Raw genomic sequence first — 114935 nt, forward strand, 5'->3', positions numbered from 1 at the left:
TGCTGCCAATACTGACTCACCGTGCCGCACTCAATCGACCCTCCCGATGCTTGCCAATGGCTGATCCAGAGCCTTCTGCACCCCGCGCCCGCGCCCTTGACCCTCAACTGGCTGTTCAACGAAGACTCGCTGACGCGGCGGCTGACGTGGCTGTCCAACGACGGTTTCAGCGTGACGCCGCTGTTCGAGGGCTGGCAACCGTTACGAGACGATGAATGCGCCGCCCTGGCACTGCCACCGGCCAGTATCGGCTGGGTACGCGAGGTGTATTTGCGTGGTCACGGCCAGCCTTGGGTGTTCGCGCGCAGTGTGGCGGCACGCAGCGCCCTGCAGGGCGACGGCTTGCATATGGATGAATTGGGCAGCCGCTCACTGGGCGAATTGTTGTTCTGCGACCAGGCATTCACGCGCCAGGCCATCGAGGTGTGCCATTACCCACAACAATGGCTGCCTGTGGCGGATCAGGTCGACGGCCTATGGGCGCGCCGTTCACGTTTTGATCGCGGGCCGCTGAGCGTGTTGGTTGCGGAGATCTTTCTGCCCAGCTTCTGGCACGCGTTGCACGCCCATCCGGAGAACTGCTGATGTACCAGCGTCTGCTCAAATCCCTGAACCACTTGAACCCGAGGGCCTGGGATTTCATCCAACTGACCCGCATGGACAAGCCCATCGGCATCTACCTGCTGCTGTGGCCGACGCTGTGGGCGCTGTGGATTGCAGGCAAGGGCTCGCCCTCCCTGCTCAATATCGTGATTTTCGTGTTGGGCGTGGTGCTGACCCGCGCCGGTGGTTGCGTGATCAATGACTGGGCCGACCGCAAGGTCGACGGCCATGTAAAGCGCACCGAGCAGCGCCCACTGGTGAGCGGCAAGATCAGTTCGAAAGAGGCGCTGGTGTTTTTCGCGGTGCTGATGGGCATCAGTTTCCTGCTAGTGCTGCTGACCAACGCCACCACCATCCTGCTGTCACTCGGTGGCCTGGCCCTAGCGGCGAGCTACCCGTTCATGAAGCGCTACACCTACTACCCGCAGGTGGTGCTGGGGGCGGCGTTTTCCTGGGGCATGCCGATGGCGTTCACTGCCGAGACCGGCAGCCTGCCCGCCACCGCGTGGCTGCTGTACATCGCCAACCTGCTGTGGACGGTGGGCTACGACACGTATTACGCGATGACCGACCGCGATGACGACTTGAAGATCGGCGTGAAATCCACGGCCATCCTGTTTGGTGAAGCCGATCGCGTGATCATTCTGACCTTGCAGGGCCTGTCGCTGGCGTGCCTGTTGCTGGCCGGAGCGCGGTTTGAGCTGGGCGGCTGGTTTCACCTGGGGCTGCTGGCGGCGGCGGGCTGTTTTGCCTGGGAGTTCTGGTATACGCGGGACAAGGATCGGATGAAGTGCTTCAAGGCGTTTTTGCACAACCACTGGGCAGGGTTGGCGATTTTTGTCGGGATTGTGGCGGATTACGCATTTCGATGAGGGGCCAGGCCCCTCACCGTTAGAGGTATGCATCAAGGTTTGGCGACTTTCCAGGCCCCGTCCATTTTGCCGTCACCGGTCATGTCGCCCGCCTTCTTGTCCATGATGAAGGTATAGAGCGGCTTCCCGCTGTAAGCCCATTGGCTTTTCTGATCATCACGGGTGACGACGGTCCATTTCCCCATGGGCTTATCGGTGGACTCAGCCATCAGTGGAGGCCAGTTGGTGGCGCACTTGTCGTTGCACATGGACTTGCCATCGGCGTCCTTGGCAAAGGTGTAAAGCGTCATGCCCTTGTGGTCGACCAACATCCCGTCTTTCGTCATCGCCGGTTCCGCCGCGAATGCCAGGGTCGGCAGCGTCAACGCCGCCGTTACCAGCAGGGCTTTCCAGGAAATCATGCTGTAAGTCATCGGAACCTTCCTTTTGTGGTTGTCAGGATTCGGACCCAAAGCGTAGTCCAGAGAGGCGGGAATTGCCCGAGCGACTAAATTACTGTCACACGACTGCAATAATTCCGTTATCTAATGCGGCGCAAGACAGTTAAATGACAAGAGGATTTTTGAGCATGGTTGGCAGGAGCATTCTGATTGTTGACGACGAAGCGCCCATCCGCGAGATGATCGCCGTTGCGTTGGAAATGGCCGGCTACGACTGCCTGGAGGCGGAGAACTCCCAGCAGGCCCATGCCATTATCGTCGACCGCAAGCCGGACTTGATCCTGCTGGACTGGATGCTGCCCGGCACCTCCGGCATCGAACTGGCCCGCCGCCTCAAGCGTGACGAGCTGACCGGGGACATCCCGATCATCATGCTCACTGCCAAGGGCGAAGAGGACAACAAGATCCAGGGCCTGGAAGTCGGCGCCGATGACTACATCACCAAGCCGTTTTCCCCACGCGAGTTGGTCGCACGTCTGAAAGCCGTATTGCGCCGCGCCGGCCCAACCGATGGCGAGGCGCCTATCGAAGTCGGCGGCCTGCTGCTGGACCCGATCAGCCACCGCGTGACCATCGACGGCAAGCCGGCCGAGATGGGGCCGACCGAATACCGCCTGCTGCAATTCTTCATGACCCACCAGGAACGCGCCTACACCCGTGGCCAATTGCTGGACCAGGTGTGGGGCGGCAATGTGTATGTGGAAGAGCGCACCGTGGACGTGCATATCCGTCGCCTGCGCAAAGCCTTGGGCGATGCCTACGAGAATCTGGTACAAACCGTGCGCGGCACCGGTTATCGATTTTCCACCAAGGGCTGAGCCTGACTTAACAGCTGACAAGGACGCATGTTCAAGTGAACCAAAACTGGCATGGCACCCTGATCCGCCACATGCTTTTGCTGATCACCGGCTGCCTGTTGGTGGGTTTGGTCAGCGGTTACTACGGCTGGAGCCTGGCAGCCGGCATTGCCTTGTACCTGGGTTGGACCCTCAAGCAATTGCTGCGCCTGCATGAATGGCTGCGCCAGCACAAACCCGATGAAGCACCACCCGATGGCTACGGCCTGTGGGGCGAAGTGTTCGACAGCATCTACCACTTGCAACGCCGCGATCAACGGGTTCGGGGGCGCCTGCAAGCGGTGATTGACCGGGTGCAGGAATCCACGGCCGCGTTGAAAGATGCAGTGATCATGCTCGACAGCGACGGCAACCTGGAATGGTGGAACCGCGCCGCCGAGACCCTGCTGGGCCTCAAGACGCCCCAGGACAGCGGCCAGCCCGTAACCAACCTGGTGCGCCACCCGCGCTTCAAGGAGTACTTCGAACAGGAGAACTACGAAGAAGCCCTGGAAATCCCCTCGCCCACCAATGACCGCGTGCGCATCCAGCTGTACCTGACGCGTTATGGCAACAACGAGCACCTGATGCTGGTGCGCGACGTCACCCGCATTCACCAGCTGGAACAGATGCGCAAAGACTTCGTCGCAAACGTTTCCCACGAGTTACGCACACCGCTGACGGTGATCTGTGGCTACCTGGAGACACTGCTGGACAACGTCGACGAGATCAACCCGCGCTGGAGCCGTGCCCTGCAGCAAATGCAGCAGCAAGGTTCACGCATGCAGACACTGCTCAACGACCTGCTGTTGCTGGCCAAGTTGGAGGCGACCGATTACCCGTCGGATAACCATCCTGTCGCCGTGCAAAGCCTGCTGCAGACCATCAAGAACGACGCCCAGGCCCTGTCCGGCCAACGCGGGCAGCAGATCACCCTGGAAGCCGACCCCGTCGTGCTGCTCAAAGGCAGCGAAGGCGAGCTGCGCAGCGCGTTTTCCAACCTGGTGTTCAACGCCGTGAAGTACACCCAGGACAAAGGCAACATCCGCATCCGCTGGTGGGCCGACGAACAGGGCGCGCACCTGAGCGTGCAGGACTCCGGCATCGGCATCGACGCCAAGCACTTGCCGCGCCTGACCGAGCGCTTCTACCGCGTCGACTCCAGCCGCAACTCCAACACTGGCGGCACCGGGCTTGGCCTAGCGATCGTCAAGCACGTGCTGCTGCGTCACCGGGCACGCCTGGAGATCAGCAGCGTGTTGGGCCATGGCAGTACGTTTACCTGCCATTTTCCGCCAGCACAGATGACACGATCGAAGGCAATTGATCAGGACACCTGACGGCCCGCCCGGCAGTGGGCACTAGGCAAGCGCCCCGTCAGCCGCTACATTGGCCGACTTGCGCCTGTCTTCCAGGCCCACCTGCCACCTCTTATTGAACACACGGAACCTGCAAAACCCCATCATGGACCCTTCCCCTGGTATCACCCTCGCTACACTCTTCGCCGACTTCGGCATGATTCTTTTTGCACTGATCCTGGTACTGCTCAACGGTTTCTTCGTTGCGGCGGAATTTGCCATGGTCAAACTGCGCGCCACCCGGGTCGAGGCCATCGCCCACAAGAACGGCTGGCGCGGACAGATCCTGCGCACCGTGCACAGCCAGCTCGACGCGTACCTGTCGGCCTGCCAGCTGGGTATCACCCTCGCTTCCCTGGGCTTGGGCTGGGTCGGTGAGCCGGCCTTCGCGCACATCCTTGAGCCGCTGCTGGGCGCCGTGGGCGTCGAGTCGCCGGAAGTGATCAAGGGCGTGTCGTTCTTTGCCGCCTTCTTCGTGATTTCCTACCTGCACATCGTGGTCGGTGAGCTGGCGCCCAAGTCCTGGGCGATTCGCAAGCCCGAACTGCTGTCGCTGTGGACGGCGGTGCCGCTGTACCTGTTCTACTGGGCCATGTACCCGGCGATCTACCTGCTCAACGCCAGCGCCAACGCCATCCTGCGCATCGCCGGCCAAGGCGAGCCTGGCCCGCACCACGAACACCATTACAGCCGCGAAGAACTCAAGCTGATCCTGCACTCCAGCCGTGGACAGGACCCGAGCGACCAAGGCATGCGCGTGCTGGCCTCCGCCGTGGAAATGGGCGAGCTGGAAGTGGTGGACTGGGCCAACTCCCGAGAAGACCTGGTGACCCTGGACTTCAACGCCCCGCTCAAGGAAATCCTCGCGCTGTTCCGTCGCCACAAATTCAGCCGCTACCCTGTGTATGACGCGGTGCGCAACGAATTCGTGGGCCTGCTGCACATCAAGGACCTGCTGCTGGAACTGGCGGCCCTGGACCACATCCCCGAGTCGTTCAACCTGGCCGAGCTGACCCGCCCGCTGGAGCGTGTGTCGCGGCACATGCCGCTGTCGCAACTGCTGGAACAGTTCCGCAAAGGCGGCGCGCACTTCGCCCTGGTGGAAGAAGCCGACGGCAAGATCATCGGCTACCTGACCATGGAAGACGTGCTGGAAGTGCTGGTGGGCGATATCCAGGACGAACACCGCAAGGCCGAGCGCGGCATCCTGGCCTACCAGCCGGGCAAGCTGCTGGTGCGTGGCGACACGCCGCTGTTCAAGGTCGAGCGCCTGCTGGGTGTCGACCTGGACCACATCGAAGCCGAAACCCTGGCCGGTCTGATCTACGACACCCTCAAGCGCGTGCCGGAAGAGGAGGAAGTGCTGGAGGTGGAAGGCTTGCGCATCATCATCAAGAAGATGAAAGGGCCGAAGATCGTGTTGGCCAAGGTGCTGCTGCTGGACTAACTGTAGGAGCGGGCTTGCCCGCGAAAATCGTCAACGATAACGCGCTGAGCCTGAAACCCTGCGGCGCTCTGACGTTTTTCGCGAGCAAGCTCGCTCCTACATCCTTCAATTGCCCAATGCAAAATTGGGCAATGCGCCGACCGGCTGGTTGAACTCATACGGGATCGACACCAGCCCCGCCTCGGTGGCGCGCTGTACCACGAAATGCAAGTGCGGCCCGCTGCTGTTGCCGGTATTGCCCGACAGGGCCAGCGGGCTACCCACCGCCACACGTTGACCTGCCCGGACACTGACCGAACCTTGCTTGAGGTGCAGGTACACCGCCTCACTGCCGTCGTCATGACGCACTCGTACAAAATTCCCGGACGCATCATTGCCACGCCCGACCTGCTCATTCTCGGTCTTCACCACCATTCCGCCGCGTGCCGCAATGATTGGCGTGCCTTCGGGCATGGCGATGTCCATCGCGTAGCGGCTCTTACTATCGGTATGGCTGAAAGTGCCGTTGGGGCCTTGAGTCAGGCGAAATGGGCCGCCGCGCCAGGGCAAGGGATAGCGGTAGGCCTGAGGCGGGTAGCGGGCTGGAGGCCTGTCGAGTATCGGCCGCTCAAGCTTGCGCTCCCGGATCACGAACGCCTGGGCGCCTGGCGTATACCGGTCGCTGATAAACACCACGCCATCGGCATCGACGGATTTGTAGAGGGTCATGGCCTGGGTCGACAGAGCGACCGCTGCCAGCCCACCGCAGAGCAATAAGCGCATGAGCATGGCGTGAACCTGCCGGGATGACTTAGCGGCAGGTTAGCGAGGTTTGATGACAACTTTAGGCTGGCAGCCCGTTGAAACAAATATCCACGTTCATTTGGGCAGCGGCCGACAGATTGACCAAGGCATCCAGAGAGAGCTTGTCGATCTTGCCGGTGAGGACGTCGTTAAGTCGGGGCTGACTGATGCCCAATCTGTGTGCCGCGTCTTTTTGAGAAAGCTCCCAGCTGCGAATGGTCTGGCACAGCTCCAAGAGCAATTTTGACCGCAGCCGCATATTGGCGGCTTGCTGTGGCGTATCCTCCAAAGCGTCCCAAACACAGCTGAAACGCTCACCGTAAACTTTTTGATTGGTCATGGGCTCAACCTAACTCCTGCAATCTGGCGCGAGCCAGCTCGATATCATGCCCTTCGGTTTTTTGTGTGGTCTTGCGCAGCGCGTGCAGCACATAGATGGCCTCTGGCCGGTTGACCACATAAAACACTCGAAAAGCTCCTGACTCCTCAGTAATCCGAATCTCACTGACGCCTCTCCCGATGGTTTTCATCGGTTTGCAATCAAAGGGCTGCTCGCCCTGTTGCAAGAGATCCAACTGAAAGCCTGCCACCCTGCGGGCGTCGAGAGGAAACGTTTTGAGGTCCTTGAGCGAACTTCCTAGAAACACCACATCCTTGTGCCTTGGCATTGGCTTCTCCTTTTCTGGAAAGGAAAAGCGTAATCGACGATTCGGCCAAGGGGCTTAGAGGTTTGTTTCAAGGCATAGCGAAGACTCGATAACACTGAGACGTTACCGAGAGCCTATATCGAAACAGATATAAATCAAGACAGGGAACGGGAATCAGACAGTCGGTCGATTCCCGGTATTCAGAAGATTACGCACCCGGCACAAAGTGCTTCTGCGCCGTGCCGCGTGCGATCAGGCGGGAGATGTAATCAAGCTTCTGCGCGTCCTGGTCGATAAACCGGAAGGTCAGCTGCAGCCAATCGCTGTCAGGCTTGGGCTCAAAGGCGACGATGGCGTGCAGGTAGCCATTGAGACGAGCGACTTCGGCGTTGTCGCCCTGCTCCAGGTCGAGCACGGCGCTTTCCAGTACCTGAGGCAGGACTTCGCCACGGCGCACCACCAGCAGCGCTTCCTTGATGCTCAGCGCTTTGATTACGCATTGTTGGTTGCCGCTGGACAGGCGCAGTTGGCCCTGGCCACGACCGCCGGCCGGCGCCGCTGAAGGTGCCTGTACCGGTGGGCTGTTGAGCAAGCCTTTGCTCGGCGCTGGGGCGGCTGCAACCACTGGCGCTGCACGCGCCGCTTCGGGCTTGCCGCCGGTCAGTGCGCTGAGGGAATCGTTGCCGAACGCCGAGTTCATCTTGGTGGGTGCGCTGGCGACCAGCGCGTCGAGCCGACCGATCTTGTGCAGGGCTTGCTTGACCTTGTTCAGCAACTGTTCGTTGGTGAACGGCTTGCTGACGTAGCCAGAAACTCCGGCCTGGATGGCCTGGACCACGTTTTCCTTGTCGCCACGGCTGGTCACCATCACGAATGGCATAGCCTTGAGGTGAGGCTGCTCACGGCACCAGGTCAACAGTTCAAGGCCGGACATCTCCGGCATTTCCCAGTCGCACAGCACCAGGTCGAAGCTCTCGCGCATCAGGATGGCCTGGGCCTTTTTGCCGTTCACCGCGTCTTCAAGCTTGATCCCGGGGAAGTAGTTGCGCAGGCACTTCTTCACCAGGTCGCGGATAAACGAGGCGTCATCCACCACCAATACACTGACTTTACTCATCGACCCTTCATCCTAATTAAAACTTCGGCACGCAAGACGCCTGACTGATGGCATTTTGCCAAAACTCGGTAGTCACGTTGGGAATTTATCTCGCTCAACGTGCAAAAAATTCAGTGGCCACAAACAAAAACGCCCGACCAAAGGCCGGGCGTTAATTTCTCGGGCAACCTTACTTATCGTCAGTTTGGCCCGGAACATTAGGGATAAGATCGGCCGAACCTTCAACTTCGGCCTTCATGCGCTTGAGGCCCATGTGACGTACGTCGGTGCCGCGCACCAGGTAAATCACCAGTTCCGAGATATTACGCGCGTGGTCGCCGATACGCTCCAGGGAACGCAGCACCCAGATAATGCTCAAGACACGCGAGATAGAGCGTGGGTCTTCCATCATGTAAGTCGCCAGCTCACGCAGCGCGGTCTTGTATTCGCGGTCGATGACCTTGTCGTACTGGGCCACCGACAGTGCCAGCTCAGCATCGAAGCGAGCAAAGGCGTCGAGAGCATCGCGCACCATGTTGCGCACCTGGTCGCCGATGTGGCGCACTTCCACATAACCGCGTGGCGCTTCACCTTCTTCGCAGAGCTGGATGGCGCGGCGGGCGATCTTGGTGGCTTCGTCGCCGATGCGCTCCAGGTCGATCACCGACTTGGAGATGCTGATGATCAAACGCAGGTCGGACGCCGCCGGCTGGCGACGGGCCAGAATGCGCAGGCATTCTTCGTCGATGTTGCGTTCCATCTGGTTGATCTGGTCATCGATCTCACGCACTTGCTGGGCCAGGCCCGAGTCGGCCTCGATCAGCGCGGTAACGGCGTCGTTGACTTGCTTCTCCACCAGCCCGCCCATCGCCAGGAGGTGGCTGCGCACTTCCTCGAGCTCGGCGTTGAACTGCGCGGAGATGTGGTGGGTAAGGCCTTCTTTGCTAATCATGTTGGCGTCCTTGGAGCGTCCGGTAAGGTGCGGAGAACCGCAGCGTCAGTGCGAGGAAAATCCCGGCATCCTAGCCGTAGCGACCGGTGATGTAGTCTTCGGTCTGCTTCTTCGCCGGATTGGTGAACAGGGTGTCGGTATCGCCGAACTCCACCAGCTTGCCCATGTACATGAACGCGGTGTAGTCGGAAACCCGCGCCGCCTGTTGCATGTTGTGGGTCACGATGACGATGGTGAACTTGGACTTGAGCTCGTAGATCAGCTCTTCGACTTTCAGTGTGGAGATCGGGTCGAGTGCCGAGCAAGGTTCGTCGAGCAGCAGTACTTCCGGCTCAACGGCGATGGTGCGGGCAATGACCAGACGCTGTTGCTGACCGCCGGACAGGCCGAGGGCCGATTCGTGCAGACGGTCCTTCACTTCGTCCCACAGTGCCGCGCCTTTCAAGGCCCACTCAACCGCTTCGTCGAGGATGCGTTTCTTGTTGATGCCCTGGATGCGCAGGCCGTAGACCACGTTTTCGTAGATGGTCTTGGGGAACGGGTTGGGCTTCTGGAACACCATGCCCACACGGCGACGCAGCTCGGCCACGTCTTCGCCCTTGCGGTAGATGTTGGTGCCGTAGAGGTTGATCGCACCGTCTACGCGGCAGCCGTCCACCAGGTCGTTCATGCGGTTGAAGGTGCGCAGCAGCGTGGACTTGCCGCAGCCCGACGGGCCGATGAAGGCGGTCACGCGCTGCTTGGGGATGTTCATGCTGACGTCGAACAGCGCCTGCTTTTCACCGTAGTACAGGCTCAGGCCCGGCACTTCGATGGCCACGGTTTCCTGGGCCAGGCTCAGGCTCTGCTTGTCGCGACCCAGGGCAGACATGTTGATGCCGTGGGTGTGGGTATCTTGTTGCATGGGATGCTCCCTGTGCTACCAATTCGTTGTGTTGAACCGCAGGCATCGGGCCTGCGGCAAGCAATATTCAGATCAGCTATCCAACGCTTTGTATTTTTCGCGCAGGTGGTTACGGATCCACACCGCCGACAAGTTGAGCGTGGCGATCACCAGCACCAGCAGCAACGCGGTGGCGTACACCAGTGGCCGCGCGGCTTCGACGTTGGGGCTCTGGAAGCCGACGTCATAGATATGGAAGCCCAGGTGCATGATCTTCTGGTCCAGGTGCAGGTACGGGTAGTTGCCGTCCAGCGGCAGCGACGGCGCCAGTTTCACCACGCCGACCAGCATCAGCGGCGCCACTTCGCCAGCGGCGCGGGCCACGGCGAGGATCATGCCGGTCATCATCGCCGGGCTGGCCATTGGCAGAACGATCTTCCACAGCGTTTCCGCCTTGGTCGCGCCCAGTGCCAGGGAGCCTTCACGTACGGTGCGAGGAATCCGCGCCAGGCCTTCTTCGGTGGCCACGATCACCACCGGTACCGCCAGCAGCGCCAGGGTCAGCGAGGCCCACAACAGGCCCGGCGTGCCAAAGGTCGGCGCCGGCAGGGCTTCGGCGAAGAACAGGCGGTCAACCGAACCACCCAATACATACACGAAGAAGCCCAGGCCGAACACGCCGTAGACGATGGCCGGTACACCGGCCAGGTTGTTCACGGCGATACGGATGACGCGGGTCAGGGTGTTCTGCTTGGCGTATTCACGCAGGTACACCGCCGCCAGCACGCCGAACGGGGTGACGATCATCGCCATGATCAGGGTCATCATCACGGTGCCGAAGATGGCCGGGAAGATCCCGCCTTCGGTGTTGGCTTCCCGTGGGTCATCGCTGAGGAATTCCCAGACCTTGCTGAAGTAGAAGCCGATCTTGGTAATCGTACCCATGGCGTTCGGCTGGTAGGCGTGCACCACTTTGCCGATGCCGATTTCGATTTCCTTGCCGTTGCCGTCGCGAGCGGTCAGCGCGTCGCGGTTGAACTGGGCGTGCAGGTCGGCCAGGCGGGCTTCGATGTCCTGGTAGCGGGCATTCAGCTCGGCGCGGTCGGCATCCATGTCGGCCTGGGCGGCGGCGTCGAGCTTGCCTTCCAGCTCCAGTTTGCGGCCATGCAGGCGGATACGTTCGAGACCGGCGTTGATCGCGCCGATGTCGGATTTCTCCAGGGTCTTGAGCTGGGCGGCCAGTTTGTTGACGCGATCCACACGGGCCTGCAGCTCCGGCCATGCGGCCTCGCCTTCGGCGATGACCTTGCCGTCTTGCTTGACGTTGACCAGGGTGCCGTAGAAATTGCCCCACTCACGGCGCTCGATGGTCATCAGGTTCGCCGGCGTGGTCTGGTCCTTGAGCCACTCGCCGACGATCCAGGTGAAGTCGTTACCGTTCAGGTCACGGTTGCCAACCTTGATCAGCTCGCGGGTCATAAACTCCGGGCCTTGGTCCGGCACCGGCAGGCCAGCGCTTTTCAGGCGCTCGCGGGGGACTTCTTCTTTCTGCACCACTTCGCCGATGACGATATGGTTGGCCTGGCCCGGCACGCTGTAGTTGGCCTGGATCAGGTCGGCCGGCCAGAAGTGGCCGAGGCCACGCACGGCGATCACCGCCAGCAAACCAATGGTCATGATGACCGCGATGGACACCGCGCCACCGCTGATCCAGACGCCGGGAGCGCCGCTCTTGAACCATCCATTCAGGGAGTTCTGTTTCACAGACTTCTACCTTTCTTAAAGCGACGAGTATTTCTTGCGCAGACGCTGACGGATCAGCTCCGCGAGGGTGTTCATGATGAAGGTGAACAGCAGCAGTACCAGTGCCGAGAGGAACAGCACGCGGTAGTGACTGCCGCCCACTTCCGACTCGGGCATTTCCACTGCGACGTTGGCCGCCAAGGTGCGCAGACCTTCGAACAGGTTCATCTCCATCACCGGGGTGTTACCGGTGGCCATCAACACGATCATGGTCTCGCCGACAGCGCGGCCCATGCCGATCATCAGTGCCGAGAAAATGCCCGGGCTGGCGGTCAGGATCACCACGCGTGTCATGGTCTGCCACGGCGTGGCGCCCAAGGCCAGCGAGCCCAGGGTCAGGCCGCGTGGCACGCTGAACACGGCGTCTTCGGCGATGGAATAGATGTTCGGGATCACGGCGAAGCCCATGGCCAAACCCACTACCAGAGCGTTGCGCTGGTCGTAAGTGATACCCAGGTCGTGGGAGATCCACATGCGCATGTCGCCACCGAAGAACCAGGTTTCCAGGTACGGGCTCATGTACAGCGAGAGCCAACCGACGAACAGGATCACCGGGATCAGGATCGCGCTTTCCCAGCCATCGGGAACGCGCAGACGCAGGGATTCAGGCAAACGGCTGAAGATGAAGCCGGCCACCAGGATGCCAATCGGCAACAGCATCAACAGGCTGAAGATGCCCGGTAGATGCCCTTCCACATACGGCGCCAGGAACAGGCCGGCGAAGAAGCCGAGGATCACCGTCGGCATCGCCTCCATCAACTCGATCACCGGCTTGACCTTGCGGCGCAGGCTCGGGGCCATGAAGTAGGCGGTGTAGATCGCTGCCGCAACGGCCAGTGGCGCAGCCAGCAGCATGGCGTAGAACGCCGCCTTCAAGGTGCCGAAGGTCAGCGGGGCCAGGCTCATTTTGGGCTCGAAGTCGGTGTTGGCGGCGGTCGATTGCCAGACGTATTTAGGCTCGTCGTAGTTTTCGTACCAAACCTTGCTCCACAGTGCGCTCCACGATACTTCCGGGTGCGGGTTGTCGAGCATCAAAGGCTGTAGCTTGCCGCCGGCTTCCACGATCACGCGGTTGGCCCGTGGCGACATGCCGTACACGCCTTGGCCATCCACTACCGGATCCACCAGCAATGTGCGGTGCGCGGTGCTGTGGAACACGCCGAAGTTGCCGGCAGCGTCGAGGGCGGTGAAGCCTTTGCGGCGCTCTTCGGCGGAGATTTCCACGATAGGCGTGGTGCCCATCTGGAAGGTGCGGATCTGCTTGAAGCGCTGCTCGCCATCCGGATCGCGGGCCATGAACCACTGGGCCAGGCCGCCCTTGGAGTTGCCGATGATCAACGAGATACCGCCCACCAGCTGCGTGCTGGCGGTGATTTCGGCCGTGCCGTCTTCGAGCAATTTGTAGCGCCCGTTGAGGCTCTTGTCGCGCAGACTGAACACATCGGCCAGGGCGCGGCCGTTGATCACGTACAGCCATTGCTGACGTGGGTCAATGAAGATCGCCTTCACCGGCTCGGTCATCTGCGGCAGCTCGATGCGCTTCTGCTCGCTGGTGACTTCGCCGGTCATCATGTTTTCTTCGCGGCTCAGGGACAGCACGTTCAAGTGCGAACCGGCGGAACCTGCAATCACCAAGGTGGAATCAGTGGCGTTAAGGGCGACATGCTCCAGTGGGCGACCGGCGTCATCCAGCACGATCGGCGTTTCACCGTAGGGGTATTCGATCGCAGGCGTAATGGTTTTCTTGCCGTCCGGGTAGGACACCTTATAGGTGTGGCGGAACACCATGGACTGGCCATTGGACAGACCCAGGATCACCAACGGGCTACCGGGCTGGTCTTCACCGATAGACGCAACGCTGGTGCCGGCAGGCAGTGGCAGGTCGACACGCTTGAGTTCGGCGCCGGTTTCCACATTAAAGAACAGTGCCTGGCCCTTGTCGGAAACCCGCATGGCGACTTGGTTCTGCTCTTCGAGGGAGATCATCAGCGGCTTGCCCGCGTCCTGGATCCAGGCCGGAGTCAGGGCGTCTTCCTTGGTCAATGAGGCACCTTGAAACAGCGGCGCAACGACATAGGCCAGGAAGAAGAAAATCAGGGTGATAGCGCCGAGGACGGCGAGGCCGCCGACCAACACATACCAACGGGTCAGGCGATCCTTGAGCGCGCGAATGCGGCGCTTGCGTTGCAGCTCAGGCGTATTGAAGTCAATGCGCTTGGGGGGAGAAGTCGTCGTCATGGTGGAATTGGCCAGATCATTCATGCGCACACCCTAGCGATCCTGTATGACAGAAAGATGACAGTGCAGTGACGCAACAAATCCGCCGCGAAGCAAGGCTGGCAGCGGACTAGAAAATTCGGATGCGGGGCCGGTACTCCGGCCCCGCAGAGGCAATCAGTTGCCTTCTTTCAGACCCAGGTCAGCAAGGGCCTTGGCGGCGACTTTGGCTGGCAGTGGGATGTAGCCGTCTTTCACCACAACTTCCTGGCCCTGTTTGGACAGAACCAGCTTCACGAACTCAGCTTCCAGCGGGGCCAGAGGCTTGTTCGGGGCTTTGTTGACGTAAACGTAGAGGAAACGCGACAGCGGGTATTTGCCGTTCAGGGCGTTTTCTTCACTGTCTTCGATGAAGTCAGTGCTGCCTTTCTTGGCCAGGGCCACAGTCTTCACGCTAGCGGTCTTGTAGCCGATGCCCGAGTAACCGATGCCGTTCAGCGAGGAGCTGATCGACTGCACGACCGAAGCCGAGCCCGGTTGTTCGTTCACGTTTGGCTTGTAGTCGCCTTTGCACAGGGCTTCTTCTTTGAAGTAGCCGTAGGTGCCGGATACCGAGTTACGACCGAACAGTTGAACCGGCTTGTTGGCCAGGTCGCCGGTCACACCCAGGTCACCCCAGGTTTTCACGTCGGCTTTGCCACCGCACAGGCGAGTCGAGGAGAAGATCGCGTCGACTTGTTCCATGGTCAGGTGCTGGATCGGGTTGTCCTTGTGCACGAACACGGCCAGGGCATCCACGGCAACCGGGATAGCGGTTGGCTTGTAGCCGTACTTCTGCTCGAAGGCCGCCAGTTCGGTGTCCTTCATCTTGCGGCTCATCGGGCCCAGGTTGGAGGTGCCCTCAGTCAGCGCAGGTGGCGCAGTCGCAGAGCCGGCAGCTTGAATCTGGATGTTGACGTTCGGGTATTCCTTTTTGTAACCCTCGGCCCACAGGGTCATCAGGTTAGCCAGGGTATCGGAACCGACGCTGGACAAGTTGCCCGACACACCAGTGGTCTTCACGTACGCCGGGATTGCCGGATCAACACCAGCGGCCACCGCGTTGGCGGTCGCAACGCCAGCAGCGACAAAAGTCATTGCCGCCATCAAACGTTTCAGTTTCATGCCTTGCTCCTAGCAGATAGGGATAGTTGGATCGGGGCCAAGTATCGGGAGGCCGTGTGAACACTCTATGTCTGGAATGTGACAGTTAGATGAAAGGCCACTATTGGACACGACTCTGGCTTAAACCGGGAACACTCAGAAATGTTGGTCAAGATCCCGCTCGGACTTTTCCGACAGCCCTTTAGGGTTGCTGCTCGGACGCGTGCCCCCTAACCTGCCAGCGCATTCAAAACTCCACCAAAGGTTGACAAATACACAGTCAGGAATAGCCTTGTCAACCTAAGGAGACTTTTATGATCAATGACCGAATTCGTCGCGCAAGGCTGCTTAAGGGCATGTCACTTGAAGCGCTAGCACTCCAGTTGGGCGACATCACCAAACAAGGCCTGAGTAAATATGAAAAGGGATTAAGTACTCCCAACTCACAGCGGCTTTTGCAATTGGCCAAAGTACTGGAAGTGAGTCCGGAGTATTTTTTCCGCCCTGAAGCCTTGCCTCTGGCCCCGCTTGAGTTCCGCAAACTGGCCAAGATGCCTCAATACCGCCAGGTGCAGGTCGAGGAGCAGGTCCGGGAGCATCTGGAACGCTATATTGCCCTGGAAGAATGCTTCGAGCCGCAGGATATGCAGACTGCCAAAACCCCAGCGTATTTACTGCCGGTCTCTTCTATAGAAGACGCCGAGATCGCGGCTGACGAACTGCGAAAATATTGGGGCATAGGCGGTGACCCGATCGCTAACCTGACCGAACAACTGGAAGAACATGGCATCAAGGTAGTAATGCTGGATGGACCCGATGATTTCGATGGTGCCTGTGTCGCCACCTGTGACGGTGAGCATGTACTCATTGCCTTGAACACTCATCGCGCGGGTGAGCGCATCCGATTCACTGCCGCTCATGAATTGGGGCATTGGGTAATGCAACTGCCCGAAGACATGCCTGAGCGCGACAAAGAAAACTGTTGTCACCGTTTCGCCGGAGCCTTTCTTTATCCTTCCAAGGCCGTTATCCACGACTTCGGTAGTAGACCGCGCTCCAGAGTTCATACCCAGGAACTACTGATTGCCAAGCGCCAGTACGGACTATCAATGCACGCCGCGCTACGTCGCCTGAAAGATCTCAACCTGGTGGGCGACACCGGCTACAAATTACTCACCCTTCAATTCAGCACTAACGGCTGGCGCAAGGCTGAACCCGAGCCGTTGCCCTGTAAACCACCGCAACGCTTCGAGTCTTTGGTGTTCTGGGCGTTGGCAGAAGAGCTGATATCCAGGTCCCGAGCCGCAGAGTTATTGCGCAGACCCTTGAAGGCACTGGAGAGTGCATGAGCCTGATCTATATCAGCGACACGAATATCTGGATCGATTTCAGAAATGCCGGACTGCTGGAACAAATGTTCAGACTCCCCTTCACTCTCTGCTGTACCGACTTCGTTCTATACGAGTTGGAAGACTTCCCGCACGACGAACTACTCGCCCAAGGGTTATTGGTGGAACCGTTTGATGAGGGAGGCGTACAAAAGTTACTCAAGCTGAAAACCGAGCACTGCAACAGCTCGTTAGCCGATGTGTCCTGCTATTTATTAGCCCTGACAACAAGCAGGCCGTTGCTGACGGGCGATGGGAAGCTGCGTCGCCAGGCGCAGAAAGATGGTATCCAAGTACGCGGCGCGCTCTGGCTACTCGACCTCATGGTCGAACACCACGCAATCACATCATCAATAGCCGCACAGGCACTGGAAAATATGCTTTGGCATGGTGCCCGTTTGCCAGGTGCCGAATGCGAAACGAGGCTCTCGCGCTGGCGAGAGCCTGATAAGGGCTAGCGCGAACGCTTCCACAGATACCCACCCACCACCATCCCCATCAAGCACAGGGCGGCAACGTAGTAAGCCGGGCCCATCGGGCTTTCCTTCATCAGCAGCGACACCGCCAACGGCGTCAGCCCGCCGAACACCGCGTAGGCCACGTTGTAGGAAAACGACAAGCCACTGAACCGCACCACAGGCGGGAAGGCCTTGACCATCACATACGGCACCACGCCGATGGTGCCCACGAACAGGCCGGTCAAGGCGTACAGCGGGAACAACCAATCCGGGTGCGCCATGAGGCTGTGATACAGCGTCCAGGACGTCGCCAGCAGCAGTGCACAACCGGTGACCAGCACGCGGCCGGCGCCGAAGCGGTCAGCCAAGGCGCCCGAGGCGATGCAACCCAGGCTCAGGGTAACAATGGCCAGACTGTTGGCCTGCAGCGCCACGGTCGGGCTGAAGTGGTAGACGGTCTGCAGCACGGTCGGGGTCATCAGGATGACCACCACAACGCCAGCCGACAGCAGCCAGGTCAGCAGCATCGACAGCACGATGGCACCCCGGTGATCACGCAGTACTGCACGCAATGGCAGCTCGGCGGCCAGGGTCTTGCGCTGCTGCATTTCGGCGAAGATCGGCGTCTCATGCAGCCAGCGGCGCAGGTACACCGACAACAGGCCGAACACGCCGCCGAGCAGGAACGGGATGCGCCAGGCGAAATCCGAGACCTGCTCCGGGCTATAAAGAGTGTTGATCGCGGTGGCCACCAGCGAACCCAGCAGAATGCCGGCAGTCAGGCCGCTGGTCAGGGTGCCGCAGGCGTAGCCGATATGGCGCGGCGGTACGTGTTCGGAGACGAACACCCAGGCGCCTGGCACTTCACCACCAATCGCAGCGCCCTGGATGATGCGCATCAGCAGCAACAGCACCGGTGCCCACAGGCCGATCTGCGCGTAGGTTGGCAGCAGGCCCATGATCAGGGTCGGCACGGCCATCATGAAGATGCTCAGGGTGAACATCTTCTTGCGGCCAAGCAGGTCGCCGAAGTGCGCCATGATGATGCCGCCCAGGGGGCGGGCCAGGTAACCGGCAGCGAAGATGCCGAAGGTCTGCATCATGCGCAGCCATTCGGGCATGTCCACGGGGAAGAAGAGTTTCCCGACCACGGTGGCGAAAAACACGAAAATGATGAAATCATAAAACTCCAGCGCCCCGCCCAAGGCAGACAGCGACAGGGTTTTGTAGTCGTTGCGGGTCAGCGGGCGCGAAGGTTGCGCACTGCTTGCGGGCACGGAGGACATGGCAAGGCTTCTCTTATAGTAATCAGGACGGCAAGCGGGACTTGCGGCAGGTTTGGCAAGATAGCAAATCGCTAGAAAAAGCACAGCGTTGAGCGAATAACAGTTCAAAGGCGCGGAATATTCCCGTTTCCTGCTCTTTATCTGCGCCCAGAAGCACAGTTGCCGGAAAAAGCCGCGATACAGCCGCTAAATGCCGACCAAATGAGCCTCCAGAGGTCGTCGTGGCGTCAGGGTCTCGATATACTCGGCCCTTGCAAACGCAAGAACCGCAGTCTTGAGGGGCTGCTGTGCCAAAACGCCGTTGGGTGCCATCCAGCCGATTTGGCAGAGTTTCCCTTTAGTACGCCTTACGAGAAACGCATCACGCGGTGTATGTTGGTGCTGAAACGTTTTTTTCGAAGACGGCTATCCACTTGAAATACCCATGAAGCGTTACGGGTCAGAGGCCCTCGGCATGATCGAACTCGAACAAGAAGATCCTATCCCGCAAGGCGATCTCGCCCTGCAAATCACCGCGCTCCCGCGTGAAACCAACGGTTTTGGCGACATCTTCGGCGGCTGGCTGGTCGCGCAGATGGACCTGGCCGGCACGGCCATGGCCAGCAAGGTCGCAGGTGGGCGTGTGGCAACCGTGGCCATTGATCGCATGGCGTTCCTGGTACCGGTCGCGGTGGGCGCGCAGCTCTCCTTTTATACCCAGGCCCTGGAAATCGGCCGCAGCTCGATCCAGATGATGGTCGAAGTGTGGAGCGACGACCCGCTGTCCAGCGAATGGCGCAAAGTGACCGAGGCGGTATTTGTATTCGTCGCCATCGACGGCAGCGGTCGCACGCGCTCGGTTCCGTCGCGCGCACGTTAAACCTCGCCGGGATTTGACGGTCAATTGCCCCATTGCCTGCCATGAAGAGTGTTTTGTTATGCCGACGCCCCACGTTGAAACCGTGAAAATCGACGAGCTGGACTGCTGGCGCATTCGCCACAACGGTGCCGAACTGATGGTGGCCCAGCAGGGCGCGCACATCTTCAGCTACGGGCGCGATGGCGAACAGCCGCTGATCTGGCCGAACCCTGAAGCGGTGTTCAAGCAGGGCAAGGGCATCCGTACTGGCGTGCCGGTGTGCTGGCCATGGTTTGGTGTATTCGACCGCAACCCGCAGAGCGTCAAGGCGATGCGCCAGAGTGACCAGACCGCCGGCGCCCACGGTTTCGTGCGCACCGCGTTATGGGAGTTGGCCGTAACCGAGCTTGAAGGTGAAGCGCTCCGCGTTGATCTGGTACTGCCGGTCACTGCAGGCGGCTTTCCTGGCTGGCCCCATCAGGTTGACCTGACACTGAGCCTGCAGCTGGATGAGCAACTGCATATCCGCCTGACCAGCCATAACCGTGGCACCGACACCGTAACCCTCAGTCAGGCGCTGCATACCTACTTCGCCGTCAGCGATGTGCGCAACGTGCAGGTCGAAGGGCTGGACGGGCTGACGTATATCGATACCGCGGACAACTGGGCCGAGAAGACGCAATCCGGTCCGCTGCACTTCACCGCCGAGACCGATCGCATCTACCTCGACACGCCGTCCCAGTTGAGTATTGTCGACAAGGACTGGCAGCGCCGTATTCAGCTCACTGCCGAGGGTTCGAAGTCGACTGTGATCTGGAACCCCTGGACCGAACGCGCCAAGGCGTTTGACGACATGGCCGATGATGGCTGGCAGGGCATGCTGTGCATCGAGACGGCGAATGTGCTGGATGATGTGGTAAGCCTGGCGCCAGGCGAAAGTCATACCTTGGGCGTGAGCATCACCGGTATCGCCCTGTAAACCCAACCCATGTAGGAGCTGGCTTGCCAGCGATGAGGCCCGCAAAATCACCTTCGATCTCAAGGGTCTCATCGCCGGCAAGCCGGCTCCTACGGGTTTGGCGGTGTGTTAGAGATCGGACTCCTTCACCACCCGCACCTTCCCCGCCTCCAGCGCATACGCTGCGTCCGCCAGGTCGTTATTGACCTTCTCCACCTTCAGCGTGCCGGTGACCCAAAGCGGCGTATAGATATCATCCAGCTTCAAGCCCTTGGGGTAGCGCACCAGCACCAGTTGATTGGGCGGCGGTGGCGGCACGTGGATGCACGCACCTGGGTACGGCACCAGGAAGAACAAGGTGCTCCTGCCCTTGGCATCGGTCTCCAGCGGCACCGGGTAGCCGCCGATGCGGATGTTCTTGCCATTCATGGCCGCCACGGTCTTGGTGGAATACATCACCGCCGGCAAGCCCTTGCTCTGCTTCAAGCCACCTTTATCGGTAAAGGTGCCCTGGGCTTCGGGGGAGTTGTGGTCGATCTCGGGCATGGCTTCGAGGGCTTTCTGGTCGGAAAGCGGCATCAGGTCAAGCCAGTCGGTTTCCGGCAGTTCACCGGCGTGCGCCAGGCCAGGGCCCAGCAAAAGGAGAATCAACAGAAGACGGCGCATGGAGAAGCTCGGCAAGTACAAGTGCCGAGCATTCTAGCCCCCTGCGCCTGCGCAGCGCAGAGGACTTTGTCGGCTGATTACTTCTTTTTGATCAGGCCGTAGATCACCAGCAGGATGATCGCGCCAACCAGGGCACCGATGAAGCCTGCACCTTGGCCCGCTTGGTAGATACCCAGCGCCTGACCACCGTAGGTCGCGGCCAGGGAGCCGGCGATACCCAGCAGGATGGTCATGATCCAGCCCATGCTGTCGTCGCCAGGCTTGAGGAAACGCGCCAGCAGGCCGACGATCAAGCCGATAAAGATGGTTCCGATGATACCCATGGCATTTCCCTCTGATTGAAGTGAGCTATGCCAAAGCCTAGTCAGGCTTTGGCATCCTGCAATCAGAGAGACGACGGTCACCAATGGTTCCCGTCGGACTTGCCTTATTGCTCGGCGATCAGCGCTTCAACCTTGAGGATCTGCGCTTGCAGCGTTGCGCGGTCCTTGCAACGCAGATTGGCGTGGCCGACCTTGCGCCCGGCCTTGAAGGCCTTGCCGTAGTGGTGCAGGTGGCAGTCGTCGATGGCGATGACTTTATCCACCGCCGGCACGGTGCCGATGAAGTTGAGCATGGCGCTCTCACCGACCTTGGCCGTGGAGCCCAGCGGCAAGCCCGCTACCGCCCGCAGGTGGTTTTCGAACTGGCTGCACTCGGCGCCTTCGGTGGTCCAGTGCCCGGAGTTGTGCACGCGCGGAGCGATTTCGTTGGCCTTGAGGCCACCGTCGACTTCAAAGAACTCGAACGCCATCACGCCGACGTAATCCAGCTGCTTGAGCACACGGCTGGAATAATCTTCCGCCAGGGCCTGCAACGGGTGGTCGGTGCTGGCCACGGACAGCTTGAGGATGCCGCTGTCGTGGGTGTTGTGCACCAACGGGTAGAAGCGGGTTTCGCCATCACGGGCACGCACGGCGATCAGCGAGACTTCACCGGTGAACGGCACGAAGCCTTCCAGCAGGCAGGCGACGCTGCCCAGTTCGGCGAAGGTGCCCACTACGTCAGCGGCGGTACGCAGAACTTTCTGGCCCTTGCCGTCATAACCCAGGGTGCGGGTTTTCAGCACGGCCGGCAGGCCGATGCTGGCGACGGCGGCATCCAGGTCCGCCTGGGACTGGATGTCGGCGAAGGCCGGGGTCGGGATGCCCAGGTCCTTGAACATGCTTTTCTCGAACCAGCGGTCGCGAGCGATGCGCAAGGCTTCGGCGCTCGGGTACACCGGCACGAACTGCGACAGGAAGGCCACGGTTTCAGCCGGGACGCTTTCGAACTCGAAGGTCACCAGGTCGACTTCGTCGGCCAGTTGGCGCAGGTGGTCCGGGTCGCTGTAGTCAGCCCGCAGGTGTTCACCCAACGCGGCCGCGCAGGCGTCCGGGGCCGGATCCAGGAAAGCGAAGTTCATCCCCAGCGGGGTTCCCGCCAGGGCCAGCATGCGGCCCAGTTGGCCGCCACCGATTACACCGATTTTCATCGTCAACAACCTCAGGCGATGCGTGGGTCTGGATTGTCCAGCACGCTGTCTGTCTGCTCAGCACGGAATTTTTTCAGCACCGCGTGGAACTGCGGGTGCTTGGCGCCCAGGATGCTGGCGGACAGCAGGGCCGCGTTGATCGCGCCGGCCTTGCCGATCGCCAGGGTCGCCACCGGAATGCCGGCTGGCATCTGCACGATGGACAACAGCGAGTCCACGCCCGAGAGCATCGCCGACTGCACCGGCACGCCAAGCACCGGCAGGTGGGTCTTTGCCGCACACATGCCTGGCAGGTGCGCTGCACCGCCGGCACCGGCGATGATCACCTCGATGCCACGGGATTCTGCTTCATCGGCATACTGGAACAGCAAGTCCGGGGTGCGGTGGGCAGAGACCACTTTCACTTCATACGGAATGCCGAGTTTTTCCAGCATATCGGCGGTGTGGCTAAGGGTGGACCAATCGGACTTGGAGCCCATGATCACGCCAACCAATGCACTCATCGTCGTGCCTCTTCTCTCTGGGCGCCCGCAGGCGCGTCAAAAAACAACAAGCCACGCGGGAAATCCGGCGTGGCTTGGTGTACGAATTAAGGCCGGTTGGACCGGCCGAAGGCCGCGCAGTATACCGTAATAATCGAGATAAACAGCCCCTCGGATGACCATCTGTCTAGCGGCGCAAACCAGCGGTTTTATTGACTCTAAGGTCAGCGCTCCCCGGCCGGATTCTGTGCTGCTCCACCTTCCAGTTTTCGCCACAATAACCGCACATTTGCCTTACGCACCAAGGCACAGCGATACAGGCGAATTTCCAGCGGAACATGCCATTGCGGGCCGCCGCACACCACTAGCTCACCGCGCGCCAACTCCGCCCGTACGCTCAGTTGCGGCACCCAGGCGATGCCCAGCCCTTCCAAAGCCATGCTCTTGAGGCTGTCAGCCATGGCGGTTTCATACACGGTGGTGAAGCGTAGGGCGCGCTGGCGCAACAGCAGGTGCACCGAGCGGCCAAGAAACGCACCGGCGCTATAGGCCAACAACGGCACGCTGCCCTCGCCTTCCAGGTCGAACAGCGGCTTGCCATCGGCATCGGCGGCGCATACCGGCAGCATTTCAGTGTTGCCCAGGTGCAGGGAGGGGAAGATTTCCGAGTCCATCTGCATCGCGGCATCCGGATCGTAGAACGCCAGCATCAGGTCACAACCACCTTCGCGCAGGGCGTGCACGGCATCACCGACGTTAGTGGCGACCAAACGCGTGGCAATGTTCAAGCCTTCGTTACGCAATTGCGCAATCCAGCGTGGAAAGAAACCCAGCGCCAGGGAGTGTGCCGCTGCCACTTGCATGACTTCGCCCTGCCCGCCTTCCAGATGATGCAAATGGCGCAGCACTTCACCGAGCTGTTCGACCACCGTGCGTGCGGTGACCAGGAACAACTGCCCCGCCGCCGTCAGCTCGACCGGCGTGCGCGAACGGTTGACCAGCGTCAGCCCCAACGCCGCTTCCAGGCTACGGATCCGTCGGCTGAACGCCGGCTGGGTCACAAAGCGTCGCTCCGCCGCCTGGGAAAAGCTGCGGGTGGCCGCCAAGGCGCTGAAGTCTTCCAGCCATTTGCTCTCTAGGTTCATCACTTCCTCCCACGGGTACGCACCATTTTGGCACACACGCCCGTCATGATAGCCGGGTCACACCTGCATTATGCCGTTTGTGCATAGGCCAGTGTTTAACAGCATTGGCCCAAAAACTTCCACAAGCCTAGCATTCGCAGCGTTCCGGCCAGTTCCGGGTCCCTATCGAGATGATTTCCGTCATGTCCTCTGCTGCATCATTCCGTACCGAAAAAGACCTGCTTGGCGTACTTGAAGTACCGGCTCAAGCGTATTACGGCATCCAGACCCTGCGAGCGGTGAACAACTTCCGCCTCTCGGGCGTTCCGATTTCGCATTACCCGAAATTGGTGGTCGGTCTGGCAATGGTCAAGCAAGCGGCGGCTGACGCCAACCGCGAGCTGGGTCAGCTCAGCGAAGCCAAGCACGCTGCCATCAGCGAAGCCTGTGCCCGTCTGATCCGCGGCGATTTCCACGAAGAGTTCGTGGTGGACATGATTCAAGGCGGCGCTGGCACTTCAACCAACATGAATGCCAACGAAGTCATCGCCAACATCGCGTTGGAGGCCATGGGCCACAACAAGGGCGAGTACCAGTACCTGCACCCGAACAACGACGTGAACATGGCGCAGTCGACCAACGACGCCTACCCGACCGCGATCCGACTGGGTCTGCTGCTGGGCCATGACGCGCTGCTGGCCAGCCTCGACAGCCTGATCCAGGCCTTCGCCGCCAAAGGCGTCGAGTTCGGCCACGTGCTGAAAATGGGCCGTACCCAATTGCAAGACGCCGTGCCGATGACCCTCGGCCAGGAATTCCGCGCCTTCGCCACCACCCTGAGCGAAGACCTGGCCCGCCTGAAAACCCTGGCGCCAGAGCTGCTGACCGAAGTGAACCTGGGCGGCACCGCCATCGGCACCGGCATCAACGCCGACCCGCGCTACCAGGCCCTGGCCGTGCAACGCCTGGCCACTATCAGCGGTCAGCCGCTGGTGCCAGCAGCCGACCTGATCGAAGCCACCTCCGACATGGGCGCCTTCGTCCTGTTCTCCGGCATGCTCAAGCGTACGGCGGTGAAGCTGTCGAAGATCTGCAACGACTTGCGCCTGCTGTCCAGCGGTCCACGTACCGGGATCAACGAGATCAACCTGCCGGCCCGTCAGCCAGGCAGCTCGATCATGCCCGGCAAGGTCAACCCGGTGATCCCGGAAGCCGTGAATCAGGTTGCATTCCAAGTCATCGGCAACGACCTGGCCCTGACCATGGCAGCCGAAGGCGGCCAACTGCAACTGAACGTGATGGAGCCGCTGATCGCTTTCAAGATCTTCGACTCGATCCGCCTTCTGCAACGCGCCATGGACATGCTGCGCGAGCACTGCATCGTCGGCATCACCGCCAACGAAGCGCGCTGCCGTGAACTGGTGGAGCACTCCATCGGCCTGGTCACTGCGCTGAACCCGTACATCGGCTATGAAAACGCCACCCGCATTGCGCGTATCGCTCTTGAAAGCGGCCGCGGCGTGCTGGAACTGGTGCGCGAAGAAGGCTTGCTCGACGACGCCATGCTCGACGACATCCTGCGCCCCGAAAACATGATTGCCCCACGCTTGGTCCCCCTGAAGGCCTAAGCGTTTGTTGCACCGCTCACCAGGTTGAGGGACTAGACACCTCTCACCTTTTGAGGGCCTGAAGGCTCGTTCTTCAGGCCCTTTTTTTTGCTTGTAGGAGCGAGCTTGCTCGCGAAAAACGGCAAGACACCACGTCCATCCAGGAGGTACGCATTATCGTTCACGACCTTCGCGAGCAAGCTCGCTCCTACAAACCTTTAATCGACTCGGGCAGACGGATCACGTTCGCCTAGGTATAGTGCCGCCCCTCTTCGCGTCTGCGGCCGTCGGTAACGAGGCCCGGTACAGCGCGAAACCGCATGAATAACAACACCCGCAAAAGGATTGGGGTCGGAGCGTCGTGCACTGCCTGGTGCGAAACGATGCGTCGGACCGTCCTGCGTTTGCCATTAGAAAAATCAGCGAGGAACACTCCATGCTCGAAGTCATCAACGACTTCCTCTCAGGGAAAGTACTGATCGTGCTCATTGTCGGGCTCGGCGGTTATTTCACGATTCGCTCGCGTTTCGTTCAACTGCGTCACTTTTTCCACATGTTCTCGGTGTTCAAAGACAGCCTGAAGAGCAGCTCCGGTCAGCTCAGTTCCTTCCAGGCGCTGATGCTCAGCCTGGCCGGCCGTGTGGGTGCAGGCAACATTGCCGGCGTCGGCATTGCCGTGACCCTGGGTGGCCCCGGTGCCGTGTTCTGGATGTGGGTCACCGCGTTGGTGGGCATGTCGTCGAGCTTCATCGAGTGCTCCCTCGGCCAGTTGTACAAGCGCACTGACGCTGAAGGCACCTACCGTGGCGGCCCGGCCTACTACATCCAGCACGGCCTGCAGAAGCGCTGGCTGGGTATGGTCATGGCGTTCCTGCTGCTGGTGACCTTCGGCTTCGCCTTCAACGGCCTGCAAGCCCACGCCGTGACTCACTCGCTGAACAACGCTTTCGGCCTGGACACCACCTACACCGGCCTTGCGCTGGCTGTATTGCTGGGCCTGGTGTTCATCGGCGGGATCAAGCGTATTGCCTCGATTGCCGACCTGCTAGTGCCGGTCAAGACCCTGGTCTACATCGCTGTGACGCTTTACGTGATCGTGCTGCAATTCGACCACGTTCCGGCCATGCTCGCGACCATCGTCAAGAGCGCCTTCGGTCTCGACCAAGCCTTCGGTGGCCTGGTCGGCAGTGCAATTATCATGGGCGTAAAGCGTGGCGTGTTCGCCAACGAAGCCGGTCTGGGCAGTGCGCCTAACGTGGCGGCAGTCGCTTCTGTAGAACACCCGATTGCCCAGGGCGTGGTCCAGGCGTTCAGCGTGTTCCTCGATACCTTCGTGATCTGCACCTGTACTGCGCTGCTGATCCTGCTTTCCGGCTTCTACACCCCAGGTTTCGAAGGCGACGGCATTGCCCTGACCCAGAATTCCCTGGCCGCTGTGGTCGGCGACTGGGGCCGCATGTTCATCTCCGTGGCCCTAGCGTTGTTCGTGTTCACTTCGATCATGTACAACTACTACCTCGGCGAGAGCAACCTGCGCTTCCTGGTCGGTAACAACCGCAAGGTGCTGATGGGCTACCGCGCACTGGTGCTTGTGTTGATTTTCTGGGGTTCCATCGAGAACCTGAGCACCGTGTTCGCCTTCGCTGACATCACCATGACCATGCTCGCGTTCGTCAACCTGTTCGCCCTGGCGTTCCTGTTCAAGATCGCCATGCGCATCCTGAACGACTACGACAACCAGCGCGCAGCGGGCATCAAGACCCCGGTGTTCGATTCCAGTCAATTCCCTGACCTGGACCTGGACCGCAAGGCCTGGCCGGCCAATCCGGTAAAACCGGAAGCGGCGCCATCGGCAGAGCTGAACGCTCAAACGCAACGCTAAGCGTAGATAGATGACACGCCGCCTCGCCTTGGGCATGCTCTGGGCCCGGCGGCGTTTTTCGTTCAGGAGAATCTCAATGTCAGCATCCAACAACGTCATGGTGCTCTACACCGGCGGCACCATCGGCATGCAGGCCAGCGCCAATGGCCTGGCCCCCGCATCCGGCTTCGAAGCCCGCATGCGCGAACAGCTTGCCAACGAGCAACTGCCCAACTGGCGTTTTCGGGAAATGTCGCCACTGATCGACAGCGCCAACATGACCCCGGACTACTGGCAGCGTTTGCGCACGGCCGTGGTTGAAGCGGTGGATGAAGGTTGCGATGGCGTACTGATCCTGCATGGCACCGACACCCTGGCCTACAGCGCGGCGGCCATGAGCTTCCAATTGCTCGGCCTGCCTGCGCCAGTGGTGTTTACCGGCTCGATGTTGCCCGCCGGGGTGCCCGACAGCGATGCCTGGGAAAACGTCAGCGGCGCGTTGATTGCCCTGGGGGCAGGCCTGGCACCCGGCGTTCACCTGTATTTCCATGGCGCACTGATGGCGCCGACCCGCTGCGCGAAGATCCGCAGTTTTGGCCGTCATCCGTTTGCCGCATTGCAACGCAACGGCGGCGTGGCCCAGGCCGATGTAATCCCGGTGGCGCTGCATTTTCGCCAGCCGAAAGCGTTGGCCAATGTCGGCGTGCTGCCGCTGGTGCCTGGCATTGCTGCCGCGCAACTGGATGCGCTGATCGACAGCGGCATCCAGGCACTGATCCTTGAATGCTTCGGCAGCGGCACCGGGCCAAGCGACAACCCCGCGTTCCTCGCCAGCCTGCAACGCGCGCAGACTGAAGGGATTGCGGTCGTAGCCATCACCCAATGCCATGAAGGCGGCGTAGAGCTGGACGTCTACGAAGCCGGCAGTCGCCTGCGCGGCGTGGGCGTATTGTCCGGCGGCGGCATGACCCGGGAAGCAGCGTTCGGCAAGCTCAATGCGCTGATCGGTGCCGGGCTCGCTACCCAGGAAGTCCGCCGCCTGGTGGAGCTGGACCTGTGCGGCGAGTTGCGCTGAGCGGCATGTAACTTGCTCCTCTTCCAGCCATCCCGTGGCTGGAAGACTCTATGTTGCACTCCCACCTCACTACCCTCAACGCCGTCTCGCTGGTCATTAATGCGTTCAAGGCCGAAGGCTTGCCCGCTGAAACGTTGCTCGCGGGCAGCGGCATTTGCGCCGCGGACTTGAGCCGCGCCGACGCCTGCATCACCACCAACCAGGAGATGCGTGTATGTACCAACGCAGTCGCGCTGCGGCGGGATATTGGCCTCGAATTGGGCCGCAAGATGCATGTGTCGTCCTACGGCATGCTCGGTTATGCCCTGCTCACCTGTGCCACCTTCGGTGACGCTTTGCGCCTGGCTCTGCGCTACCCGGCGCTGTTGGGAACACTTTTCGAGCTGAGCCTGGAAAACGACGGTGAGCGTATCTGGCTGACTGCCGCCGATTACCGGGAAACGCCCGCGCTGGAAATGTTCAACGTCGAATTCTGCCTGGTTTCGCTGAAACTCATCTGCGACGACCTGCTGGGCCAGCCGCTGCCGTTACTCGGTGCGAGTTTCGAATACAGCGCGCCGGACTATCACGCGCGCTACCACGAGTGCTTCGCGTGCTCGCTGCATTTTGAAGCCAGCACCAACGCCTTCGCGTTTGATAAGCGCTGGCTCGACCAACCGCTACCACTGGCCGACGCCGTCACCCATCAAGCCGTGACCGATCGCTGTCGCAAGCAGAACCTGGAGTTCACCGGACGTCAGGCCTGGCTGGGTCGAATCCGCCGCCTGCTCGCCGCCCAGCTCCACGCCGCGCCCGGCATTGAAGGTTTGGCTGAGCAGATGAACTGTTCCGCGCGAACCTTGCGTCGGCATCTGCACGACTTGGGCAGCAGCTACCAAGAACTGCTCGACGAGCTGCGCTTCGACCGCGCCAAACAGTTGCTGGGGCAGGACGAGCTGCCAATCTACCGAATCGCGGAACAACTCGGTTTCAGTGAAACCGCCAGCTTTCGCCACGCATTTGTACGCTGGAGTGGCGTGGCCCCCAGTCAATTTCGCCCCTGACGCATCGCAATGGCGCGCCGATGCGCGCTAACGGGGCGATTTGCGGACACACAATTTGGCCGTATTTATCCCCTTTTGGCCGCTCTTGCCGTTTTCTTAAAACCGCCCCACCGCAAGACTGCATTGACTGACACAGCTTGCGGAGAACAACAAATGCTGACGATCTACTCAGACGATCACCACCTGCACCACGGCCGTTGTGAACTGATGGACGGGCAACTGATGCCCTGCTTCGAAATGCCCTCGCGGGCCGACCACGTGCTGCAACGGGTAAAAGACCGCGAACTGGGCCCGGTCCACGCCCCGCAGGACTTTGGCTTGGCACCGCTGCAACGCATCCACAGCCGCGATTACCTCGACTTCTTCCAAGGCGCCTGGCAACGCTGGACCGCCTACGGCCAAGACGGCGACCTGTTGCCCTACACCTGGCCCGCCCGCACCTTGCGCCGTGTGTTGCCCACCAGCCTGCACGGCCAACTCGGTTACTACAGCTTCGACGGCGGCGCGCCGATCACCGCCGGCACCTGGCAAGCAGCGTATAGCGCGGCGCAAGTGGCGCTCACGGCGCAACAGGCGATCCAGCAAGGCGCGCGCAGTGCTTTCGCGCTGTGTCGCCCGCCAGGCCATCACGCTGCCAGCGATTTGATGGGCGGTTATTGCTACCTCAACAACGCCGCCATCGCCGCCCAGGCCTTTCTCGATCACGGCCACCAGAGGGTCGCGATCCTCGACGTCGACTACCACCATGGCAACGGCACGCAGTCGATCTTCTATGCGCGCAGCGACGTGCTGTTCACCTCGATCCACGGCCACCCGGAAGCAGAGTTCCCGTTTTTTCTCGGTTATGCCGATGAGTTGGGCGAAGGTGCAGGTGAAGGCTTCAACGTCAATTACCCGCTGCCGGCAGGGTCCGGCTGGGACCAGTGGAGCACAGCGCTTGAAGAGGCCTGCGCCGAGATTGAACGCTATGGCGCCGACATCATCGTCGTGTCCCTGGGCGTGGACACCTTCAAGGACGACCCTATCTCGCAGTTCAAACTCGACAGCCCGGACTACCTGGCGATGGGCGCACGTATCGCCCACCTGGGCAAACCCACGCTGTTCGTGATGGAAGGCGGCTACGCCGTCGAAGAAATCGGCATCAACGCCGTTAACGTCCTCGAAGGTTTTGAACAAGGATCAGCACCATGAAGATGCTCAAGTACGTTGCCCTCTGCGCCGCCGTGCTTGGCGGCGCGGCCCACGCCGAAGAGAAAACCCTGCGGGTCTACAACTGGTTCGACTACATCACGCCCAAGGCGCTCGAAGACTTCAAGACACAAAACCCCACGGTCAAATTGGTGTACGACATCTTCGATACCAACGAAGCCCTGGAAGCCAAACTGCTCACCGGAAACTCCGGCTATGACGTGGTAGTGCCGTCCAATGTGTTCCTGGCCAAGCAAATCGAGGCCGGAGTTTTCCAACCGCTGGACCGCAGCCAACTGCCCAACTGGAACCACCTCGACCCCAAGCTGATGAAGCTGATCGAAGCCAATGACCCGGGCAACAAATTCGCCGTGCCCTACATGTACGGCACCATCCTGATCGGCTTCAACCCCGACAAGGTCAAGGCAGCATTGGGCAGCGACGCACCGGTCGACAGCTGGGACCTGATATTCAAGGAAGAGAACATCAGCAAGCTCAAGCAATGTGGTGTCGCCCTGCTGGACTCGCCCTCGGAGATCCTGCCCCTGGCGCTGCAACACCTGGGCCTGGATCCCAACAGCAGCAACCCCAAGGACTATGAGAAAGCCGAAGCGCTGCTGATGAAGATCCGTCCGTACATCACTTATTTCCACTCGTCCAAGTACATGGCCGACATTGCCAACGGTGACATCTGCGTGGCCGTCGGCTATTCCGGCAGCTTCTCCCAGGCCGCCAACCGCGCCAAGGAAGCCAAGAACGGCGTGACCGTGGACATGCGCCTACCCAAAGAAGGCGCGCCAATCTGGTTCGACATGCTCGCCATTCCCAAAGGTGCGAAAAACCCGCAGGACGCCTATACCTTCATCAACTACCTGCTGCAACCGCAGGTGATCGCCCCAATCAGCGATTTTGTCGGCTACCCCAACCCGAACAAGGACGCTACCGAGCAGGTCGATGCAGCGATCCGCAACAACCCCAACCTGTACCCCACCGAAGCGGCGATGGCCACGCTGTATACCTTGAAGCCTCTGGGCCGTGACGCCGAACGCGCCAGGACGCGGGCCTGGACCAAGATCAAATCGGGTACCTAACTACCACCGCCTGACGGGCAGGCGCCCTAACGTAGGCGAGGTCTTGAGCTGCATTGTGCAGCTCATCGCCTCGTCTATCAGGAGCGCCCCTTGCCCTCTTTACCCTCCACGCCCAGTGGCAATGATTTGCTGGCCCAACTGACCACCGGCCCCTCGTTGCGCGAAGTCGCAGCGACCACCCTGCGTTCGAGCTTGCGTGAGCTGTACCCGGACCTCAAGATTGACCCCGACCTGTCCATGCTGGTCACGCCACACTGGTTTATCAGTGGTGAGCTGATTGTGCCTGCAGCGCCGGACCTTCAGTCATTGACCGGGGCGTTGCACCGCAGCACAAAATCCGGCACCCCGGTGACCTGGATCGACGGCGAACACTACCTGGTCTATCAATCCATCACCGGGCCAAACGTTCACCTACCGGTCAAGGTCGACGCCATCGGCCGCCTGATCAACGAGCTGGCACCGCTGCTCATGGTCGCGTACCAGGAGCAGCAACTCGCGTTCTGGAACCAGAGCGTCAACCACAGCGGCCCGCGCTGGCGCACGCTGGCCAACTCGCTGCGTGCGATTTGGAATGTGCAAAGCGTCGAAGGTTGGGACGAGGACCAGTGCGCGCTCGCCAGGACGGTTTTTCACTACCCCGATTACGCCCAGCGCCTGCCCCATGACAAGTACGGCACCAAGGTTTACTTGATCGATGTCGACATTCAACGCGGCGCACAGGTCAAACACTTCAACCTGTCGGCGCTGACGGTGCTGGTCGGCCGCCTCGGCGAGCGGGACATTATCCTCAGCTATTCGATCATCGACGGTTACGCTTCTTTCAGAACCTTGAAGGCATTTGGCGATGCCCTGAGCCTGCAGATTGGTATTGCGCCGCCCGCAGCGGTGCAATGGCGTTTGTTCGAACCCTCGGGTGATGTTTTTGAACAACAGGCCTGCTCATTTATCTCGTTGCAGATACAGGCGCTGGGCGCCGTGTCCTTTGAGGACGGTGAACTGGTGACCAGCGCTGCACTGGAGCCGCCAAGCGACGAAGTTGACTCGTTCGAGCTGATGGACCCCGCCCGGGTTGACTGGGTGCGCGATGCCTTGCCCACCTGGATGCTCAAGGCTTTGCCGTCCGAACAAACGGCCTTCGGGCGCTACATGATGGACCTGGCGGCCCTGCACATTCAGGACGCCGGTAAAAAGTTTAACGATGGCATCAAGCCCATCGACGAATTCGCCTTGGATGCCATTCACACGCTGATGGTCAGGGACCATCCTGGCGTTGCACGCTCGACGCTCAATAACGTGCGGATCAACGTCACCAGCCAAGTAGTTTGGGGCACGTTGGTGGTGCCGGGAGATACCCAAACCCAAACCTTTACCCTGGCCGAACTGGCCCTGGAAAACCTGATCGCGCTGCCCTTGGGCAACAAAACCGTCAGCTCTCAAAACGGCAATGGCGTACCCGCCTGGATGACGGCAACCTATCTGGAAACGCTGATCACCCAGGCAAATGTCGGCCAGCAGTACCCAGCCTTGGTCAAACGCACCTTGCTGGGCGACTCTGCCGAATCACTACGCCGCCAAAAGCTCTACAGCGCCCAATTACGCCTGCAACTTCCGCTGCTGGCGTTGCAGTACAGGGTTCGCAAGGTTTACGGCCTGACCGAACAGGGCTATCGCTACGTCTGCGCTGCAATGAATGAAGACCGTGCAGCCCGTGAAGTCGACGGCACGCCGATCGTCATCCGCCCATTGTCACTGCACCCCAAGCGCCGCCTGACCAACACCGTCGACATAGTCGACAACATGTTCATCATTGGCCCCCGAGACCGGAAAAAAGGCCCTTGCCTGCTCTATTGTCCGATGAGCAAGGAACAACTGATGGAGTTCCCGTCACCGGCCAACCTGCTGTACGCCATCAAACAACAAACCCCGTTACGCCAATCGGTCCTGGCCTGGCTTCCCGACCGAGTGCGGACGGCTTACGCGCAGTTCGTGTTTCCGGGCAACCTGCCTTCACCTTGGGTGTTCACCAGTGTGATAAATGACCCGCTGAACGCGCTGGTGATGACCGGACCTATCGACCTGGGGGGCGAGGTGCTGCATGACGACGATTTCGCGACGCTGTTCAAAGCCAACGCCAACGCGCTGGTCACCCTGGCCGATCGCCAATCGGTATCCAACGCCGAGGCACGCTGGGAAAGCTTCAAGCACGCCGGATGGCTGATCTTCAATAGCGTATTGCCGTTCATGGGCGGCACCGTGGGCGCCGCGACCTGGATCTGGCAACTGATGGATGACCTGCAACAGTTGGTCGACGCTGAAGAGATTGGTGATCGTTCCGCCGGGCTCTCCGCCGTGGTGGATATCCTGCTGACGCTGGGCGTGGTGCTGGTGACGCATGTTGCCACGCGGTATCGCCCTGAGTCGCCGGTCGAGAAACCGGCCACGCAGGCAGAGTTGCCACCGGCTACGGCCGACGTCGAGGTCATTCAAAAGCCTGCTATCGACGCGGCGGAACTGCCCCTAGGCCACGAGCACACCCTGCATATCAGCGGTGCCCTAAGCCGTAACGCGCTAAGCCTGGGGGCTTACCTGGACGGTTTTGCGCTGCCTAAGCCAGATCAGTTGGGCGAGCAACACAAGGTCGCCGGGGCGCATCTGAACCTCTATGCCAAAGGCGAACACTGGTACGCCCCGGTCGGTGCGCGATGGTTTGAGGTGGTGGTCGATGAGAACGACGAAGTGTTGGTCGTTGATCCGAAACAACCAGCCCGACGCGGCCCGCCACTGATCGGCAACCGCCTGGGCCAATGGTTTGTCGACACGCGCTTGCGCCTGCGCGGCGGCGGCCTGCGTGCTCGACGTAAAAAGGGTGAAGCCCTGAGGCCGCCGAAAATCGCGGATTTGCGTGAGCAACTGGCAACCTTTGACCGGGAGCACCCCCAGCGGCATAGGGATCTCGAAGCGTTGCACGGCGCGATTGACCGTGCGGCGGATGACACCGCAAAGGAGGCGTCCAGAACCACCTTTATCGAACAGGTGGACGTGCAGCTCAAAACGTTGGATGTGCCGATTTCACAACTCAAATCCTTGAACATTCTCGACACGGTACCCAACTATCAGGAGGCCATGGCAGGCTATCTGAACCACCAGATACTGCTCGCGCGCTCGGCTGCCGCCGAACAGCAGATTCCGTTTCGCGAGGAACTCAACACCATTCACGAGCACATCGACGCTGAAGGCGCGCAAGAAGACGCCTTGCCTGAGGCCCGCTTTCGGAGCACGTTTACATCGACCCAGGGCATGATCGATCGACTGGAATATATACGCGCACGCTTCAAGGACGCCCGCAGCCTGGGTGCGCCGGGAGTCAAGCTGATCCAGCTCAACGAACCCCACCTGCCTACCTATGACCTAAATGACCTCAGGGCTTACAAGATCACCTTGGGTAAATATCTGTGCATAAAGGCAGGCGAGTCGGTAACCCAAGCTGATGCCAAGGAGGCCGTAAGCGGCATCATCGAAGCCGCAGAGCTGGCGGTACAAACGCTGAGGGAGGCCCTGCACCCAGCCAACTTCGTCCCCCAGGAGCAGTTGATCGAAACCCTGGACAGCCTGCAGGAGCAATTTGCCAGGGTTGACCAGAACCTGGTGGACCTGCCGGCAGAATTCCCCAACGACCTCAACAAACCCGACCTGGAAAACCTGCGCACACAAATCAACGAATTTGCCCAGCAGGCAGAAAAACGATTGACCGAGGAGCTTCGCTCGCGAAAAACTCTGGCCCCCACCCCAGGCCCGTCTCGCCCCTCACCCAAGGCAAAAAAGAAATACATCAAAACCCGCTACCAGGGAATGCTGGCCGGCGAAGAGCGTGAGAGCCCCGCCGAAGACGGCAAGCCCCTGGTCGACGTGAAGGAGCCGCTGACCGGTAAAGTGATCGCCACCTTCCATGAAAAAGAGCCAGGGGTTTGGGTTGAACGAGAGCGCACGCCCAAACCTGCCACCCGGGCCCAGGCTCGCGACGTGGCGATGAGCATCAACGCTGGCCAGGACTTGGCCGACGGCGTCGACGCCTTTATCACCGACAAGGAAGCCTGGGCCAAGGAAACCACTCAGTTGCCGGTGGAAATTGAAGAGCGCTTCCATCGCAGGGCCGCCAAACTGGAACGGGCCAGCCAAGACATCGAAGCGGCGTTGACCGCCAGTAATCAGACCGAGAGCAGCACACCCTCAGCGGTGGTGACCAACCGCAATCTCGAAGAGGCCGTCAAAAAGCTCTACCGGGAGGGTAAACGCATCAAAATCGACGTACTCAAACGCCGTCCACCGCAAGCGGCGCATGTGGAATTGTTGTTGCGCGAAGGTGAAGTGACGGTCGACCCGCCCGCAGGCCCGCGCATCAAACTCAGCGGGCGCGACAAGGGTTTCCTGCAGGAATATGCGGTGGTAGACACCAAGACCAAACGTCCGTTGTGGTACGCGCACTTTCACTACACCACGCTGACCGGGGCGGAGGAAGCCTATACCGCGGCCCACCTGAAAACCCGGTCGCAACGGCTCATGAAAGGCAAGTTCGAACCCTTGAGCGACATCGCCATCTACCGCAGTGAAATCGGCCCACAACTGGCCCGCTCGTTGTTCCTCAAGGCCAGGCCGATTCGGCTCATGGGCTAGCCGATCCAGGCCTTGCGCAATCGACTCAGCGCGTGACTGATCGCCGCCTCGGGCACTGCGGCAAACCCCAGCACCAGCCCGGCACGCTGATCGGGCGGGATGCTGGAGTCGGGTAGCCAATAGCTGCTCAGGCCATTGACCTCCACCTCCACGGCGCGGGCCTGCTCCACCAATTGGTGCTCACGGGCCAAGCTGTCCACCCGCACGGTGAGGTGCAGGCCTGCGGCCGTATTGGGCAGGTTGTCCACGCCCGGCAGCTCGCTTGGCCAGCCGTTCAGCAATGCGTTACGCCGACTGAGTGCGGCTCGGCGCATACGCCGGATATGCCGCTGGAAATGCCCGGCCGCCATGAATTCGGCCATCACCGCCTGGGTACTCACTTCGGAATGGCGCATGTCCACCGCACGCCGCCGGGAGAATGCGTCCACCAGTCCCACCGGCAAAACCAGATAGCCCAGGCGCAACGCGGGAAACGCCACCTTGCCGAACGTGCCGACGTAGAGCACCCTCCCGCTACGATCCAGGGCCGCCAAGGGCGACAATGGTGCGCCGCTGTAACGGTACTCGCCGTCGTAGTCATCCTCGATGATCCAGCCACTCGTGCGCTCGGCCCAGGCGAGCAATTCCAGGCGCCGCGCCAGGCTCATCACCACCCCCAACGGGTACTGATGGGACGGTGTGACGTAAGCCACACGGCAGCCCTGCAGGGTGTTGAGCACCTGGCAATCAATGCCCTCGCCATCCACCGGCACGCCGTGCAACTTTCCGCCCGCCAGGGCGAACGCATGCCCGGCGGCGCGATAGCCAGGGTTTTCCACCGCCACGCCGTCACCGCGCTCTACCAGCAACTGTGCACAAAGGCTGATCGCCTGCTGCGCACCACTGGTGATCACTATTTGTTCAGCCGTGCACTGCATGCCCCGTGAGCTACGCAGGTAGGCGGCGATCAAACCGCGCAGGCGACCATCACCCGCCGGGTCGCCATAACAGAGCTGTTCCAGGTCCGGCTTGCGCCAGAACGCCCCGTTCAGCTTGGCCCACACCTCAAATGGGAACAGATCGAACGCCGGTACACCTACCCGGAATGCCCGTGGCGGTCCCGCTGGAGGCTGGGGCAGATGGTTGGTTTTTATCTGCGCCAAGCCACCGCTGTGGATAACTTCACTGTCCAGATCCTCCGGTAAATTGGCCCATTTTGTGGATAAGGCTGGGGATAAGCCTGTCGATAACCCTGTGGATACTTTTGTGGATAGTTTTTTAGCCGTGGGTAATTGGGCTACGTAAGTGCCGTCACCGACCCGACTCTCAATAAACCCCTCTGCATACAACTGGTCATAGGCGCGCACCACGCTGTTACGGGAAATCGACAATGCTGCCGCCAAGTCTCGGGTAGCCGGCAAGCGCGTGCCGCTGACCAGCCGCCCGTCCAGTACGCGCTGGCGCAGGGCTTCATACAGTTGACGCGTCAGCCCTTGGCGGCGGTCCAACTCAATACCGGCGGGGTTGAATGACAAGGGCGGTGAGACAGGCGACATATTGGACCTATGAAATGGCTGCCAGATGGATCTTTAAACCAGCCATTAGCCTGCCTAGGATGCAAGCATTCGCCAAGGAATATTTCCATGTACACACCGCGCGCCTTTGCCCTCGATGATTTGCCCGAAATCCAGCAACTGATCCAGCACACTCGCCTGGCACAGCTTGTGACCTTTGGTGAGCAAGGCTTGCTGGCCAGCCACTTACCGCTGTTGCTCAACCCCGATGAGGGCCCGAACGGCACGCTGTACGGGCACCTGGCCAAAGCCAATCCTCAATGGAAGGATTTGCAGAACGGCAGCGAAGCCCTGGTCATTTTTGCCGGTGCCGAGGCCTATATCAGCCCGGCGTTTTATCCGGCCAAGGCCGAGCACGGCAAAGTAGTGCCTACCTGGAACTACATCGCGGTGCACGCCTATGGCACGCCTGAGGTGTTCAGCGACGCAGAGCGCTTGCTCAGCGTGGTCACGGCGCTGACGGATCGCCATGAATCAGGCCGCGCCCAACCCTGGAAAGTCAGCGACGCCCCGGCCGACTACATTGAAGGCATGCTCAAGGCCATCGTCGGCTTCGCCCTGCCAGTGGAGCGCCTGATCGGCAAACGCAAACTCAGCCAGAACCGCAGCCCGGCCGACATGGCCGGCGTGCGCGAAGGTCTTGCTGCCAGTGCGGACGTGCGCGACCAGACACTCGCCCGCTTTATTCCCCAAGGAGTTTCAGAATGAGCCCGATCGACATTCGCCCCGTCACCGCCGCCGACCACGCCGCGTGGTTGCCGTTGTGGCAAGCGTACTTGACGTTCTACAACACCGAGCTGCCGGACGCCGTGAGCCAAAGCACCTGGCAACGGCTGATCGACGCCAACGAGCCGACCCATTCGGCGTTGGCCTGGCAGGATGGCAAGGCGGTGGGCATGGTCAACTTCATCTACCACCGCTCCAATTGGAGCATCGAAAACTCCTGCTACCTGCAGGATCTGCTGGTGGACCCGGCCCAACGCGGCACCGGTGTCGGCCGCAAGCTGATCGAATTCGTCTACGCCACCGCCAAGGCCGATGGATGTGCCAAGGTGCACTGGCTGACTCACGAAACCAACGCCACTGCGATCCAGCTGTACGAACGCATCGCCGAACGCCCGGGTTTCATCCAATTTCGCAAAGGCCTTTAAGGAGCGCAACATGTCCACTTCCCTCGCCGACTGGAAAGGCGTCCCGGCACCGACCGTGCAACTGCTTGAAGGGCGTTTTATCCGCCTGGAAAAACTCGACCCCACGTGCCATGGCGATGATTTATTTCAAGCGCTGCAAGGTCCCGATGCCGACCCGAAACTCTGGGATTACCTGCCCTACGGCCCTTTCCCGGAACGCAGCGCCTTCAATGACTGGCTGAACAACCACGCAGCCCACAAAGACCCGTATTTTTTCAGCGTGATCGATCGCTCAACGGGCCAAGTGCAGGGCATCCTCAGCCTGATGTCCATCGTCCCCGAGCACGGTCGCATCGAAATCGGCCACGTCACCTTTGGCGCGCCGATGCAGCGCTCGCCCAAGAGCACCGAGGCGGTATACCTGCTGGCCAAATACGCGTTCGACCAAGGCAACCGCCGCCTGGAGTGGAAGTGCAACAACGCCAATGGCCGTTCCAAATACGCAGCTGAGCGATTGGGGTTCAGCTTCGAGGGCGTGTTCCGCCAGCACACAGTGGTGAAAGGCAAGAACCGGGATACCGCGTGGTACTCGATCATCGATTCGGAGTGGCCGAAGATTGAGGCGGGTTTTGAGGAGTGGTTGTCGCAGGCCAATCAGAGCGGTGATGGACAAGTGAAAAGCCTGGCGCAGTGCCGCGCCTGATGACGTAGAGGATTGTTCCCACAGGGGTGGGAACAGTCGCATCAAAGATCGCGCCGAACCTTCACCACGCCCATCCTCAACCCGAACGGCCTGAACACCGCATTCAGCGACTTCAGGGTCTGATTGCCCTCGCCATGCTCGATATGCACCAAGGTCCGCACCGAGATTTTGCACATCCTGGCAAATTGGCTTTGGTGCAGGCCAGTGACTTCGGTGCGCAGACGGCGTACGGCGTCGCCTATTTCAAGCGAACCATTGGTTAGGCCTTGTTCAATACTTTCAATGACGCGCGCCCGCTGATCAATCGAAAGGCTCATCTCAACCCCCAGGTTTTCAAGCGCTGATCAAGGTCACGCAAGCCAAAACAACACGGACTGGCGAAGCCGTTTTGGGGCTCGGCAAAATCCAAGGTCATCGCATCCTGCCAACGGCCCGTTTCAAAAACCTGGAGGGTAAGCCTGAGAGGGGTGTCTATCGGCAATTTAATGCACCTGAAAGTTAAGGGTCGCCATTTAAACTGCAATATAGTGCATAAAATTAAAGAGCGTCGCCTAAAAAGCGCAATAAAATGCAAACCCATCAACCGCTAAGCTCAGAGCGGCCAATGGCAGATGCGTTTTTAATCGCGCCGCACTAGAGACAACTCCCGCAAACCAGAGGTCGGTAGCCTGACAGTTATCGCCTCGCCATCTCGCTAAATTCCCGGCCTCATTCATCAGAGGTTGGGAATTCATGCCCTTTACACAGCACAAACTTGCATTTGTCATCGCCCTCGCCCTCAGCGCCGCCAGCCTTCAATCCGCGCAAGCGCGAGGCGATATCGGATATAACCCATACGCGTTTCAACCCTACGATGCGCTGCCGGATGAGTGGGATGACGAATCCGAAATCGAAGCCGCCCCAGTCGATAACTACCTCACCCAGAGAGCCACCTCGCACAATGGCTTGCAAGTGGCCAAGGTGCTGGAGCCTGCGCTGATTAGGTTACTGGAGTCCGGGAAGCTGACCTCCGAGCAAATCAAAGCCCTGGAAAAATTTGGCGATGGGCTGGAAAAGCAACCCGGCGGGATCGGCGCAAGCCTTGAGCAATTGGCCGGTAGCCAGAACGCCAACCTCGCTGGTGCAACGCAAAACACCACGCAGCAACTGAGTAACCAATTGCTCTCGACGCTGCGCACGCTGCCAACTGACGACAACGGTCACTTCTGGGTGCAGGGCGTGGGCAACGGCGGCAGCCTCGACAAACAAGGCGGCAGCGCCGGCCTGAAACACGATACACACGGCCTGTTGTTGGGTGCCGACTGGGCAGTGGATCATGCTTGGCGGGTTGGGGTCATGGGCGTCAAATCCAGCAGCAATCTCAATGCACAACGCTTCTCCGCCGACCTGGACAGCTGGCACCTGGGTGGTTATGCCGTGCGTACGGACGGGCCACTGGCCCTACGTCTGGGAGCGATCTACAGCGACCATGCCGGCCGGAACAAACGTAATGTCAACCTGCTCGACTACAAGGAGCAGCTAAAGGGCAGCTACAACGCTCAAAGCCAAACCCTGTTCTCCGAGCTGGGCTATCAACTGGGCAGTGCCGATGTCAGCGTCGAGCCCTTCGCTGGCATCGGCTTCCAACGCTACCACCGCGACAGTTTCAAGGAAACGGGAGGTTTGACGGCGTTGAACGTGGGCGCGCAAACCCAACAAAACCTGAGCAGCACCTTCGGCCTGCGCCTGGCAACGGTGTATCGGTTCGATAGGCAGATCAGCCTCACCCCCCACCTCAGCACAGGCTGGAAGCACCTCTACGGCGAAGTCGACAGCAAAGTCCACCATTCCTACCGTGCCCTGCCAGGACTGATAGACGGCTTCACCGTCAAGGGCACCTCGCTCGACCGAAATAGCCTGGACATGCAAGCCGGCCTGGACCTCGCGTTGTCGACACAACACACCTTAGGCCTGACCTACAGCGCCCAAGCCGGTACAAACAGCCGTAACCAAGGCTTGATGGGCCAATGGAGGATGAGCTTCTAACCCCGTCAAATTTCGGGCAAAAAAAAGGGGAGCACCTGCCCCCCCGAGGATTAAACGGTCGTGTCGAAGGCTGTATCAGCCTTCGATCTCAATCAGGATTTCGCCAGGGTTGACCCGGTCGCCCTTGGCCACATGAACGGCGGTCACCTTGCCGGCAATGGCTGCCTGCACTTCGGTTTCCATCTTCATGGCTTCGGTGATCAGCACGGCCTGGCCGGCCTTGACCACGTCGCCTTCCTTGACCAGCACGTCGACGATATTGCCCGGCATCGCGGTGCTGACATGGCCCGGCGCGGTGGCGTGTTTGCGGTTGCTGCTGCCGCCGCTGACAAACTCGTTGAGCGGTTCGAACACCACTTCTTCCGGCATGCCGTCGATAGACAGGTAGAAGTGACGCTTGCCTTCAGCCTTCACGCCCACACCGGTGATGTCCACGCGGTAGCTTTCGCCGTGCACGTCGATGACGAACTCGGTCGGCACGCCTTCACCACCGGCACGGGCCACGCCGCCGGCTTCTGGGATGGGCAGCAACACTTCCGGCGCCAGGGTGCCGGCATCGCGTTCTTCGAGGAACTTGCGCCCGATGTCCGGGAACATGGCGTAGGTCAGCACGTCTTCTTCGGACTTGGCCAACGCGCCGATTTCGCCGCGCAACTTGGTCATCTCCGGCTTGAGCAGGTCAGCCGGGCGCACGTCGATCACTTCTTCGCTGCCGATGGCCTGGCGACGCAGTTTCTCGTTCACGGTGCCCGGCGCCTTGCCGTAGCCGCCCTGCAGGTAGAGCTTCACTTCGTTGGTGATGGTCTTGTAGCGCTCGCCGGCCAGCACGTTGAAGAACGCCTGGGTGCCGACGATCTGCGAGGTCGGCGTCACCAGCGGTGGGAAGCCGAGGTCTTCACGCACGCGCGGGATTTCGGCCAGCACTTCGCTCATGCGGTTGAGGGCGCCCTGCTCTTTCAACTGGTTGGCCAGGTTGGAAATCATCCCGCCCGGCACCTGATTGACTTGCACACGGGTGTCGACGGCGGTGAATTCGCTTTCGAACTGGTGGTATTTCTTACGCACGGCGTAGAAGTACAGACCGATTTCCTGCAGCAGTTCCAGGCTCAGGCCGGTGTCGAATTCGCTGCCTTTAAGAGCGGCGACCATCGACTCGGTCCCTGGGTGGCTGGTGCCCCAGGCAAAGCTGGAGATGGCGGTGTCGATGTGGTCGGCACCGTTTTCAATGGCTTTCAGTTGGCACATCGCGGCCAAACCGGCGGTGTCATGCGAGTGGATAAAGATCGGCAGTGTCTGCTCGGCCTTCAGCGCCTTGACCAGCTCGCCGGTGGCATACGGCGTCAGCAGACCGGCCATGTCCTTGATCGCGATGGAATCGCAACCCATGGCTTCCAGTTGCTTGGCCTGGGCCACGAACGCTTCAACGGTGTGCACCGGGCTGGTGGTGTAGGCGATGGTGCCTTGGGCGTGTTTGCCGGCGGCTTTCACCGCTTCGATCGCCACGCGCAGGTTACGCACGTCGTTCATGGCGTCGAAGATGCGGAACACGTCGATGCCATTCACCGCGGCTTTGGCGACGAAGGCTTTGACCACGTCGTCGCTGTAATGGCGGTAGCCCAGCAGGTTCTGACCACGCAGCAGCATTTGCAGGCGCGTGTTGGGCAACGCGGCGCGCAGTTTGCGCAGGCGCTCCCACGGGTCTTCTTTCAGGAAGCGCACGCAGGCGTCGAAGGTCGCGCCGCCCCAGACTTCCAGGGACCAGTAGCCGACTTTGTCGAGCTTGTCGCAGATCGGCAGCATGTCGTCGGTGCGCATGCGGGTCGCGAGCAACGATTGGTGGGCGTCGCGCAGGATGGTGTCGGTGACAAAGATTTTCTTGGACATTGTTGTATTCCTCACAGGCCTGCGTGGGCGGCGATGGCGGCGGCGATGGCCAGGGCCAGCTCTTCGGGTTTGCGCTTGATCGAGTAGTTGGTCAGTTCAGGGTGGGCCTCAACGAAGCTGGTGTTGAACTGGCCGCTGCGGAATTCCGGGTTGCGCAGGATTTCCTGGTAATAGGCGGCGGTGGTCTTCACGCCTTGCAGGCGCATGTCGTCCAGGGCACGCAGGCCGCGGTCCATGGCTTCTTCCCAGGTCAACGCCCACACCACCAGTTTCAGGCACATGGAGTCGTAGAACGGCGGGATGGTGTAGCCGGTGTAGATCGCCGTATCGGTACGCACGCCAGGACCGCCGGGCGCGTAGTAACGGGTGATCTTGCCGAAGCTCGGGAGGAAGTTGTTCTTTGGGTCTTCGGCGTTGATACGGAACTGCAACGCGAAACCACGGTGCTGGATGTCTTCCTGTTTCACCGACAGCGGCAGGCCCGAGGCGATGCGGATTTGTTCGCGGACGATGTCGATCCCGGTGATTTCTTCGGTGATGGTGTGTTCCACCTGCACGCGGGTGTTCATCTCCATGAAATACACCTCGCCCTCGGCGAGCAGGAACTCCACGGTGCCGGCGTTCTCGTAGCCCACCGCCTTGGCGGCACGTACCGACAGGTCGCCGATGTAGGCGCGCTGTTCCGGTGTCAGTTGCGGGCTTGGAGCGATTTCAATGAGCTTCTGGTTACGACGCTGGATCGAGCAATCGCGCTCGAACAGGTGCACCACGTTGCCGAAGCTGTCACCGAGGATCTGCGCTTCGATGTGCTTGGGATTGACGATGCACTTTTCCAGGAACACTTCCGCCGAACCGAACGCCTTGGTGGCCTCGGAGATGACACGGGGGAAGGCTTGTTCAAGTTCTTCGCGGCTGTTGCAACGACGGATACCACGGCCACCACCACCGGAAGTGGCCTTGAGCATTACCGGGTAACCGATGCGGTCGCCTTCGGTGAGTGCTTCGTGGATGTCCGCAACGTTACCTTCGGTGCCCGGCGTGACCGGCACACCGGCCTTGATCATGCTGCGGCGCGCTTCAGTCTTGTCGCCCATGCGGCGAATCACTTCCGCCGACGGACCGATGAATTTGATACCACGTTCGGCGCAGATATCCGCCAGTTCGGCGTTCTCCGACAAAAAGCCGTAACCGGGGTGCAGCGCATCACAACCGGTTTCCACCGCCAGGTTCACCAACTTGCGCGGGTTCAGGTAGCCAGCCAGGGGCTCGGCACCAATGCTGTGGGCTTCGTCGGCACGCTTGACGTGCAACGCGTGGCGGTCGGCGTCGGAGTAGACCGCGACCGAGCGAATGCCCATCTCGGCGCAGGCACGCACGATGCGTACGGCAATTTCACCACGGTTGGCGATCAGGATCTTTTTTATCACTTGGAAATTCCCTTGAGCCGATTGCTGCGTTCTTCGACCCGCTGGATCCGGGTCGGCGCGTGACCAAATGTTTCATGACAGTCGCGAGACACACACTAAGCCTGCCGAGGGATTAACAAAAATCAATAATTATTGGGTCGTGCATAAGTAAAGACTTATAGTTGAGCACATCAGGTTTTGCGGGAGCGTACTAGAAATGCGTAAGTCATTGATGCGTATGACATTGCGTCAATTGCAGATCTTCAATGAAGTGTGCGATTTGCGCTCCTACAGCCGCGCCGCCGAGGAAATGTCCCTCACACAACCCGCCGTTAGCCTACAAATTCGCCAGTTGGAAGAGCTGATCGGCCAGCCGCTGTTCGATTATGTCGGCAAAAAGCTCTACATGACCGAAGCCGCCGAGGCGCTACAGCGTGCCAGCCGCGACATTTTCGGGCGCCTGGAAAACCTCGATATGCAGCTCTCGGACATGCAGGGTTCGCTGCAAGGCCAGTTGAAGCTGGCGATTGAGTCCAGTGCCAAGTACTTCGTGCCGCACCTGTTTGCCGCCTTCAAGCGCCAGCACCCGGAAGTGCAGTTACACCTCACCGTGGTGAACCGCGCCCAAGTGATCCGCAGGCTTTCGGACAACCGCGATGACCTGGTGATCATGTCCATGGTGCCTCAGGACATGGGCCTGGAATTCCTGCCGTTCCTCAACAACCCGATCGTCGCCGTAGCGCCACCTGATCACCCGCTGAGCCTGCAAGGTCCACTGCGCCTGCAGGACCTGGAACCCTACACGCTGCTGCTGCGCGAACCGGGTTCCGGTACGCGACTGGCGTGCGAGGAGTATTTCAAGGAGAAACGCGTGCACTTCACCCAGACGGTGGAAGTGGCCTCGGCCGAGGCGCAGCGCGAGTGTGTCTGCGCGGGGTTAGGCGTGGCGTTGTTGACGCGTCACGCGGTCAACATGGAACTGGCCACCGGCGGGCTCAAGGAGCTGCCGGTGGAAGAGCTGCCGCTGTACCGCAGTTGGTGCCTGGTGCAGGCCAAGGCCAAGCGCCTGTCACCGGTGGCCCATGCGTTCCTGGGCTTTATCCGCAGCGAACGGGCGCAGATCAGCGTATTGGCTGAGCGTTTCGCTGGGCAGCCGCGGGTGCCTGCCAGTGGAGTTCCGGATAGTCACTGATGCTCTGGAGCAGTTGGCGCTCCTCGCAACGGTCTTCGATTGCGCGACGGAACGCCATGCGGCGTTGGTCTTCCTGCTGACGACGGGTTTTGACGGAGCTGTTGCTGTCTTCGTAAGGCCGGGCCATTTGGAGTCTCCCAATGCGAGTGCGGGGAGCTCAGGATGGCCCTGGGCGATGACGGTTTGGCGGCGCGGGGATTACAAACTGATGAAAGTTTGATCAATCATCCAATGCTTTGACGGATTTCGGTGACAGGCGAAGGCTGCGCAGACTGCGCTTCACGCTCTTGAGGTGGTTGACCAGGCTCGGCCCACGCGCCATGGCCACGCCCATCGCCAGCACGTCGATCACCACCAGGTGGGCGATTCGCGAAGTCAGTGGCGTGTAGATCTCGGTGTCTTCATGCACGTCGATCGCCAGATTGACCGTGGACAGTTCCGCCAACGGCGTCTGGCTCGGGCACAGGGTGATCAGCGACGCGCCGCTTTCACGCACCAGGTTGGCGGTGATCAGCAGGTCTTTGGAACGGCCCGACTGGGAAATGCAGATAGCCACGTCGGTAGGCTTCAAAGTCACCGCCGACATCGCCTGCATATGCGGGTCGCTGTAGGCCGCTGCGGTGAGCAACAGGCGGAAAAACTTGTGCTGGGCATCGGCAGCCACCGCGCCAGAGGCACCAAAACCATAGAACTCGACACGCTGGGCCTGGGACATGGCGGTCACGGCCTTTTGCAACTCCACCGGGTCGAGCTTCTCGCGCACTTCCATGAGGGTGTGCAGGGTGGTGTCGAAAATTTTCAGGCTGTAGTCGGCGACGGAGTCGTCTTCATGGATCGCGAACTGGCCGAAGCTGGCACCAGCGGCCAGGCTTTGCGCCAGCTTGAGTTTCAAGTCCTGGAAACCGGAGCAACCGATGGCGCGGCAGAAGCGCACGATGGTCGGTTCGCTGATGCCCACGCTGTGCGCCAGGTCGGCCATGGAACTGTGCATCACAGCCGCAGGGTCAAGCAGCACGTGATCGGCAACCTTGAGTTCCGATTTGCGTAACAGGTGGCGCGACTGGGCGATATGTTGCAACAGGTTCAAAGGGCAGGACTCTTGTTATGGGCAGGGCCAGGGATGTAGCAAGTTTGTAGTTATACTACAAGAATTGTCGTTTTGCCCGTCCGACGCATCACTAAATCGCCCTGCTCCCCTTTGAATCTAGGGGCGGCCAAGTTGTAGCCCCAGGGGCGCCCCAGGCATCACTAGGGAAAATCTGCATTTTTCCGTAACAAATCTGCCAGCCCTTCGGCCTGCATCGGCCGACTGATCAAATAGCCCTGCACTTCGTCACAACGCTCACCGCGCAGGAAATCCAACTGCTGCTGATCTTCCACGCCTTCAGCCACCACCTTGAGCGCAAGGCCGTGGGCCATGGCGATAATGGCGCGGGTGATGGCGGCGTCTTCACGCCCCTGGCCCAGCCCACGGATGAAGGTCTGGTCGATCTTCACGTAGTCCACGGGAATGCGCTTGAGGTAGCTGAGGGACGAATAACCGGTGCCGAAATCGTCGATCGCCAGCTTCACGCCCAGGTCCCGCAGTTGCTGGAAGGTCGCGATGATGTGTTCGACGCTGTCGAGCAACTGGCTTTCGGTCAGCTCCAGCTCCAGGTACTGCGGGTCCAGGCCGGTTTCTTCGAGCACCTGGCGCACCAGGCTGACCAGCTTGCCCTGGCGCAGTTGATGCACCGACAGGTTCACCGACACTCGGATCGGCGCCAGGCCCTGGCGCTGCCATTCACACGCCTGCCAGCAAGCCTCGCGCAGCACGAACTCGCCCAGCGGCACGATCAGGCCGGTCTCTTCGGCCAGGCCGATAAAATCCCCCGGCGGCACCATGCCCCACTGCGGATGGTCCCAGCGGATCAACGCTTCGGCGGCATTCAGCTTGCCGGTGGCCAGGCACAGTTTCGGTTGGTAGAACACCGTGAGCTGCCGCTCTTCGATGGCCTTGCGCAGATGGTTTTCCAGCTGCAAACGCTCCAGCGTGCTGGCTTGCAGGCTGTCGGTGTAGAACTGGAAATTATTGCCGCCCAGGTGCTTGGCATGTTGCATGGCCATGTTGGATTGGCTGACCAATGCGGAAATTTCCCGCGCGTTGTCTGGCAACAAGCTGACGCCCATCGAAGCACTGACCACCAACTCATGGCCTTCCACCGTCACCGGCACACGCAGTTTGGCCAGCAACCGCGTGGCAACCCGCGCCAGGCTCGACAAGTTGCCGTAGGCGTCGAACAACACGGCGAATTCGTCGCCGGACAGGCGCGCGATGGTGTCAGCCTCGGGTAGCGCATTGATCAGGCGACGCGCCATTTTCTGCAGTAACTGGTCGGCGACTTCATGACCCAGGCTGTCATTGAGCAGCTTGAAGCGGTCGAGATTGATGTGCAGCAGCGCCAGGCTACGCCCGCCCTGGCGGACCCGCTGGTGGGCCTCGCGCAGCCGTTCGCGGAACAGCGAGCGGTTGGCCAGCCCGGTCAATTCGTCGTAATGCGTGAGGTAGCGCATGCGCTCTTCGGACTCGCGCCGCGCCGAGAGATCGGCGAAGAAGCCCACGATGTGGCTGACTTTTCCCCGGATATCGCGCACCACATTCAACTGCAGCCACTGCGGGTACAGCTCGCCGTTCTTGCGCGTCTCCACCAGTTCACCCTGCCAGGTGCCGTGGCTGAGCAACGCCTGGCGGATCACCGGGAAGTGACGGCGAGCGTCACGGCTGCTGGGCAGTTCGACCACATTGCGGCCGATCATATCGTCGGTTTCAAAGCCGGTGACACGACTGAACGCCTGGTTGACCGCAATCAGCTTGTAGTCCGGATCGAGGATCACAATGCCTTCGCTGGCGGCCTCGAATACCGTCGACGCCAAACGCTGCTGTTCTTCCAAGGCCTTGCCGGCAGTGATATCGCGACGAGTACCGAGCATGCGCGTGACCCGCCCACTGGGGGCGCGCTCTACGGCGCGTCCACGGTCTTCGATCCACACCCAGTGCCCATCGCCGTGGCGCACGCGGTATTCCACCTGGTAGTCCTCGCTGCGGCCCTTGAGGTGTTCTACCAAGGCACGCTTGAGCAGCGGCAGGTCTTCGGGATGCAGGCGCGGCTTGAGGTGGCTGAGCATCGCCGTGACGTATTCCGGCTCCAGGCCAAACAGTTCCTTGAGCTGGGTGTGATGGACTTCGTCGGTTTGCAGGTTCCAGTCCCACAGGCCCAACTCACTGGCTTGCAGCGCCATGGCCAGGCGCGCTTCGCTTTTATTCAGGGCCAGGCTGGCAGCGTCCAGCTCCTGGCTGCGTTGGGCCACGCGGTCTTGCAGGCCGATCTGGGCCTCGCGCAACTCCTGTTCGACCTGACGGCGCTGTTCGACTTCGCGCACCAGTTCCTGATTGAGTTGCTCGCTGCGCTGTTGTGCCTGCTGCAGATGCTCGATCAACGCCTGGTTCTGGAAGCGGCGCAGCAACCCGCGCTGGATCAGGCGGTTGACCTGCCATGCCACCAGGCTCAAGGACGCCAGCAGGATCAGGCCAAGCACGCCCCAACCGCGCTGCTGCGGATCGCCCGTCCAGAACAAATAGACGATAGCCGGCACCAGGCACGGCAAGGCAAACGACAAGAACGCCGGCAAGCTCACGGCATAGGCCACGCTGGCCGACAGCGTCGCCGCGCCGATCAGGCCGAACACCCAGGCCTGTTGCATGAAGCTGTCCACCGGCACCAGCGCGATGGCGGCCGTAGCCAAGGTCAGGCCGCTGACGGCCGAGCCAAGCATGAACATACGCCGCCACACCGGTTGGGCCTGGCGACTGGGCATAGCCGAATCGAACGCCGCCACTTGGATCACGCGCATCGCCACCAAGGCCAGCAGCCAGACCAGCCAGATGCTGTCCAACAGGTATTGCTTGGGGTTCCACAACAGCCAGGCGCAGACCAGGCCATTGACCAACATCAATAGGGTCGGCAGCAGCGAGCCTTGATACAGCAGGCGCGTGCGCTCGACCGCCATTTCCGTGGCGTAGTGTTTGCGAAGAACCTGCGCGGGGGCCGTCGAGGGGCCGAGCAGGTCGGGGCTGAGGGTCATAGGCAGTGTTCTTATAATGGTGAGCCCGAAACGTCGACGGAGCATACACAAGCAAGCGCCTGGGCCAAACTGCTCTGCGTCATAAAAACTGCACGGTCGCGCAGCGCAAACTTCCGAGCCAGACGGCTTGAGCGAGACGCCGCGCGGGCTGTGGCCATTGACCGACCGGTCATCACCCTGAAGGTTTTCCGTCGACCACCCGGCATTGGTATTTGCCCCACTCACCCGGGCACCCTAGAATGCGCCGATGCGCGATGATCTCTCCCTTTTGCTGAACTCCCTCAACGATGCCCAACGCCAGGCCGTAGCGGCCCCCGTTGGCCGTCAGTTGGTCCTGGCCGGTGCTGGCTCCGGTAAAACCCGAGTGCTGGTGCACCGTATCGCCTGGTTGATCCAGGTCGAAAACGCGTCCCCGCATTCCATCCTGTCGGTGACCTTCACCAACAAGGCCGCCGCCGAGATGCGCCACCGCATCGAGCAGTTGATGGGCATCAGCCCGGCCGGCATGTGGGTAGGCACCTTCCACGGCCTGGCGCACCGCCTGTTGCGGGCGCACTGGCAGGAGGCGGGCCTGGCCCAGACCTTCCAGATCCTCGACAGCGATGACCAGCAACGCCTGGTCAAGCGCGTGATCCGCGAGCTCGGCCTCGACGAACAGCGTTGGCCAGCGCGTCAGGCGCAGTGGTTCATCAACGGCCAGAAAGACGAAGGCCTGCGCCCGCAACATATCCAGGCCAGCGGCGATTTGTTCCTGGCGACCATGCGCAGCATTTATGAAGCCTACGAGGCCGCCTGCGTGCGCGCCGGGGTCATCGACTTCTCCGAACTCCTGCTGCGCGCCCTCGACCTTTGGCGCGACAACCCAGGCCTGTTGGCCCATTATCAGAAGCGCTTCCGCCACATCCTGGTGGACGAGTTCCAGGACACCAACGCCGTGCAGTACGCCTGGTTGCGCTTGCTGGCCAAGGGCGGCGACAGCCTGATGGTGGTGGGCGACGACGACCAGTCGATCTACGGCTGGCGTGGCGCGAAAATCGAGAACATCTATCAGTATTCCGAAGACTTCCCGGACGCGGTGACCATCCGTCTGGAACAGAACTATCGCTCCACCGCCGGGATTCTCAAAGCGGCCAACGCCTTGATCGCCAACAACACCGGGCGCCTGGGCAAAGAGCTGTGGACCGACGGCGGCGAAGGCGAGGCGATCAACCTGTACGCCGCGTTCAACGAGCACGATGAAGCGCGCTACGTGGTGGAAACCATCGAAAGCGCACTGAAAACCGGCCTGGCGCGCAGTGATATCGCGATCCTGTACCGCTCCAACGCCCAATCGCGGGTCTTGGAAGAAGCCTTGCTGCGCGAACGCATCCCGTACCGCATCTATGGCGGCCAACGCTTCTTCGAGCGTGCCGAAATCAAGAACGCCATGGCTTACCTGCGTTTGCTGGAAGGTCGCGGCAACGATGCGGCGCTGGAACGGGTGATCAACATCCCGGCCCGTGGCATCGGCGAGAAAACCGTCGAGGCGATTCGTGACCACGCGCGCCATGCCGATGTGTCGATGTGGGAAGCCATGCGCTTGCTCATCGTCAACAAAGGCCTGACTGGCCGCGCGGCAGGCGCGCTGGGCGTGTTTGTCGAGTTGATCGAGAACCTGGCGGCCAAATGCGCGGAAATGCCGTTGCACCTGATGACCCAGACCGTGATCGAACAGTCCGGGCTCATCGCCTACCACGAAGCGGAAAAAGGCGAGAAAGGCCAGGCCCGGGTAGAAAACCTTGAGGAACTGGTGAGCGCCGCCCGTGCGTTCGAAAACACCGAGGAAGACGAGGAGCTGACGCCGCTGGCCGCGTTCCTCGGCCACGCATCACTGGAAGCCGGTGATACCCAGGCGGATGAGCATGAAGACAGCATCCAGCTGATGACCTTGCACAGCGCCAAGGGCCTGGAATTCCCGTATGTGTTCCTGGTGGGCATGGAAGAAGGCCTGTTCCCGCACAAGATGAGCCTGGAAGAACCCGGCCGGCTTGAGGAAGAACGCCGCCTGGCCTACGTGGGCATCACGCGCGCCATGCAGAACCTGGTGATGACCTACGCCGAGACCCGGCGCCTGTACGGCAGCGAGACCTACAACAAGGTGTCGCGCTTCGTACGTGAAGTGCCGAAGGGTCTGATCCAGGAAGTGCGGCTGTCCAACAGCGTCAGCCGCCCGTTCGGTGGTGGTCAGCAGCAGAACGCCAGCACGCTGTTCGCCGGTTCCGAGATCCCGGAAACCCAGTTCAGCCTTGGCCAGCAGGTCAGGCATTCAGTGTTTGGCGAAGGCGTGATCCTCAATTTCGAGGGCGCGGGTGCACAGGCGCGGGTGCAGGTGAATTTCGCCGAAGGCAGCAAGTGGCTGATGATGGGTTACGCGAAGCTCGAAGCCATCTGAAACATTTCCCAACATGAAGCTTATTGGCCCGCCCTTGTTTTTAACAGGCGCGGGCCAATATCTGCAATAAGTCCTACAGACCATTCTGATTCGGCCCTACGCAAAAGCCCGAAACATTATGTCGCTAGCCACTGCCGCTGCACCTGTGCAACATGGCGCGCGTGCAATCCACAAATGGGAATTCCCTTTATGAAACGTTTTCTTAGCATCGCCATGGCGTTGTGCATCGGCCTGACGATGAGCATCGACGCCAACGCCAAACGCTTCGGTGGCGGCAAAAGTTCCGGTGCGGCACCGACTCACCAGACCAGCCAAATGGCTCCATCCGCCGGCGGCATGGGCGGTGCAGCCGCGACCGCAGGCGCAGCCGGTGCTGCCGGCGCCGCTGCCAAGGCCGGCGGTGCTTCGCGCTGGTTGGGCCCTCTGGCCGGTATCGCTGCCGGTGGCCTGCTCGCTTCCATGTTCATGGGCGGCGGCTTCCAGGGCATGCAGATCTTCGACATGCTGATCCTGGCGGTCATCGCCTTCGTGATCTTCCGCTTTATCGCCGCCCGTCGCCGCAAGCAGCAGGAGCACCTGGCTCCAGCCGGCGCGCCGATGCAGCGTGAAGTGTTCGAGCAAAAACCAGCCATGGGCTCGATCTTCGGTGGCTCGGCAGCGCCTGCTGCAGCCCGTCCGGTGATCAACGCGCCGGCCTGGTTCAACGAAGAGCGTTTCGTCGAAGCGGCCCGTAGCCACTTCCAGTCCCTGCAGCAGCACTGGGACGCCAACGAAATGGACAAGATCGCCGAGTTCGTGACCCCGCAATTGCTGGAGTTCCTCAAGCGCGAACGTGCCGAGATCGGCGATGCGTTCCAGTCGACCTACATCGACGACCTGCGCGTCCAGCTGGAAGGTGTGGATGACCGCGCCGACAAGACCATCGCCACCCTGACGTTCAGCGGTGTGTCGAAGTCCTCGCGTTTCGACCAAGGCGAAGTGTTCAGCGAAAGCTGGAACATGGAGCGTCCACAAGGCGAGAACCAGCCTTGGCTGGTCGCCGGTATCCGCCAGAACGGCTGATACCCATGCGCTTAAGCATGCAGTAACAAAAACCCCGGACATGTTCCGGGGTTTTCTATTTCACGGTTGCACTTATAGCGAGCTACTGTATAAAACGCCCCTATAAACCGCGCCATCTAGCAAGAGGATCCCGGCCGTGGAAGAAATCATCGAACAATTGCGTGAAGCTAACGAACCGGTCCCGGTTCCTTTGGAGCTGCCTGACGAAGACCTGTTGGTGGAGATCGAGGAACAACTGTTCATCGACATCCCCTTTGTCTTCCGTGAATTTCTGCTGACCGTCAGCGACGTGGTGTACGGCAGCCTGGAACCGGTGACCGTCACCGACCCGCAATCCCACACCTACCTGCCCGATGTGGCGGCCAACGCCTGGGATGCCGGTGTTGATCGCAGCATGATCCCGATCTGCCAGGACGGTGATGACTACTACTGCGTCGAAGAAGACGGCACCGTGGTGCTGTGGTCCGGTGAAGAAGAACTCGTCACCGAAGAAACCTGGGAATCGGTATGGCACTGGGCGCGGGACGTCTGGCTGGAAAGCTGAGCCTCCTGTAGGAGCGAGCTTGCTCGCGAGAAACCCGAGAGCACCACTGCACGTCAGGTTTCCCGCGTTATCGTTAACGACCTTCGCGAGCAAGCTCGCTCCTACAGCGTGTCCTTGTGGTTATCGAGCGTCTCCAACAAGGCGACCTGCATCCGCGTATGCACGCGGATGAACCACCGCCAGAGCACAGCCGCCACTGCAGCCGTGACCACGGCGATCAGCACCAGCAACTTGTTGGTCGGCAGAATACTGGCCGACAAGGCTGCCAATAGCAGGAAGATCACCAGCAGCGACAGGATCGGGATCAACTCCGCGATCACCCGCCGTACGCGCTGGGTATGCCGCCCGGCCATTTCCGGCTTCACACTCATCTCCGCCAACAGCATCGACAGCGCCTTGAGCTTGCGATACGCCGCGATCAGGAATGGCAGCGACAATAGCAACGCCCCGCCCCAGATCAACGCCTTCTGCCAGCTCGGATCACTGATCCAGCCCTCCAGATACCCTCCGATACGCGCTGCGAAAAAGCTGCCGGCAAAGAAGATCGCCACCACCAGCGCCAGATTCACCCCGACTTGAAGGATGATCTTGCGGATCATCGACGCCAGCATCGCGCCTTCGCCCTGGGGCTGGATACTGCGCAACCATTCACCGTACATACCGAACACCCGGCTCAATCGCTTGGGCATGACCGCTGCAATCTTCAAGGACAGTGGGTCGGCACCGCGAATCAGATAGGGCGTGAGCAGTGTGGTAATGGCTGAAACCGCCACGGCGACGGGGTAGAGGAAGTCACTGGTCACCTGCAATGTCATCCCCAACGCCGCGATGATGAATGAAAACTCGCCAATCTGTGACAGCCCCATGCCCACGCGCAGTGAGGTACGGCCGTCATTGCCGGCGATAAACGCCCCCAGACCACAGGACAACATCTTGCCCAGCACCACCGCCACGGTGATCACCGCGATCGGCCAGGCGTATTGCAGCAGGATCTGCGGGTCGATCATCAAGCCGATGGCCACGAAGAAGATGGCGCTGAACATGTCGCGAACCGGCTCGATCAGTCGCTCGATCTTAATCAACTGACGGGATTCGGCCATGATCGCACCGATCAGGAACGCGCCCAGCACCATGCTGTATTCCAGCTTGACCACCAGCAGGCAGAAACCGAAACACAGTCCCAATACGGTGATCAGCAGCATCTCGTTGCTTTCGAACTTGGCCACGTAGGCCAGTAAACGCGGCACCAGCAAAATGCCGATGACCAACGCAACAATCATGAACAGCGACAGCTTACCGACCGTGGAAAACACCTCGCCGGAGCTGACCGTGCCGCTGACGGCAATGCTCGACAGCAAGGCGATGATGCCGATGCCGAGGATGTCCTCGACGATCAGCACGCCGAAAATAAGTTGGGCAAAGCGCTGATTCTTCATCTTCAGGTCATTGAGCGCCTTGACGATGATGGTGGTGGAGGAAATCGCCAGGATCGCGCCGAGGAACAGCGAGTCCATGGTGTTCCAGTCGAACCAGCGGCCGATCTCGTAGCCGATCCAGATCATCAGGATGATTTCCAGGAAAGCCGCGATGAAGGCAGTGGCACCGACCTTGAACAGCTTGCGCAGGCTGAATTCCAGACCCAGGCAGAACATCAGGAAGATCACCCCCAGCTCGGCGAGGGTCTTGATGGTGTCTTCGTCGTGGATCAGGCCGAACGGCGGGGTGTGCGGGCCGATGATGAATCCGGCGACGATGTAACCCAGCACCACCGGCTGCTTGAGGCGGTGAAACAGGATGGTGACAACCCCTGCCACCAGCATGATCACGGCCAGGTCCTGGATAAAGCTGATGGCGTGCATGGCGAGGGGCTCCTTGAGGGTACTGGCGCTTTTCCCACTTCCGCGCGCGCATTTGAACTGTCGCAAAGCGGAAGGAAAAGTCGACATTGATCGTAAGAAATGCCCTGAGGCGGGCTTTTGAAGGTTAACACCGCGACTTCCGGCAGAAAGCCGGTGCAATATATGGAAACAGATCGGTACGCGCGTGACGGCAAACCGCCCACTGGCGTCCCGTTAAGGAAGGCGCAGCAAAGATTCCAGCACCCGCAGAGGTGCCCCCCCAACCAATGCCTACAACCCGTGAGTGTGCTATGGAACCCGGAAACGCCCAGCTGTCGATGACGGTATTGATGACCCCTGATATGGCCAACTTTTCAGGCAATGTCCACGGCGGCACCCTGCTCAAGTACCTCGACGAAGTGGCCTACGCCTGCGCGAGCCGTTACGCCGGCCGCTATGTCGTGACGTTGTCGGTGGACCAAGTGATTTTCCGCGAGCCAATTCATGTCGGCGAGCTGGTGACCTTCCTCGCGTCGGTCAACTACACCGGCAACACCTCGATGGAGGTGGGCATCAAGGTGGTGACCGAAAACATCCGTGAACGCTCGGTGCGCCACACCAACAGCTGCTTCTTCACCATGGTGGCCGTGGACGACCAGCGCAAACCGGCCGCCGTGCCGCCGCTGCAACCGCAGAACAGCGAAGACAAGCGCCGGTTCGTTCAGGCACAGCAGCGCCGGCAGATTCGTCAGGAGCTGGAAAAGCGCTACCAGGAAATCAAGGCAGACGCGTAATCACAGGCCGATCGGTGTCGCCTCGAACCGCACGCGGGGATGGGCGATACGGTCCTGAGCACGCACCAGCTCCAGTTCATAACTGGCGCAAGCCTGGGTTTCCAGCAGCACTTCATGCACCGCTGCGGCCGTGAACTCGAACGCCGCCAACAGGCTATCGCCCAACAGTACCCGCGCCAGGAACAACCCCGAGGTCAGGTCGCCCACGCCCACGGGCTGACGTGGAAACGCCAGCAGCGGCCGGCGCAGGTGCCAACTGCCCTCGGCGGTCACCAGCAGCATCTCGAAACCGTCCGGCAGCTTGCCGGGGTAATCCAGGTGCTTAACCAATACCGCCTTCGGCCCGCGTGCCAGCAGCGCCTTGGCCATGGCCAGGCAATCGAACAGCGATTGCGGCTTGCGCCCGGCAAAGCTGTCCAGCTCCAGCTGGTTAGGGCACAGAAAGTCGGCCATGGCGGCGGCTTCGTCCAGTAGGAAGTCGCTGACTTCCTGGGGCACGATACAGCCCTTTTCCGGATGGCCCATCACCGGGTCGCACAAATACAGGGCCTTGGGGTTAATGGCCTTGATGCGCGCCACACCGCTGAGAATCGCCCGGCCCTGGTCCGCACTACCCAGGTAGCCGGACAACACGGCGTCGCAGTTGCCCAGTTCGCCGATCGCGGCGATGCCTTCCACCAGCGCCGGAATCTGCTGCGGCGCCAACACTTCGCCCGCCCATTGGCCATACTGGGTGTGGTTGGAGAACTGCACCGTGTTCAACGGCCAGACATTCACCCCGACGCGCTGCATGGGGAATACGGCGGCGCTGTTTCCGGCGTGGCCAAAGACCACATGAGACTGGATCGCAAGCAGGTGAGGTGTGCGTTTCATGCGCGGGATTTCCGTAAAGCCATTGAAATTCTGGCCGCGCAGTATGCGACTAAACGCAGCCTGTACGACAGACCGGCGACACAGTTAAGCTGCTCTCACTTTGTTGGAGTCTTTCGCATGCTGACCCTGGGAAACATCTTCGTGTTGATGCTGCTGGCGACCGGTGCCGCCTGGGTGTGGCACAACCACGGCCTGCGTGAGCGGGCGCTGGAGCGGGTCAAGCAGCATTGCGCCAAGCTCGACATCGAACTGTTGGACGGCGCGGTGGCGCTCAAGCGCATCGGGTTTGTGAAAGATGCCAACGGGCGGCGGCGCCTGGCGCGTATCTACAACTTTGAATTCACCGTGACCGGCGAAACCCGCCACCCGGGGACCATCACCCAATTTGGCGCCCACAGTGCGCAGATCGAACTGGCGCCCTACCCGTTCGAGATCAAGACGCCGCTGCCCAGTGCCGAAGTGATCGAACTGAGCCAGTGGCGCCAGGACCACGCCAAGAACCGTCAGTAACGGCAGGCCTTTAGTGCGGCCTGCAAGGCAGCCAGGTCCTGTGGCTCGCTGAAAATCAATTCGATACGTGAATCGCGGCGCCACTCGCTGGCCTGCCAAATCAGCTCGCTGTTATCCACCGCGTTGGTCGAAACCCATCCTTCGGCGCTGTGGATAACCAGTTTGGCGCGGCGCCATTCAAGGCTTGTCAGCCACTGGTCGAGGCAGCGGGTATCGAACTGCTGGCTCGGGTGCCAGCGCCAGCCGACACTCCAGCCACCCTCTTGAGCCTGACTCAGGCAGATCGGTTGAGTGGGATCGCTCCACATCGCCGGCATTTGCGCGAGGCCATCTGGCATGTCGACGTTATCCACAGCGACTGAAGCCTGCGCGTTCAGGCCGGGTAATTGTTGCAGGGGCAATTGCGCCTGACGGGTCCAGTAGAGCGGGCATTCGGGCAACCGCAGCTCGATCGCTCGGCGCTGCCCAGCGTCCAGCCCTTCATCCTTGTTCAACACCAGCAACCCTGCACTTGTCAGAGCCTCTTGCTGCGCTGGCGGTAATGGTTTTCCCGCGGCCAGTGCCTGGGCATCCAGCACCAGCACACAGGGCTGGACGGCCAGCACGCCCTGCCATGGCGCCTGTCGCAACTGCTTGAGCAACTGCGCCGGATGCCCCAGGCCCGACGGTTCGATAAACAGCCGGTCGGGCTTGGCCTTACGCAACAGACGACCCAGTCCTACTTGGAACGGTGCACCATTCACACAACACAGACAGCCTCCGGCGACTTCGCCCAAGGCAATGCCGTCGTCATCCTGGGTGAGCAAGGCCGCGTCCAGGCCGATCTGCCCGAACTCGTTGATCAGCACGGCCCAGCGCTCGTTGGCCGGGCGCTGGGCGAGCAGGTGCTTGATGAGGCTGGTCTTGCCGGCGCCCAAAGGCCCGGCAATTACGTGGGTGGGAATGTTCTGCAGCATGAAGGGCATCGTTCGGACCGTGTAGAGCGTTTGATCCTACGCGGTTATGCGAGCCAATCCAGTGTCAGGATCAATCGGCGCTCATCGGCCTTGAGCGCCGGTGACCGGTGGATCAGGCCGTAATTCTCATTACCGTGCCATTTGGTGCCCTTGAGCAGGGCGACTTCGCCGCAATGGATCTGTTCGACACGCTCGTTGGGCTCGGCCTCCGGCTGGCTCAGCCTGCGCCGGTCCATCACGCCTTCGCGCAACCACTGGCTGCCGATCCCGGCATAGGTGGTGATCAGCCGCACTGGCACATGGTCGACGTGAAAACGTGGGCACATCGCCCTATCCAGCAACCTCAAACGCACACCAATACGTTTGGCGCCCAGCAAGCAGGCGAATGCGCTGACCAGCCACGACACGTCGGCAATAAAGCCTTCGTAGCCTTCAAGATCACGGCAACTGGACGCCAGTCCCTGCAAGTTGGGTACGGCGTCTTCGTTGTTGAGCTCGATCACCATGGAATCGGCCAACGGCTCGTTGAGCGCCACCAGCAAGGCGCCGAACTCGGCGATGTGCAACGGCAACTGCCGCTCCCACACGGCCAGGTTGACGCCATCTTCCAGGATGTCGGACAGCGCCAACGGGGTTTCGCCACGGGTCTGGCGAATCACGGGACGCAGGGGAATCACCGGGGCCAGCATCAGGCGGCTGCCTCCTCATACCAAGGGCCAAAAGGATCGGCCAGCAGGCGCCAACCGTCGACGCCCTGGCCCATTTCTTCATCGTTGAGCAGGCACGCGTCCAGCTCGGCACGCAGTTGGGTGAAGTCGATGTTCTGCCCGATAAACACCAGTTCCTGGCGGCAATCACCGGTGCTCAGTTGCCAGTTGCCCATGATCGCCGCGATGCTTTCTTCGTCCTGCGGCCACTGGCTTTTTGGCACAAAGCGCCACCAGCGTCCGGCAAAACCATGGCGCATCAAACCACCGGCCTGGGACCAGCTGCCCGCATCCTGATGCTTGCTGGCCAGCCAGAAAAAACCCTTGGAGCGAAGCAGTTTGCCGTTGACCCACGGGCGGTCGATGAAGTCGAAGAAACGCTGTGGATGAAAGGGACGGCGCGCACGGTAAGCGGTGGAAGCAATACCGTATTCCTCGGTTTCCGGTACATGTTCACCACGCAATTCCTGCAACCAGCCCGGCGCTTGGGCTGCACGTTCGAAATCGAAACGGCCAGTGTTGAGGATCTTATTCAGCGGCACTTCGCCCATGACCATAGGGATGATTTCAGCCTGAGCGTTCAGGCGCTCAAGAATCGCCATCAACTCTTCGCGTTCGCGGCTGCTGATCAGGTCGATCTTGCTGATGAGGATCACGTCGGCGAATTCGATCTGTTCGATCAGCAGGTCGGTGATGGAACGCTCGTCTTCTTCACCGAGGGTTTCACCCCGCGAAGCGAGGCTTTCGGCCGCCTGGTAGTCGAGCAGGAAGTTCATGCCGTCGACCACGGTGACCATGGTGTCCAGGCGTGCGATGTCGGCCAGGCTTTGCTCGTTTTCATCGCGAAAGGTGAAGGTCTCGGCCACGGGCAAGGGTTCGGAGATGCCGGTGGACTCGATCAGCAGGTAATCGAAGCGACCTTCCTTGGCGAGTTTTCCCACTTCCAGCAGCAGGTCTTCTCGCAAGGTGCAGCAGATGCAGCCGTTGCTCATCTCCACCAGTTTTTCTTCGGCGCGGTTGAGCGTGACGTCGCGCTGGACTTCGCTGCCGTCGATGTTGATTTCGCTCATGTCGTTGACGATCACCGCCACCCGCAGGTTTTCGCGGTTGCGCAGGACGTAGTTGAGCAGCGTGCTTTTACCGGCGCCGAGAAATCCGGACAACACAGTAACGGGGAGACGATTGGGCATCAGGTATTCCTCATCAGGGTTGGCCGGTCAAATCGCCCGTTTGTGGCGTTCGCGCAGCTCTTCACGTTCTTTGGCTTCGATACACAGGGTGGCGGTAGGGCGCAGCAACAAGCGCTGTAGGCCGATGGGCTCGCCGGTTTCGCGGCACCAGCCGTATTCGCCGCGCGCCAGCAAGTCGAGGGCGTCGTCGATCTTGTCCAGCAGCTTCTTTTCCCGCTCCAGCAGGCGCAGTTGCCATTGGCGCTGTTCTTCGGCGCTGCCGACATCGGCAGGGTCGCTGTTGGTTTCCTGCTCGCGCAGTACCAGGAACTCGGCGTCGATGCGGGCTTGCAGCTCATTGCGCTGGGCCAGCAGCAACTCACGGAAGAACCCTTGCTGGGCTTCATTCATGTAGTTGGCGGAAGGTTGGGCCAGGAGGTCTTGTTCGGTCATGGGGAGCGGTTCACGGGTCAGGCTGTTTTTTAATGTTATAGTATAACAATACAAATAAGCCAATCCCCTCTTGCTCGCCACGACGAAGGGCGCAATGCTTGAATACTTCCCGACCTCGAGAAACCCGATGAAACGCTTGGTGTGCGCCCTGTTATTGGTTGCCGCAGGACCTGTCTGCGCCCAGGTGCCGAGCCTGCTGGCCAACTGCACGCGCAGCGCCAACCTGCTCGCTTGCGTTGACCCTTTAGGCAACGCCTACAGCGTGGCGACGGTCGGCAGCACCACGTATTTGCGCGGGTACGAGGTGATCGGCAAACGCTATTGGGCACAGACCAACAGCCGCTACGGGCAACTGACGTTCTTTACCGGGTTGGCGTCGGATGGTGAGGCGTGGGTCGGCTACACACGGCGCGTGGGCTGGACCACCCTCAACCGGTTTTCCAGTTCGGGTGGCGCCAGCGCCAAATTCACCTGTAGCCGTATAACCGGCTGTTAGACCTGGCCGTTCTTCTGTTCCTGCACCCACGCCATGTAGCTGTTCATCGGTGGGTTCTTCTGGAAGTATTTTTTCAGGCCTTCGAACAGGCCATCGGCAACCGCCTGTTGATGACGCGCGGTGACCAGCCGCGCACTGTCCCGCGCGTTGGAAATAAACCCGGTTTCCACCAGGATCGACGGCACGTCCGGTGACTTGAGCACCGCGAATCCGGCTTGTTCCACGCGCTTCTGATGCAGGCTGGTGATGCCTTCCAGGCTGCCCAGGATCGAGCTGCCCAGTTGCAGGCTGGACGCGATGGTGGCGTTCATCGACATATCCAGGATCACCCCGGCGAGCATCGGGTCCTTGTCTTTCAGATTGAGCAGGCTGGTGGCGCCGAGCAAGTCAGCGCCGTTTTCCCGCTGCGCCATGAATCGTGCCGTAGCGGAGGTGGCGCCGCCTTCGGACAAGGCATACACCGAAGCGCCCGATGCGGTGACCCGCGGCGCCGCATCTGCATGCACCGAGATAAACATGTCGGCATTGTGCTTGCGGGCGATTTCCACGCGCTTGCGCAGCGGTACGAAGAAGTCGTCGTTGCGTACCAACTTCACGGCAAAACCCTTCTCGCGTTTCAAACGCTTGGCCAATAGTTGGGCAATCGACAGCACCACATCTTTTTCGCGCTGGCCCTTGGAGCCGACGGCGCCCGGGTCTTTGCCGCCGTGTCCGGGGTCAACCACCACGATGATGTCACGCTTGGGGTGGGCCTTATCCACACGTGGGGCGGGTTCGGCAGCGATCTGACGAGGCGCCTGGGTAGCGCTGGTCAGATCAAGCACCAGTCGATGACCCTGCCCGTCCTGCGGCGGCAGCACAAAACTGTTGAGCTGCATTGGGGCGGACAAATCCAGCACGATTCGCGTATCGCCTTTGCCGAAATGCCCGGAGCGGATCGAAGTAATCCCGCTGTTCCTCAGCACCAACTGAGAGAAATCACCACTGAGCCCGGCGCCGCTGAGGTCGATGATCAAGCGTTCCGGCGCGCTCAGGGTGAACGTCTTGTATTGGACCGGACCGCTGAGATCGAACACCAGCCGCAGCTTGTCGTCCGAGCGCCACAGGCGGGCGTTGTTGATCTGCGTGGCGTGGGCGGTAAATGGCAAGGTGAACAGCGGGCTGGCCAGAAGCAGGTTTAGGAGCTGGCGTCTGTGCATGAAAAATACCGCAAATAAAGGAGCGTCCTTGCTCGACATGACTGAAAAAAGGCTAAAGCAGAAAAATCATCGTCGACTCAATAGTTATAATATAATATGTCTTTTTATTTCCAACGATGGACCTGCTCATGAATGCGCTGACTCTGCCGGATATCGCCGCGCAGGCTTCACGCCAAGCCTTGCCACTCGACTGGGTGGGCATGTGCGGTATCGCCCTGCCGATTCTCATCGACGGCCAGCACCTGACCGCCACCGCCGATGCCGGCGTGAGCCTGGACGATGGCGCCGCCCGTGGCATTCATATGTCACGCCTGTACCTGGCCCTGGAGATGCTCGACCAGCAGCCGCTTACGCCTGCACTTCTGCGTAATGTACTGCAGCGTTTTCTCGACAGTCATGAAGGTTTATCTAATAACGCCTACCTGCGCATCCACACCGATTTGCTGCTCAAACGCCCGGCGCTGGTCAGCCCGCTGGCCGGCTGGAAAGGCTACCCGGTGAGCATCGAAGCGCGTCTGGAAAACCAGATGTTCCACGTGGAACTAAAAATTGACGTTACTTATTCCTCGACCTGTCCATGCTCCGCTGCCCTCGCCAGGCAGTTGATTCAGCAACAATTTCTCGACGACTTCGCCAACACACCGTTGCAGCATGAAGACGTATTGACTTGGCTCGGCAGCGCCAACGGCATCGTCGCCACGCCTCACAGCCAGCGCAGCAGTGCGCAATTGCATGTCGAGCTGCAAGGCGAGCAACTGCCACTGACAGACTTAATCGACACCGTCGAAGCCGCCCTCGGCACCGCCGTACAAACCGCCGTAAAACGCGCGGACGAACAAGCCTTCGCCCTGGCCAACGGGCAGAACCTGATGTTCTGCGAAGACGCCGCCCGCCGCCTGAACCTCGCCTTGAAACGCTCGGATGCCGTCAAAGCCTTCCACCTGAAAGTGATCCACGCCGAAAGCCTGCACGCGCACGATGCCGTGGCTGAAAGCCGCTGGACGAGACGCCCTGCATGATCACCTGCACCGCTTTACGCTGGGGCGCACCCGGCCACCCGCTGACGCCCGCCATCGACCTCACCCTGGAAAAAGGCAGCCTCACCGGCATCATCGGCGCCAACGGCACCGGTAAAAGCAGCCTGCTTAAAGTCATTGCCGGCCTGCAGAAACCCCTGGCGGGCAAGGTCACAGTGGATGTTCCACGCCGTGGCGGCCTGTCGTTCCTGCCCCAGCAGCAACACTTGGATCGACAGTTTCCCATCAGCTTGCAGGAACTGGTCGCTGCCGGTTTCTGGGGTACGCAACTTTCCCCGCAACAACGCAGCCAGCGCCTGGAAGCGGTATTGGAAGACTGGTGCCTTGGCGGCCTCGAACATCGCCCCTTGATGGCGCTGTCCGGCGGCGAACTGCAACGCGCCCTGCTCGCCCGCATGAGCCTGGCCGAAGCGCCGGTTCTGCTACTCGACGAGCCCCACGCCGCCCTCGATGAAGAAGGCCAGGCGCTGTGTTGGAAACACATCCACGCGTGGCATGAGCAAGGTCGCACGCTGATCGTGGTCTGCCATGACCTCGCCTCCGTGCGCCACCACACCCAGCAAGTGGTGCAGATCAAAAGCACCGGCTGCGTGTTCGGCCCGAGCAAAGAGCTGATCCGCCCGCAGCCACAGATGCAGGTGGCCTGATGCATTTCGCCGCCCACCTGTGGATGCCTTTTGTTGATTTCGTCTTTATGCGCCGCGCCCTCATCGGCGGGTTGGTGCTCGCCTGCAGCACCGCACCGCTGGGCGTGTTCCTGATCCTACGGCGCATGAGCCTGATCGGTGACGCCGTCGCCCACGGCATCCTGCCCGGCGCTGCCCTCGGCTTCTGGTTCGCCGGCCTCAGCCTGCCCGCCCTGACCATCGGCGGCCTCGGCGCGGGCCTGAGCATGGCCGGCCTGTCCGCTTGGATCACTCGCCGCACCGGCCTGCGCGAAGACGCCAGCCTCGCCGCCATCTACCCCATCTCCCTGGCCGCGGGCGTGCTGATCCTCGGCATCGCCGGCAAACGCCTCGACCTGCTGCACCTGCTGTTTGGCTCCGCCCTGGCGGTGGACGAAACCACCCTCACCGGCATGCTGTGGGTTTCCAGCTTCAGCCTGATCGCCATGGCCGCGATCTACAAACCGTTGCTGCTGGACACCCTCGATCCGTTGTTCCTGCAGACCGTCAGCCGCCTCGGCCCGCTGGCCCACGGCTTGTTCCTGACCCTGGTGGTGCTGAACCTGGTGATCGGCTTCCAGGCCATCGGCGCCTTGATGGTGGTGGGCCTGATGATGTTGCCGGCCATCGCTTCACGTTTCTGGAGCCGGCGCCTGCCGGTGTTGATCGCGGTATCGGCAGTGCTGGGATGCCTGTCGGTGTGGCTGGGTTTGTTGCTGTCGTTCTACTACTCGTTGCCCAGCGGCCCGGCCATCGTGCTGGTGGCCGGCGCCGGGTATCTGCTGTCCGTGGTCTTCGGTCCGGTGCACGGCTTGCTGCGCCGCCCGCCCTTACTGTCATCCCAATGAGGTGTTTACCGATGCGCGCTCTACTCGTGCTGTTCAGTCTCGTCCTGTCGTTGTCGACGGCGCAGGCCGCCGACAAGCTTCAGGTGGTTACCAGCTTCAGCATCCTCGATGACATCACTCACCAGATTGGTGGTGATCACATCCAGATCAGCAACATGGTTGGCCCCGACGCCGACGCCCATACCTACGAGCCCACTCCCGACGATGCCAAGGCATTGCTCAAGGCCAAGGTGATCATCAAGAACGGCCTGGGCTTCGAACCCTGGCTGGACCGCCTGGTGACCAGCACCGAAACCAAAGCCACGGTGGTGACCGCCAGCAAAGGCGTGATCTCCCACACCATGGACGAGGATGGCGAAACCATCCCCGACCCGCACGCCTGGCACAACCTGGCCAACGCCGAAATCTATGTGAACAACATCACCAAGGCGCTGATCGCTGCCGACCCGGCCAACAAGGCCGACTACCAGCACAACAGCCAAACCTACCTGAAAGAAATCTATCGCCTGCTGGCCGAAGCCAAGACCAAGTTCGGCGCTCTACCCGCCGGTAACCGTCGCATCGTCACCTCCCACGACGCCTTCGGTTACCTGGGCCAGGCTTACGGCATCGAGTTCCTCGCGCCACAGGGCCTGTCCACCGAACGCGAGCCGTCCGCCGCCGAAGTGGCCGCGCTGATCACCCAGATCCGCAAAGACAAAGTCAAAGCCGTGTTCATGGAAAACATCAAGGATTCGCGCCTGCTCAAGCAGATCGCTGACGAAAGCGGCGCGCAGATCGGCGGCACGCTGTACTCAGACGCCCTTGCCGCAGAAGGCCCGGCCAGCACCTTTACCGGACTGTTCGAATACAACCTCAACACGCTGTGCGCGGCTCTGAGCAAGCCATGACCTTGAGCATGCTCGACCTGGAAGGGGCTGCCGTCGGCAGCCGCTTTCCCCTCGAACCCGTGCTCGACGCCCTGCCATGGAACAGCGACGGCTTGATCGCTGCCATCGCCCAACAACACGGCAGCGGCGAGGTGTTGATGCTGGCCTGGATGAACCGCCAGGCCCTCAAGGAAACCCTGGGCACCGGGCAGGTTTGTTACTGGTCGCGCTCACGCCAGCGGTTGTGGCGCAAGGGCGAAAGCTCCGGTCACTGGCAACAGTTGGTGGAAGCACGCCTGGATTGCGACGGCGACGCGGTCCTGCTGATCGTCGATCAGCAAGGCCCGGCCTGCCACACCGGACGGCCGACCTGCTTCTACAACGCCATCGACGGCGACTACGTCCACATCATTACGGAGCCCTTAGCATGATCCGCAAAAACCCGTCCGGCGATCTGCCCGTGATTGCCGAGTCGGCCTACGTCGACAAGACCGCCATCATCTGCGGCAAGGTCATCATTGGCGAAAACGTTTTCGTCGGCCCCTACGCCGTGATCCGCGCCGACGAAGTCGACGCCAGCGGTGGCATGGACCCGATCATCATCGGCGCCAACTCCAATATCCAGGACGGCGTGGTCATCCACTCCAAATCCGGCGCAGCGGTGACCATCGGAGAGTTCACCTCGATTGCACACCGCTCCATCGTCCACGGCCCCTGCACCGTCGGCGACCGCGTGTTCATCGGCTTCAACAGCGTGCTGTTCAACTGCGCTGTGGGCGACGGCTGCGTGGTGCGCCACAACTCGGTGGTCGACGGCCGCGATTTGCCCGCCGCCTTCTACGTGCCCTCCACCACTCGCATCGGGCCCAACACCGACCTCTCGCAATTCCCGCCGGTGAGCGTGAGCGCCTCGGAGTTTTCCGAAGACGTGGCGCGCACCAACGTTGATTTGGTGCGCGGCTATAAAGCCCTGCAAAACGAGTTCTGAACCATGAGCCGCCTGCTGATCCGCAACGCCCGCCTGGTGAACGAAGGCCAGGTATTCGACGCCGATGTGTTGGTTGCCAATGGTCGTATCGAAAAGATCGCCAGCAGCATCCAGGACAGCAACGCGCCTGTCGCCATCGACGCCCAAGGCCAATGGCTGCTGCCCGGCATGATCGATGACCAAGTGCACTTTCGCGAACCTGGCGCGCCGGACAAAGGCAGTTTCTACAGCGAATCTCGCGCAGCGGTCGCCGGTGGTATCACCAGTTTCATGGACATGCCCAACACCCACCCGGCCACCCTCGACCTGGACGCCCTGGCCGACAAGAAACGCCGCGCCGCCCTGCACTCGGTGGCCAATTATGGCTTTCACTTCGGCGTGAGCAACGACAACCTCGATACCGTCGCCGCCCTCGACCCACGTGAGGTGGCCGGGGTCAAAGTGTTCATGGGCGCTTCAACCGGCAATATGCTGGTGGACGACCCTCGGATCCTGGAACGCCTGTTCGCCGAAGTGCCCACCATCCTGCTGGCTCATTGCGAACACACGCCAAGTATCCAGGCCAACGAACTGCGCCTGCGCGAACGTTTCGGCGAGCACATCCCCGCCGTCGCGCACCCGCTGATCCGCGATGCCGAGGCGTGCTATCGCTCGTCATCCTTTGCCGTGGAATTGGCCAAGCGCCATGGCACCCGCCTGCATGTGCTGCACCTGACCAGCGCCCGCGAACTGGCGCTGTTCGAAGACAAGCCCTTGAGTGAAAAACGCATCACCGCCGAGGTCTGCCTGCACCACCTGCTGTTCGATGACCGCGACTATCACCGCCTCGGCCACCAGATCAAATGCAACCCGGCGATCAAGACCCGCGCCGACCGCGACGCCTTGCGCCTGGCGTTGCTGAGCGACCGCCTGGACGTGATCGGCAGCGATCACGCGCCGCATACCTGGGCACAGAAGCAGTTGGCCTATCGTGAAGCACCGTCAGGCTTGCCACTGGTTCAACACGCGCTGCCGGCGCTGTTGGAGTTGGTGGCCGATGGGCTGCTGCCGCTGACCACGCTGGTCGCAAAAACCAGCCACCGTGTCGCCGATCTGTTCGCGATTCCCGATCGCGGCTACCTGCGCGAAGGTTATTGGGCCGATCTGGTGCTGATCAAACCCGAGCCCGAGGGCAAGCCGGTCAGCAGCCAACCGATCCTGGCCCGCTGCGGCTGGACGCCCTTCGCCGACCGCAGCTTTCGTCACAGCGTCAGCACCACCCTGGTTTCCGGCCACTTGGCTTTTCATAACGGTCAGGTAATCGACAGCTGCCAAGGATTACCTTTGCATTTCCAGCGCTAGAGACGACGGCGATGATCCGGATTACCCTGCCAGACGGCACCCAACGCGAGTACGACGAGGCGCTGTCGGTTTACGAGGTAGCCGCCAGTATCGGCTTGGGGCTGGCCAAAACCTCAGTCGCCGGTCGCGTTGACGGTGTGCTGGTGGGTTGCGAACACCTGCTGGAACAGGACGCCCGACTCCAGATCATCACCACCCAGGATCCCGAGGGGCTGGAGATACTGCGTCGCTCCTGCGCAAGTCTGTTGGCGATGGCCACTCAGCAACTGTTTCCCATCGCTCAACTGACAGCCGGGTCGCCCATCGACGATGGTTTTTTCTACGACTTGGCCTACGAACGCGCCTTCACACCAATCGACCTTGAACAGATCGAAGCGCGCATGCGTCACTTGGCGAACACCAATCATTCGGTGCGGCGCCTGGGCGATTTTGAAGCCCTGTGTCACGGTCTTCATGTGCCCAGCACCGGTGTGATCCGAGCCTTCAAGCTGACCAAGGTCACCATCCACGCATCGCAACAACGCATTTACGGCACCTGTTGGGCCAGCCAACAGGCTGCGGTGCTCACCCTGAGTGAAAGCCAGGCCGACTTCGGCCAGCAGGTCTGTGAAGCATTGAGACGTGTGGGTATACGGGCGGTGGTGGACCGACGCAACGAGAAGGTCAGCTACAAGATGCGCGAGCACAGCCTGCACCAAGTGCCGTATCTGGTGATTGTTGGCGAGAGGGAAGAAGCCGGCGGCTACGTCAGTCTGCGTAGCCGCCTGGGGGAAGACCTCGGTCAGATGAGTGTCGAAGCCCTGTGCGAAAGGCTCAAGCGCGAGGCTTGACCGTCCTGCAATCGTTGCCCAACCACTGGGCGTGGCTGTCCAGGCTGCCCTTCTGTTGAATGCCGGTGGCATTGAAGGTGCCGTTGACGGTGGTGGTGAATTCTTTCTGGCTCTGGAAGGTTGCTACACCCGTGCCTTGGGCTTTCGGGCAACTGAAACGGAATTTCCACTGGTTGCCGGTCTTGTCGGTCACTTCCTGCTTGCAGCCCGATTGCGGGTCGGTCAGCGGGATCGAATCAGAGGCAACCTGCGCCGGGGTGAGGCACACTTGCACGCCTTTGCCGGCCATGGTGATGCCTTGTTTTTCGAGCATGGCGCGCTGTTCCGGGGTCATCTGTTGCTTGAGCTGACCGAGGATCAGTGACAGGTCCGGCAAGTCCTGGTTATCGACTTTCATATTGCTGGTGGTCAGTTCCCACAAGCCCGGCGCCAGCATCTGCGCCTGCGCCGCCACCGGCAGCGACACACCAATCATCATGGCCAAAGACAGCAGACGAGCATTCATCGGGTAACTCCTGGGTAATGTTGGGCGTTAGACGCCGCAAAGGTGCCAGGGTTGCACGGCAAATAAAATAGCGACATTCCTGACCAGACATGGTCTGTTAGGCACTTGGATTGCCTGGAGTAACGTCGTCCATGGATTTTTTTGGCCCGCACCTGCTCGCCTACTTCATCGCCACGCTGCACTTTCTCGGGACCCTCGCCGCGATCCACGCGGTGCTGACCGTCAGGACTGCCCAAGGCTCGATCGCCTGGGCCTTGTCGCTGATGTTCATGCCTTACCTCACGCTCATCCCCTATCTGATTTTTGGCCGCAGCACCTTCGACGCCTACATTCAGGCCCGTCGCCAAGCCAACCAGGAAATGCACACCGCCATCACCGAGCTGAACTGGCGCCCGTGGGTAGAGGAAGCCCTGGCGGCACGCAACTCCAGCGCCTACGCCTCGCTGCGCGCCATGCCCAAGCTGGGCCGCATGCCGTGCCTGGCCAACAATGAAGTGCGTTTGCTGATCAATGGCGACGCCACCTTCAGCGCAATCTTCGCGGCGATCCGCACTGCCAAGACGGCGGTGTTGTTCCAGTTTTTCATCATTCATGACGACGAACTCGGCCGCCAACTGCACGCCCTGCTGAAGGAAAAGGCCGCAGAAGGCGTCGCCATCTACGTGCTGTACGACCGCATCGGCAGCCACGCCCTGCCCCATCGTTATGTGCAATCGCTGCGCGACGCCGGGGTGAACGTCAAAGCCTTCGCCACCCGCAGCGGCTGGCTCAATCGCTTTCAGGTCAACTTCCGCAACCACCGCAAGATCGTGGTGGTGGACGGCATCACCGGGTTTGTCGGCGGGCATAACGTCGGTGATGAATACCTGGGCAAGAAGCCGCCGCTGGCGCCGTGGCGCGATACCCATGTGCAGGTGACCGGCCCGGTGGTGGCATGCTTGCAAGAGTCGTTTGCCGAAGACTGGTTCTGGGCTGCGCGAGAACTACCGCCGCTGATATTACCGGACGCCTACCCCGAAGACGGCGTGCTCTGCCAATTGCTCGCCAGCGGTCCGGCCGACCCCTATGAAACCTGCTCACTGTTCTTCGTCGAAGCCATTCACGCGGCGACCGAGCGCGTCTGGATCACCAGCCCCTATTTCATCCCCGACGAAGCGGTGTTCTCTGCACTGCGCCTGGCCGTGCTGCGCGGTGTCGACGTGCGCCTGCTGCTGCCCTCACGACCTGATCACCGTATCGTCTACGCGGCGTCCAGCCTGTACGCGATCGAAGCCGTGCGCGCCGGCGTGCGGGTATTCCGCTATACGCCAGGCTTCCTGCATCAGAAGGTGGTGTTGGTAGACGACGAAATCGCCGCCATCGGCAGTGCGAACATGGACAACCGTTCGTTCCGGCTGAATTTTGAAGTGATGTTGCTGACGGTCGACGAGGCCTTCGCCAAGGAAGTCGAGCACATGCTGCTGGACGACTTCGCCCTGGCCCATGAAGTCAGCCAGGAAGAAAGCCGCGAAACCCGGCGCCTTCAGCAACTGGGCATGCGGGTGGCGCGGCTTATTTCACCGATCTTGTAACGGGCTCAGCGGTAGATATCTTCCCGTGTCCACGGCAAGTCATGGCTGCCATCGGCATGGGGTTTCACCGCCAGAATCTGGTGCAGGTTGATCCAGCCCCGCGCAAACGCATAGGCGCAACCGGCCAGGTACAGCCGCCAGATACGCAACGCTTGCTCCGGCACCATCTTGGCCGCCGCTTCCAGGTTGTCTTCCAGGCGCTCGCTCCAATGGTCCAGGGTGCGTGCGTAGTGCAGGCGCAGGCTTTCGACGTCGACCACTTCCAGCCCGACTTCGCTGATCTCCGCCGTCATCATCGCCAAATGCGGCAGTTCGCCGTTGGGGAACACGTAACGCTCGATGAACTCCCCGGCACCGCGCCCCACAGGGCGACCATCGGTATGCTTGGCGGTGATGCCGTGGTTCATCACCAGGCCGCCTTCGCGCACAGCGCCGAACAGGGTCTTGCAGTACTCCGCCAGGTTGGCGTGGCCGACGTGTTCGAACATGCCCACGCTCACCACTTTGTCGAAACGACCGTCTTGCGGCAGGTCACGGTAGTCGAGCAGTTGCAGGTCCACCTGATCTTCCAGGCCTTCGGCTTTTACCCGTTCCCGGGCCAGCGCCAACTGCTCCTTGCTCAGGGTGATGCCAAACACCTTGACCCCGAACTCCCGCGCGGCAAACCGTGCGAGTCCGCCCCAACCACAGCCGACATCCAGCAAGTACTCGCCCGGCTGCAGCCGCAACTTGCGACACAGGTGGCGGAATTTGTCTTGTTGGGCCTGGTCGATGGATTCGCTGCCGGTTTCGAAATAACCGCAGGAATACGCCATGTCCTGGTCCAGCCACAGCTGGTAGAACTCGTTGGACAGGTCGTAATGGTAGGAAATGGCCGCTGCGTCAGTGGCCTTGTCGTGGATCGAGCGCACCGGACGACTCCCCTCGTCGTCCTCGATCAGGGCGTGACTCAATTCGTCACACACCCGTATGACCTCGGCGATGGAGCCTTCCAGCTCCAATTTCCCCTCGACGAAGGCTTCTCCCAGTGAATCGAGCGTTGGATGAGTCAGCTTGGTCACGACCGTGGGGTCCTTCACCACGATGGTCACACTGGGCTCGGGGCCCAAGTTGAATTCATGGCCGTCCCAGAGTCGAAGACGCAGCGGTAGCTGAAGATTCTGTAAGGCCGGTGGAAGTTGCGCGAGCATGAGTAGTCCCCCCTTGTTTCAGACGTCTGCTGAGAGGTTAGACCATCCGAAGACAAAGTAGGAGGCTATCGATTTGATAGCGCTCCTCTATGGGGCTCGGCGCTCGAGCAACCCGTCCTGGACCCACTGCTTCAGCCACGTGACGGCCTGCAGTGGCGCACCCTCTGCATGAGTGACTGCCAACTCGGCGCACAGTTCGGCAAAGGTCCAACCGGTGGTCGCCATCCCTGTCAGGGCAAAGGCTTCGGCGGGTTCCAGGCTTCGGTAATGGCAGACATTCTGATGGCGCCACACCAGACACGTCTGCGCCGGGGCTAGCGCATGGCTGTCGGGGAAGTCGGATTCGTCCTTGCTGGCACGCCAGATCGCTACGCTGTTGAACTGACACAGCAGCGGTTGCACCGTCGGCGCCAGGGAAACCTGCAACACCGGCCACGCCTCTGGCGGCAACGACGCCATGTCGTTCAGCGTCAGCGGTTCGCCCTGCGGCGCATCAAATGCCAGGGTGAATGCCCACTCCAACTGCGCCAGCTCCGCCAATGGCGCACTCTGCTCCGCCACCAGATGCTCAAGGATAAACATCGGGAAACGCTCGCCCAGCCAGCGCAGGCTGTAATGGGCCGAGGGGTAGCGACGCAGGTAGGCCTCGGTCAACGCGGCAAACTCGTCATCGCCCAGCCAATAAAGGAGAGCGCTGAAGTCATGCCGCAAGACTTCCTGCAACCGCGAGAGATAGGCGTTGTGGTAGATCGCCAGGCCCGTGTCCACATCCAGCGTCGGTCCGCCCAGCAACGTGGCGGCGAAGTCACTGCGGGCAGCCGGCGTTTCAGTCAGCAGGTGTTGTTCGAAGGCCAACTGCCAATCGGTCAGGCGCATAGCGGTCTCCTAGCCAGGGCCGTCGCACCCAGTTCACGGGCTTTGCTCAGTTCAGTGAGCAACTCTTCAAAGGGGGGGAAATGGTCGTCCCGCTCCAGCAGCGTCGACACAGGCCCCAGATGCTCAAGCGTCTGTTGATAAAGCGCCCACACAGGATCACACACCGGATGGTCATGGGTGTCGACTACGTAGTCGCCGTAGTCCATATGCCCCGCCAGGTGTAGCTGGCGAATGCTTTCCGGTGGCAGGTTGCGAATAAACGTCCAGGCATCGAAACCATGATTGCGCGAGCTGACGTACACATTGTTAACGTCGAGCAAAAGCTGGCAGCCCGACAGGTGGGCCAGGGCATTGAGGAATTCCCATTCGGTGAATTCGTCCGCTTTCGAACGCACGTAACTGGAGACGTTTTCCAGCACCAACGGGCGTTGCAACACGTCCTGCACTTGGCGCACACGGGCGGCCACGTGGTAGAGGCTTTCTTCGGTGTAAGGCAGCGGCAGCAGGTCATGCAACTGGTGGGCGCTGCCGCGGCTCCAGCACAGGTGATCGGAAACCCACGCCGGCTGGATACGCTCGGCGAGCTGTTTGATCTGCTTCAGGTAATCGGTATCAAGGGCATGCGGCCCGCCGATGGACAGGGACACCCCGTGCATGACCAGGGGATAACGCTCGGCTATCGCATCCAGGTAATACAAGGCTTTACCGCCCTGGACCAGGTAATTCTCGGAGATCACTTCGAACCAATCCACCGCCGGCGATTGTTCAAGGATCTGTTGGTAGTACTCACTGCGTAAACCCAGGCCGTAACCGAGGCTCGGAAGAGAGGTAGGCATAAGACACTCCTGGGAAAGTGTCCGCAGCGGTGGGGGCGACCGCTGCGGGTGCACTTGGCGGTCGGTTATTCGCCGACTTTGCCGCCAGCCTTGGTGCAGGCATCGGCACTGGCCATTGCCTTGAAACCCTGACCTTTGCAAGAACCCTGGCCTTTGCAGGCGTGGTCCTTGGTTTTGCAGTCGTTCTGCCCTTTGCACGCGTTGATGCCGTAGCAGTGAACGGCGGTGTCAGCGGCTTGAGCCTGAGTGACAACACCGGCAAACATAGTGGCAGCGGCCATTGCGAGAGCGGCACCAGCAGCAGCGGATTTGATGTTCATTGTTGTATTCCTCATGATCGTAGGGGTGTCGGTCTGAACGGATTGTTCAGTCTCGACACACCACTAGAGTGAGGTCGCTCAGCCGCGTTACAGCCGTGTGCAAATATTTCTGAAAATTATTCTTCGAGCTTTAAAAGGGGCTCCTGGAAGCGTAGCAAACGCCCGGCGTTCCCCAGTACCAACAAGGTGCTGAGGTTATGCAGCACCGCTGCAATCATGGCGCCCGCCGCCCCCAACCAGCCAAACGCGGCAAACACGACAATGGCCAAGGTCCAACCCAGGCCGATGATCACGTTGACCTGCAAGGTCTGCCGGCACTGGCGGCTTAAGCGCACACAGGTGCCCAGGCGCCGCAGGTCGCTGCCGATCAGCACCACGTCCGCCGACGCCAGGGCAATATCCGCCCCGCCCGCGCCCATGGCCACACCGACCACACCGGCCTTGAGCGCCAGGGAATCGTTGATGCCGTCGCCCACCACCATCGGGCGAAAGCCGCTGCCGATCTCACCCAGCACGCGGTTGAGCTTGTCTTCCGGCAGGGCCTGGGCTTCGACGTCGCTGATGCCGACCTCCAGCGCCAGGCTGTTGGCCACGCTTTGACGATCGCCGGTCAGCAGCAGTTGGCGACCGAGACCGAGGTCACGCAGTTCTTGCAGGGCCTGGCGAGCCTCCGGCTTGACGCTGTCGGCCAGCAGCAACCAGGCGAGGAACTGCCCATTCAGCGCCAGCCCGGCGATGGGGCCATCGTGGTTCGGTACAGCGGTGGTGACGATGCCCAGTTGCTCGAACAACTCCGGCCGACCCAAGGCCGCTTCGCCCTGATCGGTCTGCGCCACGACGCCCAGCCCCTGGCGCTCACGAATATCCGTCAACGCCAGCAGTTGTTCCTGCGTTGCCAACCCCGCCAACGCGCGGCTGACCGGATGGCTGCTGGCCGAGCCCAGGCTGGCTGCCAGATTGAGCAGCACTTGCCGATCCGGCGCGGTGGTTTCGATGGATTGCAGGCGCAGGGTGCCGAAGGTCAGCGTCCCGGTCTTGTCGACCACCAACGAGGTCAGGTCCGCCAGCTCTTCCAGAAACGCCGAGCTGCGAATCAGAATCCCATGCCGCGCCGCCACCGCGATCCCGGCAATCGCCGTGGCCGGCGCCGACAGCACCAACGCGCACGGGCACGCGGCCACCAGCACCGCGAGCATCGCCTGGGCGTCGTTGGTTACGAACCAGGTCACCGCCGCCAGCAACAACACCAGCACCATATAGCTGCCGGCATAGCGCTCCAGCAGCCGCGTGATCGGCGGCTTGGACCGCTCGGCGTTCTGCATCAACGCGATGACTTTGCCCAAGGTGGATTCATTACCCGTGCGCGTCACTTGCAGGCGCAGTAAGCCATCCAGGTTGATCGCCCCGCCAAACACCTGCACACCGACGCTGGCTTCCAACGGCACCGATTCACCGGTAATCGGCGCGGTGTCCAGGCTCGCCTGGCCCGACAGCACCACACCGTCAGCCGGCACCCGATCACCGGCGCGCACCTCGACCACATCGCCGGTGTTCAGCGTACCGTTATCCACCTCAACAATGCTGCCGTCGGCCTGCACCAAGCGCGCATGGCTGCGCGTCAGCTTGCCCAACGCATGGATCGCTTCCTGGGAACCGATCACGCTGCGCTCTTCCAACACATGGCCGAAGATCATGATGATCGGCAGCAACGCCGCCGTCAGCAGATCCCCTGTGGCCCAAGCACCGAGCATCGCCAGGGCGATCAGTTGATCGGTGATGCCATGCAGGCTCGGAAACCGCAGGCTGTACCAGGCCGAACGCATCACCGGCACCGCCACCAACAACGACGCCACACCCAGCAGCAGTTGGCTCACGCCGGTCTGGTCCGGCGCCAGCCAGCGCCATACCAGGCCCAGCACCAGCAACCCCAACGCCAGCATGGCCAGGGTCAATTGCCGGGCAGCGCTGCGCTGTTCGGCGGAGGTCAGCATGGGTGCGCTCATTGTTCGGCTCCCTGGATAATCAAGCGGGAGTCGTCTTTCGGATCGACCGTGGTCACAGAGCCGGCCTGGCCGAGAATTTTCGGCAAGCGCTCGCGGTACAGGCGCAGCAGCAAGCCCGGGTCTTTCACCTGGGCCAGGCTGGCAACGGTTGCGGTTTGCGCCTGGGCATTGGCCAGGCGTTCGCTGGCCTGGGCGTGGGCGACTTGCACCAAGCGGTCGGCCTGCTGGGTGGCGGTCTGGGTAAGTTTTTCCGCGTCGGTGCGGGCGTTGGCCACGGCTTTGTCGGCTTGCTGGCTGGCGGTCAGTACGGCGTTGAACGCATTGACTGCCGGGCCCGGCAGGCTCGATTGCACATCGACGCGGGTCACTTGGATACCCAACCCCAAACCTGTGGATGCCAATTCCACCAGGCGGTTGTTGATGCCTTGCACCAAGTCACCACGCAACCGCTCACGGCGCTCGGCAGCGCCGTTGTCGGTGCCGATCAGTTCAGGTCGCGCCACCAGAATCGTGTCCAGGTCCCGCGCCGCGGTGAGGGCCACCGCGCTGCGCGTCACCAGTCGATCCAGGGCCGGCAGCACATGATCGCCCTGCAACACAAAGGCATAGGGTTCGGTGACTTTGTAGAACACCCGCACATCCAGTTGCACCACGCCGGCATCGCCGGTCAGCAGGTAACCGGAACCGGCCAGCGCATCACTCAAGGGCGTGGCGAAGCTGGCCACACGGTCGGCCTGGATCGCCGCGTCGGAGCGCAGCAGGTTCTCCACCCGGCGTTCGATCACGCGGTCAGCCGCCGGTAGCAACACCACCTGCTCGAACGGCTGCGGCCACGCCAGCAACAGCCCGGCGTTCTGAATACGGTCGAGCGCGCCGAAATGCAGGACCACCGCACGGTTCTGCGGGTCGATCTGGCGCACATTGGAAAACGCCCAGGCCAACGCCGCCAATACCGTCACCGCGTACAGCGCCAGGAAGGTCAGGCGCCCGGCCTGGATCCAGGGGCTGTCCGGGCTGTCACGCATCGTCATGGCTGGACGTCCTTCGGCCCGTCCACCAAGGCGCGGAACGGCGCCGCGTCGGTGCGCAGGATGATCTTGGTGCCTGGCGTGACAACGGTGCCCAAGGTGTCCAGAGAGCGCAGCAGGTTGTACAGCTGTGGATTACCCGCGTAGGCGCGGCCATAAATCTGCGCCGCTTCGACCCGCGACTGCGCTTCGATATCGGCGGCTTTCACCGTGGCATCGGCCTGCACAATGCGCGCATCACGCTCGGCGGCGGAGCGAATCTGCGCGGCCTCGCGCTTGCCCACGGCGGTGCGTTCGGTGGCGATGGTTTCACGCTCTGCGCGCATGCGGTCGACGGTGGCAGTGAGCGTGACCGACGGCAAGGTCAGCCGTTCGATGCCGACCTGGGCCACGCGCACGCCATAGGTGGTGAGCAATTGTTGATCAATCTGCAGGCGCAACTGCGCTTCGAAATCAGCGATGCGCACCTGGCTGGCATCGGTGTTGATCAGGCTGGACAGGTCGAAGCTGGCGGCCGTGGTTTCTAGCGCCGAACCCACGAAGGTACGAATCTGCCGCGCCGCTTCATCCGGCTGGTTCTGCACCGCGCGCATGAAGCGCTGCACGTTGTCCGCGTCGCCCTGCACCTGCCACGCCACGTACGCCTGCACGATGATGCGCAGGCCATCGCGGGTGCCCACATCCTGCAAACCGCTGGAGGTGGTGCGCAGGCGCAAATCCACCGGGATCGCCGCTTCGAACGGCGCCGGCCAACGCCAGCCCAGGCCCGGTTCCAACAACACCCGCGACGGGTTACCGAAACGGGTAATCACCGTGGCCTCGCCGGAACGCACCTGCACCAGGCTGGCGGCGGCAACCGCAAACAGCACCAGCAACAGCGCCCAGGCCATACGCCGCCAAGGGAACGGGCCGGCCGCTTGTTCGTCACCGTGATGATGGTGGTGGTGATGGCCGTGATGATGACCGTGATCGTGAGAATGAGCGCTCAACAGACAGACTCCTTATTGAACGGCTTTACGCGGCACCGAAGGATCGGCCGGCAAGGTAAAAGAACGCAGATCGATCGTTGGCGCGCCGTCGGCACCCAGGCGATGATCCAGAATCAGCAGCTTGGCGTGAGCCAGGCCCTGGCTGAGTTGGCCGAGGTACTGTTCCAACACGAACGCCTGGCCGGCGGTGGCATAGGCCTTTTGTTCGGCGGCAAAACGCAGGTTGGCCGCCTGGGCGCCCGCGTTCACTTCGCGGGCGGTGGCGGTGGCCTGGTCGCGAGCGGTGCTGGCTTGCAGCAACGCCTGGTTGGTTTGCTCACTGGCCGCACCGCGTTCGCGGGAGATCAGGGCCTGGGCGCCGATCTGTGCAGCCTGCACACCGTGGTAAGCGTTGGCGGCACCGGCCGGCGGGTGGATCGCCTCCACCACCGTGGCGAGAATTTCTACGCCGCTGTCGAGTGTTTGCAGGTCGGCCTGCACGGCGCGGCCGATTTCGTCGGCCAGGCGGGTGCGTTGTTCGCCGAGCAATTCGTCGAGGGTGCGCGAGGCAAAATCATGCACAAGGATGCGGCTGGCGGTGCTGCGGATCAGGGTCGGCACGTCCGCGCTGTTATAGGTGGCGGCGAGCGCGGCCTGGTCGGTGAGGCCGATGCGGTAGACGAACCGCACATCCATATTGACGATCTGGAAGCTCTGTTTGTCGCCGCTGCTGCTGGCGATCACCTGGGACTTGTCATTCACATGGCTGGCGTCCCACAAGCGGTTGGCAATCAGCGGCGCGGGGCCTTCGGCAGGCGCCAGCTCCGGTGTAGCGGCTTCGCTGACGCTTGTGGCCAGTTCATGCACCACGCCGTTTTCCACACTGATCACGCGGCCCAGTGGCCACGGCAATCCCGCATGCAAGCCAGGGCCGAAGACCTGCACCGGCTTGCCGAAACGTTCATAGATCCCACGGCCTTGCAGGGGCACTTCGTGCACGCCAGTGAGCGCCCAGCCTACCGCCAGCACCACCAGCAACACCGGCAGGAACGCCCGGCGCATGTAGGTAAACGCCCAGATCTGGCGCAAGTCGATGCCGAAGCGGTTGTGCAATTCATGTTGCAGCGCGAGCAAGGGTTGCGGCGGCCAGCGTAACAATCCGGCGATAAAGCTTTGCGCCATCAAGCGCGGCTCCACGCGTGGCTGACGTGGGCTGAACAGGGACAACACAGCTCTTAATAGAAACTCCAGCGAGACGAGCGCCGGCAGCAAGCCGATCAATACGGCCAACCTCAGGGGCCAGACGGCGTTGGCCCCGGCAAACAGCAGGCACACCGCACTGACCACCAGGCAAATAATCGCCACCCGGCTCAACTGCGCCAGTTGCGAGGCTTCCGGCCATTGCGCGGTGGTCTCCTGGGCCAGACGGCGTTCAAACACCAGCACGCCAAACGCCAACCCCAACGCCAGCGCGGCGCCGATGCTTGCCGATTGACCGACCGCTGCGGCGGGCAGCGCCAGGTTCCAGAACTCGACAATGCTGACCAGTGCCAGCAACGACCAGCCGCCGAGCCACAACACTGGCGCACCGATCTGCTTGCCAAAGCGCTCCAGGAGGCGCGCGTAGCGGCTTGCGTCTTCAACCGGCACATCAACCGACGGTTCTTCCAACGCCTGCGCACGCCAATCCGCCACCCACCACGCTGATTGCAAACCGGCTACCAACAACAACAACGCCGACGCACAGTTGATCAACACCACCGGCCAGATCGACAGCGGCGCAAACAACGCGACAAACAGTGCCAGCACCCAGCCGGCAACGGCCAACACCGTCAGGCTGATACCGGCCTGGCGCAATCGCCGGGCATGGAACAGCCCTTGTTGAAAACGCGGGAGGCCTTCCACCGAAGCGCCGTCAGCTTCCAGATCCACTTGCATCCACTTATGTCCGCTCGCACACAATTAGTTACGATATAACACAAGGCGTGAAATTTTTGTTTGCTTAGAAGCAGACCGTGACTAAACCCCCAGAAACACGCGCCATCACTGGTGCAGGCCACGAAGAATCGGGCACACTCCAGAACAGTTTTTCGCGGGTCCACGGACAAGGAAGCGTCACTCCCCATGATTTCGATCTATCAGCTCAAGCCGCGTTTTCAAAACCTGCTGCGCCCTCTTGTGCAGCGCCTCTATGACAATGGCACCACCGCCAACCAGATCACCGTGCTGGCCGGCGTGATTTCCTTGCTGGTCGGCCTGCTGATTGCCAGCTTCGCCCAACACCTGTGGCTGTTTGCGCTGATCCCGCTGTGGATGATCCTGCGCATGGCGCTCAACGCCATCGACGGCATGCTTGCCCGTGAATTCGGCCAACAGTCGCGCCTGGGCGCCTACCTGAATGAATTGTGCGACGTGATCGCCGACAGCGCGTTGATCCTGCCGTTTGCACTGATCCCCGGCGTGAGCCTGGCGCCGGTGCTGCTGGTGGCGCTACTGGCGGTGTTCAGCGAATACGCCGGCGTGCTGGGGCCGATGGTGGGCGCATCGCGGCGCTATGACGGGCCGATGGGCAAAAGCGATCGTGCGTTTGTACTCGGGGTACTGGCCACCGGCGTCGCGCTGGGCTGGCTGGGCGCGGGTTGGGTCGACACGGTGATGTGGCTGGTGGCCGCCCTGCTCGCCTACACCTTGGTCAACCGGGTGCGTCAGGGCCTCAAAGAACAATAAGAAATTTCACCGATTGCATAAGGATTTTTGCGATGCGCGAACAGCAACAGCACACCTTCAGTACCCACGACGGCGTCGAGCTTTTCTACCGGCACTGGCCGGCCACGCAGACTACCGGGCCGCGCAAGGCCATCGTGTTGTTCCATCGCGGCCATGAGCATTCGGGACGTATCGCCCACCTGGTAGATGAGCTGAACCTGCCGCAATTCGACTTCTTCGCCTGGGACGCCCGTGGTCATGGCCAATCTCCCGGCGAACGCGGTGACAGCCCCAGCTTCGCCACCAGCGCCCGTGATGTGCAGACTTTCTGCGACCACATCGGCGCCACCTATGGCATCGAGGAAGACAACTTCGCCGTCATTGCGCAAAGCGTCGGCGCGGTGATTGCCGCGACGTGGGCGCATGACTACGCGCCAAAAATCCGCGCGCTGGTGCTCGCGTCCCCGGCGTTCAAGGTCAAGCTCTACGTGCCATTCGCCCGGCCAGGCCTGGCGCTGATGCGCAAATTCCGTGGCAACTTTTTCGTCAACAGTTACGTCAAGGCCAAGTTCCTCAGCCATGACCCGGAGCGCGTGGCGTCCTACGACAGCGATCCGCTGATTACCAAGGCCATTTCGGTGAATGTGCTGCTAGGCCTGTACGAAGCGGCCGACCGGGTTGTCGCCGATGCCCAGGCGATCCAGGTGCCGACGCAACTGCTGATCTCGGGTTCGGACTTTGTGGTGCACCGCAAACCCCAACAGCAATTTTTCGACCGCCTCGGCAGCCTGAAAAAAGAGCTGCACATTCTCCCCGGTTTCTTCCACGACACCCTCGGCGAACGCGACCGCGCCACTGCGGTGAGCAGCGCCCGGCGTTTCATCCTGCAGAACTTCGAACATCCGCTGGACCGCGCGTCACTGCTGGACGCCGACAAGCTGGGCGCTACTTGCGCCGAGTCCGAAGCCCTGGCCGCGCCGCTACCGCGCAACTCTTTGCGCGACCTGTACTGGCGCATGACCCGCGCCAGCATGGGCCTGGGCAAGAACCTGTCGGACGGTGTGAAGCTGGGCTTCGACACCGGTTTCGACTCCGGTAGCACCCTGGACTATGTGTACCGCAACACGCCCACCGGCAAGGGCGGGCTGGGGCGGATGATCGACAGCAACTACCTCAACTCCATCGGCTGGCGCGGCATTCGCCAGCGCAAGTTGAATGTGGAGGAACTGCTGCGTCTGGCGATGGCCAAGTTGCGTGGAGAAGATCGCGAAGTGCGCATTGTGGATATCGCCGCCGGTCATGGCCGCTACATCCTGGAAGCCTTGCAGGGTGTGTCGCCGCTGCCGGAATCGATCCTGCTGCGTGACTACAGCGACATCAACGTACGCGACGGGGGTGCGCTGATTCGCGAAAAAGGCCTGGGCGACATCGCGCAATTCGTCAAAGGCGATGCTTTTGACCGTCTGGATCTGGCCGCGCTGGACCCCAAGCCGACGCTGGCGGTGGTGTCCGGGTTGTATGAGCTGTTTGCCGATAACGGCATGGTCGGCGGTTCGCTGGCGGGCCTCGCTGAGGCGGTAGAGCCCGGCGGCTATCTGGTCTACACCGGCCAGCCATGGCACCCGCAACTGGAGCTGATCGCCCGTGCGCTGACCAGCCACCGCCAGGGCCAGGCCTGGGTAATGCGCCGCCGCAGCCAAGCGGAAATGGATCAACTGGTGGAAGCCGCCGGCTTCCGCAAGATCACCCAGCGAGTGGATGAGTGGGGCATTTTCACCGTGTCCCTGGCACAGAAGATCTGAGCATGCGCGAACCCGGCTTATTGAAACCCGCAGTCCTGTGGCTGCTGCTGTTGGCGCCGCTGTTTTTCAGCACCTACGGCTTTGCCACCTGGGTCACCAGCCAGCGCAGTGACGTCGGCACGCTGGTGTTCGGCTGGGAAACCCATATGCCGTTCTGGGCCTGGACCATAGTGCCCTACTGGTCCATCGACCTGCTCTACGGGTTTTCCCTGTTGCTACCCAACACCCGGCATGAGTTGAAGCAACATGCACTGCGCTTGCTGAGTGCCCAGGTGATCGCCGTGAGCTGCTTCCTGCTCTGGCCGCTGCGCTTCACCTTCGAGCGGCCGGAGCTGGACGGCGTGTTTGGCTGGCTGTTTGCAGTACTGGCGGGGTTCGACAAGCCGTTCAACCAGGCGCCGTCCCTGCATATCGCGCTGCTGGTGATCCTGTGGGTCATGTACCAACGCCATACCCAGCGAATCTGGCGTTGGCTGGTGCATGGCTGGTTCGCGTTGATCGGCATTTCGGTGCTGACCACTTATCAACATCACTTTATCGACTTACCCACAGGCGCCCTCGCCGGTTGGCTGTGTGTGTGGTTGTGGCCGGTGGAACATCCGAGCCCATTGTTGAATGCACGGCTGACGCGGGATCCCAAGCGCTGGCGGTTGGGTGTGCGCTATGGCGTGGGCGCGTTGGCCTTGGCGATCCTTGCATTTGTGATGGGTGGCGCATGGCTGTGGATACTTTGGCCAGCGGTCTCCCTCGCCTTGATCAAAGCGAATTACTTCGTGCTCGGCGCTGCGGGCTTCCAGAAACGCGCCGACGGCCAACTGACACCTGCTGCGCGTTGGCTGTACGCGCCCTATCTGGCCGCTGCCTGGATCAACTCGCGCCTGTGGACACGCAAGCATCCACAACCGGACCTGATTGTGGATAACGTCTGGCTCGGGCGTATTCCTACAACGAGCGAGCAAGAACCCTTCAAGGCCATCGTCGATCTCTGTGCCGAATTGCCGATTAATCCACAGGGCCGCGCTTACCAATCGATTCCCGTGCTGGACCTGATTGCCCCGAGCCCCACCGAATGCCTGCAAGCCGCGCAAGCCATCGAGCGCTTGCGCGCAAGTGGCCCATTGCTAGTGTGCTGCGCTCTCGGCTACTCGCGCAGCGCCACCGCCGTCGCGGCCTGGCTACTGCACACCGGGCGCGCCGCGACGATAGAGGATGCGCTGACTATCATTCGTACAGCGCGGGCCGATGTGGTCCTGCACCCCGCACACCGTGAAGCTTTGGAGGGTTTACCCCATGCCCGCTGATATGGAACTGCAGGTTGTCGCCAGCTTGTTGCGTCGAGGTCGCTCGCTGGATCAGTTATCCACAGGCCTGACCCTGGTTGGCGTCGCGTTCGGCCTGGCTCAACTGCTGATGGCGAGTATTGCGCCGATCTGCCTGCTGCTGAGCCTGTGGATGATTATCCTCGGGCTGCTGCAAAAGTACTGGGCGCTGCGCGTGGCCTTCGACGCCGATCTGTTCGCCCTGCTGGCCCGCGACATCGACCGCACCCCGGACCTCGACCAGGCCTTGCAAACCCTTGGCCTGCAATCAGCCAAGCGCGTTGGCCGGCCCTGGACCGAGCGCCGTCGTGGCGCGCTCAAACTGTTGCGCAAACAAGCCTGGCTGCTGGGCGCGCAAGCGCTGCTGACCCTGGGCGTGATCCTCGCCAGCCCTTGGCTGCCTTTCGCCGGATAAGGAATCCCCATGTTCGAACCCGTGGTCGCCACGTTGATTACCTCCATGGCCCGCACCGTCACCGGTGCCCGCAGCCTGTGGCTGGGGTGCGCGCCGGTGCCGGTGCAACGCATCTACTTCGCCAACCACAGCAGCCACGGCGACTTCGTGTTGCTGTGGGCCTCGCTGCCGCAGAACCTGCGTAAATTCACGCGCCCGGTGGCCGGCAGCGATTACTGGAATACCAGCGCTCTGCGTCGCTACATTATCAACCGCGTGTTCAACGGCGTGCTGATCGACCGCGAACGCAAGGACCCTGTGGATAACCCTTTGCAACCCATGCTCAACGCCCTGGAAGGCGGCGATTCGCTGATCATCTTCCCCGAAGGTACACGCAACCTTGAAGACGGCCTGCTGCCGTTCAAAAGTGGCTTGTATCACCTGGCGAAAAGTTACCCACAGGCCGAATTGGTCCCGGTGTGGATCGCCAACCTTAACCGAGTCATGCCCAAGGGCCGCGTGCTGCCGCTGCCCCTGCTGTGCACCACCAGCTTCGGCGCGCCGCTGCAACTGGAAGACGGCGAAGACAAAGCCGCCTTCCTCGCCCGAACCCGCGATGCTCTGCTCGCCCTTGCACCGGAGCCTGTCTGACATGGATAGCCAAACCCTGATGTTGTTCGGTGGCATCGGCGCGATCCTGGTGCTCGCCTCACTGATCGGCCTGATCCTCAAGCTGCGCACTCGTGGTAGCCCCAATGCCGTCATCGACAACCTCAACGCCCGCATCAACGCCTGGTGGGTGATGGTGGTGGTGATCGGCATCGCCTTCTGGCTCGGCACCGGCGCGGTGATCCTGCTGTTCTACGCGGTGTCGTTCTACGCCCTGCGCGAATTCCTCACCCTCACCCCCACCCGCCGCAGCGACTACCCGGCGCTGGTCGCCGCGTTCTACCTGGCGCTGCCGCTGCAGTACCTGCTGATCTACTCGGACTGGTACGGGCTGTTCTCGATCTTCATCCCGGTCTACGTGTTCCTGCTGCTGCCGATCCTCGCCTCCTTGGGTGGCGACAGCACGCACTTCCTTGAACGGGCGTCGAAAGTGCAGTGGGGCCTGATGATCGCGGTGTTCTGCGTGTCCTTCGTGCCCGCCCTGCTCACCCTCGACATCCCTGGCTACGAAGGCCGCAACCTGCTGCTGATTGCCTACCTGGTGATCGTGGTGCAACTGTCGGACGTATTGCAGTACGTGTGTGGGAAGTTGTTCGGCAAGCACAAGATCGCGCCGAACCTGTCACCGTCGAAAACCGTGGAAGGCTTTGTCGGCGGCATCCTGCTCTCATCCCTGATCGGCGCGGCACTGTGGTGGACCACGCCGTTCAATCCGTGGCAGTCGTTTTTGATTGCGCTGCTGATCAACCTGCTCGGGTTTGCCGGCGGCATCGTGATGTCGGCGATCAAACGCGATCGCGGCGTGAAGGACTGGGGCCATATGATCGAAGGGCACGGCGGGATGCTGGATCGGTTGGATTCGGTGTGCTTTGCAGCGCCGATTTTCTTTCATCTTGTACGGTATTGGTGGACGTAAATTTCGTTGCCATTAACAATTTGAACGAATTTTTAAGCCTATAGGCAAACAAAATTATGTATTTTGTTAGCCTATAGGCTTATTTTTTAGTTTATTTGTATGCCTATAGGCTAATATTAATTACAAACTCGATAGCCTATAAGCTTACATAAGGTCATTCACCATGAGTGCTTCCAAGCTCTACAAACTGCGCCTTTCTCAGGTAGAACGTGCCATTGAGCCGTTTAATGACGTTAAAAATGCGACTGTTCCACCAGGCGGTTGGCTGCGGGCTATCCGAGAATCATTAGGCCGCTCATTAAAAACGCAGGCCGAAATTGCCGGCGTATCCTCAGGGACGTTGACCAAGTCCGAGCGCTCGGAGGCTGAAGATCGGATATCGCTCGCACAGCTAAGAAAGCTAGCAGCAGCACTGGACTGTGAACTGGTCTACGGCCTGGTCCCCAAGAAGCCCCTGCACGAAGTCATCCAAGACCGCGCCGAATTCATGGCGAAGCAAGAAATCCTAGGCGTTGCACATTCCATGAGCCTCGAAGACCAACGCCCCTCTGATGCATTCATCGAACGTCAGATTGATGAACGCCGCAGAGAACTACTCGACGGTTCGTGGGCCCGCCTATGGCAATAGAACTGGAACTGAAACCAGGCCAAACGCCTCTCGATCCCGACGAAGCCGCTGGCCTGAAACCGAGGCATATCGCCACCCAGGGCGAACTGGATGAATGGGAGGCGCAGAACATCCTCAAAGCCTCACGTTGGATAGCGCGGCAAAAAAAGCTGAATGTACTGAACGACCATTTCTGCCGTGAGCTTCACGTGAAAATGTTCGATGACACTTGGAAATGGGCCGGTACCTTCCGCAAATCCGATAAGAATATCGGCTGTGATTGGACGCAGATCGCCGTCAACTTGCGGCAGTTGCTCGACAACATGGCTTACTGGCTGGAACACAATGTCTTCCCGCCAGAAGAGGTTGCCGTGCGCTTTCACCATCGACTTGTTTGGCTACACGCCTTTCCGAATGGCAACGGTAGACATGCTCGCCTCATGACCGACTGCCTGCTGAGGCAATGTGGTATTGCTCCCTTCTCCTGGGGTCGCGGTAACTTGGTGACCGCTAATGAAGTGCGCCAACGCTACATCCAAGCGCTTCGCGCTGCCGACAACAATGATTACACGCTACTGTTGGCATTCGTGCGCAGTTGAAGCGCCGCTTGAGGATAACGGGCAACGTTAGGGTGAATCGTGAATCCGCTGTAACCCTGTGGGGAGGGAGCTTGCTCCCGTTGGGTCGCGAAGCGGCCCCAGCTTTTGATTAGGACTGCTGCGCAGTCCAACGGGACGGTGCGACGGTTCGACAAGCTCCCTCGCCACAAGTACGGTGTTCGCCCATCAGAAGCGCCTAACCCGGCAAATGCCCCAGTGGCAACGCCCCCGGGGTTTTCACGGTCTGAATCGCGAAGTTGCTGCGAATGTCCCTCACCCCCGGCAGCTTCAGCAAACTACCCGTGACGAACCGCTCATAGCCGCGCAAATCCGGCACCACCACCTGCAACAGAAAGTCCGACTCCCCCGACACCAGGAACGCCGAGATCACCTCTGGCAACGCCGTGACCGCCTCACGGAACGCGTTGGCCTCGGTGTCATTATGCCGCTCCACCTTCACGCCCACGAACACCATCATCCCCAGGCCCACTTCATCGCGATCCAGTGTGGCCTGGTAGCCGCGAATCACACCGGCTTCTTCCAGCAACCGCACGCGTCGCAGGCAGGGTGAGGCAGACAGCCCGATCTCGTCGGCCAGTTGCACATTGCTCAGGCGGCCGTCGCGTTGCAGGGCTTCAAGAATCTTGCGGTCAAAAGCGTCGAGTTTCAGATTTGGCATAAGTGGATGGCCAATAGAGTGATAAGTGGCAGATAGTGCCACGACTAGACGCTTTTCTAGCTGACTACGCAAGCACATGCCCCGCCCTTCGGCCCTAGAATTGACCGACACACAAGGGGGTGGAACATGGCGGAACTCTGGTTGTTTCTGGTGGCTCTTTCGGTGGCGTATCTGCTGCCAGGGCCGGACATGATCCTGCTGCTGCAGACCGGCGCGCGCCAAGGCAAAGCCTTGGCGCTGACCACCGCGATTGGCCTGGGACTGGCCCGCGCCTGCCATGTGGCCCTGGCAGGCATGGGCTTGGCGACCTTGTTCAAAGTGGCGCCCTGGACCTTTGATGTGGTGCGGCTGGGTGGCGCGGCCTATCTGTTATGGCTGGGGGTGCAGTGCCTGCGGGCAAATATGCTGCCGACGCTCGATACGGCCAACGCCACCCTGAAAACCCACGCCTGGCGTGCCGCACTGCAACGCGGCTTGCTGACCAACCTGCTCAACCCCAAGGCGCTGCTGTTCTGTTCGGTGCTGCTGCCGCAATTCATCGACCCGCAAGCTGGCCCCGTGGCGGCGCAATTCGCGTTGCTGGGCGTGATCCTGGTCGCGGTCGGTTTCGCCTTCGACTGTTGCTACGCCTTGGCCGGCGCGCGCATTGGCCAGTGGCTGGCACGCAATCGCTCGGCGCAGCGTGTGCAGCAATGGCTATTCGGCAGTCTTTTGATCGGTTTTGCGGTGCGTCTCACTTTTGTGCAACACGCCTAGCGGTGCGGCGTATCGGCGTCATCTTTTGTATCAAAGACGCGTGTAAGATACGCCGCACTTAGCCAGGGATGCTCACCATGTTCGATTCGTTCAAAGCGATCAGCCGCCGTATTGTCGGTGCGTTATTGACTGCGGTGGGGGCCGTCTTTGGTCAATGGCATCCGCCGTTCTGGCTGCGCGCCATCGGCCGTGGGCTGGCGAACCTGGGCAGCAAGGCGCGCGCTTATCCGCGTCAAACCGGTGCCGGCTTAGTGGGCCTGGTGTTGCTGGCCGCCGCTGGTTTCTACGGCTGGCACTGGTATTCCAACCTGCCACAGCCGCATACCGCGAGCTACTCGCTGCATAAACCCAACCTCACCGACTACACCCAGCAAACGCCGGTTGTGGATAACTTGCAGGTGCGCTTTGGCGAATCCGTGGCTCCGTTGTCGGCCATCGGCAAACCGGTCACCGAGGGTATTACCCTTAAACCTGCGATGGCGGGCACCTGGCGTTGGGCGGATGACCGCAGCCTGTTGTTTGTGCCGGAAAAAGACTGGCCCATCGACGCCCATTACACCCTCGATATAGCGAAGAAAAACCTGCTCGCCGACGGCGTGTTGCTCGACCAGTACAGCACGCAGTTTTCCACCCAACCGTTCCGCGCCACCCTGGCGCAAAACGAGCTGTACCAGGACCCGTCCAACCCAACGCTGAAACAGCTGGTGGCGACCTTCCATTTTTCCCACCCGGTGGATGAAGACAACCTACGCAAACGCGTTACGGTAACCCTCGGCAAAGGCCTGGCCTACCGCGACGCCCAGTTGCCCAACCGCCCTGAAATCACCTTCGACGAGAAAAAACTCAACGCGTACGTGCGCTCCGCCGCCCTGGCCACGCCACTGGAAAGCACGCCAGTCAGCGCCAAGCTCGACGAAGGCATCAAGGCCCGCGACGGTGGCAACGCCAGCACCGCGCCGCTGGTGTCGGAAGTCACCGTGCCCGGCCGCTATCGCCTGACCTTTACCGGCGCCGAAGTGAGCTTTGTCGACAACGCACGGGGTGAACCAGAGCCGGTATTGATGTTCAGCAGTTCCAGCGCGGTAGCCGATGAGACCATCGCCGGTAAGGTACAGGCCTGGTTGTTGCCGGAAAAAGCCCAGGACGACACGCGCCCCTACAGCAGCAACGACATCGACGACGCCCTGCTCGCCCGCAGTACCAAGCTCAACCTGACCCACGTGCCCAGCGTCGAACCGCTGAATACCCTGCACGCCTTCAAATTCAAGGCCCCGGCCGGGCGCGCGGTGTATGTGCGCGTACCCGCAAACCTGGAGGCCATCGGCGGCTATTTGGCGAAGAATCCTACGGCGTCGCTGATCAGCATGCCGGCTTACCCACGCACCTTGCAGTTCCTGTCTGACGGCGCCTTGCTCAGCCTCAATGGCGAAAAACGCCTGGGCTTCATGGCCCGCGGTGTGCCTGGCGCCCATGTGGAAATCGCCCGCCTGCTGCCCAACCAGTTGCAACACCTGGTGGACCAAAGCAGCGGCAGCTTTGCCCGGCCGAACTTCGGCAACGAATACTTCGATCGCATGGTCGAGCGTCAGTCGTTGGATATCCCGCTGTCATCCAATGACCCGGCGAAAACCGTCTACGACAACGTGGACCTCAGCCACTACCTCACCGCCAATGGCGGCCGTCGCGGGATTTTCGTACTCAAGCTGAGCCCGCAGGATGACCCGGCCCAACGCACGTTCGAGTACGACCGCAGCAACACCAGCGACCTGCGTTTTATCGTGGTGACGGACCTGGGCATCATCGCCAAGCGCTCCAGCGATGGCAGCCATGACGTGTATGTGCAGTCCATCGGCAACGGTTCGCCGGTGTCCGACGCGCAAGTCGACATCATTGGGCGTAACGGTCTGCCGGTGAGCAGTGGCCGCACCGACACCGAAGGCCACGCGCACTTCGCCAAGCTGGATGAGTTGCGCCGTGAGAAAACGCCGCTGATGTATGTGGTCACTCGCGGCAATGACCAGTCGTTTTTGCCGATCGCCCGTCAGTCCCAGCAACTGGATCTGTCGCGCTTCGATGTAGGCGGTTTGGAAGAAGACGGTGCGATCGATCGCCTCAGCGCCTACCTGTTTACCGACCGCGGCCTGTACCGTCCGGGCGAAACCGCGCACCTGGGCATGATCGTGCGCAGCGGCAACTGGAAAGGCGCCCTGCTGGGCCTGCCGGTGGAACTGCAAATCACCGACCCCCGTGGCCTGGAAGTGATTCGCCAGCCGTTGAAGCTGTCCGCCAGCGGTTTTGAAACCTTTGATTTCCCCAGCAGCGAAGTCGCCCCTGCCGGGGAATACACCGCGACCCTCCAGTTGATCGGCGAGAAGCAGACCCGCACCGACCTGGGCAGCGTGAGCTTCAAGGTCCGCGACTTTGAGCCGGACCGCATGAAGGTCAGCCTGAGCCTGCACGACACGCCTGTGCAGGGCTGGATTCCACCGGACCAGGTGGTGGCCAAGGTCACCGCGATGCATCTGTTTGGCGCCCCGGCGTCCGGCCGTCGCGTGACCGCCAAAATGTCCCTGAGCCCGACGCTCGCGGCGTTTGATCGTTACCCGGATTTCCGTTTCCGCCTCAACGACTCCCTGGAAGACGCCACCACTGAAGACCTGGCCGAAACCACCGTCGACGATAACGGCCAGGCCGTGCTCGACCTCAACCTGCAGCGCTTCGCCAATAGCACCTATCGCCTGCAGGTGATGAGCCAGGTGTTCGAAGCCGAAGGCGGGCGCAATGTGGCGGCGCAAAGTGCCTTGTTGGTGTCGTCCGCGTCCTACCTTGTAGGTGTGAAAAGTCAGGATTCGCTGTCGTACGTCGCCAAGGATGCGCCGCGCCAAGTGCAATGGCTGGCTGTCGCGCCGGACCTTTCGCCCCTGGCGGTGGACGGCCTGACCACTGAAGTGGTCGAACATCGTTATGTGTCGGTGCTGGTGAAACAATCCAACGGCACCTACAAGTACGAGTCGCGCATCAAGAACATCAGCCAGCCGGCCTCACCGCTGGTGATGACCCAGGAGGGCGCCAAGCAGGCCTTGAACACCGGCACACCGGGTGACTTCACCCTGCAATTGAAAGACGCCAACGGCAACCTGCTCAACCAGATCGACTACAGCGTGGCCGGACGAGGCAACACCTCGCGTTCGCTGGAACGCAATGCCGAGCTGCAACTGCGCCTGGATAAACGCAGCTATGCCACCGGTGATGAAATTGCGATCAGCATCCGTGCGCCGTATACCGGTGCCGGCTTGATCACCATCGAGCGGGACAAGGTCTACACCCAGCAGTGGTTCAAGGCCGACAGCACCAACAGCGTGCAACATATCCGCGTGCCTGCAGGGCTTGAAGGCAATGCCTACGTCAACGTGCAGTTTGTACGGGATATGGGTTCGGCCGAGGTGTACATGAGCCCGCTGTCCTATGGCGTGGTGCCCTTCAGCATCAACCTGGATGCGCGGCGCATGGCGCTGAAGGTTGAAGGCCCGGCGAAGATCGAGCCGGGGCAGATGCTCGACATCAAGGTCAACGCCGACCGCCCAGGCCGCGCGGTGGTGTACGCGGTGGACGAAGGCATCCTGCAAGTGGCGCGCTACCAGACGCCGGACCCGCTGGGCTTCTTCTTCCAGAAGCGAGCGCTGGAGGTCGGCACCAGTCAGATTCTTGACCTGATCCTGCCGGAATTCAGCCGCCTGCTCAGTGGGGCAGCGCCCGGTGGCGATACGGAAGGCGCCCTGGCCAATCACCTCAACCCGTTCAAGCGTAAACACCAGCCGCCTGTGGCTTGGTGGTCTGGACTGGTCGACCTGCCCGCTGGCGAAACCGTGCTGCATTACCAGGTGCCGGACAGCTTCAACGGCAAGCTGCACCTGTTTGCGGTGGCTGTGGATAACGACAGTGTCGGTGTCAGCGAAGCCAATACCGATGTACGTGGTCCCATCGTGATCACGCCAAACGTGCCGGCGTTTGTGGCGCCGGGGGATGTGTTCAACGTCAGCGCCGGGGTGTTCAGCAACCTCGACGCGGCGGCAGAGGTGAAGTTTGAACTGCAGACCAGCGATGGCCTGAAGGTACAGGGCGACAAGGGCAGCACCTTGTCCCTGCAACCGCGCAAGGAAGGCACCGCCGAGTTCAAGATCAAGGTTGGCGAGACCCTGGGTTCAGCGGACCTGCGATTTGTCGCAGTGTTGCCGGACGGCAAACGTATCCAGGTGGCCGAGACCACTTCGATCCGCCCACTGAGCGAACATCGCGTCGCCCTGAGCCTGGGTCGCTTTGAGAGCGCCAGCAAAGAGCTCAAACCTACCCGCGAATTGTTCAGCCAACTGCGCGACGTACAGTTGGGCGTGGCGGCCTCACCACTGGTGTGGGCCAACGGCCTCAAGCATTACCTGGACGACTACGGCTACGCCTGCACCGAGCAACTGGTGTCCAAGGCCATGCCGGCGCTGATCTGGGGCGGCAACGCACCTGAAGCCGAACAGGCCTTCGGCAGCGCGGTGCGCATGCTGCGCCAGCGCCAGAACCAGGCCGGCGGCTTTGGTTTGTGGGCAGCGAACCCGGACGTGGCGCCGTACGCCAGCCTGTATGCCACCGACTTCCTGATCGAAGCCAAGGAGCGTGGCCTGCCGGTGCCGGAAGATTTGCTGGTGCGTTCGAATGCGTACCTGACAGACCTGGCCAACGGTCCTAGCGAAGGCCTGTCGGAATTGCGCAACCGCGCCTACGCCAGTTACCTGCTGAGCCGTCAGGGGATTCTGGTAAGCGGCGCCTTGAGCGATATCCGCGAGCGCTACGAGGGCTACTTCAAGGACAGCTGGCAGAACGACCTGGGCGCCGCCTACCTGGCGGCCAGCTACAAGCTGCTCAAGCAGGATCGCCAGGCTGACACGCTGTTCCGCAAAATCCCCTGGCGCTCGCTTGTGGATAAGTGGGACAGCGACGGTTTGTACTACGACCCGCTGGTGCACGACGCCGAACACCTGCACCTGCTGGCGCGACATTTCCCAGAGCTGATGGACGATGTGCCTACAGCGCTGTTGGATAAACTCGGTAAGCGCCTCAACGAGCAGCGTTACAACTCGCTGTCGGCGGCCCTGCTGCTGCGCGCCTTGGACAACTACGGCCAGCGTGCGCAAAGCGACATGACGCTCAAGGCCACCGCCTGGCTGGGGGACAAGCAGAAGCAATTACTGGAGATGGCCGGTCAGCCACCCCGCGCCGCCGTGCCGGGTGCGACGCAGAAGCTGGTGATGGAAAAATCCGACGGCCCGGCGGCGTTCTACATGCTCAGCGAAGCCGGTTTCGACAAGGGCGCCAAGCTCAAGCCGATCACCAATGGCCTGGAGATCATCCACGAGTACCTCGACCTCAAGGGCGAGCCGGTGAGCAAGGTCGCGGTAGGCGATGAGTTCCTGGTGCGCCTGCGTCTGCGCGCGACCGACCGTGACCAGGTGCAGCAAGTGGCCGTGGTCGACCTGCTGCCGGGTGGCGTCGAGCCTGTGTATAACTTGCCGCCGGCGCCAGAAGCCGCCAGCAGCGAGGAAGGCGAAGAGTCTGAGTACGTGGAAGAGGACAGCCAGGAAGAAGAAAGCTGGCAAGCCCCCATCGGCGAAACCGAACTGAGCAACTGGCAGCCGGAGTACGTGGACGTACGTGATGATCGAGTGGTGTTGTATGGCACCGCGCTGCGTGATGTAGGCACTTTCGTCTACCGCGTGCGCGCTACCAACGCGGGCACTTTCAATACGCCTCCGGCCTATGCCGAAGGCATGTACGAAACCACCCTGCAAGGGCGCGGCAAAGTAGGCCAGCTTGAAATTACCAAGCCTTAAGCGCCTGACACTGCCGCTGTTCGCAGCGGCGGTGGTCCTGGTGGGGCTGCGATTGTGGCCCCATGCTCCGCTGGAACAGACGGTGACCTCATCGCGGGTGGTGTTGGCCGATGATGGCTCGCTGCTGCGCATGACCTTGGCGGACGACGGGCAATACCGACTTTGGCTACCGCTGGAGCGGATTTCTCCTTCATTGGTCGAAGCCTTGCTGCTCAAGGAAGACCGCAATTTCTACTGGCACCCGGGGATCAATCCCCCGGCGTTGCTGCGCGCGGCCATGGCCACCTACAGCGGTGGCCAGCGCCAGGGCGGCTCGACCTTGAGCATGCAATTGGCACGGCGCCTGTGGGACTTGAACACCCGCCAGGTGCCGGGCAAGTTGCAGCAGATGGCCTTGGCACTGTGGCTGGAGGCGCGCTACAGCAAGCACGACATCCTTGAGGCCTATCTGAACCTGGCGCCGATGGGCGGCAATATCGAAGGTGCCGAGGCGGCCAGCCGTATTTACTTCGGCAAGTCGGCGACGCAGTTGTCGCTTTCCGAGGCGTTGGCGCTGGCGGTGATCCCACAACAACCGGGTCGACGCGCGCGCTTCGGCCCGTCGCTGCAACAGGCGCGGCAGCGCTTGATGGCTGACTGGCGCGAGACTTATCCACAAGACCCGCGCAATGACAGCTTGTTGGACTTGCCCCTGGAAGCACGCAGCCGCCAGCAGATTCCGTTCCTGGCGCCGCATTTGAGTGAACAACTGCTGGCGTCCCAGCCCGGCAATGAGCTGAACAGCACCCTCAACCTGCCGCTGCAACAATTGCTCGAACGCCTGATCACCGGCTTCATCGCCGAACGGCGCAGCACCGGTGTGGAAAACGCTACGGCGATCTTGATCGACAGCCGCGACCAGAGCGTCAAGGCATTGGTCGGGTCGGCGGATTACTTATCCACAAGCCTTCACGGCCAGGTCAATGGCGTGCTGTCGCGGCGCTCACCAGGGTCGACACTCAAGCCGTTCCTGTACGGGCTGGCGCTGGACCAAGGGGTGATTCACCCCATGAGCATCCTCAAGGACCTGCCGAGTAACTTCGGCTACTTCCAGCCGGAAAATTTCGACGGCAGTTTTGTCGGGCCACTGACAGCGCGGGATGCGCTGATCCGTAGTCGCAATATCCCGGCGGTGTGGCTCGCCAGCCAGGTCAAGTCGCCCTCCCTGTATGGACTATTACAACGCGCCGGGATCAAAGGCCTGCGTGACGAAAGCCATTACGGCCTGGCCCTGGCCCTCGGTGGCGGTGAAATGACCCCGGAAGAATTGGCGCGTCTGTACGTGATGTTGGCCGGGGACGGGCATCTGCGGCCATTGCGCTATTTGCAGGAACAGCCCCAGACCACCGGCGCCCCACTGCTGACGCCCCAGGCGGCGTTCATGGTTCGCGATATGCTGCGCCGAAACCCTCGCCCGGATGGTCTGCCCGGACGCCACTGGCGTACCGCGTGGAAAACCGGCACTTCCTGGGGTTTTCATGATGCGTGGAGTGCAGGACTGGTGGGCCCCTACGTGCTGGTGGTGTGGGTGGGTAATTTCGATGGCCGGCCGAACCCAGCATTTATCGGTGCCAAGACTGCCGCGCCCTTATTTTTTCGCATCGCAGACTCCCTGCCCCTGGCGTTGCCCAACGTGGTCATCAAGGCCGACAAACCGCCCGCCGGGCTGGTGCGCATCGATGTCTGCGCCGCATCCGGCGAGTTGCCCAACCGCTGGTGCCCGCAAACCCGCAAGACCTGGTACATCCCCGGCGTATCGCCGATTCGGGTGTCCAACCTGCACCGCCCGGTGCTGATCGACACCCGCACCGGCAAAGCCGCCTGCCCGCCATTTGACGCGCAATACACCCGCGAAGAAGTCTTCGAATTCTGGCCCAGCGACGTGCAACGCCTGTACCGCGCCGCCGGCCTGCCGCGACGCACGCCGCCCAACGTGATGAAAAACTGCCAGCCCAACCGCCTCAGTGACCAGAGCGAAGCCCCGCAGATCCGTTCGCCGCTGACCCAGGTGAGCTATCAACTGCGCCTGTCCCAGCCCCAGGAAAGCATCCCGCTGAATGCCAACGCCGCCAGCGACGCAGCGACGCTGTACTGGTTTGCTGATCAAACCCTGATCGGCCAGGGCCCACCGCAAAGCACACTGAACTGGCGGCCGGGCAAGTCGGGGGAGTATCGGTTGCGGGTCAGTGATGATCAGGGGCGCAGTACGAGTCGAGGGTTGAAGGTGGAGTTTGTGCCCTGATCAGGCATCTTCATCACTGAAACTGCCCTTGCTCACGCGTTTGGCAAAATGCCTGTACGCAACCCCCATTTTGCGCTGCTCAAACAACGAGAACACCAGGGTGCCCAGTAGGATTAGCATCCACACCAGAAACTGCTTCAGCGCATCCACATGGGCGACGAACAGCAGCAGGGTGACCACGCCGCCAATCACCATGCCCAACGCCATCCAAGCGCCAAGCACACGGCCTACCGCCAGGCGCATGCCTTTGGGCAGCAACAGCCGGGTCCATATCAACACCACGAAAATCGTCAGCGTGAAGCCAAACGCAGCCATGAAGGGGATCGGAAAACCACCCTCGCGGTACAACCAGGCCAGCAGCTTATACACAGGGCCAAGTGACTCCATCTGTTGATAAGTGTCCGGGCCCGGCAACTGCAATTGGGCGAAATGCGCGGGGGTCATGGCCATCACGCCAACCCCGAGCATCGCCACCACCGCGCCGTAGAAGCTGCCGACACGCCACAACGGCGCCAGCACCCGACGGTTTTCCACGTCCTCGGTCAGCGCCACGCCGAATACAGCCTTGGACTGTTTGCCCTGGGCGATCACGGTCTGGCCATCGCGCTCGCAGGCGTCGCCGATCAGCATCACGTCCAAGTCCTGGACCAGCAGGATTTCGCCTTGGCGGCGCGAGCTGCCGATCAGTTCGTAGTCGTCCGGTGATTTGTTGCCGAACAGGTCGATGCCTTCGGCAATGACGCGGATTTCTCCCGTGGCATCCTGCACACGGAAGTCGTTGCAGCGCGCCTCGCTCTTGGCCCGGCTCCAACTCCAGCGCCCGTCGTCGTCCTTTTCGCCCTCTTCGATGATCCACACGTAGCCCGCGCAGGGCTTGCCGTGCACCGGAGACACCAGCGGTTTATCCACAATCACCTTGCCACGGATCTCTACCAGGCCCATGGCCAGAGAACGTATCTGGCTGGTGGCCAGTCGTTGTTCGGTCTTGTAGAAGTTAGGGCCGAAGCTGGCCAGCAGGCACACCAGGGCGAATAACGGGAAAAACATCGCCACCACGGTCATCGGCGCGTAGACCAACAAGCAGGCAAACCCTGCCAGGCATAACAGCGCCAACAGGGTTTTCCAGCGCGACTTCTTTTTCTCTTCGCCCGCCTGCGTGGTTTTCATGCCCCCGGCACCTCAAGCTTCACGCCTTCGTAACGGGTTTCTTCGGCACTGATGGCCAGCAGTGGAATGCGCTGGTAGCTGAGCATCCGCGCGAAAAACAGGTCGGGGAACACTGCGATAGCGATGTTGTAGAGATTGACCGACTCATTGAAGAATTCACGACGGTCGGCGATGCGCTCTTCGACAGCCGAAATAGCCTGCTGAAGCTCGACCATATTGGGACCGGAAATCAGCGTCGGGTAACCCTCCGCCACCGCAATCACCGACTTGAGCGCCGCGTTCAACTGGTTGGACGCGTCAACCTTGTCATTCAGGCTACTGGCGCTGAGGTATTGCTGGCGCGCGTCACTGAGGCGGGTAAACAGCGCGTGCTCATGGTTCATCGCGGTCTGCACTACACGCATCAGGTCCGGGATCTGATCCGCCCGTTGCTTGAGCAGCACATCGATATTGGCGAAAGCCTTGTCCACATCGTTACGCCGCATCACCAGGCCGTTGTAGACGCCCACCATCCAGCCGACCAGGCCGACAACAATGATCAGCACGGCGATGCCGGCGATTAGGAGTTCGATGTTCATGGTGAAGGCATCCCTGGCTGAGTTATCCACAGGGTCGCATTTTAGGGGTAAAGCGCGGCGCCCCATGTGGAATTAGTCCACAAAAGGGACAGAAGGCTCACACCTACTTTTGCCATTTAATAAAAGCGCCGATGGAGATCAGGAAAGATCATCTGCGCAAACCACACGGGAAGCCCAGGAAAGATCGAACGTGACTTGGCCGAAGGCGCCTCGACCACGCCCATATCGATCAATTTTTTAAGTTGATCACTCGCCACTCGATCATGAAGCCCAGAAAAGGTCTTGAAATCTGCTCGGGCAACTTCACCCTGAGTCAGCAAGATATGAATAGCCTTGGCCATATCCTGCTTTACCCCGCACTCGATGAAGCGACTCTCGAGTCCAATCACTCTTTCAAGTCGCTGGCGCAAGCTGACAAGCCCCATGGATTGCTCTACGTAATCCATCTGGTCGATACACACTTGCAGCATGAACTCTACAAACTCGAACAACCCGCGTTGGGTCAACTGACCTCGACCATCGAGATCGCCTCGACGAGGCTGATCGGCAGCGCGTAAGCGTCCATAGTATTCATCTTGTTTTCGTGCCAGCCCTCGAGAAAGCGACCAAAGGGGCGACGCAAGCCCAAGTCGCATCAACTGCAAATGCGTGGCCATGCGGACCACCCGGCCATTGCCATCCTCAAATGGATGAACAAATGCGAGACGATGGTGGTAAGCCAGTGCGCTGAGAACTCGGGAGGTCTGGTCGGGTTGTCCGCCGTATACCTGCTGCAGGCGTTGGAGCATTGGCGTAACGGACTCCCAAGCAGGCGCAGCATGGTCATCTACCATCACGTTGCGTTGTGCGACATCCCGCAATTGACCGGGTACAAGTAGTCGGCCATCACTGAGCCGCAAATCCTCATCACTGGCACTGGCAAAAAGGCGGCGATGGATGACAGAAATGAGCTCAGGGGCAAAGAAAACACCCCAAGAGGCTTCGATTGATTTTGGCCGACGTACCGCTCGTTCCAACAACTCCTGAACACCGATATGACTTTCGGCCAGCTCACGCAGTTGTTTGGAGTCACGCCGGGGGACTCGCGCAGACAACGTTGCAGGCTCAGTGAACTGGCCTTCAATGAGATTGCTGTAATAGCTGTTGGTGATTCGCATCAGGCCGCCGATCCGGATGGCGGTATTTTCGGGGAGTAGACCCGTGAGTTTCCCTGCACGAAACGAAAGCGTTTCAGCCGTCCGTAAAATTGACGCAGGGAAACCAGGCGATGGCCAGACAGGTTCCAACCAGTGGTTTCCGGAGATGAATTGCGGCGTCATTTTTCTCACCTTTTTCCGATTTATTTTCGGATCCGTTTTTCCTTAAAGATCAATATTAACGGGATAGAAAGACAGTTTTATACAGCTATTCCAGAGAATTTTTCCGATTTATTTTCTGATCTCTCAACTGACTCAATGAGTTCCACATAGCTGGACTCCCCTCCACCCGTCGCCCCCGACAACCAACCCCATACAAAGCTCAATGTGGTAACCCCGACAGCATCCAAACCGACCGTGCCACGCGACCAACCCGACAGCAGCTCACCGTCCAAGGTCAGGCACTGAAACAGCAGTTCGATAGTGTCCGGGCCTGTCACTCGCCCCACTTGTGTGCCCAGGCGAATCCGCCCGCCCTGGTAAGTGCTGGAGATGGCATCCCCCTCGACAAGGTAATGAAATACCGTGCCCGAGCCGGAAAGCCCCTGGGTATTGTTGGCGACGATGAAGCGGTGATTGTGCAAGCGCTGGTGGAGCTGGGAGGGGGTTTGCATCGAGGGCGCGTCCTTTCGCGGGAGCCTGGAGACCCGGGCGGGCCTCCAGGATATGGCGGGTTACTCCACGGTTACCGACTTCGCCAGGTTGCGCGGCTGGTCGACGTCAGTGCCTTTCAACACAGCAACGTAGTACGACAGCAACTGCAGCGGGATGGTGTAGAGGATTGGCGACAGGGTGTCGTTGATGTGCGGCATGTTGATGACGTGGGTGCCTTCGCCGTTGGTCATGCCAGCTTTTTCGTCGGCGAACACCACCAGTTGGCCGCCACGGGCGCGGACTTCCTGCAGGTTGGACTTGAGCTTTTCCAGCAGCTCGTTGTTCGGCGCCACGGTGACCACCGGCATGTCGTCATCCACCAGGGCCAATGGGCCGTGCTTGAGTTCGCCGGCCGGGTAGGCTTCGGCGTGGATGTACGAGATTTCCTTGAGCTTGAGCGAACCTTCCATCGCCACCGGGTATTGCGCGCCACGGCCGAGGAACAGGGTGTGGTTCTTGTCGGCGAACAGTTCGGCGACTTTTTCCACGGTGCTGTCCATGGCCAGGGCTTCGCCGAGGCGGGTTGGCAGGCGGCGCAGTTCTTCAACCAGCGTGGCCTCGACGCCTTCGGCCAGAGTGCCGCGCACTTGGCCCAGGGACAGGGTCAGCAGCAGCAGGCCCACCAACTGGGTGGTGAAGGCTTTGGTGGATGCCACGCCGATTTCGCGACCGGCTTGGGTCAGCAAGGTCAGGTCGGATTCACGCACCAGGGAGCTGATGCTGACGTTGCAGATCGCCAGGCTGGCCAGGAAGCCCAGTTCCTTGGCATTGCGCAGGGCGGCCAGGGTGTCGGCAGTTTCGCCGGACTGGGAGATGGTCACGAACAGGGTGTCGGGTTGCACCACCACCTTGCGGTAGCGGAACTCGCTGGCGACTTCGACCTGGCACGGGATGCCGGCCAGTTCTTCCAGCCAGTAACGCGCAACCATGCCGGCGTGGTAGCTGGTGCCGCAGGCGACGATCTGCACGTTGCGCACTTTGGCGAACAGCTCGGCGGCCTGTGGGCCGAAGGCGTTGACCAGCACTTGGTTCTGGCTCAGGCGACCTTCCAGGGTGCGTTGCACCACAGCCGGTTGCTCGTGGATTTCCTTGAGCATGAAGTGGCGGTATTCGCCCTTGTCGGCGGCTTCGGCGCCGTCTCGATATTGCACAGCTTCACGCTCGACGGATTGACCGTTGACGTCCCAGATCTGCACGCTTTCACGGCGAATGTCGGCGATATCGCCTTCTTCCAGGTACATGAAGCGGTCGGTGACCTGGCGCAGGGCCAGTTGGTCGGAGGCAAGGAAGTTTTCGCCCAGGCCCAGGCCGATCACCAACGGGCTGCCACTGCGAGCGGCAACCACGCGGTCCGGTTGGCTCGCACTGACCACGGCCAGACCGTAGGCGCCGTGCAGTTCCTTGACTGTGGCCTTGAGGGCGGTGGTCAAGTCGCTATGATCCTTGAGCTTGTGATTGAGCAAGTGGGCGATGACTTCGGTGTCGGTGTCCGAGGTGAACACGTAGCCCAGGCCTTTCAGTTGTTCGCGCAACACTTCGTGGTTTTCGATAATGCCGTTGTGCACCACGGCGAGGTCGCCGGAAAAGTGCGGGTGAGCGTTGCGTTCGCACGGCGCACCGTGGGTCGCCCAACGGGTGTGGGCGATACCCAGACGGCCAACCAGCGGCTCGCCGGCCAGGGCCTGCTCCAACTCGCTGACCTTGCCCGGACGGCGCATGCGCTCCAGCTTGCCGGCGTTGGTGAAGACCGCCACACCGGCGCTGTCATAGCCGCGGTATTCCAGGCGCTTGAGGCCTTCGATCAGAATCGGGGTGATGTTGCGTTCAGCGACTGCGCCTACGATGCCACACATGGTGTTTCTCCTAGATGATTGCCGCGCATATCAGCGTAATGCCGCGGGCTTGGATCTGGTCGCGGGCCTCAAGCGGCAGGCGATCATCGGTGATAAGGGTATGGACGCTGCTCCAGGGCAGTTCCAGGTTGGGAATCTTGCGGCCGATCTTGTCGGATTCGACCATGACCACCACTTCCCGGGCGACCTCGGCCATGACGCGGCTCAGGCCCAGCAATTCATTGAAGGTGGTGGTGCCGCGTTGCAGATCGATGCCATCGGCGCCGATAAACAGTTGGTCAAAGTCATAGGAACGCAGCACTTGCTCGGCGACCTGGCCCTGGAACGAGTCCGAATGCGGGTCCCAGGTACCGCCGGTCATCAGCAGCACCGGTTCGTGTTCAAGTTCGCTCAACGCGCGGGCGACGTGCAGGGAGTTGGTCATCACCACCAGGCCGGGCTGGTGGCCCAACTCGGGAATCATGGCGGCGGTGGTGCTGCCGCTGTCGATGATGATCCGCGCATGTTCACGCAGACGCATCACGGCGGCACGGGCGATGGCGCGCTTGTACACCGAGATGGGTTGGGTGGCGTCGCCCACCAGTTCCTGGGGCATGGTGATGGCGCCACCGTAGCGGCGCAGCAACAGGCCGTTGCTTTCGAGCGCGGCCAGGTCCTTGCGGATCGTAACTTCCGACGTTTCGAAACGCTTGGCCAACTCGTCCACGCTGACTTCGCCCTGTTCATTGAGCAAGGTCAGGATATTGTGGCGTCGTTGGGGGGTATTTCGTTTCGACATTTTGACTTTAAGTTTCGTTTCGAAAGATAACGAAGGCAATCAAAACCTATTCGGAGAAAATCGTCAATATGCGGGTATAAAAAAACCTGTGGGTGGTTAGCCAACAGGTTTCAATGAGTGTGGATAACTCAGGTCTTTTTGATTTTGACCGGGCGCTTCCAGCCGTCGATGTTGCGTTGACGGGCGCGGGCTACGCCAAGCTGCAAGTTATCCACATCCTGATTGATGGTGGAACCAGCCGCCGTGGTGGCGCCGTCACCCACTGTCACCGGAGCAACCAATGAGTTATTGGAACCGATAAACACGTCTTCACCCAGCACTGTCTGGTGCTTGTTGGCGCCGTCGTAGTTGCAGGTGATCGTGCCGGCGCCGATGTTGGTGCGCGCGCCGATGACGGCATCGCCCAGGTAAGTCAGGTGACCCGCCTTGGCGCCTTCGCCCAGGTGAGCATTTTTCAGCTCGACGAAGTTACCCACATGGGCCTTGGCTTCCAGCACGCTGCCGGGACGCAAACGCGCAAACGGACCCGCATCGCTGCCCTCCCCCATCACCGCGCCGTCCAGGTGACTGTTGGCCTTGACCACCACGCCTTTGCGCAGGGTGCTGTCCTTGATCACACAGTTCGGGCCAATCACCACGTCGTCCTCGATGATCACGCGGCCTTCGAGGATCACGTTGATGTCGATCAGCACATCGCGGCCAACGGTCACTTCACCGCGTACATCGAAGCGTGCCGGGTCACGCAACGTCACGCCTTGGGCCATCAGGCGGCGACCTTCGCGCAATTGGTAGTGACGCTCCAGTTCGGCGAGTTGCTTGCGGTCGTTGGCGCCCTGCACTTCCATCGGGTCGTGGGGTTGCTCAGTGGCAACCAACAGGCCATCGCTTACCGCCATCTCGATGACGTCGGTCAGGTAGTACTCGCCCTGGGCGTTGTTGTTGGACAGGCGGCTCATCCAATCGCCGAGTTTATCGGCAGGGACCGCCAGGATCCCCGTGTTGCCCTCGGTAATGGCGCGCTGGGCTTCGCTGGCATCTTTGTGCTCAACGATAGCGGCAACCTTACCATCGGCGTTGCGCACGATGCGTCCGTAGCCGGTGGGGTCATCCAGTTCAACCGTCAGCAGGCCCATCTGGCCAGGCACGACGTGCTTGAGCAGGCGTTGCAGGGTTTCGACTTCGATCAGCGGCACGTCACCGTAGAGAATCAGCACGGTGTCGGCGCTGATGAAGGGCACGGCTTGAGCGGTGGCGTGGCCGGTGCCCAGTTGTTTGTCTTGCAATACGAAATTCAAATCGTCCGCGGCGAGGCGTTCACGCACCGCATCGGCACCGTGGCCGATCACCACGTGAATGCGCTGTGGGTCGAGCTGCCGGGCGCTGTGGATAACATGGCCAAGCATGGAATTGCCGGCAACCGGGTGCAGCACCTTGGGCAGGGCCGAACGCATACGGGTGCCCTGGCCTGCGGCGAGAATGACGATTTCAAGAGACATGAGTGGCTACCAATCCTGGGCGGTCCGGCTTCAGACCAGAGAAGTGTTTTGCAAAAAAAGAAAAAGGGTAGCCGAGGCTACCCTTTTTAATCAATCGCGCTTGAAGCATGACGGCATGGCCGCTTACTTCTTGCGGATCTGCTGGAGCGTGCGCAGCTGAGCTGCAGCCTCGGCCAGACGTACAGCAGCAGCGCTGTAGTCGAAGTCCGCACCCTTTTCGTTCAGGGCCTTCTCAGCAGCCTTGACGGCTTCCTGAGCGGAGGCTTCATCCAGGTCGCCAGCACGTTGCACGGTGTCGGCAAGTACCTTGACCATGTTCGGCTGAACCTCGAGGAAACCACCCGAGATGTAAAACACCTCTTTTTCCCCGCCTTGCTTGGTCAGAGTGATCGGACCTGGCTTCAAGCTGGTGATCAACGGCGCGTGACCCATGGCAATACCAAGGTCACCGAGTTCGCCGTGTGCAATCACCATCTCTACCAGACCGGAGAAGATTTCCCCTTCCGCGCTGACGATATCGCAATGGACTGTCATAGCCATCTGATTGCCTCAACCTGATGAGCGCCCGTTTCCGGGCGCCTGGATTACAGTTTCTTGGCTTTCTCGATCGCTTCTTCGATGCCGCCGACCATGTAGAACGCTTGTTCTGGCAGGTGGTCGTAGTCACCGTTGAGGATGCCTTTGAAGCCAGCAATGGTGTCTTTCAGGGAAACGTATTTACCCGATGCACCGGTGAAGACTTCAGCCACGAAGAACGGCTGCGACAAGAAACGCTGGATCTTACGAGCACGGTTTACCAACTGCTTGTCGGCTTCCGACAGCTCGTCCATACCCAGGATCGCAATGATGTCCTTCAGTTCTTTGTAACGCTGCAGCACGTACTGAACGCCGCGAGCGGTGTCGTAGTGCTCCTGGCCGATCACGTTCGGGTCCAGCTGGCGCGAAGTCGAGTCGAGTGGATCGACCGCTGGGTAGATACCCAGGGAAGCGATGTCACGGGACAGTACGACGGTGGCGTCCAAGTGGGCGAAGGTGGTCGCTGGCGACGGGTCGGTCAAGTCATCCGCAGGTACGTATACCGCTTGGATCGAAGTGATCGAACCTTCTTTGGTCGAAGTGATACGTTCTTGCAGAACGCCCATCTCTTCGGCCAGGGTCGGCTGGTAGCCTACTGCGGAAGGCATACGGCCCAGCAGTGCGGATACTTCAGTACCGGCCAGGGTGTAACGGTAGATGTTGTCGACGAACAGCAGAACGTCGTTACCTTCGTCACGGAACTTCTCGGCCATGGTCAGACCGGTCAATGCTACGCGCAGACGGTTTCCCGGCGGCTCGTTCATCTGACCGTAAACCAGTGCCACTTTGTCCAGAACGTTGGAGTCCTTCATCTCGTGGTAGAAGTCGTTACCCTCACGGGTACGCTCACCCACACCGGCGAACACGGAGTAACCGCTGTGCTCGATGGCGATGTTACGGATCAGTTCCATCATGTTTACGGTCTTGCCTACACCGGCACCACCGAACAGACCGACTTTACCGCCTTTGGCGAACGGGCAAACCAGGTCGATAACCTTGATGCCGGTTTCCAGCAGGTCGTTGCCGCCAGCTTGTTCGGCGAACGAAGGTGCTGGACGGTGAATGCCCCAACGCTCTTCGGTGTCGATCGGACCCGCTTCGTCAATCGGGTTGCCCAGTACGTCCATGATCCGGCCCAGGGTCGCTTTACCGACCGGTACGGAGATGGCTGCGCCAGAGTCGACAACGTCCAGACCGCGCTTCAAGCCTTCGGTGGAACCCATCGCAATGGTACGAACTACGCCGTCGCCCAGCTGCTGCTGAACTTCCAGAGTAGTGTCCGCGCCTTGTACTTTCAGCGCGTTGTAGATGCTCGGTACGCTGTCGCGTGGAAATTCCACGTCGATAACGGCGCCGATGATTTGAACGATACGTCCGCTACTCATAGCTGGATCCTCTGAATATTTGAACCGTTAAACCGCGGCAGCGCCGCCGACGATTTCCGAGATCTCTTGGGTGATCGCAGCCTGACGCGCCTTGTTGTAGATCAGCTGCAAATCGCTGATCAGATCACCGGCGTTATCGGTAGCGTTTTTCATCGCGATCATCCGCGCCGCTTGTTCAGCTGCGTTGTTCTCGACCACCGCCTGGTACACCTGCGACTCCACGTAGCGCACCATCAAGCCGTCAAGCAGCTCTTTGGCGTCTGGTTCGTAGAGGTAGTCCCAGTGGTGCTTGAGTTCCTGATCCGGAGTCGCCACCAGTGGGATCAATTGCTCCACGGTTGGCTGCTGGGTCATGGTGTTGATGAACTTGTTGGATACCACGGAGAGGCGGTCAATCCGGCCTTCCAGGTATGCATCCAGCATCACCTTCACACTGCCGATCAAATCATTGATCGACGGCTCTTCACCCAGGTGGCTGATAGCTGCTACGACGTTGCCGCCGAAGTTGCGGAAAAAGGCCGCACCCTTGCTACCAACAACACACAGATCGATCTCGACGCCTTTTTCGCGGTTTACCGCCATGTCCTTGACCAGGGCCTTGAACAGGTTGGTATTCAAACCACCGCACAAACCACGGTCACTGCTCACAACCACATAACCGACACGCTTAACTTCGCGCTCGATCATGAAGGGGTGGCGGTATTCCGGGTTGGCGTTGGCCAGATGCCCAATTACCTGGCGGATACGCTCCGCATAAGGACGGCTAGCAGCCATGCGCATTTGTGCCTTGCGCATTTTGCTGACCGCCACTTTTTCCATGGCGCTGGTAATTTTTTGCGTGCTTTTGATGCTCGCAATCTTACTGCGAATCTCTTTTGCGCCTGCCATGTAACACCTATCAGGTTAGCAAGCGGGAGCCTTGCGGCTCCCGCTGCGGCTTACCAGGTTTGGGTGGCCTTGAACTTCTCGATACCGGCTTTGAGGCCAGCGTCGATTTCGTCATTGAAGTCACCCTTCACGTTGATCTTGGCCAACAAGTCGGCGTGATCGCGGTTGAAGTAAGCAATCAGCGCTTGTTCAAAGCTGCCGACCTTGGCGATTTCGACGTCAGTCAGGAACCCACGCTCAGCGGCATACAGCGACAACGCCATGTCAGCGATCGACATTGGGGCGTATTGCTTCTGCTTCATCAGCTCGGTAACGCGCTGACCATGCTCAAGTTGCTTACGGGTCGCTTCGTCCAGGTCAGAAGCGAACTGGGCGAATGCCGCCAGTTCACGGTACTGAGCCAGAGCGGTACGGATACCACCGGAGAGCTTCTTGATGATCTTGGTCTGAGCGGCACCACCCACACGGGATACCGAAACACCGGCGTTCACTGCAGGGCGGATGCCCGAGTTGAACATGGCCGATTCCAGGAAGATCTGACCGTCGGTGATGGAAATCACGTTGGTCGGAACGAACGCGGAAACGTCGCCAGCCTGGGTTTCGATGATCGGCAGTGCGGTCAGGGAACCGGTTTTGCCGGTCACTGCGCCGTTGGTGAACTTCTCTACGTACTCTTCCGAAACGCGGGATGCGCGCTCCAGCAGACGGGAGTGGAGATAGAACACGTCGCCTGGGTAAGCTTCACGGCCTGGTGGACGGCGCAGCAGCAGGGAAATCTGGCGGTAAGCCACTGCTTGCTTGGACAGATCGTCATAAACGATCAGCGCGTCTTCACCGCGGTCGCGGAAGAATTCACCCATGGTGCAACCGGCATACGGTGCCAGGTATTGCAGTGCAGGCGATTCCGAAGCACTGGCAGCCACGATGATCGTGTTTTTCAGTGCGCCGTTCTCTTCCAGCTTGCGAACCACGTTGGCGATGGTCGATTGCTTCTGACCGATGGCTACGTAGACGCAGAAAATACCGCTGTCTTTCTGGTTGATGATCGCGTCGATCGCCAGAGCGGTTTTACCGATCTGACGGTCACCGATGATCAGCTCACGCTGGCCACGGCCGACAGGGATCATGGCATCGACAGCCTTGTAGCCAGTCTGTACAGGCTGGTCTACCGACTTACGCCAGATCACGCCTGGAGCAACTTTCTCGACCGCGTCGGTCTCGGTGTTGCCCAGTGGACCTTTGCCGTCAACAGGGTTACCCAGTGCGTCGACTACGCGACCCAGCAGTTCCTTACCAACCGGAACCTCCAGGATGCGGCCAGTGCACTTGGCGCTCATGCCTTCAGCCAGAGACTGGTAAGCGCCCAGGATAACGGCACCTACGGAGTCCTGCTCCAGGTTGAGGGCCATACCGAAGACGCCGCCCGGAAACTCGATCATCTCGCCGGACATTACGTCGGCCAGACCGTGAATCCGCACGATACCGTCAGATACGCTGACGACAGTGCCTTCGTTACGGGCTTGGGAGGTCACATCGAGCTTGTCGATGCGGCCCTTGATAATTTCACTTATTTCGGAAGGATTGAGTTGCTGCATTGCTCTGCTGCCCCTTCAAACTCAAGATTTCAATGCTTCGGCAAGATTCGCGAGTTTGCCGCGAATCGAGCCATCGATAACCAGGTCGCCGGCGCGAATGACAATGCCCCCAATGAGGGATTTGTCTTCCGCAACTTGCAGGCGCACTTCCCGGTCGAGTCGTGCACTGAGAACCTTGGCGAGTTTGTCTTGCTGTTCTTGGTTCAATGCAAAAGCACTGGTCACTTCAACGTCTACCGACTTCTCTTGCTCGGCCTTGTACAGGTCGAAAAGAGCGGCAATCTCCGGCAGAAGCAGGAGACGGTCGTTTTCGGCAACGACGTGGATGAAGTTCTGCACTTTCACATCGAACTTGTCGCCGCACACTTCAATAAAAGTGGCGGCCTTGTCTGCGCTCGTCAGTCGCGGGGCCTTGAGCACGCGCTGCATGGTGTCGTCTTGCGACACTGCTGCAGCCAGGCCGAGCATGGCTGACCAAGAGGCCAGCTGCTGGTGGGCCTGGGCGTGCTCGAAGGCTGCCTTAGCGTAAGGTCGGGCCAACGTGGTCAATTCTGCCATGATCGCCCTCGCTTAAATTTCAGCAGCCAGTTTGTTTACCAGCTCCGCGTGCGCGTTTTGATCGATTGTGGCACCCAGGATCTTCTCAGCACCGCCGACGGCCAGAGCACCCAGTTGGGCACGCAGCGCATCTTTGACACCGTTCAGTTCCTGCTCGATCTCGGCCTGAGCCTGAACCTTCACACGGTCAGCGTCGATACGGGCTTTTTCAACAGCCTCTTCAACGATCTGGTTACCGCGTTTCTTGGCTTGCTCAATGATTTCGGCTGCTTGAGCTTTCGCTTCGCGCAGTTGTTGACCCGCTTTATCTTGGGCCAACTCCAGGTCGCGAGCTGCTCGTGCTGCAGCGTCCAGCCCATCCGCGATCTTCTTCTGACGTTCGTGCAGAGCTGCGATGACCGGAGGCCATACGAACTTCATGCAGAAAACGACAAAAATCAAGAACGCTAAGGACTGACCAATAATGGTTGCATTAATGTTCACGCCAATACCTCGCTCATTCGTTGCACAACACACCAATCACTCGAAAAGACGAGTGATTAACCGGCGAGTTGACCAACGAAAGGGTTCGCGAAGGTGAAGAACAGAGCGATACCAACACCGATCATGGTCACGGCGTCGAGCAGGCCGGCGACGATGAACATTTTAACTTGCAGCATTGGAACCATTTCTGGCTGACGCGCTGCGCCTTCCAGGAACTTGCCGCCCAGCAGGCCGAAACCAATGGCAGTACCCAGGGCGCCCAGGCCGATCAACAGTGCAACAGCGATAGCGGTTAGACCAACTACAGTTTCCATCTTTCCTCCCGACTTTTACGTCGTATGGTTTAGGTTTTTTAGATTTTAAAGCGGTAAAACAAATCGTTTCATAGCCCGGTAGGGCCTACCTTCCCGTTTGACCGGGAAGGACATCAGACTAGTCGAGACTGGTCTTAATGGTTCTCTTCGTGCGCCATCGACAGGTAGACGATGGTCAGCATCATGAAGATGAAGGCCTGCAGGGTGATGATCAGGATGTGGAACACAGCCCACGCCCACTGCAGAACAATGCCCAGGCCGCTAAGCCAGAGCAGGCCGCTGCCGAACATCACAGCGATCAGAATGAATACCAGCTCGCCGGCATACATGTTGCCGAACAGTCGCAGGGCCAGGGAAATCGGCTTGGCGATCAGGGTCACGAATTCCAGCAGGAAGTTCACCGGGATCAGCAGGGCTTGAACGAAGATGTTCTTGCTGCCGAACGGGTGCAGGGTCAGTTCGCCGATGAAGCCGCCGATGCCCTTGATCTTGATGCTGTAGAAAATGATCAACGCGAAGACCGACAGGGCCATGCCCAGGGTAGCGTTCGGGTCAGTGGTCGATACGGCACGGAATGGAATGTGCGGGTCGCCGCTGATCGCCATGGCCAGCTGAGGAATCCAGTCAACCGGGATCAGGTCGACGGCGTTCATCAGGAACACCCAGACGAAGATGGTCAGTGCCAGCGGTGCGATCACCGGGCTACGGCCATGGAAGCTGTCTTTCACGCTGCCATCGACGAATTCGACCAGTACTTCAACGAAGTTCTGCAAAGCACCTGGCTGACCGGAAGTCGCCTTCTTTGCCGCCATGCGGAAAATGAAGACGAAGATCAGACCCAATGCGACCGACCAGCCCAGAGTGTCCAGGTGGAAAGCCCAGAAGCCCATTTCTTTGGCCTCTGCTGCGGAGTGGGCAAAGCCCCAGCCGCCATTAGGAAGCTGACCGAAGGTCAGGTTCTGCAAGTGGTGCTGGATATAGCCCGAAGCGGTTGTTTCTGCCATGGTTGCCTCAAACGCCCTAAGGTTTCGAAAGTCTTGTTTTCATTAGCAGGGGAGCGAACCAGCTGACCAGTTGGGTCAACACGAAGACGCCGAATACAGCCAGCGGCGCCAATGGCTTCACACCTGCAAAGGTCAGTGCAAACAGCACTGCCGTCAAAATCAGTTTCCCTGCCTCGCCGGCATAAAATGACCGGACGATAGCCTGGGCTGCTCGGGCGCCGGAAAACCGAAAGGCCCTGTGAGCAAAATACATATTGGGCAGCAAGGCTATCAGGCCTCCGCAGAGTCCTGAATATCCGGCAACGACTCCATGCCAATACCAAAGCGCCAATGCGGCGATCAGCGAAATGACAAATTGAGCCAATAAAACCGGAAAAACGGCCAAGCGATGGAACGGCAACGTGTTTGGCGTGCGGGTTTCCATCACTCTTGCTCCTCAATGGTCGGCTGCCGGAAATCAATAACTTGGCATAATTTGTGCCGACAAAATGCGCGCAGAGTATAGGGGCGGTTCTGCCCCTATTCAACTGTCGGGTAGTGATTTCCGATCACACGCTACATAAGCAAATGTTTCAGCGGATGTGGGCAAGGACGCCCTGAAGCTCATCAAGCGAGTTATAACCGATGACCAATTGCCCTTTGCCTTTCTTGCCGTGGCGAATTTGCACCGCAGAGCCCAGCCGCTCGGCCAGGCGCTGCTCGAGACGGGCGATATCCGGATCAGGTTTGGCCGTTTCGACCGGTGCAGGTTTGCCGCTGAGCCACTGGCGAACCAACGCCTCGGTCTGGCGAACGGTGAGCCCCCGTGCGACAACGTGTCGCGCCCCTTCAACCTGTTGATTTTCCGGCAAACCGAGCAAAGCACGGGCGTGCCCCATTTCCAGGTCGCCGTGGGACAACATGGTCTTAATGACTTCCGGCAGCGCAATCAGGCGAAGCAAGTTGGACACGGTCACGCGGGATTTACCCACCGCCTCGGCCACTTGTTGCTGGGTCAGCTGGAATTCCTGCTGCAAACGCTGCAGGGCGATCGCTTCTTCGATCGGGTTGAGGTCTTCGCGCTGGATGTTCTCGATCAGCGCCATGGCGATGGCGGTTTCATCCGGCACGTCGCGAACCATGGCCGGGATGGTTTCCTTGCCGGCCTGCTGGCTGGCGCGCCAGCGGCGCTCACCGGCGATGATTTCAAAGCGGCCGCCGCCAATCGGGCGCACCACGATTGGCTGCATCACGCCCTGGGCCTTGATCGAATTGGCCAGCTCTTCCAGTGCCTGCGGGTCCATGTCCCGGCGTGGCTGGTATTTGCCGCGCTGGATCAGGTCCAGCGGCAGGTGCTGCAGCTCGCGCTCGTCGGCCTGCACCGCTTGTTCTTCAAGCGATGTGACGGTCGGACCACTCAACAGTGCATCCAGTCCACGTCCGAGACCTCGTTTCTTGACGGCCATGGGGATTCCTTAAGTTGGCTGGGCTGCAGCGGTGCGTGAGTTGCGGCGTTGGCGACGAACCATCTCGCCGGCCAGCGCCAGGTAGGCAATGGCACCACGGGAGGACTTGTCGTACGCCAGCGCGGGCATGCCGTAGCTTGGCGCTTCGGCCAGACGGATGTTGCGCGGGATCACCGTGTCGTAAAGCTGATCACCGAAATGTTCCTTGAGCTGCGCCGACACATCGTTCATCAGGCTCAAGCGCGGATCGAACATGGTCCGCAGCAAGCCTTCGATCTGCAGGTTCGGGTTGAGCAACTCGGCGATGCGCTTGATGTTATCCACAAGGTCGCTCAACCCTTCCAGTGCGTAGTACTCGCACTGCATGGGGATAATCACCCCATCGGCGGCCACCAGCGCATTCAAGGTCAGCATCGACAGTGACGGCGGGCAGTCGATCAAAATGTAGTCGTAATTCTCGCGGATCGGCGCCAAGGCGCTACGCAGACGGCTTTCCTTCATCTGCATTTCCAGCAGCACCACTTCCGCCGCGGTCAAATCGCGGTTGGCCGGCAGCAGTTGATAACCGCCGTGTTCGGAGTAGTGCATAGCCTGGGCCAGGTCACACTCGCCAATCAGCAAGTCGTAGACCGAGTTTTCCAGGCCGTGTTTATCCACACCGCTACCCATGGTGGCGTTGCCCTGTGGATCGAGATCGATCAGCAGCACCCGGCGCTTGGTGGCGACCAGGGATGCTGCGAGGTTGATGCAGGTGGTGGTTTTGCCCACGCCACCTTTCTGGTTCGCTATCGCGAATACCTTAGCCATTCTTGCTTGTGTTCCCAATCATGCCGTGCGGCGCAGTATCAGCAGATGGCGTTGGCCTTGGCAACCGGGTACGGCCAAGGCGTGTTCGCTATCGAGGTGGAAGTCTGCCGGCAATGCTAACAGCTCATCGCTTGGATGGACGCCCTTCATTGCCAGCCAGCGGGTATCGCGGTCGCCGAGGTGGCGGGTCCAGTTGCTGAAGTTCTCCATGCTGCTGAAGGCCCTGGAAACAATTCCGTTGAAAGGCTGTTCAGGCGTGAAGGCTTCGACGCGACTGTGGATAACGTGCAGGTTATCCAGCTT

The 114935-nt window shown here is 60.7% G+C and carries 106 protein-coding genes (1 of these 106 running past the window's edge); 47 read left to right on the plus strand and 59 right to left on the minus strand.

Annotated elements, in window-relative coordinates; genetic code table 11:
* The first annotated feature begins 21 nt into the window (after positions 1-21).
* Positions 22-585 carry a chorismate lyase gene (locus CI807_RS05890; protein ID WP_095014022.1) on the plus strand — a complete coding sequence of 188 codons (564 nt, stop codon included), beginning with the start codon at positions 22-24 and terminating at the stop codon, positions 583-585.
* Positions 585-1475 (plus strand): 4-hydroxybenzoate octaprenyltransferase, encoded by an 891-nt coding sequence (gene ubiA / locus CI807_RS05895; protein ID WP_016978626.1) that lies wholly within the window; start codon positions 585-587, stop codon positions 1473-1475. Before CI807_RS05890 ends, ubiA begins: the two co-directional genes overlap by 1 nt.
* A 32-nt stretch (positions 1476-1507) precedes the next feature.
* Here ubiA and CI807_RS05900 read toward each other — a convergent pair whose 3' ends face one another.
* Positions 1508-1888: a hypothetical protein gene (locus CI807_RS05900; RefSeq protein WP_095014023.1), complete on the minus strand. Its 381-nt coding sequence runs from the start codon at positions 1886-1888 to the stop codon at positions 1508-1510.
* Between the two features lie 155 nt (positions 1889-2043).
* Between CI807_RS05900 and phoB the strand changes: the two genes are divergently transcribed.
* The 3 genes from phoB to CI807_RS05915 all read left to right on the plus strand — a co-directional run bounded on the left by phoB (position 2044) and on the right by CI807_RS05915 (position 5556).
* Positions 2044-2733 (plus strand): phosphate regulon transcriptional regulator PhoB, encoded by a 690-nt coding sequence (phoB, locus tag CI807_RS05905; RefSeq protein WP_003176964.1) that lies wholly within the window; start codon positions 2044-2046, stop codon positions 2731-2733.
* Between the two features lie 71 nt (positions 2734-2804).
* Positions 2805-4091, plus strand: a complete 1287-nt coding sequence (gene phoR / locus CI807_RS05910) for a phosphate regulon sensor histidine kinase PhoR (RefSeq protein WP_256578783.1) — start codon at positions 2805-2807, stop codon at positions 4089-4091.
* Positions 4092-4215: 124 nt separating this feature from the next.
* Positions 4216-5556 carry a hemolysin family protein gene (locus CI807_RS05915; protein ID WP_010207573.1) on the plus strand — a complete coding sequence of 447 codons (1341 nt, stop codon included), beginning with the start codon at positions 4216-4218 and terminating at the stop codon, positions 5554-5556.
* A 105-nt stretch (positions 5557-5661) separates the two neighbouring features.
* On the opposite strand, the gene CI807_RS05920 is transcribed toward CI807_RS05915, so the two are convergent.
* From CI807_RS05920 to CI807_RS05960, 9 genes are all read right to left on the minus strand, one after another.
* A complete protein-coding gene (locus CI807_RS05920) occupies positions 5662-6324 on the minus strand; it encodes a M23 family metallopeptidase (RefSeq protein WP_095014025.1) in 663 nt (220 codons plus the stop codon).
* Between the two features lie 55 nt (positions 6325-6379).
* On the minus strand, positions 6380-6679 hold the full coding sequence (locus tag CI807_RS05925) for a helix-turn-helix domain-containing protein (RefSeq protein ID WP_095014026.1): 300 nt from the start codon (positions 6677-6679) through the stop codon (positions 6380-6382).
* 4 nt (positions 6680-6683) lie between these two features.
* The gene (locus CI807_RS05930; RefSeq protein WP_095014027.1) at positions 6684-7007 is read right to left on the minus strand and encodes a type II toxin-antitoxin system RelE/ParE family toxin; all 324 of its coding nucleotides are present in this window, start codon (positions 7005-7007) and stop codon (positions 6684-6686) included.
* A gap of 187 nt (positions 7008-7194) precedes the next feature.
* A complete protein-coding gene (locus CI807_RS05935; protein ID WP_016978633.1) occupies positions 7195-8103 on the minus strand; it encodes a response regulator in 909 nt (302 codons plus the stop codon).
* Between the two features lie 169 nt (positions 8104-8272).
* On the minus strand, positions 8273-9034 hold the full coding sequence (gene phoU / locus CI807_RS05940) for a phosphate signaling complex protein PhoU (RefSeq protein WP_095014028.1): 762 nt from the start codon (positions 9032-9034) through the stop codon (positions 8273-8275).
* Positions 9035-9104: 70 nt separating this feature from the next.
* Entirely contained in the window at positions 9105-9938 is an 834-nt protein-coding gene (gene pstB / locus CI807_RS05945; protein ID WP_010207582.1) for a phosphate ABC transporter ATP-binding protein PstB, read from the minus strand.
* 72 nt (positions 9939-10010) lie between these two features.
* Positions 10011-11681: a phosphate ABC transporter permease PstA gene (pstA, locus tag CI807_RS05950; protein ID WP_095014029.1), complete on the minus strand. Its 1671-nt coding sequence runs from the start codon at positions 11679-11681 to the stop codon at positions 10011-10013.
* Positions 11682-11696: 15 nt separating this feature from the next.
* Positions 11697-13730 (minus strand): ABC transporter permease subunit, encoded by a 2034-nt coding sequence (locus tag CI807_RS05955; protein ID WP_177409620.1) that lies wholly within the window; start codon positions 13728-13730, stop codon positions 11697-11699.
* A 384-nt stretch (positions 13731-14114) separates the two neighbouring features.
* A complete protein-coding gene (locus CI807_RS05960) occupies positions 14115-15101 on the minus strand; it encodes a phosphate ABC transporter substrate-binding protein PstS (protein ID WP_016978637.1) in 987 nt (328 codons plus the stop codon).
* 293 nt (positions 15102-15394) lie between these two features.
* Between CI807_RS05960 and CI807_RS05965 the strand changes: the two genes are divergently transcribed.
* Entirely contained in the window at positions 15395-16429 is a 1035-nt protein-coding gene (locus CI807_RS05965) for a helix-turn-helix domain-containing protein (protein ID WP_095014031.1), read from the plus strand.
* Positions 16426-16926 carry a type II toxin-antitoxin system VapC family toxin gene (locus CI807_RS05970; protein ID WP_095014032.1) on the plus strand — a complete coding sequence of 167 codons (501 nt, stop codon included), beginning with the start codon at positions 16426-16428 and terminating at the stop codon, positions 16924-16926. Before CI807_RS05965 ends, CI807_RS05970 begins: the two co-directional genes overlap by 4 nt.
* Here the strand turns inward: CI807_RS05970 and CI807_RS05975 are convergent.
* Positions 16923-18212: an MFS transporter gene (locus CI807_RS05975; RefSeq protein ID WP_010207587.1), complete on the minus strand. Its 1290-nt coding sequence runs from the start codon at positions 18210-18212 to the stop codon at positions 16923-16925. The two genes, CI807_RS05970 and CI807_RS05975, sit on opposite strands and share 4 nt — an antisense overlap.
* 454 nt (positions 18213-18666) lie before the next feature.
* Here CI807_RS05975 and CI807_RS05980 point away from each other — a divergent pair, with 454 nt between their 5' ends.
* Together CI807_RS05980 and CI807_RS05985 are read left to right on the plus strand one after the other, a co-directional pair.
* Positions 18667-19071 (plus strand): acyl-CoA thioesterase, encoded by a 405-nt coding sequence (locus CI807_RS05980; RefSeq protein ID WP_003176975.1) that lies wholly within the window; start codon positions 18667-18669, stop codon positions 19069-19071.
* Positions 19072-19129: 58 nt separating this feature from the next.
* Entirely contained in the window at positions 19130-20029 is a 900-nt protein-coding gene (locus CI807_RS05985) for a D-hexose-6-phosphate mutarotase (protein WP_095014033.1), read from the plus strand.
* 108 nt (positions 20030-20137) lie between these two features.
* Here CI807_RS05985 and CI807_RS05990 read toward each other — a convergent pair whose 3' ends face one another.
* The 5 genes from CI807_RS05990 to CI807_RS06010 all read right to left on the minus strand — a co-directional run bounded on the left by CI807_RS05990 (position 20138) and on the right by CI807_RS06010 (position 23814).
* Positions 20138-20674 (minus strand): DUF3299 domain-containing protein, encoded by a 537-nt coding sequence (locus CI807_RS05990; protein ID WP_095014034.1) that lies wholly within the window; start codon positions 20672-20674, stop codon positions 20138-20140.
* 77 nt (positions 20675-20751) lie between these two features.
* Entirely contained in the window at positions 20752-20997 is a 246-nt protein-coding gene (locus tag CI807_RS05995) for a GlsB/YeaQ/YmgE family stress response membrane protein (RefSeq protein WP_016978642.1), read from the minus strand.
* 104 nt (positions 20998-21101) lie between these two features.
* A complete protein-coding gene (locus CI807_RS06000; protein WP_095014035.1) occupies positions 21102-22187 on the minus strand; it encodes a 5-(carboxyamino)imidazole ribonucleotide synthase in 1086 nt (361 codons plus the stop codon).
* 11 nt (positions 22188-22198) lie between these two features.
* A complete protein-coding gene (purE, locus tag CI807_RS06005) occupies positions 22199-22690 on the minus strand; it encodes a 5-(carboxyamino)imidazole ribonucleotide mutase (protein ID WP_003176980.1) in 492 nt (163 codons plus the stop codon).
* Positions 22691-22893: 203 nt separating this feature from the next.
* Positions 22894-23814, minus strand: a complete 921-nt coding sequence (locus CI807_RS06010; RefSeq protein WP_095014036.1) for a LysR substrate-binding domain-containing protein — start codon at positions 23812-23814, stop codon at positions 22894-22896.
* Positions 23815-23996: 182 nt separating this feature from the next.
* Between CI807_RS06010 and aspA the strand changes: the two genes are divergently transcribed.
* The 7 genes from aspA (at position 23997) to CI807_RS06045 (ending at position 36329) form a co-directional block, all read left to right on the plus strand.
* Positions 23997-25421, plus strand: a complete 1425-nt coding sequence (aspA, locus tag CI807_RS06015; protein WP_028618519.1) for an aspartate ammonia-lyase — start codon at positions 23997-23999, stop codon at positions 25419-25421.
* A gap of 415 nt (positions 25422-25836) precedes the next feature.
* Complete coding sequence (locus tag CI807_RS06020) at positions 25837-27282, plus strand: sodium:alanine symporter family protein (RefSeq protein WP_095014037.1); 1446 nt, start codon at positions 25837-25839, stop codon at positions 27280-27282.
* Between the two features lie 76 nt (positions 27283-27358).
* Positions 27359-28336, plus strand: a complete 978-nt coding sequence (locus tag CI807_RS06025) for an asparaginase (RefSeq protein WP_095014038.1) — start codon at positions 27359-27361, stop codon at positions 28334-28336.
* 50 nt (positions 28337-28386) lie between these two features.
* Positions 28387-29379 carry an AraC family transcriptional regulator gene (locus CI807_RS06030; protein ID WP_095014039.1) on the plus strand — a complete coding sequence of 331 codons (993 nt, stop codon included), beginning with the start codon at positions 28387-28389 and terminating at the stop codon, positions 29377-29379.
* 153 nt (positions 29380-29532) lie between these two features.
* Positions 29533-30570: a histone deacetylase family protein gene (locus CI807_RS06035; RefSeq protein ID WP_095014040.1), complete on the plus strand. Its 1038-nt coding sequence runs from the start codon at positions 29533-29535 to the stop codon at positions 30568-30570.
* Positions 30567-31658 carry a polyamine ABC transporter substrate-binding protein gene (locus CI807_RS06040; protein WP_028618524.1) on the plus strand — a complete coding sequence of 364 codons (1092 nt, stop codon included), beginning with the start codon at positions 30567-30569 and terminating at the stop codon, positions 31656-31658. Before CI807_RS06035 ends, CI807_RS06040 begins: the two co-directional genes overlap by 4 nt.
* 90 nt (positions 31659-31748) lie before the next feature.
* Positions 31749-36329 carry a dermonecrotic toxin domain-containing protein gene (locus CI807_RS06045; RefSeq protein ID WP_095014041.1) on the plus strand — a complete coding sequence of 1527 codons (4581 nt, stop codon included), beginning with the start codon at positions 31749-31751 and terminating at the stop codon, positions 36327-36329.
* Here CI807_RS06045 and CI807_RS06050 read toward each other — a convergent pair.
* On the minus strand, positions 36326-37864 hold the full coding sequence (locus CI807_RS06050; RefSeq protein ID WP_095014042.1) for a PLP-dependent aminotransferase family protein: 1539 nt from the start codon (positions 37862-37864) through the stop codon (positions 36326-36328). The genes CI807_RS06045 and CI807_RS06050 overlap by 4 nt on opposite strands.
* Before the next feature lie 87 nt (positions 37865-37951).
* On the opposite strand from CI807_RS06050, the gene CI807_RS06055 reads away from it, so the two are divergent.
* Genes CI807_RS06055 through CI807_RS06065 form a run of 3 tightly spaced genes read left to right on the plus strand, consistent with a single transcriptional unit; the run spans position 37952 to position 39715 of the window.
* Positions 37952-38590 carry an FMN-binding negative transcriptional regulator gene (locus tag CI807_RS06055; protein ID WP_095014043.1) on the plus strand — a complete coding sequence of 213 codons (639 nt, stop codon included), beginning with the start codon at positions 37952-37954 and terminating at the stop codon, positions 38588-38590.
* Positions 38587-39033, plus strand: a complete 447-nt coding sequence (locus CI807_RS06060; RefSeq protein WP_095014044.1) for a GNAT family N-acetyltransferase — start codon at positions 38587-38589, stop codon at positions 39031-39033. The genes CI807_RS06055 and CI807_RS06060 overlap by 4 nt, the downstream gene beginning before the upstream one ends.
* Positions 39034-39043: 10 nt before the next feature.
* Entirely contained in the window at positions 39044-39715 is a 672-nt protein-coding gene (locus CI807_RS06065) for a GNAT family N-acetyltransferase (RefSeq protein ID WP_095014045.1), read from the plus strand.
* Positions 39716-39756: 41 nt separating this feature from the next.
* Here CI807_RS06065 and CI807_RS06070 read toward each other — a convergent pair whose 3' ends face one another.
* On the minus strand, positions 39757-40032 hold the full coding sequence (locus CI807_RS06070) for a helix-turn-helix transcriptional regulator (protein WP_025854446.1): 276 nt from the start codon (positions 40030-40032) through the stop codon (positions 39757-39759).
* A 415-nt stretch (positions 40033-40447) separates the two neighbouring features.
* Here CI807_RS06070 and CI807_RS06075 point away from each other — a divergent pair, with 415 nt between their 5' ends.
* The gene (locus CI807_RS06075) at positions 40448-41740 is read left to right on the plus strand and encodes an autotransporter domain-containing protein (RefSeq protein WP_095014046.1); all 1293 of its coding nucleotides are present in this window, start codon (positions 40448-40450) and stop codon (positions 41738-41740) included.
* A 75-nt stretch (positions 41741-41815) separates the two neighbouring features.
* On the opposite strand, the gene oadA is transcribed toward CI807_RS06075, so the two are convergent.
* Positions 41816-43624 carry a sodium-extruding oxaloacetate decarboxylase subunit alpha gene (gene oadA / locus CI807_RS06080; protein WP_016978661.1) on the minus strand — a complete coding sequence of 603 codons (1809 nt, stop codon included), beginning with the start codon at positions 43622-43624 and terminating at the stop codon, positions 41816-41818.
* Between the two features lie 11 nt (positions 43625-43635).
* Complete coding sequence (locus CI807_RS06085; protein ID WP_016978663.1) at positions 43636-45051, minus strand: acetyl-CoA carboxylase biotin carboxylase subunit; 1416 nt, start codon at positions 45049-45051, stop codon at positions 43636-43638.
* A gap of 196 nt (positions 45052-45247) precedes the next feature.
* Between CI807_RS06085 and CI807_RS06090 the strand changes: the two genes are divergently transcribed.
* Positions 45248-46222 (plus strand): LysR family transcriptional regulator, encoded by a 975-nt coding sequence (locus CI807_RS06090; protein WP_095014047.1) that lies wholly within the window; start codon positions 45248-45250, stop codon positions 46220-46222.
* Here the strand turns inward: CI807_RS06090 and CI807_RS31715 are convergent.
* The 3 genes from CI807_RS31715 to CI807_RS06105 form a co-directional block, all read right to left on the minus strand.
* The gene (locus tag CI807_RS31715) at positions 46152-46349 is read right to left on the minus strand and encodes a PA3496 family putative envelope integrity protein (RefSeq protein ID WP_095014048.1); all 198 of its coding nucleotides are present in this window, start codon (positions 46347-46349) and stop codon (positions 46152-46154) included. The genes CI807_RS06090 and CI807_RS31715 overlap by 71 nt on opposite strands.
* 93 nt (positions 46350-46442) lie before the next feature.
* Positions 46443-47309 carry a transcriptional regulator HexR gene (gene hexR, locus CI807_RS06100; protein ID WP_003177007.1) on the minus strand — a complete coding sequence of 289 codons (867 nt, stop codon included), beginning with the start codon at positions 47307-47309 and terminating at the stop codon, positions 46443-46445.
* Between the two features lie 161 nt (positions 47310-47470).
* Positions 47471-50344 (minus strand): EAL domain-containing protein, encoded by a 2874-nt coding sequence (locus tag CI807_RS06105; RefSeq protein WP_095014049.1) that lies wholly within the window; start codon positions 50342-50344, stop codon positions 47471-47473.
* Between the two features lie 247 nt (positions 50345-50591).
* Here CI807_RS06105 and uvrD point away from each other — a divergent pair, with 247 nt between their 5' ends.
* The 3 genes from uvrD to CI807_RS06120 all read left to right on the plus strand — a co-directional run bounded on the left by uvrD (position 50592) and on the right by CI807_RS06120 (position 54381).
* The gene (uvrD, locus tag CI807_RS06110) at positions 50592-52775 is read left to right on the plus strand and encodes a DNA helicase II (RefSeq protein WP_095014050.1); all 2184 of its coding nucleotides are present in this window, start codon (positions 50592-50594) and stop codon (positions 52773-52775) included.
* A gap of 189 nt (positions 52776-52964) precedes the next feature.
* Positions 52965-53837 (plus strand): Tim44 domain-containing protein, encoded by an 873-nt coding sequence (locus tag CI807_RS06115; RefSeq protein ID WP_016978669.1) that lies wholly within the window; start codon positions 52965-52967, stop codon positions 53835-53837.
* Between the two features lie 136 nt (positions 53838-53973).
* Positions 53974-54381, plus strand: a complete 408-nt coding sequence (locus CI807_RS06120) for an SMI1/KNR4 family protein (RefSeq protein WP_005792567.1) — start codon at positions 53974-53976, stop codon at positions 54379-54381.
* Positions 54382-54482: 101 nt separating this feature from the next.
* Here the strand turns inward: CI807_RS06120 and CI807_RS06125 are convergent, their stop codons facing one another.
* Positions 54483-56240 (minus strand): cation:proton antiporter, encoded by a 1758-nt coding sequence (locus CI807_RS06125; RefSeq protein WP_095014051.1) that lies wholly within the window; start codon positions 56238-56240, stop codon positions 54483-54485.
* Between the two features lie 290 nt (positions 56241-56530).
* Here CI807_RS06125 and CI807_RS06130 point away from each other — a divergent pair, with 290 nt between their 5' ends.
* Positions 56531-57013 (plus strand): acyl-CoA thioesterase, encoded by a 483-nt coding sequence (locus tag CI807_RS06130; RefSeq protein ID WP_016978672.1) that lies wholly within the window; start codon positions 56531-56533, stop codon positions 57011-57013.
* On the opposite strand, the gene pdxY is transcribed toward CI807_RS06130, so the two are convergent.
* Positions 57014-57886, minus strand: a complete 873-nt coding sequence (gene pdxY / locus CI807_RS06135) for a pyridoxal kinase PdxY (protein WP_038845473.1) — start codon at positions 57884-57886, stop codon at positions 57014-57016.
* 117 nt (positions 57887-58003) lie between these two features.
* Between pdxY and CI807_RS06140 the strand changes: the two genes are divergently transcribed.
* Positions 58004-58396, plus strand: coding sequence for a DUF3301 domain-containing protein (locus CI807_RS06140; protein ID WP_016978674.1), 393 nt, complete (start codon positions 58004-58006; stop codon positions 58394-58396).
* On the opposite strand, the gene CI807_RS06145 is transcribed toward CI807_RS06140, so the two are convergent.
* From CI807_RS06145 to dksA, 4 genes are read right to left on the minus strand one after another with little or no spacing between them, the layout of a single operon-like run.
* Positions 58390-59352, minus strand: a complete 963-nt coding sequence (locus tag CI807_RS06145) for a GTP-binding protein (RefSeq protein ID WP_095014052.1) — start codon at positions 59350-59352, stop codon at positions 58390-58392. The genes CI807_RS06140 and CI807_RS06145 overlap by 7 nt on opposite strands.
* 44 nt (positions 59353-59396) lie before the next feature.
* Entirely contained in the window at positions 59397-60041 is a 645-nt protein-coding gene (locus CI807_RS06150; RefSeq protein ID WP_095014053.1) for a DUF1826 domain-containing protein, read from the minus strand.
* Positions 60041-61249, minus strand: a complete 1209-nt coding sequence (gene zigA / locus CI807_RS06155; protein ID WP_095014054.1) for a zinc metallochaperone GTPase ZigA — start codon at positions 61247-61249, stop codon at positions 60041-60043. The genes CI807_RS06150 and zigA overlap by 1 nt, the downstream gene beginning before the upstream one ends.
* 27 nt (positions 61250-61276) lie before the next feature.
* Positions 61277-61681: an RNA polymerase-binding protein DksA gene (dksA, locus tag CI807_RS06160; protein WP_095014055.1), complete on the minus strand. Its 405-nt coding sequence runs from the start codon at positions 61679-61681 to the stop codon at positions 61277-61279.
* Positions 61682-61808: 127 nt separating this feature from the next.
* On the opposite strand from dksA, the gene CI807_RS06165 reads away from it, so the two are divergent.
* Positions 61809-62177 carry a glutamine synthetase gene (locus CI807_RS06165; protein WP_095014056.1) on the plus strand — a complete coding sequence of 123 codons (369 nt, stop codon included), beginning with the start codon at positions 61809-61811 and terminating at the stop codon, positions 62175-62177.
* Here the strand turns inward: CI807_RS06165 and CI807_RS06170 are convergent.
* Positions 62174-63376 carry an N-acetylmuramoyl-L-alanine amidase gene (locus tag CI807_RS06170; protein ID WP_095014057.1) on the minus strand — a complete coding sequence of 401 codons (1203 nt, stop codon included), beginning with the start codon at positions 63374-63376 and terminating at the stop codon, positions 62174-62176. The two genes, CI807_RS06165 and CI807_RS06170, sit on opposite strands and share 4 nt — an antisense overlap.
* Before the next feature lie 128 nt (positions 63377-63504).
* Here CI807_RS06170 and folE2 point away from each other — a divergent pair, with 128 nt between their 5' ends.
* The 8 genes from folE2 to CI807_RS06210 are packed head-to-tail and all read left to right on the plus strand — an operon-like array spanning position 63505 to position 69954.
* Positions 63505-64395, plus strand: coding sequence for a GTP cyclohydrolase FolE2 (gene folE2, locus CI807_RS06175; protein WP_095014058.1), 891 nt, complete (start codon positions 63505-63507; stop codon positions 64393-64395).
* Entirely contained in the window at positions 64392-65060 is a 669-nt protein-coding gene (locus tag CI807_RS06180; protein WP_095014059.1) for a metal ABC transporter ATP-binding protein, read from the plus strand. The genes folE2 and CI807_RS06180 overlap by 4 nt, the downstream gene beginning before the upstream one ends.
* Positions 65060-65926 (plus strand): metal ABC transporter permease, encoded by an 867-nt coding sequence (locus tag CI807_RS06185; protein ID WP_016978683.1) that lies wholly within the window; start codon positions 65060-65062, stop codon positions 65924-65926. The genes CI807_RS06180 and CI807_RS06185 overlap by 1 nt, the downstream gene beginning before the upstream one ends.
* Before the next feature lie 11 nt (positions 65927-65937).
* The gene (locus tag CI807_RS06190; RefSeq protein ID WP_095014060.1) at positions 65938-66816 is read left to right on the plus strand and encodes a metal ABC transporter substrate-binding protein; all 879 of its coding nucleotides are present in this window, start codon (positions 65938-65940) and stop codon (positions 66814-66816) included.
* Positions 66813-67226 (plus strand): phosphoribosyl-AMP cyclohydrolase, encoded by a 414-nt coding sequence (gene hisI / locus CI807_RS06195; RefSeq protein ID WP_016978685.1) that lies wholly within the window; start codon positions 66813-66815, stop codon positions 67224-67226. The genes CI807_RS06190 and hisI overlap by 4 nt, the downstream gene beginning before the upstream one ends.
* Positions 67223-67783: a DapH/DapD/GlmU-related protein gene (locus CI807_RS06200; protein ID WP_028618554.1), complete on the plus strand. Its 561-nt coding sequence runs from the start codon at positions 67223-67225 to the stop codon at positions 67781-67783. Before hisI ends, CI807_RS06200 begins: the two co-directional genes overlap by 4 nt.
* A gap of 3 nt (positions 67784-67786) precedes the next feature.
* A complete protein-coding gene (locus tag CI807_RS06205; protein ID WP_095014061.1) occupies positions 67787-69124 on the plus strand; it encodes a dihydroorotase in 1338 nt (445 codons plus the stop codon).
* 11 nt (positions 69125-69135) lie between these two features.
* Positions 69136-69954, plus strand: coding sequence for a His/Gly/Thr/Pro-type tRNA ligase C-terminal domain-containing protein (locus CI807_RS06210; protein ID WP_095014062.1), 819 nt, complete (start codon positions 69136-69138; stop codon positions 69952-69954).
* Here CI807_RS06210 and CI807_RS06215 read toward each other — a convergent pair.
* Positions 69938-70459, minus strand: coding sequence for a DUF3617 domain-containing protein (locus CI807_RS06215; protein ID WP_095014063.1), 522 nt, complete (start codon positions 70457-70459; stop codon positions 69938-69940). The two genes, CI807_RS06210 and CI807_RS06215, sit on opposite strands and share 17 nt — an antisense overlap.
* Before the next feature lie 131 nt (positions 70460-70590).
* On the opposite strand from CI807_RS06215, the gene cls reads away from it, so the two are divergent.
* Positions 70591-72030, plus strand: a complete 1440-nt coding sequence (gene cls, locus CI807_RS06220) for a cardiolipin synthase (RefSeq protein ID WP_095014064.1) — start codon at positions 70591-70593, stop codon at positions 72028-72030.
* Between the two features lie 5 nt (positions 72031-72035).
* On the opposite strand, the gene cfaB is transcribed toward cls, so the two are convergent.
* The 8 genes from cfaB to hflK (CI807_RS06260) all read right to left on the minus strand — a co-directional run bounded on the left by cfaB (position 72036) and on the right by hflK (CI807_RS06260) (position 81189).
* On the minus strand, positions 72036-73220 hold the full coding sequence (gene cfaB, locus CI807_RS06225) for a C17 cyclopropane fatty acid synthase CfaB (RefSeq protein WP_038845439.1): 1185 nt from the start codon (positions 73218-73220) through the stop codon (positions 72036-72038).
* 87 nt (positions 73221-73307) lie between these two features.
* Positions 73308-74096, minus strand: coding sequence for a DNA-binding domain-containing protein (locus CI807_RS06230; protein WP_095014065.1), 789 nt, complete (start codon positions 74094-74096; stop codon positions 73308-73310).
* Positions 74087-74932, minus strand: coding sequence for a DUF692 domain-containing protein (locus tag CI807_RS06235; protein ID WP_095014066.1), 846 nt, complete (start codon positions 74930-74932; stop codon positions 74087-74089). Before CI807_RS06235 ends, CI807_RS06230 begins: the two co-directional genes overlap by 10 nt.
* Positions 74933-74997: 65 nt before the next feature.
* Positions 74998-75252 carry a membrane protein gene (locus CI807_RS06240; protein WP_016978693.1) on the minus strand — a complete coding sequence of 85 codons (255 nt, stop codon included), beginning with the start codon at positions 75250-75252 and terminating at the stop codon, positions 74998-75000.
* A gap of 116 nt (positions 75253-75368) precedes the next feature.
* Complete coding sequence (locus tag CI807_RS06245) at positions 75369-77255, minus strand: cation-translocating P-type ATPase (protein ID WP_095014067.1); 1887 nt, start codon at positions 77253-77255, stop codon at positions 75369-75371.
* The gene (gene hflK, locus CI807_RS06250; protein WP_095014068.1) at positions 77252-78286 is read right to left on the minus strand and encodes a protease modulator HflK; all 1035 of its coding nucleotides are present in this window, start codon (positions 78284-78286) and stop codon (positions 77252-77254) included. The genes CI807_RS06245 and hflK (CI807_RS06250) overlap by 4 nt, the downstream gene beginning before the upstream one ends.
* Positions 78283-79272, minus strand: a complete 990-nt coding sequence (gene hflC, locus CI807_RS06255; RefSeq protein WP_095014069.1) for a protease modulator HflC — start codon at positions 79270-79272, stop codon at positions 78283-78285. Before hflC ends, hflK (CI807_RS06250) begins: the two co-directional genes overlap by 4 nt.
* A gap of 12 nt (positions 79273-79284) precedes the next feature.
* Entirely contained in the window at positions 79285-81189 is a 1905-nt protein-coding gene (hflK, locus tag CI807_RS06260; protein ID WP_095014070.1) for a protease modulator HflK, read from the minus strand.
* A 186-nt stretch (positions 81190-81375) separates the two neighbouring features.
* On the opposite strand from hflK (CI807_RS06260), the gene CI807_RS06265 reads away from it, so the two are divergent.
* From CI807_RS06265 to CI807_RS06300, 8 genes are all read left to right on the plus strand, one after another.
* Entirely contained in the window at positions 81376-81978 is a 603-nt protein-coding gene (locus CI807_RS06265; RefSeq protein ID WP_095014071.1) for a CDP-alcohol phosphatidyltransferase family protein, read from the plus strand.
* 32 nt (positions 81979-82010) lie between these two features.
* A complete protein-coding gene (locus tag CI807_RS06270; RefSeq protein ID WP_095014072.1) occupies positions 82011-83759 on the plus strand; it encodes a bifunctional alpha/beta hydrolase/class I SAM-dependent methyltransferase in 1749 nt (582 codons plus the stop codon).
* 2 nt (positions 83760-83761) lie between these two features.
* Positions 83762-85060, plus strand: coding sequence for a phosphatase PAP2/dual specificity phosphatase family protein (locus tag CI807_RS06275; RefSeq protein ID WP_095014073.1), 1299 nt, complete (start codon positions 83762-83764; stop codon positions 85058-85060).
* Positions 85050-85493 carry a hypothetical protein gene (locus CI807_RS06280; RefSeq protein ID WP_095014074.1) on the plus strand — a complete coding sequence of 148 codons (444 nt, stop codon included), beginning with the start codon at positions 85050-85052 and terminating at the stop codon, positions 85491-85493. The genes CI807_RS06275 and CI807_RS06280 overlap by 11 nt, the downstream gene beginning before the upstream one ends.
* 9 nt (positions 85494-85502) lie before the next feature.
* Complete coding sequence (locus CI807_RS06285) at positions 85503-86123, plus strand: 1-acyl-sn-glycerol-3-phosphate acyltransferase (RefSeq protein WP_095014075.1); 621 nt, start codon at positions 85503-85505, stop codon at positions 86121-86123.
* Between the two features lies 1 nt (position 86124).
* On the plus strand, positions 86125-87057 hold the full coding sequence (locus CI807_RS06290; RefSeq protein WP_010207670.1) for a phosphatidate cytidylyltransferase: 933 nt from the start codon (positions 86125-86127) through the stop codon (positions 87055-87057).
* Positions 87058-87220: 163 nt separating this feature from the next.
* Complete coding sequence (locus CI807_RS06295; RefSeq protein WP_095014076.1) at positions 87221-87685, plus strand: helix-turn-helix domain-containing protein; 465 nt, start codon at positions 87221-87223, stop codon at positions 87683-87685.
* Positions 87676-88263: a mobile mystery protein B gene (locus CI807_RS06300; protein ID WP_095014077.1), complete on the plus strand. Its 588-nt coding sequence runs from the start codon at positions 87676-87678 to the stop codon at positions 88261-88263. Before CI807_RS06295 ends, CI807_RS06300 begins: the two co-directional genes overlap by 10 nt.
* Positions 88264-88459: 196 nt before the next feature.
* Here CI807_RS06300 and CI807_RS06305 read toward each other — a convergent pair whose 3' ends face one another.
* Positions 88460-88933: an Lrp/AsnC family transcriptional regulator gene (locus CI807_RS06305; protein ID WP_025854407.1), complete on the minus strand. Its 474-nt coding sequence runs from the start codon at positions 88931-88933 to the stop codon at positions 88460-88462.
* A 135-nt stretch (positions 88934-89068) separates the two neighbouring features.
* Between CI807_RS06305 and CI807_RS06310 the strand changes: the two genes are divergently transcribed.
* The 3 genes from CI807_RS06310 (at position 89069) to pbpC (ending at position 97855) form a co-directional block, all read left to right on the plus strand.
* Entirely contained in the window at positions 89069-89698 is a 630-nt protein-coding gene (locus tag CI807_RS06310) for a LysE family translocator (protein WP_095014078.1), read from the plus strand.
* Between the two features lie 77 nt (positions 89699-89775).
* A complete protein-coding gene (locus CI807_RS06315; RefSeq protein WP_095017510.1) occupies positions 89776-95574 on the plus strand; it encodes an alpha-2-macroglobulin in 5799 nt (1932 codons plus the stop codon).
* Positions 95555-97855 carry a penicillin-binding protein 1C gene (gene pbpC / locus CI807_RS06320; RefSeq protein WP_095014079.1) on the plus strand — a complete coding sequence of 767 codons (2301 nt, stop codon included), beginning with the start codon at positions 95555-95557 and terminating at the stop codon, positions 97853-97855. The genes CI807_RS06315 and pbpC overlap by 20 nt, the downstream gene beginning before the upstream one ends.
* Here pbpC and CI807_RS06325 read toward each other — a convergent pair whose 3' ends face one another.
* The 19 genes from CI807_RS06325 to rsmG form a co-directional block, all read right to left on the minus strand.
* Positions 97856-99022 carry a hypothetical protein gene (locus tag CI807_RS06325; RefSeq protein ID WP_095014080.1) on the minus strand — a complete coding sequence of 389 codons (1167 nt, stop codon included), beginning with the start codon at positions 99020-99022 and terminating at the stop codon, positions 97856-97858.
* Entirely contained in the window at positions 99019-99600 is a 582-nt protein-coding gene (locus CI807_RS06330) for a LemA family protein (protein ID WP_095014081.1), read from the minus strand. Before CI807_RS06330 ends, CI807_RS06325 begins: the two co-directional genes overlap by 4 nt.
* A gap of 116 nt (positions 99601-99716) precedes the next feature.
* Positions 99717-100919: a Fic family protein gene (locus CI807_RS06335; protein WP_095014082.1), complete on the minus strand. Its 1203-nt coding sequence runs from the start codon at positions 100917-100919 to the stop codon at positions 99717-99719.
* A 77-nt stretch (positions 100920-100996) separates the two neighbouring features.
* Positions 100997-101410 carry a hypothetical protein gene (locus CI807_RS06340; protein WP_095014083.1) on the minus strand — a complete coding sequence of 138 codons (414 nt, stop codon included), beginning with the start codon at positions 101408-101410 and terminating at the stop codon, positions 100997-100999.
* 60 nt (positions 101411-101470) lie between these two features.
* Complete coding sequence (gene glmS, locus CI807_RS06345) at positions 101471-103303, minus strand: glutamine--fructose-6-phosphate transaminase (isomerizing) (RefSeq protein ID WP_095014084.1); 1833 nt, start codon at positions 103301-103303, stop codon at positions 101471-101473.
* 10 nt (positions 103304-103313) lie between these two features.
* Positions 103314-104081 carry a DeoR/GlpR family DNA-binding transcription regulator gene (locus tag CI807_RS06350; protein ID WP_010207681.1) on the minus strand — a complete coding sequence of 256 codons (768 nt, stop codon included), beginning with the start codon at positions 104079-104081 and terminating at the stop codon, positions 103314-103316.
* A 128-nt stretch (positions 104082-104209) separates the two neighbouring features.
* Positions 104210-105577 (minus strand): bifunctional UDP-N-acetylglucosamine diphosphorylase/glucosamine-1-phosphate N-acetyltransferase GlmU, encoded by a 1368-nt coding sequence (gene glmU / locus CI807_RS06355; protein ID WP_095014085.1) that lies wholly within the window; start codon positions 105575-105577, stop codon positions 104210-104212.
* Between the two features lie 123 nt (positions 105578-105700).
* The gene (locus CI807_RS06360) at positions 105701-106117 is read right to left on the minus strand and encodes a F0F1 ATP synthase subunit epsilon (RefSeq protein ID WP_003177061.1); all 417 of its coding nucleotides are present in this window, start codon (positions 106115-106117) and stop codon (positions 105701-105703) included.
* A 44-nt stretch (positions 106118-106161) separates the two neighbouring features.
* The gene (gene atpD, locus CI807_RS06365; protein ID WP_010207684.1) at positions 106162-107538 is read right to left on the minus strand and encodes a F0F1 ATP synthase subunit beta; all 1377 of its coding nucleotides are present in this window, start codon (positions 107536-107538) and stop codon (positions 106162-106164) included.
* A gap of 27 nt (positions 107539-107565) precedes the next feature.
* Entirely contained in the window at positions 107566-108426 is an 861-nt protein-coding gene (gene atpG, locus CI807_RS06370) for a F0F1 ATP synthase subunit gamma (RefSeq protein WP_034139931.1), read from the minus strand.
* Between the two features lie 50 nt (positions 108427-108476).
* Complete coding sequence (atpA, locus tag CI807_RS06375) at positions 108477-110021, minus strand: F0F1 ATP synthase subunit alpha (RefSeq protein WP_010207686.1); 1545 nt, start codon at positions 110019-110021, stop codon at positions 108477-108479.
* A 21-nt stretch (positions 110022-110042) separates the two neighbouring features.
* Entirely contained in the window at positions 110043-110579 is a 537-nt protein-coding gene (locus CI807_RS06380) for a F0F1 ATP synthase subunit delta (RefSeq protein WP_010207689.1), read from the minus strand.
* A gap of 12 nt (positions 110580-110591) precedes the next feature.
* A complete protein-coding gene (locus tag CI807_RS06385; protein WP_008439543.1) occupies positions 110592-111062 on the minus strand; it encodes a F0F1 ATP synthase subunit B in 471 nt (156 codons plus the stop codon).
* 56 nt (positions 111063-111118) lie between these two features.
* Entirely contained in the window at positions 111119-111376 is a 258-nt protein-coding gene (gene atpE / locus CI807_RS06390) for a F0F1 ATP synthase subunit C (protein WP_002555987.1), read from the minus strand.
* A 134-nt stretch (positions 111377-111510) separates the two neighbouring features.
* Entirely contained in the window at positions 111511-112380 is an 870-nt protein-coding gene (gene atpB, locus CI807_RS06395; RefSeq protein ID WP_016978714.1) for a F0F1 ATP synthase subunit A, read from the minus strand.
* Positions 112381-112396: 16 nt separating this feature from the next.
* Positions 112397-112804, minus strand: coding sequence for a F0F1 ATP synthase subunit I (locus CI807_RS06400; protein WP_017528671.1), 408 nt, complete (start codon positions 112802-112804; stop codon positions 112397-112399).
* A 148-nt stretch (positions 112805-112952) separates the two neighbouring features.
* The gene (locus CI807_RS06405) at positions 112953-113825 is read right to left on the minus strand and encodes a ParB/RepB/Spo0J family partition protein (RefSeq protein ID WP_016970690.1); all 873 of its coding nucleotides are present in this window, start codon (positions 113823-113825) and stop codon (positions 112953-112955) included.
* Between the two features lie 9 nt (positions 113826-113834).
* Entirely contained in the window at positions 113835-114632 is a 798-nt protein-coding gene (locus CI807_RS06410; RefSeq protein WP_016978715.1) for a ParA family protein, read from the minus strand.
* Positions 114633-114650: 18 nt separating this feature from the next.
* Positions 114651-114935 carry the 3' end of a 16S rRNA (guanine(527)-N(7))-methyltransferase RsmG gene (gene rsmG / locus CI807_RS06415; protein ID WP_033900490.1) on the minus strand. It continues 360 nt past the right edge of the window, so only the last 285 of its 645 coding nucleotides appear in the window; its start codon lies off the right edge, out of view; it ends in the stop codon at positions 114651-114653.

The sequence above is a fragment of the Pseudomonas sp. NS1(2017) genome, from assembly GCF_002269425.1.
Classification (GTDB): Bacteria; Pseudomonadota; Gammaproteobacteria; order Pseudomonadales; family Pseudomonadaceae; genus Aquipseudomonas; species Aquipseudomonas reactans.

Coding starts and splice junctions, on each gene's coding strand:
- CI807_RS06090 (WP_095014047.1), top strand. CDS start 45,248: ATGCGTAAGTCATTGATGCGTATGACATTGCGTCAATTGCAGATCTTC.
- CI807_RS06075 (WP_095014046.1), top strand. CDS start 40,448: ATGCCCTTTACACAGCACAAACTTGCATTTGTCATCGCCCTCGCCCTC.
- CI807_RS06330 (WP_095014081.1), bottom strand. CDS start 99,600: ATGAACATCGAACTCCTAATCGCCGGCATCGCCGTGCTGATCATTGTT.
- CI807_RS31715 (WP_095014048.1), bottom strand. CDS start 46,349: ATGGCCCGGCCTTACGAAGACAGCAACAGCTCCGTCAAAACCCGTCGT.
- cls (WP_095014064.1), top strand. CDS start 70,591: ATGGATTTTTTTGGCCCGCACCTGCTCGCCTACTTCATCGCCACGCTG.
- oadA (WP_016978661.1), bottom strand. CDS start 43,624: ATGTCCAAGAAAATCTTTGTCACCGACACCATCCTGCGCGACGCCCAC.
- atpB (WP_016978714.1), bottom strand. CDS start 112,380: ATGGCAGAAACAACCGCTTCGGGCTATATCCAGCACCACTTGCAGAAC.
- CI807_RS05985 (WP_095014033.1), top strand. CDS start 19,130: ATGCCGACGCCCCACGTTGAAACCGTGAAAATCGACGAGCTGGACTGC.
- CI807_RS06405 (WP_016970690.1), bottom strand. CDS start 113,825: ATGGCCGTCAAGAAACGAGGTCTCGGACGTGGACTGGATGCACTGTTG.
- CI807_RS05965 (WP_095014031.1), top strand. CDS start 15,395: ATGATCAATGACCGAATTCGTCGCGCAAGGCTGCTTAAGGGCATGTCA.
- CI807_RS06285 (WP_095014075.1), top strand. CDS start 85,503: ATGTTCGAACCCGTGGTCGCCACGTTGATTACCTCCATGGCCCGCACC.
- CI807_RS06300 (WP_095014077.1), top strand. CDS start 87,676: ATGGCAATAGAACTGGAACTGAAACCAGGCCAAACGCCTCTCGATCCC.
- cfaB (WP_038845439.1), bottom strand. CDS start 73,220: ATGCTCGCGCAACTTCCACCGGCCTTACAGAATCTTCAGCTACCGCTG.
- atpE (WP_002555987.1), bottom strand. CDS start 111,376: ATGGAAACTGTAGTTGGTCTAACCGCTATCGCTGTTGCACTGTTGATC.
- ubiA (WP_016978626.1), top strand. CDS start 585: ATGTACCAGCGTCTGCTCAAATCCCTGAACCACTTGAACCCGAGGGCC.
- CI807_RS06070 (WP_025854446.1), bottom strand. CDS start 40,032: ATGAGCCTTTCGATTGATCAGCGGGCGCGCGTCATTGAAAGTATTGAA.
- CI807_RS06190 (WP_095014060.1), top strand. CDS start 65,938: ATGCGCGCTCTACTCGTGCTGTTCAGTCTCGTCCTGTCGTTGTCGACG.
- folE2 (WP_095014058.1), top strand. CDS start 63,505: ATGAATGCGCTGACTCTGCCGGATATCGCCGCGCAGGCTTCACGCCAA.
- CI807_RS05925 (WP_095014026.1), bottom strand. CDS start 6,679: ATGACCAATCAAAAAGTTTACGGTGAGCGTTTCAGCTGTGTTTGGGAC.
- CI807_RS06065 (WP_095014045.1), top strand. CDS start 39,044: ATGTCCACTTCCCTCGCCGACTGGAAAGGCGTCCCGGCACCGACCGTG.
- CI807_RS06215 (WP_095014063.1), bottom strand. CDS start 70,459: ATGAATGCTCGTCTGCTGTCTTTGGCCATGATGATTGGTGTGTCGCTG.
- dksA (WP_095014055.1), bottom strand. CDS start 61,681: ATGACCGAACAAGACCTCCTGGCCCAACCTTCCGCCAACTACATGAAT.
- CI807_RS05970 (WP_095014032.1), top strand. CDS start 16,426: ATGAGCCTGATCTATATCAGCGACACGAATATCTGGATCGATTTCAGA.
- CI807_RS06290 (WP_010207670.1), top strand. CDS start 86,125: ATGGATAGCCAAACCCTGATGTTGTTCGGTGGCATCGGCGCGATCCTG.
- hflK (WP_095014070.1), bottom strand. CDS start 81,189: ATGCAAGTGGATCTGGAAGCTGACGGCGCTTCGGTGGAAGGCCTCCCG.
- CI807_RS06020 (WP_095014037.1), top strand. CDS start 25,837: ATGCTCGAAGTCATCAACGACTTCCTCTCAGGGAAAGTACTGATCGTG.
- CI807_RS06310 (WP_095014078.1), top strand. CDS start 89,069: ATGGCGGAACTCTGGTTGTTTCTGGTGGCTCTTTCGGTGGCGTATCTG.
- CI807_RS06025 (WP_095014038.1), top strand. CDS start 27,359: ATGTCAGCATCCAACAACGTCATGGTGCTCTACACCGGCGGCACCATC.
- CI807_RS06165 (WP_095014056.1), top strand. CDS start 61,809: ATGAAACGCTTGGTGTGCGCCCTGTTATTGGTTGCCGCAGGACCTGTC.
- CI807_RS06350 (WP_010207681.1), bottom strand. CDS start 104,081: ATGTCGAAACGAAATACCCCCCAACGACGCCACAATATCCTGACCTTG.
- uvrD (WP_095014050.1), top strand. CDS start 50,592: ATGCGCGATGATCTCTCCCTTTTGCTGAACTCCCTCAACGATGCCCAA.
- CI807_RS06200 (WP_028618554.1), top strand. CDS start 67,223: ATGATCCGCAAAAACCCGTCCGGCGATCTGCCCGTGATTGCCGAGTCG.
- CI807_RS05920 (WP_095014025.1), bottom strand. CDS start 6,324: ATGCTCATGCGCTTATTGCTCTGCGGTGGGCTGGCAGCGGTCGCTCTG.
- CI807_RS06145 (WP_095014052.1), bottom strand. CDS start 59,352: ATGCTGCAGAACATTCCCACCCACGTAATTGCCGGGCCTTTGGGCGCC.
- CI807_RS06325 (WP_095014080.1), bottom strand. CDS start 99,022: ATGAAAACCACGCAGGCGGGCGAAGAGAAAAAGAAGTCGCGCTGGAAA.
- CI807_RS06000 (WP_095014035.1), bottom strand. CDS start 22,187: ATGAAAATCGGTGTAATCGGTGGCGGCCAACTGGGCCGCATGCTGGCC.
- CI807_RS06150 (WP_095014053.1), bottom strand. CDS start 60,041: ATGCTGGCCCCGGTGATTCCCCTGCGTCCCGTGATTCGCCAGACCCGT.
- CI807_RS06170 (WP_095014057.1), bottom strand. CDS start 63,376: ATGCACAGACGCCAGCTCCTAAACCTGCTTCTGGCCAGCCCGCTGTTC.
- CI807_RS06115 (WP_016978669.1), top strand. CDS start 52,965: ATGAAACGTTTTCTTAGCATCGCCATGGCGTTGTGCATCGGCCTGACG.
- CI807_RS06280 (WP_095014074.1), top strand. CDS start 85,050: ATGCCCGCTGATATGGAACTGCAGGTTGTCGCCAGCTTGTTGCGTCGA.
- CI807_RS06010 (WP_095014036.1), bottom strand. CDS start 23,814: ATGAACCTAGAGAGCAAATGGCTGGAAGACTTCAGCGCCTTGGCGGCC.
- CI807_RS06400 (WP_017528671.1), bottom strand. CDS start 112,804: ATGGAAACCCGCACGCCAAACACGTTGCCGTTCCATCGCTTGGCCGTT.
- phoU (WP_095014028.1), bottom strand. CDS start 9,034: ATGATTAGCAAAGAAGGCCTTACCCACCACATCTCCGCGCAGTTCAAC.
- CI807_RS06185 (WP_016978683.1), top strand. CDS start 65,060: ATGCATTTCGCCGCCCACCTGTGGATGCCTTTTGTTGATTTCGTCTTT.
- CI807_RS06380 (WP_010207689.1), bottom strand. CDS start 110,579: ATGGCAGAATTGACCACGTTGGCCCGACCTTACGCTAAGGCAGCCTTC.
- glmU (WP_095014085.1), bottom strand. CDS start 105,577: ATGTCTCTTGAAATCGTCATTCTCGCCGCAGGCCAGGGCACCCGTATG.
- CI807_RS06240 (WP_016978693.1), bottom strand. CDS start 75,252: ATGAACATCAAATCCGCTGCTGCTGGTGCCGCTCTCGCAATGGCCGCT.
- pdxY (WP_038845473.1), bottom strand. CDS start 57,886: ATGAAACGCACACCTCACCTGCTTGCGATCCAGTCTCATGTGGTCTTT.
- atpG (WP_034139931.1), bottom strand. CDS start 108,426: ATGGCAGGCGCAAAAGAGATTCGCAGTAAGATTGCGAGCATCAAAAGC.
- CI807_RS06050 (WP_095014042.1), bottom strand. CDS start 37,864: ATGTCGCCTGTCTCACCGCCCTTGTCATTCAACCCCGCCGGTATTGAG.
- pstB (WP_010207582.1), bottom strand. CDS start 9,938: ATGCAACAAGATACCCACACCCACGGCATCAACATGTCTGCCCTGGGT.
- CI807_RS05935 (WP_016978633.1), bottom strand. CDS start 8,103: ATGAGTAAAGTCAGTGTATTGGTGGTGGATGACGCCTCGTTTATCCGC.
- CI807_RS06230 (WP_095014065.1), bottom strand. CDS start 74,096: ATGCGCCTGACCGATTGGCAGTTGGCCTTCGAACAACACCTGCTGACT.
- CI807_RS05990 (WP_095014034.1), bottom strand. CDS start 20,674: ATGCGCCGTCTTCTGTTGATTCTCCTTTTGCTGGGCCCTGGCCTGGCG.
- CI807_RS06180 (WP_095014059.1), top strand. CDS start 64,392: ATGATCACCTGCACCGCTTTACGCTGGGGCGCACCCGGCCACCCGCTG.
- zigA (WP_095014054.1), bottom strand. CDS start 61,249: ATGCCCAATCGTCTCCCCGTTACTGTGTTGTCCGGATTTCTCGGCGCC.
- CI807_RS05960 (WP_016978637.1), bottom strand. CDS start 15,101: ATGAAACTGAAACGTTTGATGGCGGCAATGACTTTTGTCGCTGCTGGC.
- atpD (WP_010207684.1), bottom strand. CDS start 107,538: ATGAGTAGCGGACGTATCGTTCAAATCATCGGCGCCGTTATCGACGTG.
- CI807_RS06060 (WP_095014044.1), top strand. CDS start 38,587: ATGAGCCCGATCGACATTCGCCCCGTCACCGCCGCCGACCACGCCGCG.
- CI807_RS05995 (WP_016978642.1), bottom strand. CDS start 20,997: ATGGGTATCATCGGAACCATCTTTATCGGCTTGATCGTCGGCCTGCTG.
- CI807_RS06270 (WP_095014072.1), top strand. CDS start 82,011: ATGCGCGAACAGCAACAGCACACCTTCAGTACCCACGACGGCGTCGAG.
- phoB (WP_003176964.1), top strand. CDS start 2,044: ATGGTTGGCAGGAGCATTCTGATTGTTGACGACGAAGCGCCCATCCGC.
- aspA (WP_028618519.1), top strand. CDS start 23,997: ATGTCCTCTGCTGCATCATTCCGTACCGAAAAAGACCTGCTTGGCGTA.
- CI807_RS06340 (WP_095014083.1), bottom strand. CDS start 101,410: ATGCAAACCCCCTCCCAGCTCCACCAGCGCTTGCACAATCACCGCTTC.
- CI807_RS06125 (WP_095014051.1), bottom strand. CDS start 56,240: ATGCACGCCATCAGCTTTATCCAGGACCTGGCCGTGATCATGCTGGTG.
- CI807_RS06130 (WP_016978672.1), top strand. CDS start 56,531: ATGGAACCCGGAAACGCCCAGCTGTCGATGACGGTATTGATGACCCCT.
- CI807_RS06315 (WP_095017510.1), top strand. CDS start 89,776: ATGTTCGATTCGTTCAAAGCGATCAGCCGCCGTATTGTCGGTGCGTTA.
- CI807_RS06275 (WP_095014073.1), top strand. CDS start 83,762: ATGCGCGAACCCGGCTTATTGAAACCCGCAGTCCTGTGGCTGCTGCTG.
- CI807_RS06040 (WP_028618524.1), top strand. CDS start 30,567: ATGAAGATGCTCAAGTACGTTGCCCTCTGCGCCGCCGTGCTTGGCGGC.
- CI807_RS06265 (WP_095014071.1), top strand. CDS start 81,376: ATGATTTCGATCTATCAGCTCAAGCCGCGTTTTCAAAACCTGCTGCGC.
- CI807_RS06030 (WP_095014039.1), top strand. CDS start 28,387: ATGTTGCACTCCCACCTCACTACCCTCAACGCCGTCTCGCTGGTCATT.
- CI807_RS06410 (WP_016978715.1), bottom strand. CDS start 114,632: ATGGCTAAGGTATTCGCGATAGCGAACCAGAAAGGTGGCGTGGGCAAA.
- CI807_RS05975 (WP_010207587.1), bottom strand. CDS start 18,212: ATGTCCTCCGTGCCCGCAAGCAGTGCGCAACCTTCGCGCCCGCTGACC.
- CI807_RS06360 (WP_003177061.1), bottom strand. CDS start 106,117: ATGGCTATGACAGTCCATTGCGATATCGTCAGCGCGGAAGGGGAAATC.
- CI807_RS06295 (WP_095014076.1), top strand. CDS start 87,221: ATGAGTGCTTCCAAGCTCTACAAACTGCGCCTTTCTCAGGTAGAACGT.
- CI807_RS05930 (WP_095014027.1), bottom strand. CDS start 7,007: ATGCCAAGGCACAAGGATGTGGTGTTTCTAGGAAGTTCGCTCAAGGAC.
- CI807_RS05915 (WP_010207573.1), top strand. CDS start 4,216: ATGGACCCTTCCCCTGGTATCACCCTCGCTACACTCTTCGCCGACTTC.
- hisI (WP_016978685.1), top strand. CDS start 66,813: ATGACCTTGAGCATGCTCGACCTGGAAGGGGCTGCCGTCGGCAGCCGC.
- CI807_RS05980 (WP_003176975.1), top strand. CDS start 18,667: ATGATCGAACTCGAACAAGAAGATCCTATCCCGCAAGGCGATCTCGCC.
- CI807_RS06105 (WP_095014049.1), bottom strand. CDS start 50,344: ATGACCCTCAGCCCCGACCTGCTCGGCCCCTCGACGGCCCCCGCGCAG.
- CI807_RS06235 (WP_095014066.1), bottom strand. CDS start 74,932: ATGCCTACCTCTCTTCCGAGCCTCGGTTACGGCCTGGGTTTACGCAGT.
- CI807_RS06055 (WP_095014043.1), top strand. CDS start 37,952: ATGTACACACCGCGCGCCTTTGCCCTCGATGATTTGCCCGAAATCCAG.
- CI807_RS06335 (WP_095014082.1), bottom strand. CDS start 100,919: ATGACGCCGCAATTCATCTCCGGAAACCACTGGTTGGAACCTGTCTGG.
- CI807_RS06210 (WP_095014062.1), top strand. CDS start 69,136: ATGATCCGGATTACCCTGCCAGACGGCACCCAACGCGAGTACGACGAG.
- CI807_RS06245 (WP_095014067.1), bottom strand. CDS start 77,255: ATGAGCGCACCCATGCTGACCTCCGCCGAACAGCGCAGCGCTGCCCGG.
- hflK (WP_095014068.1), bottom strand. CDS start 78,286: ATGACGATGCGTGACAGCCCGGACAGCCCCTGGATCCAGGCCGGGCGC.
- CI807_RS06140 (WP_016978674.1), top strand. CDS start 58,004: ATGCTGACCCTGGGAAACATCTTCGTGTTGATGCTGCTGGCGACCGGT.
- glmS (WP_095014084.1), bottom strand. CDS start 103,303: ATGTGTGGCATCGTAGGCGCAGTCGCTGAACGCAACATCACCCCGATT.
- CI807_RS06205 (WP_095014061.1), top strand. CDS start 67,787: ATGAGCCGCCTGCTGATCCGCAACGCCCGCCTGGTGAACGAAGGCCAG.
- CI807_RS05900 (WP_095014023.1), bottom strand. CDS start 1,888: ATGACTTACAGCATGATTTCCTGGAAAGCCCTGCTGGTAACGGCGGCG.
- purE (WP_003176980.1), bottom strand. CDS start 22,690: ATGAGTGCATTGGTTGGCGTGATCATGGGCTCCAAGTCCGATTGGTCC.
- atpA (WP_010207686.1), bottom strand. CDS start 110,021: ATGCAGCAACTCAATCCTTCCGAAATAAGTGAAATTATCAAGGGCCGC.
- phoR (WP_256578783.1), top strand. CDS start 2,805: ATGCTTTTGCTGATCACCGGCTGCCTGTTGGTGGGTTTGGTCAGCGGT.
- CI807_RS06035 (WP_095014040.1), top strand. CDS start 29,533: ATGCTGACGATCTACTCAGACGATCACCACCTGCACCACGGCCGTTGT.